Source organism: Azospirillum brasilense (assembly GCF_005222205.1).
Classification (GTDB): Bacteria; Pseudomonadota; Alphaproteobacteria; order Azospirillales; family Azospirillaceae; genus Azospirillum; species Azospirillum brasilense_G.
Window position 1 is genome coordinate 510079 of sequence record NZ_CP032349.1, and the last position, 113039, is coordinate 623117.

Annotated in this window: 100 protein-coding genes (1 of these 100 running past the window's edge); 55 read left to right on the forward strand and 45 right to left on the reverse strand. The window is 70.0% G+C overall.

Translation table 11 applies throughout. The features are described 5' to 3' along the window. The first annotated feature begins 342 nt into the window (after positions 1-342). Entirely contained in the window at positions 343-1242 is a 900-nt protein-coding gene (locus tag D3869_RS31475; RefSeq protein WP_247896082.1) for a LysR family transcriptional regulator, read from the forward strand. A gap of 23 nt (positions 1243-1265) precedes the next feature. On the opposite strand, the gene D3869_RS31480 is transcribed toward D3869_RS31475, so the two are convergent. Further along, positions 1266-1868, reverse strand: coding sequence for a cysteine hydrolase family protein (locus D3869_RS31480; protein ID WP_137143519.1), 603 nt, complete (start codon positions 1866-1868; stop codon positions 1266-1268). An 84-nt stretch (positions 1869-1952) separates the two neighbouring features. Between D3869_RS31480 and D3869_RS31485 the strand changes: the two genes are divergently transcribed. Further along, the gene (locus D3869_RS31485) at positions 1953-2873 is read left to right on the forward strand and encodes a LysR family transcriptional regulator (RefSeq protein ID WP_137143520.1); all 921 of its coding nucleotides are present in this window, start codon (positions 1953-1955) and stop codon (positions 2871-2873) included. Positions 2874-2881: 8 nt separating this feature from the next. Here D3869_RS31485 and D3869_RS31490 read toward each other — a convergent pair whose 3' ends face one another. Beyond that, the gene (locus D3869_RS31490) at positions 2882-3118 is read right to left on the reverse strand and encodes a helix-turn-helix domain-containing protein (protein WP_137143521.1); all 237 of its coding nucleotides are present in this window, start codon (positions 3116-3118) and stop codon (positions 2882-2884) included. Positions 3119-3687: 569 nt separating this feature from the next. Between D3869_RS31490 and D3869_RS31495 the strand changes: the two genes are divergently transcribed. The 9 genes from D3869_RS31495 (at position 3688) to D3869_RS31535 (ending at position 14270) form a co-directional block, all read left to right on the forward strand. Next, positions 3688-4770, forward strand: coding sequence for an isopenicillin N synthase family dioxygenase (locus tag D3869_RS31495; protein ID WP_137143522.1), 1083 nt, complete (start codon positions 3688-3690; stop codon positions 4768-4770). A 42-nt stretch (positions 4771-4812) separates the two neighbouring features. Then, positions 4813-6108, forward strand: coding sequence for an O-acetylhomoserine aminocarboxypropyltransferase/cysteine synthase family protein (locus D3869_RS31500; RefSeq protein WP_137143523.1), 1296 nt, complete (start codon positions 4813-4815; stop codon positions 6106-6108). A gap of 239 nt (positions 6109-6347) precedes the next feature. After that, complete coding sequence (locus tag D3869_RS31505) at positions 6348-7994, forward strand: FAD-binding protein (RefSeq protein ID WP_137143524.1); 1647 nt, start codon at positions 6348-6350, stop codon at positions 7992-7994. Then, positions 7991-8329, forward strand: a complete 339-nt coding sequence (locus tag D3869_RS31510; RefSeq protein WP_137143525.1) for a 4Fe-4S dicluster domain-containing protein — start codon at positions 7991-7993, stop codon at positions 8327-8329. Before D3869_RS31505 ends, D3869_RS31510 begins: the two co-directional genes overlap by 4 nt. 34 nt (positions 8330-8363) lie before the next feature. Next, the gene (locus tag D3869_RS31515; protein ID WP_137143526.1) at positions 8364-9425 is read left to right on the forward strand and encodes an ABC transporter substrate-binding protein; all 1062 of its coding nucleotides are present in this window, start codon (positions 8364-8366) and stop codon (positions 9423-9425) included. Then, positions 9422-10231, forward strand: a complete 810-nt coding sequence (locus tag D3869_RS31520; RefSeq protein ID WP_137143527.1) for an ABC transporter ATP-binding protein — start codon at positions 9422-9424, stop codon at positions 10229-10231. The genes D3869_RS31515 and D3869_RS31520 overlap by 4 nt, the downstream gene beginning before the upstream one ends. Beyond that, positions 10228-11121 (forward strand): ABC transporter permease, encoded by an 894-nt coding sequence (locus D3869_RS31525; protein ID WP_247896084.1) that lies wholly within the window; start codon positions 10228-10230, stop codon positions 11119-11121. Before D3869_RS31520 ends, D3869_RS31525 begins: the two co-directional genes overlap by 4 nt. Positions 11122-11130: 9 nt before the next feature. Next, positions 11131-12798, forward strand: a complete 1668-nt coding sequence (locus D3869_RS31530) for an amidohydrolase (protein ID WP_247896085.1) — start codon at positions 11131-11133, stop codon at positions 12796-12798. Further along, positions 12795-14270: an FAD/NAD(P)-binding protein gene (locus D3869_RS31535; RefSeq protein ID WP_137143528.1), complete on the forward strand. Its 1476-nt coding sequence runs from the start codon at positions 12795-12797 to the stop codon at positions 14268-14270. The genes D3869_RS31530 and D3869_RS31535 overlap by 4 nt, the downstream gene beginning before the upstream one ends. A gap of 5 nt (positions 14271-14275) precedes the next feature. Here D3869_RS31535 and cysE read toward each other — a convergent pair whose 3' ends face one another. From cysE to D3869_RS31550, 3 genes are read right to left on the reverse strand one after another with little or no spacing between them, the layout of a single operon-like run. After that, positions 14276-15148 (reverse strand): serine O-acetyltransferase, encoded by an 873-nt coding sequence (cysE, locus tag D3869_RS31540; protein WP_247896086.1) that lies wholly within the window; start codon positions 15146-15148, stop codon positions 14276-14278. 17 nt (positions 15149-15165) lie between these two features. Beyond that, a complete protein-coding gene (locus D3869_RS31545; protein WP_175426700.1) occupies positions 15166-17037 on the reverse strand; it encodes a family 2A encapsulin nanocompartment cargo protein cysteine desulfurase in 1872 nt (623 codons plus the stop codon). After that, positions 17024-17953: a family 2A encapsulin nanocompartment shell protein gene (locus D3869_RS31550; protein ID WP_137143530.1), complete on the reverse strand. Its 930-nt coding sequence runs from the start codon at positions 17951-17953 to the stop codon at positions 17024-17026. The genes D3869_RS31545 and D3869_RS31550 overlap by 14 nt, the downstream gene beginning before the upstream one ends. Before the next feature lie 628 nt (positions 17954-18581). Here D3869_RS31550 and D3869_RS31555 point away from each other — a divergent pair. The 5 genes from D3869_RS31555 to D3869_RS31575 all read left to right on the forward strand — a co-directional run bounded on the left by D3869_RS31555 (position 18582) and on the right by D3869_RS31575 (position 24120). Beyond that, positions 18582-19181, forward strand: a complete 600-nt coding sequence (locus D3869_RS31555; RefSeq protein ID WP_137143531.1) for a helix-turn-helix domain-containing protein — start codon at positions 18582-18584, stop codon at positions 19179-19181. A gap of 285 nt (positions 19182-19466) precedes the next feature. Then, positions 19467-19919 (forward strand): c-type cytochrome, encoded by a 453-nt coding sequence (locus tag D3869_RS31560; protein WP_137143532.1) that lies wholly within the window; start codon positions 19467-19469, stop codon positions 19917-19919. Positions 19920-19935: 16 nt separating this feature from the next. Beyond that, a complete protein-coding gene (locus D3869_RS31565; RefSeq protein ID WP_137143533.1) occupies positions 19936-21288 on the forward strand; it encodes a cbb3-type cytochrome c oxidase subunit I in 1353 nt (450 codons plus the stop codon). 75 nt (positions 21289-21363) lie between these two features. Next, complete coding sequence (locus tag D3869_RS31570) at positions 21364-22176, forward strand: CbbQ/NirQ/NorQ/GpvN family protein (protein ID WP_137143534.1); 813 nt, start codon at positions 21364-21366, stop codon at positions 22174-22176. A 21-nt stretch (positions 22177-22197) separates the two neighbouring features. After that, positions 22198-24120: a nitric oxide reductase activation protein NorD gene (locus D3869_RS31575; RefSeq protein WP_137143535.1), complete on the forward strand. Its 1923-nt coding sequence runs from the start codon at positions 22198-22200 to the stop codon at positions 24118-24120. A 72-nt stretch (positions 24121-24192) separates the two neighbouring features. Here the strand turns inward: D3869_RS31575 and D3869_RS31580 are convergent, their stop codons facing one another. Beyond that, positions 24193-25095, reverse strand: a complete 903-nt coding sequence (locus tag D3869_RS31580; protein WP_137143536.1) for a ferritin-like domain-containing protein — start codon at positions 25093-25095, stop codon at positions 24193-24195. Positions 25096-25309: 214 nt separating this feature from the next. Here D3869_RS31580 and D3869_RS31585 point away from each other — a divergent pair, with 214 nt between their 5' ends. From D3869_RS31585 to D3869_RS31630, 10 genes are all read left to right on the forward strand, one after another. After that, a complete protein-coding gene (locus D3869_RS31585; protein WP_137143537.1) occupies positions 25310-27574 on the forward strand; it encodes a NosR/NirI family protein in 2265 nt (754 codons plus the stop codon). 52 nt (positions 27575-27626) lie between these two features. Next, positions 27627-29570: a TAT-dependent nitrous-oxide reductase gene (gene nosZ, locus D3869_RS31590; RefSeq protein ID WP_137143538.1), complete on the forward strand. Its 1944-nt coding sequence runs from the start codon at positions 27627-27629 to the stop codon at positions 29568-29570. 125 nt (positions 29571-29695) lie between these two features. Further along, positions 29696-31063, forward strand: a complete 1368-nt coding sequence (locus D3869_RS31595; protein WP_137143539.1) for a nitrous oxide reductase family maturation protein NosD — start codon at positions 29696-29698, stop codon at positions 31061-31063. Further along, entirely contained in the window at positions 31060-31929 is an 870-nt protein-coding gene (locus tag D3869_RS31600; RefSeq protein WP_137143540.1) for an ABC transporter ATP-binding protein, read from the forward strand. Before D3869_RS31595 ends, D3869_RS31600 begins: the two co-directional genes overlap by 4 nt. Then, positions 31926-32756: an ABC transporter permease gene (locus tag D3869_RS31605; RefSeq protein ID WP_040137444.1), complete on the forward strand. Its 831-nt coding sequence runs from the start codon at positions 31926-31928 to the stop codon at positions 32754-32756. Before D3869_RS31600 ends, D3869_RS31605 begins: the two co-directional genes overlap by 4 nt. Further along, positions 32756-33355, forward strand: a complete 600-nt coding sequence (locus D3869_RS31610; RefSeq protein WP_137143541.1) for a nitrous oxide reductase accessory protein NosL — start codon at positions 32756-32758, stop codon at positions 33353-33355. The genes D3869_RS31605 and D3869_RS31610 overlap by 1 nt, the downstream gene beginning before the upstream one ends. Then, positions 33352-34338 carry an FAD:protein FMN transferase gene (locus D3869_RS31615; protein WP_137143542.1) on the forward strand — a complete coding sequence of 329 codons (987 nt, stop codon included), beginning with the start codon at positions 33352-33354 and terminating at the stop codon, positions 34336-34338. The genes D3869_RS31610 and D3869_RS31615 overlap by 4 nt, the downstream gene beginning before the upstream one ends. Before the next feature lie 27 nt (positions 34339-34365). Then, on the forward strand, positions 34366-34554 hold the full coding sequence (locus D3869_RS31620) for a twin-arginine translocase TatA/TatE family subunit (RefSeq protein ID WP_137143543.1): 189 nt from the start codon (positions 34366-34368) through the stop codon (positions 34552-34554). A gap of 22 nt (positions 34555-34576) precedes the next feature. After that, on the forward strand, positions 34577-35293 hold the full coding sequence (locus D3869_RS31625) for a cyclic nucleotide-binding domain-containing protein (RefSeq protein WP_137143544.1): 717 nt from the start codon (positions 34577-34579) through the stop codon (positions 35291-35293). A gap of 28 nt (positions 35294-35321) precedes the next feature. Then, on the forward strand, positions 35322-36368 hold the full coding sequence (locus tag D3869_RS31630) for an NnrS family protein (RefSeq protein ID WP_137143545.1): 1047 nt from the start codon (positions 35322-35324) through the stop codon (positions 36366-36368). Positions 36369-36538: 170 nt separating this feature from the next. Here D3869_RS31630 and D3869_RS31635 read toward each other — a convergent pair whose 3' ends face one another. The 5 genes from D3869_RS31635 to D3869_RS31655 form a co-directional block, all read right to left on the reverse strand. Then, positions 36539-36907: a c-type cytochrome gene (locus tag D3869_RS31635; RefSeq protein WP_137143546.1), complete on the reverse strand. Its 369-nt coding sequence runs from the start codon at positions 36905-36907 to the stop codon at positions 36539-36541. A 101-nt stretch (positions 36908-37008) separates the two neighbouring features. Next, positions 37009-37917: a ubiquinone anaerobic biosynthesis protein UbiV gene (gene ubiV, locus D3869_RS31640; protein ID WP_137143547.1), complete on the reverse strand. Its 909-nt coding sequence runs from the start codon at positions 37915-37917 to the stop codon at positions 37009-37011. A 12-nt stretch (positions 37918-37929) separates the two neighbouring features. Then, positions 37930-38928 carry a ubiquinone anaerobic biosynthesis protein UbiU gene (gene ubiU / locus D3869_RS31645; RefSeq protein WP_137143548.1) on the reverse strand — a complete coding sequence of 333 codons (999 nt, stop codon included), beginning with the start codon at positions 38926-38928 and terminating at the stop codon, positions 37930-37932. A 4-nt stretch (positions 38929-38932) separates the two neighbouring features. Further along, on the reverse strand, positions 38933-39580 hold the full coding sequence (ubiT, locus tag D3869_RS31650) for a ubiquinone anaerobic biosynthesis accessory factor UbiT (protein ID WP_137143549.1): 648 nt from the start codon (positions 39578-39580) through the stop codon (positions 38933-38935). A 131-nt stretch (positions 39581-39711) separates the two neighbouring features. Then, positions 39712-40224, reverse strand: a complete 513-nt coding sequence (locus D3869_RS31655) for a DUF2249 domain-containing protein (RefSeq protein ID WP_137143550.1) — start codon at positions 40222-40224, stop codon at positions 39712-39714. 207 nt (positions 40225-40431) lie between these two features. Here D3869_RS31655 and D3869_RS31660 point away from each other — a divergent pair, with 207 nt between their 5' ends. Both D3869_RS31660 and D3869_RS31665 read left to right on the forward strand, forming a co-directional pair. Next, complete coding sequence (locus tag D3869_RS31660) at positions 40432-41157, forward strand: Crp/Fnr family transcriptional regulator (RefSeq protein WP_137143551.1); 726 nt, start codon at positions 40432-40434, stop codon at positions 41155-41157. A gap of 71 nt (positions 41158-41228) precedes the next feature. Next, the gene (locus tag D3869_RS31665) at positions 41229-41465 is read left to right on the forward strand and encodes a DUF1858 domain-containing protein (protein WP_137143552.1); all 237 of its coding nucleotides are present in this window, start codon (positions 41229-41231) and stop codon (positions 41463-41465) included. 14 nt (positions 41466-41479) lie between these two features. Here the strand turns inward: D3869_RS31665 and D3869_RS31670 are convergent, their stop codons facing one another. The 16 genes from D3869_RS31670 to D3869_RS31745 form a co-directional block, all read right to left on the reverse strand. Then, complete coding sequence (locus D3869_RS31670; protein WP_137143553.1) at positions 41480-43156, reverse strand: ABC transporter ATP-binding protein; 1677 nt, start codon at positions 43154-43156, stop codon at positions 41480-41482. A gap of 41 nt (positions 43157-43197) precedes the next feature. Beyond that, positions 43198-45186, reverse strand: coding sequence for a Fe(3+)-hydroxamate ABC transporter permease FhuB (fhuB, locus tag D3869_RS31675; protein WP_137143554.1), 1989 nt, complete (start codon positions 45184-45186; stop codon positions 43198-43200). Then, positions 45179-46075 (reverse strand): iron-siderophore ABC transporter substrate-binding protein, encoded by an 897-nt coding sequence (locus D3869_RS31680; protein ID WP_137143555.1) that lies wholly within the window; start codon positions 46073-46075, stop codon positions 45179-45181. Before D3869_RS31680 ends, fhuB (D3869_RS31675) begins: the two co-directional genes overlap by 8 nt. After that, the gene (locus D3869_RS31685; protein ID WP_137143556.1) at positions 46072-46866 is read right to left on the reverse strand and encodes an ABC transporter ATP-binding protein; all 795 of its coding nucleotides are present in this window, start codon (positions 46864-46866) and stop codon (positions 46072-46074) included. Before D3869_RS31685 ends, D3869_RS31680 begins: the two co-directional genes overlap by 4 nt. Before the next feature lie 176 nt (positions 46867-47042). Next, entirely contained in the window at positions 47043-49196 is a 2154-nt protein-coding gene (locus tag D3869_RS31690; RefSeq protein ID WP_137143557.1) for a TonB-dependent siderophore receptor, read from the reverse strand. A 184-nt stretch (positions 49197-49380) separates the two neighbouring features. Then, entirely contained in the window at positions 49381-50265 is an 885-nt protein-coding gene (locus D3869_RS31695; RefSeq protein WP_137143558.1) for an AraC family transcriptional regulator, read from the reverse strand. Positions 50266-50455: 190 nt separating this feature from the next. After that, positions 50456-51265, reverse strand: coding sequence for an NAD-dependent epimerase/dehydratase family protein (locus D3869_RS31700; RefSeq protein WP_137143559.1), 810 nt, complete (start codon positions 51263-51265; stop codon positions 50456-50458). Between the two features lie 4 nt (positions 51266-51269). Then, entirely contained in the window at positions 51270-51719 is a 450-nt protein-coding gene (locus tag D3869_RS31705; protein WP_137143560.1) for a MarR family winged helix-turn-helix transcriptional regulator, read from the reverse strand. An 88-nt stretch (positions 51720-51807) separates the two neighbouring features. Next, entirely contained in the window at positions 51808-52263 is a 456-nt protein-coding gene (locus D3869_RS31710; RefSeq protein ID WP_137143561.1) for a hemerythrin domain-containing protein, read from the reverse strand. A gap of 189 nt (positions 52264-52452) precedes the next feature. Beyond that, positions 52453-55641 (reverse strand): efflux RND transporter permease subunit, encoded by a 3189-nt coding sequence (locus tag D3869_RS31715; RefSeq protein WP_137143562.1) that lies wholly within the window; start codon positions 55639-55641, stop codon positions 52453-52455. A gap of 157 nt (positions 55642-55798) precedes the next feature. Then, positions 55799-56980 (reverse strand): efflux RND transporter periplasmic adaptor subunit, encoded by a 1182-nt coding sequence (locus tag D3869_RS31720; protein WP_137143563.1) that lies wholly within the window; start codon positions 56978-56980, stop codon positions 55799-55801. A gap of 20 nt (positions 56981-57000) precedes the next feature. Then, a complete protein-coding gene (locus tag D3869_RS31725; RefSeq protein ID WP_137143564.1) occupies positions 57001-57852 on the reverse strand; it encodes an alpha/beta hydrolase in 852 nt (283 codons plus the stop codon). A 136-nt stretch (positions 57853-57988) separates the two neighbouring features. Next, the gene (locus D3869_RS31730; protein WP_137143565.1) at positions 57989-58987 is read right to left on the reverse strand and encodes a LysR family transcriptional regulator; all 999 of its coding nucleotides are present in this window, start codon (positions 58985-58987) and stop codon (positions 57989-57991) included. Between the two features lie 300 nt (positions 58988-59287). Continuing rightward, entirely contained in the window at positions 59288-60574 is a 1287-nt protein-coding gene (locus tag D3869_RS31735) for an MFS transporter (RefSeq protein ID WP_137143566.1), read from the reverse strand. 28 nt (positions 60575-60602) lie between these two features. Then, positions 60603-61796: an acetyl-CoA C-acyltransferase gene (locus tag D3869_RS31740; protein ID WP_137143567.1), complete on the reverse strand. Its 1194-nt coding sequence runs from the start codon at positions 61794-61796 to the stop codon at positions 60603-60605. 25 nt (positions 61797-61821) lie between these two features. Beyond that, entirely contained in the window at positions 61822-62577 is a 756-nt protein-coding gene (locus D3869_RS31745) for an SDR family oxidoreductase (protein WP_109067882.1), read from the reverse strand. Between the two features lie 126 nt (positions 62578-62703). Here D3869_RS31745 and D3869_RS31750 point away from each other — a divergent pair, with 126 nt between their 5' ends. Continuing rightward, positions 62704-63312: a TetR/AcrR family transcriptional regulator gene (locus D3869_RS31750; RefSeq protein ID WP_137143568.1), complete on the forward strand. Its 609-nt coding sequence runs from the start codon at positions 62704-62706 to the stop codon at positions 63310-63312. A gap of 12 nt (positions 63313-63324) precedes the next feature. Here D3869_RS31750 and D3869_RS31755 read toward each other — a convergent pair whose 3' ends face one another. From D3869_RS31755 to D3869_RS31780, 6 genes are all read right to left on the reverse strand, one after another. After that, entirely contained in the window at positions 63325-64113 is a 789-nt protein-coding gene (locus D3869_RS31755; protein ID WP_137143569.1) for an ATP-binding cassette domain-containing protein, read from the reverse strand. Next, on the reverse strand, positions 64110-65225 hold the full coding sequence (locus D3869_RS31760) for a siderophore-interacting protein (RefSeq protein ID WP_137143570.1): 1116 nt from the start codon (positions 65223-65225) through the stop codon (positions 64110-64112). The genes D3869_RS31755 and D3869_RS31760 overlap by 4 nt, the downstream gene beginning before the upstream one ends. Continuing rightward, positions 65225-67219, reverse strand: coding sequence for a Fe(3+)-hydroxamate ABC transporter permease FhuB (gene fhuB / locus D3869_RS31765; RefSeq protein WP_247896087.1), 1995 nt, complete (start codon positions 67217-67219; stop codon positions 65225-65227). The genes D3869_RS31760 and fhuB (D3869_RS31765) overlap by 1 nt, the downstream gene beginning before the upstream one ends. Further along, a complete protein-coding gene (locus tag D3869_RS31770; protein ID WP_137143571.1) occupies positions 67212-68150 on the reverse strand; it encodes an ABC transporter substrate-binding protein in 939 nt (312 codons plus the stop codon). Before D3869_RS31770 ends, fhuB (D3869_RS31765) begins: the two co-directional genes overlap by 8 nt. Before the next feature lie 10 nt (positions 68151-68160). Beyond that, a complete protein-coding gene (locus D3869_RS31775; protein WP_137143572.1) occupies positions 68161-70407 on the reverse strand; it encodes a TonB-dependent siderophore receptor in 2247 nt (748 codons plus the stop codon). 90 nt (positions 70408-70497) lie between these two features. Next, positions 70498-72165 carry a cyclic peptide export ABC transporter gene (locus D3869_RS31780; protein ID WP_137143573.1) on the reverse strand — a complete coding sequence of 556 codons (1668 nt, stop codon included), beginning with the start codon at positions 72163-72165 and terminating at the stop codon, positions 70498-70500. A gap of 206 nt (positions 72166-72371) precedes the next feature. Here D3869_RS31780 and D3869_RS31785 point away from each other — a divergent pair, with 206 nt between their 5' ends. Next, the gene (locus D3869_RS31785; protein ID WP_137143574.1) at positions 72372-73397 is read left to right on the forward strand and encodes a FecR family protein; all 1026 of its coding nucleotides are present in this window, start codon (positions 72372-72374) and stop codon (positions 73395-73397) included. A gap of 25 nt (positions 73398-73422) precedes the next feature. On the opposite strand, the gene D3869_RS31790 is transcribed toward D3869_RS31785, so the two are convergent. Next, positions 73423-75840, reverse strand: a complete 2418-nt coding sequence (locus D3869_RS31790) for a TonB-dependent siderophore receptor (RefSeq protein ID WP_137143575.1) — start codon at positions 75838-75840, stop codon at positions 73423-73425. Between the two features lie 154 nt (positions 75841-75994). Here D3869_RS31790 and D3869_RS31795 point away from each other — a divergent pair, with 154 nt between their 5' ends. The 4 genes from D3869_RS31795 (at position 75995) to D3869_RS31810 (ending at position 80051) form a co-directional block, all read left to right on the forward strand. After that, positions 75995-76528 (forward strand): RNA polymerase factor sigma-70, encoded by a 534-nt coding sequence (locus D3869_RS31795; protein ID WP_137143576.1) that lies wholly within the window; start codon positions 75995-75997, stop codon positions 76526-76528. 173 nt (positions 76529-76701) lie between these two features. Continuing rightward, complete coding sequence (locus D3869_RS31800) at positions 76702-77637, forward strand: hypothetical protein (RefSeq protein ID WP_247896088.1); 936 nt, start codon at positions 76702-76704, stop codon at positions 77635-77637. A gap of 120 nt (positions 77638-77757) precedes the next feature. Next, positions 77758-78984, forward strand: a complete 1227-nt coding sequence (locus D3869_RS31805) for a LysR family transcriptional regulator (protein ID WP_137143578.1) — start codon at positions 77758-77760, stop codon at positions 78982-78984. A 146-nt stretch (positions 78985-79130) separates the two neighbouring features. Then, complete coding sequence (locus D3869_RS31810; RefSeq protein WP_137143579.1) at positions 79131-80051, forward strand: NAD(P)-dependent oxidoreductase; 921 nt, start codon at positions 79131-79133, stop codon at positions 80049-80051. A 13-nt stretch (positions 80052-80064) separates the two neighbouring features. Here D3869_RS31810 and D3869_RS31815 read toward each other — a convergent pair whose 3' ends face one another. Next, complete coding sequence (locus tag D3869_RS31815; protein WP_137143580.1) at positions 80065-80982, reverse strand: helix-turn-helix domain-containing protein; 918 nt, start codon at positions 80980-80982, stop codon at positions 80065-80067. A gap of 183 nt (positions 80983-81165) precedes the next feature. Between D3869_RS31815 and D3869_RS31820 the strand changes: the two genes are divergently transcribed. From D3869_RS31820 to D3869_RS31830, 3 genes are all read left to right on the forward strand, one after another. Beyond that, a complete protein-coding gene (locus D3869_RS31820; protein ID WP_137143581.1) occupies positions 81166-82329 on the forward strand; it encodes a cytochrome P450 in 1164 nt (387 codons plus the stop codon). Between the two features lie 97 nt (positions 82330-82426). Beyond that, entirely contained in the window at positions 82427-82750 is a 324-nt protein-coding gene (locus D3869_RS31825; protein ID WP_137143582.1) for a 2Fe-2S iron-sulfur cluster-binding protein, read from the forward strand. 29 nt (positions 82751-82779) lie between these two features. Further along, positions 82780-83985 (forward strand): NAD(P)/FAD-dependent oxidoreductase, encoded by a 1206-nt coding sequence (locus tag D3869_RS31830; RefSeq protein WP_247896089.1) that lies wholly within the window; start codon positions 82780-82782, stop codon positions 83983-83985. Between the two features lie 121 nt (positions 83986-84106). Here the strand turns inward: D3869_RS31830 and D3869_RS31835 are convergent, their stop codons facing one another. The 6 genes from D3869_RS31835 to D3869_RS31860 are packed head-to-tail and all read right to left on the reverse strand — an operon-like array spanning position 84107 to position 88701. Then, on the reverse strand, positions 84107-84949 hold the full coding sequence (locus D3869_RS31835; RefSeq protein ID WP_137143584.1) for a class III extradiol dioxygenase family protein: 843 nt from the start codon (positions 84947-84949) through the stop codon (positions 84107-84109). Positions 84950-84953: 4 nt separating this feature from the next. Beyond that, a complete protein-coding gene (locus D3869_RS31840) occupies positions 84954-85301 on the reverse strand; it encodes a protocatechuate 4,5-dioxygenase subunit alpha (protein WP_137143585.1) in 348 nt (115 codons plus the stop codon). A gap of 41 nt (positions 85302-85342) precedes the next feature. Then, positions 85343-86218 carry an amidohydrolase family protein gene (locus D3869_RS31845; RefSeq protein WP_137143586.1) on the reverse strand — a complete coding sequence of 292 codons (876 nt, stop codon included), beginning with the start codon at positions 86216-86218 and terminating at the stop codon, positions 85343-85345. A gap of 26 nt (positions 86219-86244) precedes the next feature. Next, positions 86245-87303 (reverse strand): 4-oxalomesaconate tautomerase, encoded by a 1059-nt coding sequence (locus D3869_RS31850; RefSeq protein WP_137143587.1) that lies wholly within the window; start codon positions 87301-87303, stop codon positions 86245-86247. Further along, the gene (locus D3869_RS31855; protein ID WP_137143588.1) at positions 87296-87967 is read right to left on the reverse strand and encodes a 4-carboxy-4-hydroxy-2-oxoadipate aldolase/oxaloacetate decarboxylase; all 672 of its coding nucleotides are present in this window, start codon (positions 87965-87967) and stop codon (positions 87296-87298) included. The genes D3869_RS31850 and D3869_RS31855 overlap by 8 nt, the downstream gene beginning before the upstream one ends. Further along, positions 87967-88701, reverse strand: a complete 735-nt coding sequence (locus D3869_RS31860; RefSeq protein WP_137143589.1) for a PIG-L deacetylase family protein — start codon at positions 88699-88701, stop codon at positions 87967-87969. Before D3869_RS31860 ends, D3869_RS31855 begins: the two co-directional genes overlap by 1 nt. 474 nt (positions 88702-89175) lie before the next feature. On the opposite strand from D3869_RS31860, the gene D3869_RS31865 reads away from it, so the two are divergent. The 7 genes from D3869_RS31865 to D3869_RS31900 all read left to right on the forward strand — a co-directional run bounded on the left by D3869_RS31865 (position 89176) and on the right by D3869_RS31900 (position 96438). Then, positions 89176-90123 (forward strand): Gfo/Idh/MocA family oxidoreductase, encoded by a 948-nt coding sequence (locus tag D3869_RS31865; RefSeq protein ID WP_137143590.1) that lies wholly within the window; start codon positions 89176-89178, stop codon positions 90121-90123. Between the two features lie 95 nt (positions 90124-90218). Then, positions 90219-91583, forward strand: coding sequence for an MFS transporter (locus D3869_RS31870; RefSeq protein WP_137143591.1), 1365 nt, complete (start codon positions 90219-90221; stop codon positions 91581-91583). Between the two features lie 266 nt (positions 91584-91849). After that, positions 91850-93046 carry an ABC transporter substrate-binding protein gene (locus tag D3869_RS31880; protein ID WP_137143592.1) on the forward strand — a complete coding sequence of 399 codons (1197 nt, stop codon included), beginning with the start codon at positions 91850-91852 and terminating at the stop codon, positions 93044-93046. A 57-nt stretch (positions 93047-93103) separates the two neighbouring features. Next, positions 93104-93973 (forward strand): branched-chain amino acid ABC transporter permease, encoded by an 870-nt coding sequence (locus D3869_RS31885; protein WP_014198978.1) that lies wholly within the window; start codon positions 93104-93106, stop codon positions 93971-93973. Then, entirely contained in the window at positions 93973-94986 is a 1014-nt protein-coding gene (locus tag D3869_RS31890) for a branched-chain amino acid ABC transporter permease (protein WP_137143593.1), read from the forward strand. Before D3869_RS31885 ends, D3869_RS31890 begins: the two co-directional genes overlap by 1 nt. Next, a complete protein-coding gene (locus D3869_RS31895) occupies positions 94983-95741 on the forward strand; it encodes an ABC transporter ATP-binding protein (protein ID WP_137143594.1) in 759 nt (252 codons plus the stop codon). Before D3869_RS31890 ends, D3869_RS31895 begins: the two co-directional genes overlap by 4 nt. After that, complete coding sequence (locus D3869_RS31900) at positions 95728-96438, forward strand: ABC transporter ATP-binding protein (protein ID WP_137143595.1); 711 nt, start codon at positions 95728-95730, stop codon at positions 96436-96438. Before D3869_RS31895 ends, D3869_RS31900 begins: the two co-directional genes overlap by 14 nt. Before the next feature lie 11 nt (positions 96439-96449). On the opposite strand, the gene D3869_RS31905 is transcribed toward D3869_RS31900, so the two are convergent. Beyond that, positions 96450-97517, reverse strand: coding sequence for a metal-dependent hydrolase (locus D3869_RS31905; RefSeq protein WP_137143596.1), 1068 nt, complete (start codon positions 97515-97517; stop codon positions 96450-96452). Between the two features lie 30 nt (positions 97518-97547). Next, positions 97548-97934 (reverse strand): response regulator, encoded by a 387-nt coding sequence (locus D3869_RS31910; RefSeq protein WP_137143597.1) that lies wholly within the window; start codon positions 97932-97934, stop codon positions 97548-97550. Between the two features lie 259 nt (positions 97935-98193). Between D3869_RS31910 and D3869_RS31915 the strand changes: the two genes are divergently transcribed. The 7 genes from D3869_RS31915 to D3869_RS31945 all read left to right on the forward strand — a co-directional run bounded on the left by D3869_RS31915 (position 98194) and on the right by D3869_RS31945 (position 106642). Continuing rightward, positions 98194-99906 carry a sensor histidine kinase gene (locus tag D3869_RS31915; protein WP_247896090.1) on the forward strand — a complete coding sequence of 571 codons (1713 nt, stop codon included), beginning with the start codon at positions 98194-98196 and terminating at the stop codon, positions 99904-99906. Between the two features lie 228 nt (positions 99907-100134). Then, positions 100135-100344 (forward strand): cold-shock protein, encoded by a 210-nt coding sequence (locus tag D3869_RS31920; RefSeq protein ID WP_137143599.1) that lies wholly within the window; start codon positions 100135-100137, stop codon positions 100342-100344. A 315-nt stretch (positions 100345-100659) separates the two neighbouring features. Continuing rightward, complete coding sequence (gene rpsU / locus D3869_RS31925) at positions 100660-100863, forward strand: 30S ribosomal protein S21 (protein WP_035673681.1); 204 nt, start codon at positions 100660-100662, stop codon at positions 100861-100863. Positions 100864-100968: 105 nt separating this feature from the next. Further along, the gene (gene infC / locus D3869_RS31930) at positions 100969-101502 is read left to right on the forward strand and encodes a translation initiation factor IF-3 (protein ID WP_035673684.1); all 534 of its coding nucleotides are present in this window, start codon (positions 100969-100971) and stop codon (positions 101500-101502) included. Between the two features lie 218 nt (positions 101503-101720). Further along, the gene (locus tag D3869_RS31935) at positions 101721-102863 is read left to right on the forward strand and encodes an efflux RND transporter periplasmic adaptor subunit (RefSeq protein ID WP_137143600.1); all 1143 of its coding nucleotides are present in this window, start codon (positions 101721-101723) and stop codon (positions 102861-102863) included. Between the two features lie 6 nt (positions 102864-102869). Beyond that, positions 102870-106013, forward strand: coding sequence for an efflux RND transporter permease subunit (locus tag D3869_RS31940; protein WP_137143601.1), 3144 nt, complete (start codon positions 102870-102872; stop codon positions 106011-106013). 59 nt (positions 106014-106072) lie between these two features. After that, complete coding sequence (locus tag D3869_RS31945; RefSeq protein ID WP_247896091.1) at positions 106073-106642, forward strand: hemerythrin domain-containing protein; 570 nt, start codon at positions 106073-106075, stop codon at positions 106640-106642. A 13-nt stretch (positions 106643-106655) separates the two neighbouring features. Here D3869_RS31945 and D3869_RS31950 read toward each other — a convergent pair whose 3' ends face one another. Beyond that, positions 106656-108083, reverse strand: a complete 1428-nt coding sequence (locus D3869_RS31950) for a sigma-54 interaction domain-containing protein (protein WP_137143603.1) — start codon at positions 108081-108083, stop codon at positions 106656-106658. Between the two features lie 276 nt (positions 108084-108359). Between D3869_RS31950 and D3869_RS31955 the strand changes: the two genes are divergently transcribed. Genes D3869_RS31955 through D3869_RS31970 form a run of 4 tightly spaced genes read left to right on the forward strand, consistent with a single transcriptional unit; the run spans position 108360 to position 112362 of the window. Then, positions 108360-109271, forward strand: coding sequence for a 3-hydroxyacyl-CoA dehydrogenase family protein (locus tag D3869_RS31955; RefSeq protein WP_137143604.1), 912 nt, complete (start codon positions 108360-108362; stop codon positions 109269-109271). Between the two features lie 58 nt (positions 109272-109329). Then, the gene (locus D3869_RS31960; RefSeq protein ID WP_137143605.1) at positions 109330-110280 is read left to right on the forward strand and encodes a 3-keto-5-aminohexanoate cleavage protein; all 951 of its coding nucleotides are present in this window, start codon (positions 109330-109332) and stop codon (positions 110278-110280) included. A gap of 46 nt (positions 110281-110326) precedes the next feature. Further along, positions 110327-111106, forward strand: a complete 780-nt coding sequence (locus tag D3869_RS31965) for a 3-hydroxybutyrate dehydrogenase (protein ID WP_094303810.1) — start codon at positions 110327-110329, stop codon at positions 111104-111106. A 41-nt stretch (positions 111107-111147) separates the two neighbouring features. Next, positions 111148-112362 (forward strand): ABC transporter substrate-binding protein, encoded by a 1215-nt coding sequence (locus D3869_RS31970; protein WP_137143606.1) that lies wholly within the window; start codon positions 111148-111150, stop codon positions 112360-112362. Between the two features lie 419 nt (positions 112363-112781). Here the strand turns inward: D3869_RS31970 and D3869_RS31975 are convergent, their stop codons facing one another. Next, positions 112782-113039, reverse strand: partial view of a ribonucleotide-diphosphate reductase subunit beta gene (locus D3869_RS31975; RefSeq protein ID WP_137143607.1) — the 3' end only. The gene runs 834 nt beyond the window's last position; 258 of the gene's 1092 nt are visible here — the last part of the coding sequence; the start codon falls outside the window, past its right edge; its stop codon occupies positions 112782-112784.

Below are 113039 nucleotides of genomic sequence, written 5' to 3' on the forward strand. Positions count from 1 at the left end.
CGATCCTGCATGTTGTTTGTTTGTATTTACGCAGTGATCCAATAGAGAATTCAGTCGAAGGCCCGATCCCTGTCCAATAAATAATTTCGAGCCCCAATATCGGCGAAATTGATGGGTGAAGCGATCCACACGAATGTATTTCCAAATAATGGTAAAAATGGATCGGCTCTTATAATTTTGGTAAATACTTTATATGTTCGATCGCTTGATTGTTTATGGTGGGCGTAAAATATTATTAACATGGGCAAAAGATTGAATCTTGTGCAATGACACTTGCGGTTCTGTATGATGCGTGTCCCGGCGACCGTGCCGGGAGAGGGCAAGCCGGATGGCGGAGCGCTCATGGACCTGCATCATCTGAAGACCTTCGCGACCGTGGCGCGCGAGGGCAGCCTGACCCGAAGCGCGCAGATCCTGCTGCTCAGCCAGCCGGCGGTCAGCGGCCATATCAAGCTGCTGGAGGAGGAGCTTGGCACCGTGCTGTTCGAACGCACGGCCAAGGGCATGCAGTTGACCCGCGCGGGGCTGATCCTGCTGGAGGAGGCGGAGCGCACGCTCGACGCCGCCAAGACGCTGGTCAACCGCGCCCGTGGTCTGCAGGGCGACGCCGCCGGGCCGCTCGCCCTGGGTATCGCCAGCGATCCGGCGTCGTTGCGGCTGGGAACGCTGCTGTCCACGCTGCTGTCCACGCACCCCCGGCTGCGCTTGCGGGTGTCGCATCACCTGTCCGCCGACGTGGTGGACCGGGTGCAGGACGGGCGCCTGGACGCCGGCTTCGTGCTGGAGGAACGGCCCGACCGGGCGCTGCGCCATCTGCCGGTGACGCCGGTGCGGCTGCGTGTCGTCGGGCCGGCGGCGTGGCGGGACCGGCTGGACGGGGCGGGCTGGAGCGATCTGGCCGCCCTGCCCTGGGTCGGCACGCCGCCGCGCTGCAGCTTCCACCTGATCGCCGCGCGGGCCTTCGCCCGGAACGGCGTCACCCCCGGCACGATCATCGAGGTCGACCAGGAAAGCGCCCTGAAGGGGCTGGTCACGGAGGGGCTGGGCCTCGCCCTGCTGCGCGAGGAGCAGGCGCTGGCCGCGGCGGCGGCGGGGGAGGTCGCGCTGTGGTCCGGCGAGGCCCTGCGCAGCCACCTGCATCTGATCCTGCCGCAGGACAAGGAGGGAGAGCCGGCGCTCCAGGCCCTGCGGGCGGCGGTGCGGGCCGTATGGCAGGAGGCCGTGTGGCAGGACCCGCCATGACCCGCGCCCGCCGCCCGATGCCCTTACCCCCAGGCGCGGCTGTCCTTGACCACCACGGCGAAGCGGTCGGCCAGGGCGGCGAGGTTGGCGCGGTGCAGCGCCTCGGCCGGGATCACGCCGCCGGCCCCGTCGGGAAGATCGCGGGTGGCGCTGGCCGCGTCCACGACCGTGGTCCGCCAGCCGAGGTCGAGGGCGGCGCGCACCGTGCTGCTGACGCACATGTGGGTCTGGAAGCCGGCGACGATCAGCTCCTTGCGCCCGGTGGCGCGGATCAGGGAGTCCAGCTCGGTCCCGGCGAAGGCGTTGGGCAGGTGCTTCACCACCACCGTCTCGCCGTCCAGCGGGATCAGCGGGGCGACGATGCCGGACAGCGGGCCTACCGGGTTGAACAGGGCGCCGCCGGGCTTGCCGTGGTGGACGATGTGGAAGACCGGGGCACCGGCCTTGCGTGCCCGTTCCAGCAGACGCGCGGCCTCGGCCACCGCGGCCTCCACCCCGACCAGGGGAAGGGCGCCCTCGGTGTATTCGCGCTGGGCGTCGATCAGCACCAGCGCCGCGGAATCGAGCGGGCTCGGGGTGGCGGGGGCTCCGGCGAGGGCGAGCAGGGTCTTCGGGGTGGCGCTCATGGCGGCTGCGGCTCCGGAAAGGGGAAGGGTCGGGGCGCAGTGTGCCCTGTGTGCTTTTGGCCGGACATTCGATAGGTTTGCGCAATGACTGTTCATAAACAGACAGGCACCCCGAAACAGACGGGCACCCTGAACTGGGACGATCTGCGGATCTTCCTGGAGCTGGCCCGCACCGGCAGCCTGTCGGCGGCGGCGCGCGCGCTGCGCATCAGCCACGCGACGGTCGGGCGCCGGGTCGCCGCGCTGGAGGAGGGGCTGGGCCGCAGTCTGGTGGATCGGCGGGCCGACGGCTACAGCCTGACCGCCGACGGCGAGGCGGTCTTCGCGCTGGCCGACGGGATGGACGAACGGGCGCTGGCCATCCTGCGCCAGGTGTCGAGCCAGGGAGGGCGGGAAGCCGGGCTGACCGGCACCGTCCGGCTGACCACCACCCAGGCTTTGGCCGATCGCTTCCTGATGCCGCGGCTGGGGCCGTTCCGCGCCCGCCATCCGGGAATCGATCTGGAGGTGACGGTTGACAACCGCTCGCTCAGCCTCGCGCGGCGGGAGGCCGACATCGCCATCCGGCTCGCCCGGCCGCAGCGCGGCGACCTGATCGCGCGGCGGCTCGCCACCATGGGCTACGGCCTGTTCGCCGCCGCCGGGGCTCCCGACACGGTGATCGGCTATGACGAGGCGCTGGCCGACCTGCCGGAGGCGGTCTGGCTGGCCCGCCACATGGCCGGGCGCCGCGTCGCCTTCCGCTCCAACAGCCTGCAGACCCAGCTCGCGGCGGCGAAGGCGGGATTCGGGGTGGCGCTGCTGCCCTTCTGGCTGGCGGCGGGAGAGCCGGATCTGTTGCCGGTGCACAGCGACGCCCCGCCGCTGGAGCGCGAGGGTTGGCTGGTGCTTCACCCGGACCTGCGCGACGTGCCGCGGGTGCGGGCGGTGATCGAGCATCTGGTCGCGCTGTTCACGGCGGAGTTTGCCGCGGAGTTCGCCGCCGACCCCGCACCGGCCGGTTGAGGGGACGGTTACTTCCGCGGCGCGCCGGTCTTGGGCGGCGCGTCCGATCGCGACGCGAAGAAGTCGGACAATTCGACGGGGAAGCTGTCGAGGATCTTCTTCAGCGACGCGACGGACGGGCTGGTCTTTTCCTTTTCGATCAACGAGATCAGGGCGTTGCTGATGCCGGCCCGGCGCGCCAGGGCGCGCTGCGACAGGCCGTGCGCCTCGCGCAGATCCTGCAACTTTCTTCCGATGTCGAGCATGCTGGATACACCCGGCTGGCGATGGAAACGGAAGGCTGTGCCGCAAGGATAGGCGATCCCATCCTCCTCTTCCACAAAAAGTGTGATTTTCAGCCAAACAACACTGCTGATTGGTTTAATTGCGCGGTAGTCAGGCGATGCAAACCGATAATAATGTACTTTTCGGGCTCATAAACCCATAAATAGTGTAGACAATAGCCGCCAGACCGGCAATGATGATTGGGAACCACGGCTTCCGCGGGGTGTCGGCACCCCGGACGAAGCCGCCCTACCGTTGCCCTGGCCCGCCATTGCCCTGGAAAGACGTCATGGCCATCCCCCCAACGGCCCGCCCGGCCTCCGCTTCCGCAGCGTCCGATTCTGGAACGGTCTGGATTCCGCTTCCCGAAGCCATGGGGGTCTGTGCCGGGACGGAGTGTCGGGGCGGCCGCGCTCCGCTGGGTGGGCTCTGGGCGCAAATGCGCCGGACTTGGCTGAAGACCCGCCGCCACACCGGCTGAGCGCTCCGCCGCCAATCCACGCTTTCCGATCGATCATTCCGCTGCACTCGAGCGGGCGTTCCCGAACGCTTGTCCGCAAAGGAGATTCTTGTGACCGCGACCTCCTCCCAGGCCGATCGGCCGCCGCTGCCGCTTCTCGATCTCGCGCGTCTGGACGGCGGCGCCGCCGATCGCACCCTCTTCCTTTCGGACCTGCGCGCGGCCATTCGCCGCTTCGGCGCCTTCTACGTGGCCGGACACGGGGTCGATGCCACCTTCCTCGACGCGGTCTTCGACCTGTCGCGCGCTTTCTTCACGCTGCCGGAGTGCGACAAGCTGTCCATCGAAATGGTCAATTCGCCCCATTTCCGCGGCTACACCCGCGCCGGCTGGGAGCGGACCCGCGGCCGCGCTGATTGGCGCGAGCAGCTCGACGTCGGGTCCGAGCGGGAGGCCCTGCCCTGGGGGCCCGGGTCGCCGCCCTGGGTCCGCCTGCAGGGTCCCAACCAATGGCCGGACGCCCTGCCGGACCTGCGCCCGGCGGTGCTGCGCCTGCAGGAGGAACTGACGGCGCTGTCGCGGCGCCTGTTGTCGGCCGTGGCGGTCGCCCTGCGCCTGCCCGAGGACGCCTTCGCGCCGATCCTCACCGACCGGCCGACGCAACTCGTCAAGCTGATCCGCTATCCGGGCCATGACGCCATCGCGCCCGGTGATGGCGCATCCGACGACGGGGAGGGGCAGGGCGTCGGGCCGCACAAGGACAGCGGCCTGCTGACGCTGGTCCTCCAGCACCGCCAGAGCGGTTTGCAGGCCGAGACGGACGGCGGCTGGGTCGATGTCCCGCCGCTTCCCGGCACCTTCGTCGTCAACGCCGGCGAACTGCTGGAACTGGCGACCAACGGCTATTTCCGCGCCGCGGTGCATCGGGTGGTGACGCCGCCGGCGGGGGTGGACCGGCTGTCGACCGCCTTTTTCCTGGGGGCCGGGCTGGACGTCCGCGTGCCGGTGCTGCCGCTGCCGGACGATCTGGCCGCCGAGGCGCGCGGGCCGGAGCAGGACCCGCTCAACCCCCTGTTCGCGTCGGTCGGCGAGAACACGCTGAAAAGCCGCCTGCGCTCCCACCCCGATGTGGCGCGGCGCCATTACGCCGACCTCGTCGGCATTCCCGCCTGACCGCCGTCCAACCTCCGAATTTCCGAAGAGGGAGCACTCCCGATGACCGACCGTTCGCCGCGTTTCGAAACCCTGGCCATCCATGGCGGCGCTTTCCGCGCCGATCCCGTCACCGGGTCCGTCGCGGTGCCGATCCACCAGACGACCTCCTACCAGTTCCAGGACACCGCCCACGCCCAGCGCCTGTTCGCGCTTGAGGAGCTGGGCAACATCTACAGCCGCGTCACCAACCCGACGGTCGATGCGCTGGAGCAGCGGCTCGCCGTTCTGGAGGGCGGGGCGGCGGCGGTGGCGGTCGCGTCCGGCCAGGCGGCATCCTTCTACTCGGTTCTGAATCTGGCGCAGGCCGGCGACAACATCGTCACCTCGACCGATCTCTATGGCGGCACCTGGAACCTGTTCGCCAACACGCTGAAGCAGGTGGGCATCGAGGCGCGCTTCGTCGATCCGGCCGACCCGGAGGCTTTCCGCCGCGCCACCGACGACCGCACCCGCGCCTATTACGCGGAGACGCTGCCAAACCCGAAGCTGAACGTCTTCCCGATCCGCGAGGTCGCCGACATCGGCCGGGAACTCGGCGTGCCGCTGATCGTCGACAACACGGCGGCCCCGTTGACGGTGCGGCCCTTCGAGCATGGCGCGGCGGTGACGCTCTATTCGGCGACCAAATACATCGGCGGCCACGGCACCACCATCGGCGGCGTCCTGATCGACGGCGGCACCTTCCCGTGGGAGGCCCACGCCGCCCGTTTCCCGCTGCTGACCCAGCCCGATCCCAGCTATCACGGCGCCATCTGGACGGAGGCGGCCAAGCCGCTCGGTCCCATCGCCTACGCGCTGCGCGCCCGCGTCACCCTGCTGCGCGACATCGGCGCGGCGCTCAGCCCGCAATCGGCCTTCCAGCTGATCCAGGGGCTGGAGACGCTGCCCCTGCGCATCCGCCAGCACAACGCCAACGCCATCCTCGTGGCGAATTACCTGAAGGCGCACGCGAAGGTGACGTCGGTCATCTTCCCCGGCCTTCAGGAGGGCGAGGCCCGGCGCCGGGCGGACGCCTATCTGAAGGGCGGTTACGGCGCGCTGGTCGGCTTCGAGCTGGCCGGCGGTGCGGAGGCGGGCCGGCGGTTCATCGACGCGCTGAAGCTGTTCTACCACGTCGCCAACATCGGCGACGCGCGGTCGCTCGCCATCCACCCGGCCACCACCACCCATTCCCAGCTATCGCCGGAGGATCAGCGCGCCAGCGGCGTGACGCCCGGCTACGTCCGCCTGTCCATCGGCATCGAGCATCCGGACGACATCATCGCCGATCTGGAGCAGGCGCTGGCGGAGGCGTGAGGAGCGCCGCCCGATAACCCACAGAACGCGCGGATCACGGCCGGCACGTCCCTTCATCGGGCGTGCCGGCCGAAATTTTTACAGGCATGCATATTTCTGTATGCGTACAAACACTACTGTGTGACTATGTTTATAGTCACATAAAGCGAAACAGAGACGTGAAATATCGGTTTCGGACCCGCCGCGGGTGCTCAGCCCGCCGCTTCGTCCGCAAGACCGATCAGCCCCGGAGGTTTCCGATGGCCAACGCGCCCGGCGCTCCCGCCAACCCATCCGCTTCATCTCTTGAATTCGACGCCCACCTTGAGGCCGACGTCCTCGTTCTGGGCGGCGGCCCCGCCGGCACTTGGGCGGCCATCGCCGCCGCAACCGCCGGTGCCCGCACCGTCCTGGCCGACAAGGGCTTCTGCGGCACGTCCGGCGCCACCGCAGCGTCGGGAACCACGCTGTGGTACGTCGACCCCGACCCGGCCAAGCGCGCGGCGGCCAAGGCGGCGCGCGAGGGGCTCGGCGGTCATCTGGCCGATCACGGCTGGATGGACCGCGTGCTCGACCGCACCCATGCGGCGGTCGGCCAGCTGGCCGACTGGGGCTATCCCTTCCCGCGCGACGCCGATGGGCGTGACCGCCGCGTGTCGGTGCAGGGGCCGGAATACATGCGGCTGATGCGCCGCCGGGTGAAACAGGCCGGCGTGACCATCCTCGACCATTGCCCGGCGTTGGAGCTGCTGGTCGATGACGGCGGCGCCGTGGCCGGCGCGGCCGGTGTGCGGCGGCAGAAGGGGGGCGGCTGGGCCGTCCGGGCGAAGGCGGTGGTCATCGCCACCGGCGGCTGCGCCTTCCTCAGCAAGGCGCTCGGCTGCAACGTGCTGACCGGCGACGGGTTGCTGATGGCGGCGGAGGCCGGGGCCGACCTGTCGGGAATGGAGTTCTCCAACGCCTACGCCATCGCCCCGGCCTTCGGGTCGGTGACCAAGACCTTGCTCTATCAGTGGGCCAGCTTCACGCGGGCAGACGGCGCGGTCATTCCGGGCGCCGCGTCCAAGGGGGGCCGTTCGGTCATCGCGCGGGTCCTGGCGACCGAGCCGGTCTACGCCCGCCTCGACCGGGCCGAACCGGAGCTGTCGGCGGCGATGCGCCAGGCCCAGCCGAACTTCTTCCTGCCCTTCGACCGCGTCGGCATCGACCCCTTCACCCAGCGCTTCCCGGTGACCCTGCGGCTGGAGGGCACGGTGCGCGGCACCGGCGGCCTGCGGCTGGTGAACGAGCGCTGCGCCACCGCGGTGCCCGGCCTGTTCGCCGCGGGGGACGCCGCGACGCGCGAGCCGATCTGCGGCGGCTTCACCGGCGGCGGCAGCCACAACGCCGCCTGGGCGATGTCGAGCGGCCATTGGGCCGGGCAGGGCGCCGCCGACCATGCCCGCGCCCTGGGGAACGGGGCTCGCGCGCTGCGGCGGGCCGGCGGCGCCGGACTGGGCGAGGGGCGCGGCGCGGCAATCGACGCCGGGGCGCTGACCCGCGCCGTCCAGGCCGAGGTCTTCCCCTACCACATCAACTATTTCCGCACGGAGGAAGGGCTAACCGGCGCGCTCACCCGGCTGGACCGGCTGTGGAGCGACGCCGCCGGAGCCGCGCCGTCCTCGGCCGACGACTCCCTGCGCGTGCGGGAGGCCGCGGCGATGCTGGCGACGGCCCGTTGGATGTACCGGTCGGCGCTGGCGCGCACGGAATCGCGCGGCATGCACCGCCGCCTCGACCACGCCGCCCTCGATCCGGCGCAGCGCCATCTGCTGACGGTCGGAGGGCTGGACGAGGTCCATGTCTCCGCCCGTCCGGCGCCGCTCCATCCAGATCCGGTTGGGGCGAAGCGGGAGCTGGCCGCATGATCGAGCTGATCAGTCCGACCCGCTGCACCGGCTGCAACATCTGCGTCGCCATTTGCCCGATGGACGTGTTCCAGGCGGCGAGCGGGCAAGCCAAGGGGGCCGCGCCCGCCATCGCCCGGCAGTCCGACTGCCAGACCTGCTTCCTGTGCGAAGCCCATTGCCCCGACGACGCCCTCTATGTCGCCCCCGACGCCGAGACGGTGACCGGGATCGCCGAGGAGGCGGTGGCCGCCGCCGGCCTCTTCGGCAGCTACCGCCGCGCCATCGGCTGGAGCGACGGCCATCGCGACAACCGTTCCGCCGACCAGACCTTCCGGCTGCTGGCGCCCCATTGAGCGCCCGGCCGCACCCGACAGGAGTCCTCAGACCATGACCGTGTTCGATCCATCCGCTGTACGCCTCAGCCGCCGCCGTCTGCTGGCGGGCGCGGCGGTGACCGCCGGCGCCGTGACCGCCGGTGCCTTGGCTGCCGCGCCGCTATGGGCCGGCCCCGCGCGCGCCGCGGCGGCCAAGGCGACGCTGGCCTATGGCAGCACCGGCTACACCTGGGCCGTGCCCTTCGTCGCCGAGGCCGCCGGCACCTGGGCCGAGGCGGGCTTCGACCTCAACACCATGGAGTTCGAGAGCGGGCGCGATTCGATGCAGGCGCTGCTCGCCGGCTCCGCCGATTTCTCCGCCTCGACCGACACGCCGGTGGTGTTCGCGGTGCTGCAGGGGCTGCGCCCGCTGATCCTGGTGAATTACAGCCGCTATTCGCGCGACATGAAGATCGTCGTGCGCAAGGACGCCGGCATCGACCCGGCCAAGCCGGCCAGCCTGAAGGGCCGCCGGATCGCCACCCGCGTCGGCACGTCCGGCCAGTACATGCTGGCGAAGTATCTGGAGTTCGCCGGGCTGGCGCAGAGCGACGTCGAGGTCGTCGACCTCACCCCGAACAACATGACCTCCGCCCTGGTGCGCGGCGACATCGACGGCTTCGCCTGGAGCAGCCAGTCGGCGGCGGTGGCGGAGCGCCAATCGGGCGGCAAGACCGCGGTGATGACCCAGGACGGGCTGGAGAAATTCTTCCAGAGCCATCAGCTCCTGCTGACCACGGAGAAGGTGGTGAAGGAGAAGCCGGAACTGGTCGCCGGCGCCATCAAAGCGCTGCAGGCAGCGGAACGGCGGATTCACGCCGACGGCGGCTGGGCCGACCTGATCGCGCGGCGCATCCACACCCCGCCCAAGGAGATCCTGGAGGCGACGTCCGAATTCACCTTCAAGATCGCCTTCGACGACCGCTTCCTCGACGATCTGGTGGCGGAGGCGGAGTGGGCCATCGCCGCCGGCCTCGCCAAGCGTCCGGCCGGCGACCTGCGCGCCCTGTTCCGCGGCCTGATCGTCGACTCGCCGCTGAAGGCGGTGGCGCCCGACCGGGTCACCCTGACATGAGCGGGCCGCTGATCGCTTTCGACCGCGTGTCGCAGATCTACGCGGCCCGCGACGGGTCGCCGGTCTGGGCGCTGCGCGACGTGTCGCTGACGGTGGAGGCCAGCGAGTTCGTCTGCCTGATCGGCCCGTCCGGCTGCGGCAAGTCCACGCTGATCCACCTGCTCGCCGGCTTCCTGACGCCGACCTCGGGGGACGTACGCTTCCGCGGCCGGCCGCTGGCCGGGCCGGGGCCGGAGCGCGGCGTGGTGTTCCAGGAATACGCCCTGTTCGCCTGGATGACCGCGCGGCAGAACGTCGAGTTCGGCCTGCGCATGCAGCGCGTCTCCGCCCCCATCCGGCGCCGCCGGGCGCTGGAGGCGCTGGATCGGGTCGGGCTGCGCCACGCCGCCGACCGCTACCCGCACGAGCTGTCGGGCGGCATGCGCCAGCGCGTTGCCGTCGCCCGCGCCCTGGTGGTGGAGCCGGAGGTGGTGCTGATGGACGAGCCCTTCGCCGCCGTCGACGCCATGACCCGCACCACCCTGCAGGAGGACCTGCTGCGGCTGTGGCGGGAGACCGGGGTGTCGGTCCTGTTCGTCACCCACAACATCGACGAGGCGGTCTTCCTCGCCCAGCGGGTGGTGGTGATGGGGGCCGGGCCGGGCGTCATCCGCGAGGATCTGACCGTCGATCTGCCCTATCCGCGCGACCGCGGGTCGGCGGACTTCGGTCGGGAATACGCCCGCATCGCCGCGGCGCTGGCCCGCGGCAGCCAAAAGGCCGGCGGACCCGATGGCGGGACCGATGGCGAACGGAGGGCCGCGTGACCGCGACGACGGAAGGCATGACCGGCAATCGCCGCGCCACCCCCCGGCGCCCGGCGGCGGAGACGCCGTCCGACGGCGCCGCCTTCGCTGAGGAATTCCGCCGCGCCCACCGCCGTGGCCGGCGGCGGGCGGCGTGGCTGCGCGCCCTGCTGAACGTGACGGGCATCCTGCTGTTCCTGGCGGTCTGGGAGGCGGTGCCGCGGCTCGGCACCTGGGTCAATCCGGTGCTGCTGCCGCCGCCGTCGGTGGTGTTCGACACCTTCGTCCCGATGCTGCTGTCCGGCGAGATTCCGGCCAACATCCTGGTCAGCCTGCGCCGGGCGGCGCTCGGCTTCGCCATCGCGACGGCGACCGGCGTGACCGCCGGGCTGCTGACCGCGCGCATCGGCTTGCTGCACCATGTCAGCGAGCCGATCCTGCACGGCTTCCGCTCCGTCCCCTCCATCGCGCTGGTGCCGCTGTCGGTGCTGTGGTTCGGCATCGGGGAAGGGTCGAAGGTGGCGCTGGTCGCCTGGGGCAGCTTCTTCCCGATCTGGATCACCACCTTCATCGGCGTGCGCGACGTGCCGGCGGCCTATCTGCGCTCCGCCGCCTGCCTGGGGGCGGGGCGGCTGGCGACGCTGCTGCTGGTGGTTCTGCCGGCGGCGCTGCCGATGATCCTGGCGGGCCTGCGGCAGGGCATCGCCGTCTCGCTGATCCTGCTGGTCGCCGCCGAGCTGTCGGGCGCGCGGGAGGGCATCGCCTACATGATGTCCACCGGCCACCAGATGTTCCGCGTCGACATCATGCTGATCGGGCTGGTGCTGCTCGGCACCTTCGGCTTCATCGCCGACCGCCTGTTCGTGGCGCTGATCCGTCGCCTGTTCCCCTGGTACACCACCGCCTCCTGAGGGCTGCCGATGAGCGAACCGACCCTGATCCTGCGCAACGCGCGGGCCATCACCTTCGATCCGGCCCGGCCACGCGCCAGCGCGGTGGCGCTGGCCGGCGACCGCATCCTCGCCGTCGGCGGGGAGGAGGTGACCGGACTCGCCACCGCATCGACCGAAGTGATCGACCTCGGCGGGGCGACTCTGATCCCCGGCTTCAACGACGCCCACGCCCACATGGAGCGCGAGGGGCTGAAACGCCTGCGCCCCTCGCTGGCCGGCGCGCGCAGCGTCGGCGACATCCTGGAGCGGGTGCGGGCGGTGGCGGCGGAAACGCCGCCCGGCCAGTGGATCGTCACCATGCCGATCGGCACGCCGCCCTTCTTCTTCGACGGCGCCGCCAGCCTTGCGGAGGGGCGGCCACCGGACCGGCACGAGCTGGACCGCGCCGCGCCGGACCATCCCGTCCACATCCCCGGCGTGTTCGGCAACTGGGGCAAGCCGCCGGGGCACAGCGTCCTGAACAGCCGGGCGCTGGCGCTGAACGGCATCACGGCAGCGACCGTGCCGACCTGTTCGGGCGTCGAGATCCTGAAGGACGCCGACGGCGAGCCGACCGGCGTCATCGTCGAGCGCAACAGCCGCCCGACCGTCGAGTTCGACCTGCTGCCGGCGGTTCCCCGCTTCGGCTTTGCCGAACGGCTGGAGGGGGTGCGGCTGTCCCAACGGCTCTACAACGCCCAGGGCACCACCAGCGTCTATGAAGGGCATGGCTCGGCGCCGCAGACCATCTCGGTCTACCGCCGCCTGTGGGAGCTGGGGGAACTGACCGTGCGGGTCGGGCTGGTGGTCAGCCCGAGCTGGGCCGACATCGCCGAGGCCCGGCGCGCCATGCGCGACTGGCTGGCCCACGCCCGCGGCGCCGGGCTGGGCGACCCCTGGCTGAGGCTGTCGGGCGTCCACATCGCCTATGGCGGCGATCCGGCGGTGGCCTGCTGCGCCCGCGCCAACCTGCCGGACACCGGCTGGTCGGGCTTCGTCGAACAGGCGCTGACCCCCGCCGACTTCCGCGAGGCCTGCCTCCTGGCCGCCGAGCACGACCTGCGCCTGCACACCATCGTCAGCGACAAGCTGCACGAGGTGGTGCCGGTGCTGGAGGCGGTGAACGAACGCCACGGGCTGGCCGGGCGGCGCTGGGTGATCGAGCACATCGGCCGCGCCCGGCTGGCCGATCTGGAGGCGCTGAAGCGCCTCGATGTGCTGGTGACGACCATCCCGACCTATTTCCTGTGGAAGGGCGGGGCCTCTTATCTGGACGAGCCGGACGGCGGCGATCTGGTGGTGCCGCACGCCCATCTGCTGCGGCTGGGCATCCCGACCGCCATCGCCACCGACAACATTCCCTACGACCCCTTCTTCACCCTGTGGACGGTCTGCAACCGGCGCGAACGGACCAGCGGCCGGGTGATCGGTCCCGACCAGCGGCTGGACGCCGAGACGGCCCTGCGCCTGTTCACCGTGGCGGGCGCCGCCCTGACCTTCGACGAGGGCTGGAAGGGGCCGCTGCGTCCCGGCTTCGCCGCCGACCTCGCCGTGCTGTCGGAGGACCCCACCGCCATCGACCCGGACCGGTTGCGCGACCTGCGCTGCCGCCTGACCGTGGCCGGCGGGCGGATCGTCCATCGCGAGGGGGTATGAGCGGGCCGGACCCCTTGCGGATCGTCATCGTCGGCGCCGGCGTGTCGGGCAGCGGCGTGGCGGCCGGGCTGGTGCGCGCCGGCGCCCTGGACGGCTTCTCCGCGCAGGTCGAACTGGTGGACCCGCGGCCGTCGCTCGGCGCCGGCTTGACCTATGCCCCCGGCGGCGATCCGCGCCATCGGGTGAACGTGCCCTCCGTCCGCATGGTGGCGGCGACCGGCCGGACGGGGGAGGAGGGCGCGGAGGAGGATTTCCATCGCTGGTGCCTGGAGCGCGGCGTGCTGGAGGCCGATCCGGGGGGCTGGTCGGAGGGGCTTCACTACCCCGCGCGGTCGGAATTCGGGCGCTACCTCGACGAACGGCTGCGGTCGCTCTTCGCGGCGCCCGGACCGGTGCGGGTGACCCACCGCCGCGACCGGGCGGTCGCCGCCCATCGCCGTGGGACCTCCGGCGGAACGGGGTTCGTCGTGGAGATGGCCGGCGGCCGGGTGTCGGAGGCCGATGCCCTCGTTCTGTGCACGGGAAACCCGCCCCCCGTGCTGCCGGGCGTGCTGGCGACGCTGGGCGGACACCCGCGGGTCGTCGCCGATCCCTGGGCGCCGGGCGCCCTCGACGGCGTTGCGCGGGACGACCGGGTGCTGATCGTCGGCACCGGCCTGACCATGGGGGACGTGGTGGCCACGCTGCTCGGCCGCGGCCATCGCGGACCGCTGACCGCCCTGTCGCGCCACGGGCTGGTGCCGCGCCCGCGTCCGGCCCAGGCCACGTCCTGGACCGATTTCACCGCCGACCCGGCCACCCGTGTCGGCGACCTGCTGCGCCGCGTGCGCGCCGCGGTCGCCGCCGCCCGGCAGGCGGGACGGCCGTGGACCGACGTGCTGGAAAGCGTGCGTCTTCAGAATGGAGCGTTGTGGTCCGCCCTGCCGATGGACGAGCGGCGGCGGTTCCAGCGCCATCTGCGGGTCTGGTGGGACGTCCACCGCTTCCAGGCAGCCCCGCAGATCGCTCGTCTGATGGAGGACGCGCGGGCGGACGGACGCCTCGCCGTGCTGGCCGGCCGGCTGGTCGCGGCAAGCGCCGAGGAGGACGGCGGCTTGGGCGGTGGCGGGCTGTGGGTCGTCCACCGGCCGCGTGGCGGGGATGGTCTGGTCGGGCGGGGCTACGATGCCCTGGTGAACTGCACCGGCGCCGGGCACGGTACCGCCTTCGGCCGCGACGCGCTGCTGGCCGGCTTGGCCGCCCAGGGGCTGATCCGGCCGGACCGGCTTGGCCTGGGCGTCGAGGTCGATGACCGCGGACGGGCGCTCGACTCCGATGGCCGACCGGTTCCCGGCCTGTTCGTCGTCGGGCCGCCGACCCGCGGCAGCCTGGGCGAGGTGGTCGGCGCGTCGGAAATCGTCCCTCACGCGCTGGCCGTCGTCGGGGCTCTGACGGGCCTGCGCCACGGCCGCGACCAGCCGCCGCCCGGATAGCCCCGTCAGATCGTGTATTCGGGTTCGGGCAGGCTCATGTCCATTTCCACCGCCGGAGCCTGGCCGGAGGTGGACCAGCCGACGACGCGGGCGGGAACGCCGGCCACCGTGGCGCCGGCCGGAACCGGTTTCAAAACGACGCTGCCGGCGCCGACCTTGGCGTGGCGGCCCACCTCGATGTTGCCCAGCACCTTGGCCCCGGCGGCCAGAAGCACCCCGTCGCGCACCTTGGGATGACGGTCGCCATGCTCCTTGCCGGTGCCGCCCAGCGTGACGCCCTGGAGGATCGACACGTCGTCGCCGACCACGGCAGTCTCGCCGATCACCACCCCCGTCCCGTGGTCGATCAGCACGCCGCGCCCGATGGAGACGGCGGGATGGATGTCCACCGCGAACACCTCCGACACCCGGCTCTGCAGGAAATGCGCGAGGTCGCGGCGCCCCTGCGTCCACAGCCAGTGGGCGACGCGGTGCCATTGCAGAGCGTGGAACCCCTTGAAGTAGAGGAAGGGCGTCAGAATTCCGTCCGCGGCCGGATCGCGGGTCACGATGGCCGTCAGGTCGGCGACCGCCGCCGCGACGATGCCGGGATCGCCGGCATGGGCCTGCTCGGTGATGTCGGCCAGCCGCTCGGCGGGGATGTACCAGTCGCCCAGCTTGCGCGCCAGATGCCCGCCGAGCGCGGAGGCGAAGCCGTCGTGCGACAGCACCGCGATGTGGATGAAGCTGCGCAGCAGCGGATCGCCGTCCGCCGCGGCCTCCGCCTCGGCGCGCAGACGCGCCCACAGGGCCGCCCGCTCCCGGTCGGAGTCCGTCTCGAATCCACCATGGTTGGCGGTCGCTTGTGCGAAGCGGGCGGGGGTGACGATGCGGCCCATGGGGCGTTTCCTTCCGGTCAGTGGCCGCGCCGGACCAGCGTGTGGCGGATGCGGTGCAGGGCGGCGGTCAGCGCGTCGAGGTCCTCGCAGGTGTTGTAGAAGGCCAGCGACGGACGCACCGTGCTCTCCACCCCGAAGCGCCGCAGGATCGGCTGCGCGCAATGATGGCCGGAGCGCACCGCGATGCCCTCCCGGTCCAGCGCCCGCCCCACCTCCTCCGTCCGGCAGCCGTCGAGAACGAAGGAGAGGACTCCGGCCTTCTCGCGCGCCGTGCCGATCAGCCGCAGGCCGGGAACGGTCGACAGGCCGGCTGTGGCGTACTCCAGCAGGGAATGCTCGTAGGCGGCGATGACCGGCATGCCGATGCGCTCGATATAGTCGATGGCGGCACCCAGCCCCACCGCGTCGGCGATGTTGCCGGTTCCGGCCTCGAACCGCATGGGGGCGGGCTGGTAGACGGTCTTCTCGAAGGTCACGTCGGCGATCATGTTGCCGCCGCCCTGCCAGGGCCGCATGCCCTCCAGCACCTCTTGCCGGCCGTAGAGCAGGCCGATGCCGGTCGGGCCGAACATCTTGTGGCCGGACAGCACGAAGAAGTCGCAGCCCAGTGCCTGCACGTTCACCGGCATGTGCGACACCGCCTGCGCGCCGTCCACCAGCGTGACGGCCCCGGCGGAGCGCGCCATCGCCACCATCTCCGCCGCCGGGGTCACCGTGCCGAGCGCGTTTGACACCAGCGTGAGCGACACCAGACGGGTGCGCGGGTTCAGCAGCCGGGCGAACTCGTCCAGCCGGATCTGGCCGTCCTCGTCCACCGGGACCACCCGCAGCCGCGCCCCGGTCTCGGCGCAGAGCTGCTGCCACGGCACGATGTTGGCGTGATGCTCCAGCCAGGTGACGACGATCTCGTCGCCCTCGCGGATGTGCTGGCGGCCCCACGCCTTGGCGACGAGGTTGATCGCCTCGGTCGCGCCGCGGACGAAGACGATCTCGCTCGTGTCGGCGGCCCCGACGAAGCGGCGGGCCTTCTCGCGGGCCTCCTCATAGGCGTCGGTGGCGCGGGCGGCCAGCGCGTGGGCGGCGCGGTGAATGTTGGAATTCTCCTCCGCGTAGAAGCGGGCGAGCCGGTCAATCACCGCCTGCGGCTTCTGCGTGGTGGCGGCGTTGTCCAGCCAGATCAGCGGCTTGCCGTGCACCGTCTGGTTCAGGATCGGGAAGTCGCGGCGCGCGGCGCGCGGGTCGAAGGCCGGGCTGGCGGGCAGCGGAAGATCCGGCACCTGCTCGGCGCGGAGCTGCACCGACAGGGCGCCGACCTCCACCAGAAGTCCGGGGGCGGAGGGTACGGTGGCAGAGGGCGCTGTGGCAGAGGGCGCTGTGGTGCCGCGGTCGGCCGCCGCGTCGCGCCCGCCGTCGAGGAAATAGGGCGCGCCGGAGGGCAGGGGCGGAGCGCCCGCGACCGGCCCCCCAACCGGCGTGGAGGGAACCGTGGCCGCGCCCGGCAGCGGCGGGACCAGCGACAGGGCGCCGCCCAGCGAATGCAGGATCGACCCCAGCCCGCCGTCGCCGGTCGCCGGCGGCACGGCGGGCGCCGTGGGCCGCAGCGAAGGGGCGGGGGAGAAGGACGGGTTGGCCGCCGGACCCGGCTGCGGCGCCGCGGGCAGCGGACCCGGCGCCTGCGCCGCCGACAGCCCGGACGGCGGGGCCACGGCGGGCGCCGGGCCGGAGGGAAGGGCCTGGAAGAACTGGTTCGCGAGGCGGGCGATCAGACCGACATCCGGCCCGATACCCGGCCCGATGCCCGGCCCAATGTCCGGTGAGCCGGACTCCGGCCCGCCGAACCCCGCCGCCGGTGGCGGCAGGGTCAGGGCGACGGCGTCAGGCGTAGTCATAGTAGTTGCCGACATGGACATCCTCCAGCACGCCGATGGCATCCTCGGTCAGGATCGCGGCCGAGCAGTAGAGCGAGATCAGGTACGAGGCGATGGCCTTGCGGTTGATCCCCATGAAGCGGACCGACAGGCTGGGGGCCACCTCGCCGGGGACACCGGGCTGGAACAGGCCGATCACGCCCTGCTTCGCCTCGCCGGTGCGCAGCAGGAGGATGTTGGTGCGGCCTTCGGGCGTGACGTGCAGCTTGTCGCTGGGAATCAGCGGCAGGCCGCGCCAGGTCAGGAAGGGCGAGCCGTGCAGGGTGACCGTGGGCGGCGGAACGCCGCGGCGGGTGCATTCGCGCCCGAAGGCGGCGATGGCGCGCGGGTGGGCCAGGAAGAAGGCCGGCTCCTTCCACACCTTGGCGATCAGCTCGTCCAGATCGTCGGGGGTGGGCTGGCCCTTGCGCGTCTTGATGCGCTGGCCGGGGGCGGCGTTGGTCAGCAGGCCGTATTCGGCGTTGTTGATCAGCTCGCTCTCCTGGCGCTCCTTCACCTTTTCGATCAGCAAACGGAGCTGCTCCTGGATCTGATCGATCGGATGGCTGTAGAGGTCGGAGACGCGGGTCTGCACGTCGAGAACGGTGGTGACCGCGTTCAGCGAATATTCCCGCGGGTTCTCGTCATAGGGGACGAAGGTCTCCGGCAGGTCGGCGTCGTTGCGCGGGCTGCACTCCACCTCGGTCCGCACCTGCCCCTGGGGGTCGACGACCCGGTTCAGGCGGTAGATGCCGGCCTCCACTGGGGTCCAGGGCAGGAAGGACACCAGCCAGCGCGGCGTTATGCCCGACCATTGCGCCCGTGTCTTCGTGGCGTTGGCGAGCTGGCGGGCCGCCTGCTCGTTCAATGTTCGGCGCAGTTCGGTGTCTTCGGACATGGATAGGCTCCTTGACGGAAAGGCGGCTTGAGAAAGGCGGCGGGACGAAAACGGCAGCCGGCGCCATGCACCGACTCCGGGGAATCGGCGGCTTGCGGATGCGGGGATGAAAGGTCGATGGGCGGGAACGGAAATCCCGGCTCGGCGAAACGGCCTATGGGGTGGCGCCGCCCCGCCGAAGGTGGATATGACCATGCATCGCTTTCGCCGCGGTCTCAAGCATTGGTGGCAGCGCATGCGTCGATTGGTCTGCTATAACAGACAAGCCTCCGCTGCATTGGACGAAGACCCGGCGAAAGGAATTCCGGCGAATCATGGGCGGTCTGGATGATTATTTCCTGTTTTGTAAATAGATATTGCGGGCGATTATCTCCTTCTCCGGCGATAGGCCGTTCGATCATCCACACGAGCTCTTCGGATAATTGGTTGAAACCCTCGCGCGATTCGCGGCGTTCCTCGCGATAGGCAGCTTGGCGATGGGATTGTTCGCCCTCCGGTAAGCACGCATGGGGCATGTATTACACAAAGAGCGTGCGGCTGCGCCTTGTTAAATCTATTTGAACAGTAGGCAATGAGCGTTATCCTCCCCTCGTTGCAGGGCATGTCCTGCGCAATGAGGGAACGAGCCGTGAGCGCGGCGAACGACGACCAAGACCCCAGCACGCCTGAATCGGCGATCCCCGCCGCCCTTGGCCGCAATCTGAGACGGCTGCGCACCCGTCAGGGGCTGTCTTTGGAACGGTTGGCCCGGCTGTCCGGCGTCAGCCGGGCGATGCTGGGACAGATCGAGCTGGGACGCAGCGCCCCCACCATCACCTTGCTGTGGAAGATCGCCCGCGCCCTCGACGTGACGCTGACGGCCCTGACCCGGCTGGACGGGCGGGGCGAGGTGCTTCTGATGCGGGAGGATCAGGCGCGCAGCTTCGTCTCGCGGGACGGGCTGGTGCGGTCGCGGTCCCTCGCGCCGCCGGGGGAGGGGAGGGGGGCCGACCTCCTGGAAATCCGCCTGCGGCCGGGGGGCTGCGAAAACGGCGGCGGCGTCTCCTCCGGTGCCAGCATCAACCTGGTGGTGGTGGAGGGAGCCGTGGAACTGCGCGTCGGCAAGGGATCGCACCGTCTCGCGGCCGGCGACGCCGTCCTGTTCGAGGCGGAACGCACCTACCAGTGCCGCAACGCCGACGATGTGGACGCCCGCCTGTTTCTGGTCCTTTCGCATGGGGAAGGTTGAGGACGGCTCCTGAGGCTGTGCACCCTGCAGCGGATCCGCGTTTCGAAACGCGGGCCGACAACAGCTCCGCCGTCAGCCCCTTCTCCGGCACCGCCGCCTTCTCCCACCAGGGTCCGATCCCCGAGCGCCGCGCCCGACCCTCGCGGCCGTGCGCTTGACCGCCGTCAAGGATAGTCGCACCAAAACAGTCAACTTTCTCCGGCATGGCGCACGGCCAACGCTGCTCAAGGCCCCTCCGTTCCACGCAGGTCTGACTCGGGGGCCTGACCCAGGAGAAACGAACGCATGACGGAACGCTTCACCAAAGCGGCCGCCCGAAACATCTTTTACGGCGGATCGCTCTTCTTCTTCGCCGCCTTCGTCTCGCTGACGGCGGCAAGCCACATCTACGTCGTCAACACCGGCACCGACAGCAAGGGACTGACCGACAGCGTCGCCCGCGGCAAGCATGTGTGGGAGAAGAACTCCTGCATCAACTGCCACACGCTGCTGGGCGAGGGCGCCTACTTCGCGCCGGAGCTGGGCAATGTCTGGGTCCGCTACGGCGGCGACAAGGACCCGGAGGGGGCGCGCGCCGCCCTGGCCGGCTGGATGGCCGCCCAGCCCAGCGGCATCGAGGGCCGCCGCCAGATGCCGCAGTTCCACCTGACGGAGCAGGAGGTCAACGACCTCGCCGCCTTCCTGGAGTGGACCAGCCGCATCAACACCCAGAACTGGCCGCCGAAGATTTCCGGCTGACGAAGGACGAAAGGCCATGAAATACCAATCGCAAAAGGTCGCGCTGCCCTACTTTTACGGCGCGCTGGTCCTGTTCGGCGTTCAGCTCCTGGTCGGCCTGCTGGCCGGCACGGTCTATGTGCTGCCCAACGTCCTGTCGGAACTGCTTCCCTTCAACATCCTGCGGATGATCCACACGAACGCGCTGATCGTCTGGCTGCTGATGGGCTTCTTCGGAGCCGCTTACTATCTGATCCCGGAAGAGGCGGAGCGCGAGCTGCACTGCACGAAGCTGGCCTACATCCAGTTCGGCCTGTTCATGTTCGGCGCGCTGGCCGCCGTCGTCGGCTACGTCTTCCGCATCCATGAGGGGCGGGAGTTCCTGGAACAGCCGACCTGGATCAAGGTCGCCATCGTCGTCGTGGCGCTGATGTTCCTCTACAACATCTCCATGACGGTGCTGAAGGGCCGGCGGACGGTCATCACCAACATCCTGGTGATGGGGCTGTGGGGCATCGCGATCTTCTTCCTGTTCTCCTTCTACAACCCGACCAACCTCGCGCTGGACAAGATGTACTGGTGGTACGTCGTCCATCTCTGGGTCGAGGGCGTGTGGGAGCTGGTGATGGCCTCGATCCTCGCCTTCCTGATGATCAAGATGACCGGCGTCGACCGCGAGATCGTCGAGAAGTGGCTCTACGCCATCGTCGGGCTGGCCCTCTTCTCCGGACTGCTGGGCACCGGCCACCATTACTATTGGATCGGCACGCCGGGCTACTGGCAGTGGATCGGCTCGCTGTTCTCGACGCTGGAGGTCGCCCCCTTCTTCTTCATGGTCGTCTTCGCAGTGAAGATGGTGCTGAAGGGCGGGCGCGATCATCCGAACAAGGCCGCCCTGCTGTGGTCGGTCGGCTGCGCGGTGACGGCCTTCTTCGGGGCGGGCGTCTGGGGCTTCCTGCACACGCTGTCCTGGGTCAACTACTACACCCACGGCACGCAGGTGACGGCGGCGCACGGGCATCTCGCCTTCTTCGGCGCCTATGTGATGATCAACCTCGCCATCTTCAGCTACGCCATGCCGCATCTGCGCGGCGTCGCGCCCTACCACCAGACCCTCAACAAGGCCAGCTTCTGGCTGATGACCGGCGGCATGGCGGTGATGACCTTCGCCCTGACCTTCGCCGGGGTCGTGCAGGTCCATCTGCAGCGCGTGATGGGCATGGACTACATGACCGTCCAGGCGGAGATCGCCCCCTTCTACTGGGTGCGTCTGGCCGCCGGTGCCGCGGTGTTCATTGGCGCCGTCCTCTATCTCTACGCCCTGCTGGGACCGGTGCCCGCCGCCCGGAAGAGCACCGGGATCGGTGCCGCCGTGCAGCCCGCCGAGTGACCGCGGCCTTTCCCCTCCTCCGCACGCCGGGGGAGGGGAGCTTCCCTTTCCGCCTCTGATCCCGAGGAGACAGCCATGACCCGCAGCGCCCTGAAGGCCGTCGCGGACGACCTCGACATCCCCTACTACAAGGCGGTCGGCGACGAATGCGCGCTGTTCGAGCACGCCTTCCGCCACCGCCTGCCGCTGCTGCTGAAGGGGCCGACGGGCTGCGGCAAGACGCGTTTCGTCTCGCACATGGCGGCCCGGCTGGGGCGTCCCCTCTACACCGTGTCCTGCCACGACGACCTGACCGCCGCCGACCTGACCGGGCGTTACCTGCTGAAGGGCGGCGACACGGTGTGGGCGGACGGCCCGCTGACCCGCGCCGTGCGCGAAGGGGCGGTCTGCTACCTCGACGAGGTGGTGGAGGCGCGCAAGGACGTGACCGTCGTGCTCCACCCGCTGACCGACGACCGCCGCCTTCTGCCGCTCGACCGCACCGGCGAACTGCTGGAGGCGCCGGACGACTTCATGCTGGTCGTCTCCTACAACCCCGGCTACCAGAACGTCCTGAAGACGCTGAAGCCCAGCACGCGCCAGCGCTTCCTCGCCATCGAATTCGACTTTCCGGCCCCGGAGGACGAGGCCGCCATCGTCGCCCGCGAGAGCGGCCTGCCGGAAGCGCGCGTCGCCCCGCTGGTCCGTCTGGCCGGCGCGCTGCGCGCCTTGAAGGGCCAGGATCTGGAGGAAGGCGTCTCCACCCGCCTGCTCGTCTATTGCGCCACGCTGATCCGCTCCGGCGTCAAGCCCGAGCGGGCCATCCGCACCGCGCTGATCGAACCGCTGACCGACGACGCCGACGTGCGGCAGGCGCTGCTGCGCGTGGCCGACATCGCCCTGGGGTAAGGGAAACAAGGGAAACGGATCATGCTGTCGCTGCTTGAGCCCGAGGAGTTCATCGGCCGTCACTGGCACCGCCTGGTTGGCGGCCGGTCGAGCCTGCCGCGCCATCCGGACGCCGCGGTGACGCTGGAGGCGATCCGCCCGAGGCTGGCGGTGTTCTTCCGGGGGCTGGGCGGCGACCGGGGCGTGCGGCTGGCCGCCGCGGCGCGGGCCTCCTCCGGCCACCGGCTGTCGCTGCTGGAGCGCATCGGCCTCGGCACCGAACGGCTGGAGCGGCCGGCGCTGGACGGCGACGTGCTGCAGCTTCCCGCTGTGCTCGACGTGTTCCCCGACGCGGCGCTGAACGAGCGGCTCTACGAATGGCTGACCGCCTACTTTGCGCACGCCGAGGCCGATGGCGAGGCTGCCGCCGATCCGCTGCGGGCCGACCCTTTGCGGTCCGATGTGCGGGCGCTGCGGCAGGCCCAGGCGACCACCGCGCGGCTTCTCATGCGCTGGCCGGGGTTGGCCCGCCTGCACGGTGAGCTGTGCGCGGCGCTGCTCGCCGTCCGGCCCAAGCGCTCCCTGCCGAAGGACGAGGCGATGGTGGAGGCGGCGGTGCTGGCTCTGCTGGGCGCCGGTGACGGCGGCGCGGTGCTGGACGGTTCGGTCCCGCTGGACCGCTTCACCGCTTCGGCCGGCTACAAGCCGTTCCTGCCGGTGCCTCTGTGGGGCGAGGTGTCGGGTCCCCCGCGGTCCGGTGCCGCGGCGGATTCCGATGCGGTGGAGGATGGAGCGGCAGCCCCTTCCGCCGAAAGCGACGGCCAGCGCCGCAAGGCGACGCGGCGCGACAGTGATCAGGTGCAGCGCGAGGACCCGCTGATCCTGAACCGTTTCGAGAAGATCTTCGGTCTGGCGGAGATGATGAACATCCCCCGCCCGGTCGACGACGACGACGAGAACGCCGCCCGCCAGGCCGCCGACGACATGGAGGAGATCGCGCTGGCCCAGCACCGGCGCAAGCCCTCCACCCGGCTGAAGCTCGACCTCGATCTGGCGCCCACCGCCGTGGACGCGGCGCCCCTGACGGCGGTGCTGACCTATCCGGAATGGGACCATCGCCGCCGCGCCCATCACCCCGCCCACTGCCGCGTCGTCGCCGAGCCGGCGCCGGAGGATGGCGAGGATTGGACGCCCGACGAGGCGGCGCAGCGCCGCATCCGGCAGGTCCGCCGCCAGTTCGAGGCGCTGCGCCCGAAGCGCATGGTCTTCACCGGCCAGCCGGACGGCGACGATCTCGACCTCACCGCCCTGGTGCGCCGCTGCGCCGACCAGCGCGCGGGCGGGGCGGGCAGCGACCGCGTCTATCAGGCGGCGCGCAACGCGGCGCGCGATCTGGCGGTGGCGGTGCTGGTCGACACCTCGCTGTCGACCGACGGCTGGGTGGACGGGCACCGCGTGCTGGATGTCGAGAAGGAGGCCCTGCTGGCCCTGTCGAGCGGGCTGAACGCCTGCGGCGACCCGCACGCCATCTTCGCCTTCACCTCGAAGACGCGCGACTGGGTGCGTGTGCAGACGGTCAAGGAGTTCGACGAGCCCCTGAACGCCCGGGTGCAGCGCCGCGTGCAGGCGCTGAAGCCCGGCCATTACACCCGCATGGGAGCGGCGCTGCGCCACACCGCCGCGCGTCTGGCGGAACGGCCCAACCGCCACCGCCTGCTGATCCTGCTGTCGGACGGCAAGCCCAACGACGTGGACCATTACGAGGGGCGCTATGGCATCGAGGACACCCGCGTGGCGATCCAGGAGGCCCGCCGCCAGGGCATCGCCCTGTTCGGCATCACCGTGGACGCGGAGGCGCGCGACTATTTCCCCTACCTGTTCGGCCGGGGCGGCTACGCGATCTTCCCCCAGGTGACGCATCTGACCAAGGCGCTGCCGGCGCTGTACCGGCAGGTGGTGGGATAGCGCCCAGGACGATCCTCTTAAAATCCCCTCTCCCCTCAGGGGAGAGGGCTATAATGGTTTTTGGATAAGTCTTTAGCTCGCTGCGTCGGTCCGCTCCGCCAGCAGCGCGAGGTGTCCCACCACGGCCTCCTGAAGGCGCAGGGATTCGGTCAGGACCAACTCGTCGGTCGCCTGGGCCGCCACGTCGCCGAAGGCCTCGGCGAGCCGTTCGGACGCGGCGACCGCCGCGCGCAGGCAGGCGGGCGCGGTGTCGGGAGCGGCGCTCTGCGATGGCGCCGCGCCGGAGCCGGACGGAATCAACGCCCGCTCATCTTCGGCGATGCGGGTCAGCAGCGCGGCGCCGTCACCGTCGCCCAGGGCGAGCAGGCGCGCTGCCAGAGCGCCGTGCTCGGCGGCGGTGGCGGCTAGCAGGGCGGCGGCCAGCCGTTCCAGCTCCGCAGGCGTGTCCGCGCGGGTCGGCTTGTGCTCCGCCCGGCCCCGTTCGCGGCGGAAGGCCTTGCGGCGCTCGCGGCGGAGCAGGGCGGCGTGGCGGAGTTCCTCGCGGGCCAGCGCCTCGGCGTGGGTGCGGACCGGCTCGTCCGTGGCGCTGGCGGCGATGTAGCTGTAGAAGGCGAAGGCGCGCTGCTCGTTGACCACCGCCAGCGACAGCGCCTGATAGGGCGTCAGCCGCGTCCGCTCGGTCAGCTCCTCCCAGGAGGCGGCAAGCTCCGGCGGCAGGCGCCAGAGGAAGGCCGGCGCGTCGGGGGCGGGGCGGCCGAGGCTGTGCGCCCAGCCGTCCACCGCCTGCACATGGTCCTGCTCCTCGGCGATCAGGGCGCGGAAGGTGGTGGCGGTGTCGGTCTCGCCGCGCTGGTCCATCAGGGCCGCCAACTGGGTGTAGCGGCGCACCGCCTCCTGCTCCAGCGCCAGCGCGATGCCGAGAAGCTCGTCCAGCGAGCGGACTCCGCCCTGTGGTTCATGGTGCAGCAACGGCATGGAAACCCCCGGTCGCGAGTGAACTTCGCCTAAAATGCAATCGATAGTCCCGCCCGATCAGCAATCGTACGGAGCCTGGAGACGAGGATAGTCCGGCTTCATTTTTCCGTGACTTGACGGCGGTCAAGAACAGCGGCCCGAACCTGCGGTCTCATGGGCGCGTCAACGGGGCCTGCGGTCCCTTGATCAAGATCAAGACTTCAAGGCAAGGGCGATGGTTGTGGACTTCTTGCGGGGAACACGCGCACTGGTGGTGGGGCTGCTGATCCTGCTGGCCGGTCTCGGCACGGCGGACGCCGCCGAAGCGCTGCTGGCGCGGTATCTCGGCACGGTCCAGCCGGGGGATTTCGCCGCCGGGGCGGACCGCTTCGGCGCCCCCCTGCCGAACGCGCCGCTGGTTCCCGTCTACAAGGGCGACGCGCTGGTCGGCCACGCCTTCCTGACCTCCGACTTCGTGAACACGACCGGCTATTCGGGCCGTCCGATCCATGTGATGGTCGGGCTGGCGCCGGACGGCACGGTGACCGGGGCGAAGCTGGTCGACCATCACGAGCCCATCGTCCTGATCGGCATCCCGCCCGCCAAGGTCAACGCCTTCATCGACGGCTACGTCGGCAAGAACGTGCTGACCCTGGCCTCGCAGAGCGCGTCCAGCCCGCCGGTGGACATCGTGTCCGGCGCCACCGTGACGGTGATGGTGATCGGCGATTCGATCATCCGTTCCGGCAAGAAGGTGCTGCAGGCGCTGGGCGCGCCGGGGGCGGCGGAGGCCGCGCCGACCGTGACCCGCAGCCTCGACCTGTCCAAGACCGGAGTCGAGGCAAAGGACCGGGAAGATTGGGCCACGTTGGTCGGCGACGGCTCGGTGCGCCGCCTGACGCTGACGGTGGGCGAGGTCAACGCCGCCTTCGAGCGCACCGGCAAGGCCGAGGCCGCCGCCCGTCCCGAGGCCGGCGACCCGAACGACGGCTTCATCGACCTCTACGCCGCGCTCGCTACTATTCCCGCCGTCGGCCGCTCCCTGCTGGGCGACGCGGAATACGAGGCGCTGGTGCAGCGGCTGAAGCCGGGCCAGCACGCCATCGTCGTGGCCGGTCAGGGGCGCTATTCCTTCAAGGGCTCGGGCTATGTGCGCGGCGGCATCTTCGACCGTTTCGAGCTGGTCCAGCACGAGGGCGCCATCCGCTTCCGCGACCGTCTGCACAAGCGCCTGGGCTCCCTGGCCGCGGCGGGCGCGCCGGACTTCCCCGAGATCGGCCTGTTCGTCATCCCCGAAGAGGCCGGTTTCAACCCCGCCGACCCCTGGCGCCTGCAACTGCTGGTCCAGCGCGCGACCGCGGCGCTCGACAAGGCCTTCGTCACCTTCGACCTCGGCTACCAGCCGCCGGAGAAGTTCCTGAAGGTCGAGCCGGTGGCCGCTCCTGCCGCTGCCGCGACAGTGGCGCCTGTGTCCGCCGCCCTGGCGGAACCGGACGCGGCCGAGGAGATCCCGCTGTGGCGGCGCATCTGGGAGAACCGGCTGTTCGACATCGCCGTGCTGGCGAGCGCGATCCTGCTGCTGACCGGAATCTTCTTCTTCCAGGATCAGCTCGTGAAGCGCCCGGCCCTCTACGAGCGGGTGCGCATCGGGTTCCTCGTCTTCACGCTGGTCTGGCTCGGCTGGTACGCGACGGCCCAGCTGTCGGTGGTCAACGTGCTGACCTTCGCCAACGCGCTGCGCACCGACTTCCGCTGGGACTATTTCCTGATGGACCCGCTGGTGTTCATCCTGTGGTTCTCGGTCGCCGCGTCGCTGCTGTTCTGGGGCCGGGGCGCCTTCTGCGGCTGGCTGTGCCCGTTCGGCGCGCTGCAGGAGCTAGCCTCCAAGGCCGCCAAGAAGCTCGGCGTCCGTCAGATCGCCGTGCCCTTCGGGCTGCACCAGCGGCTGTGGCCGATCAAGTACATGATCTTCCTGCTGCTGTTCGGCCTGTCGCTGACCTCGTTGGCGACGGCGGAGAAGGCGGCGGAGGTCGAGCCCTTCAAGACCGCGATCATCCTGCATTTCGTCCGCGACTGGTGGTTCGTCCTGTTCGCCGTGGCCCTGATCGCCGCCGGCCTGTTCATCGAGCGCTTCTTCTGCCGCTACCTGTGCCCGCTGGGTGCTGCGCTCGCCATCCCCGGCCGGATGCGGATGTTCGACTGGCTGCGCCGCTACAAGGAATGCGGCAACCCGTGCCGGCGCTGCGCCAACGAGTGCCCGGTCCAGGCGATCCACCCCGACGGCTCGATCAACCCCAACGAATGCATCCAGTGCCTCCACTGCCAGGTGCTCTACCACCACGACCGCAAATGCCCGGTCATGATCCAGAAGCGCCTGAAGCGGGAGCGCCGCGACGCCACCCAATCCACTAGTGCGGTTGCCGAGGCCAAGCCCCGCGCCGCCGTGCTGACCACCGATCCCGCCACCGGGCGCCTGTCCGCCCGGCCGGAAGGACTTTGACCCACCAGGTCGAAACAAGAGCCCCGTAAGGGGACATCGAAGGAGCTGACTCATGTCGGAAACAAAGGCGTCGAACATCAAGGTTGAGCGGACGGGCATGAACCGCCGCGATCTTCTGGGGGGCACCGCCAAGGCGGCGGCGCTGGCCGGGATCGCCGGCGCGGTGGCCGGCGGCACGGCGGGCGGCGCGCTGTTCGGCGCCGGTCCGGCCGAGGCCGCCGGGTCGGGCAACCAGAAGTACGAGGTCAAGCCGGGCGATCTCGACGAATACTACGTCTTCCACTCCGGCGGCCAGTCGGGTGAGCTGCGCATCCTCGGCCTGCCCAGCATGCGCGAGCTGCACCGCATCCCGGTGTTCAACCGTTGCAGCGCCTCCGGCTGGGGGCTGACCAACGAAAGCCGCAAGATCCTGACCGAGGGTCTGACCGAGGAGAACCGGAAGTATCTGGCCAACCACGGCGGCACCTGGCTGAACGGCGACCTGCACCACCCGCACATGTCCTTCACCGACGGCACCTACGACGGGCGCTACATCTTCGTGAACGACAAGGCGAACACCCGCGTCGCCCGCATCCGCTGCGACATCATGAAGGTCGATAAGATCATCGACATTCCGAACGTCTCGGCGATCCACGGCCTGCGTCTGCAGAAGTACCCGCGCACCGGCTACGTCTTCGCGAACGCCGAGCAGCTCGTTCCGATGCCGAACGACGGCAAGAACGTCGATCCGAAGAACTACCGGACGCACTTCTCCGCCATCGACGGCGACAGCATGACGGTGTCGTGGCAGGTCCGGGTGGACGGCAACCTCGACAACACCGAGGCGGACTACCAGGGCAAATACGCCTTCTCGACCTGCTACAACTCCGAAAGCGGCGTGACCACCGCGGAGATGACGGCGAACGAGCAGGACTGGATCGTCATCTTCAACATCAAGCGCATCGAAGAGGCGGTGAAGGCCGGCAAGGTCGAGGTGATGCACGGCGTCCCGGTCGTGGACGGCCGCCACGGTTCGCCCTTCACCCGCTACGTCCCGATCCCCAACAGCCCGCACGGCATCAACGCCGCACCCGACGGCATCCACGTCACCATCAACGGCAAGCTGTCGCCGACGGTGTCGGTGATGGACGTCCGCCTGCTCGACGACCTGTTCGACGACAAGATCAAGCCGCGGGACGTCATCGTGGCCGAGCCGCAACTGGGCCTCGGGCCTCTGCACACCGCCTATGACGGGCGCGGCAACGGCTACACCACGCTGTTCCTCGACAGCCAGATCGTGAAGTGGAACATCGACAAGGCCAAGCGCGCCTACAAGGGCGAGAAGGTCGATCCGATCATCCAGAAGCTGGACGTGCACTATCAGCCGGGTCACACCCACTCCTCCATGGGCCAGACCAAGGACGCCGACGGCAAGTGGCTGATGGTGCTGAACAAGTTCTCCAAGGACCGCTTCCTCAACGTCGGTCCGAGCAAGCCGGAGAACGACCAGCTCATCGACATCTCGGGCGACGAGATGAAGCTGGTTCACGACGGCCCGACCTACGCCGAGCCGCACGACACGCTGATCGTCCACCGCTCCAAGCTGAACCCGAAGAGCGTCTTCACCCGCGACGACCCGATGTGGGAGGAGGCCCGCCAGCAGGCCAAGAAGGACGGCGTCAACCTGGACGACGACGCCAAGGTGATCCGCGAGGGCAACAAGGTCCGCGTCTACATGTGGCAGCGCGCTCCGGCCTACGGGCTTGAGGAGTTCACGGTCCGCCAAGGCGACGAGGTGACGCTCTACATCTCCAACATGGACGATGTGGACGATCTGACCCACGGCTTCACCCTGTCGAACCACGGCATCGCCATGGAGATCGGGCCGCAGCAGACCAGCTCGGTCACCTTCATCGCCGAGCGTCCGGGCGTGCACTGGTACTATTGCCAGTGGTTCTGCCACGCCCTGCACATGGAGATGGGCGGCCGCATGATCGTCGAGCCGCGCGCCACCTGAGGCACCGTTTGCCCCCACCCCAACCCCTCCCCCGCTGACGCAGGGGAGGGGCTCAATTCCCTCCCCTGCGAAGCGGGGGAGGGTCAGGGAGGGGGCAATGGTTCTTCGATTGCAGGATTTCGTAGATGCCCCACCACTCCCCGTTCCCCCTCATCGCCGCGGTGTTCGCCTTCGCCGCCGGGACGGCCTGCGCCGCCACGGTGACGGTGGCGCCGGGCGGGCTGGATGGCGCGCTCGCCGCGGCGGCGCTCGGCGACACGCTCGTCCTCGCCCCTGGCACGCACCCCGGCCCCGTCGTGGTCCGCAAGCCGGTCACGCTGGTCGGCGAGCCGGGAGCCGTCATCGACGGGGGAGGGGCGGGGAACGCCGTGACGGTCTTCGCCCCCGACGTGACCGTGCGGAATGTCGAGGTCCGCAATTCCGGCATCAGCCTGTCCGAGCAGAACACCGGGATCTTCCTGGGCAAGGAGGCGCACCGCGGCGTGATCGAGGGCAACCGGCTGCGCGACAACCTGATCGGCATCTATGTCTGGGGCGCCCACGATGTGATGGTCCAGCGCAACGATGTCATCGGGCGCACCGACCTGCGCCTGTCCGAACGCGGCAACGGCATCCAGCTGTGGAACGCGCCGGGCACGCAGGTGGTGGACAACCGCGTCCAGGACGGGCGCGACGGCATCTTCACCACGACGTCGAAGAAGAACCTGTTCGCCCGCAACCGGTTCGAGCGGGTGCGCTTCGCCGTCCATTACATGTACACGAACGATTCCGAGGTGTCGGACAACCTGTCGGTCGGCAACCATGTCGGCTACGCGATCATGTATTCCAACAACCTCGTGATCCGGAACAACCGCTCGCAGGGCGACCGGGAGCATGGGCTGCTGCTGAACTACGCCAACAGCGCGCTCATCGAGGGCAACGTGATCGACGGCCACCTGTCGCCCGAGCAGGCGGCGCCGGTGGAGGTGGTGGCCGACAAGGACATGCCGGTGGCGACCGACGGCCCGGTGGAGGGCCAGCGCACCGGCACCTGGAAATGCGTCTTCATCTACAACGCCAACAAGAACCGCTTCACCGGCAACCGGTTCGAGGGCTGCGAGATCGGCGTGCACTTCACCGCCGGGTCGGAGCGCAACACGCTGACCGGCAACGCCTTCATCGGCAACCGCACCCAGGTCAAGTATGTCGGGACGCGCCACCTCGACTGGTCGGAGAAGGGGCGCGGCAACCACTGGTCCGACAACGCCGCCTTCGATCTGAACGGCGACGGCATCGCCGACGAGGCCTACCGCCCCAACGACGTCGTCGACCGCGTGATGTGGGCCTATCCGGCGGCGAAGCTGCTGATGAACAGCCCCGGCGTGCAGGTGATCCGCTGGGCGCAGAAGCAGTTCCCGGCGCTGCACCCCGGCGGCGTGATCGACAGCGCCCCTCTGATGAGCCCGCCGCCGCCCCCGGCGCTGCGCCAAACGGCGGAAAGGAACGCCCAATGACCGACACACCGACCATCCGTGTGGAGGGAGTCTCCAAGCGCTACGGCGACGCCTTCGCCGTGCGCGAGGTGGATCTGGACCTCGCCGCCGGAGAATGCGTGGCCATGGTCGGCCACAACGGCGCCGGCAAGAGCTCGCTTATCAAGCTGATGCTCGGGCTGACCACGCCGACCGCCGGCAGCATCCGCGTGCTGGGCGGCGACCCGGCGAGTGCCGCCGCCTCGCACATCCGCCGGCAGGTCGGCTTCCTGCCGGAAAGCGTCGCCTTCCATCCCAGCATGACGGGGCGGGAGACGCTGGACTTCTACGCCCGGCTGAAGCGGGTGCCGCGCGACGGCAACGACGCGCTGTTCGAGCGGGTGGGGCTGGAGCCCGCCGCGGTGAAGCGCCGCGTCGGCACCTATTCGAAGGGCATGCGGCAGCGGCTGGCGCTGGCCCAGGCGCTTCTCGGCGGGCCGAAGGTGCTGTTCCTCGACGAGCCGACGACCGGCCTCGACCCGGCGCTGCGCCAGAGCTTCTACGAGATCGTGCGGAGCTTGCGCGACGCCGGCACCACCGTCCTGCTGTGCAGCCACGCCCTGACCGAGCTGGAGGGGCAGGCCGACCGCGTCGTGGTGATGAACCGCGGGCGCAAGGTCGCCGACGGCTCGCTCGCCACGCTGCGCGGGCTGGCGCAATTGCCGGTGCGCATCCGCCTGACCCTGCCGTCCGGGGAGGTCGTGGAGACGGCCTGCGCCAACGACGACAAGGTGGCGACGCTCCGCCAGATCGCCTGCGAAGGGCCGGAGCTTGCCGACATCGAGGTCGTCCAGCCGAGCCTGGACGAGATGTACGCCCACTTCCTGCGCCGGGAGGCTGCGGAATGAACACGCTTCTGACCATCGCCGCCAAGGAGGTGCGCGACGGCCTGCGCAACCGCTGGGTCGTCGCCACCACGCTGCTGATGGCGGCGTTGGCGCTGACGCTGAGCTTCCTGGGGGCGGCCCCGACCGGCACGGTCGGCGTCGGCCGGGTGGAGGTGACCATCGTCAGCCTGTCCAGCCTGACCATCTTCCTGCTGCCGCTGATCGCGCTGCTGCTGTCCTTCGACGCGGTGGTGGGCGAGATCGACCGCGGCACCATGACGCTGCTGCTGTCCTATCCGGTGGCGCGCTGGCAGGTGCTGATCGGCAAGTTCCTCGGCCACGCCGCGATCATCGCCTTCGCCACCGTGCTGGGCTATGGCGCCGCCGGGGTCGCGCTGGCGATGAGCGGAACCGAGATCGGGCCGGAGAGCTGGCGTGCCTTCGCCGCCATGATCGGGTCGAGCGTCCTGCTGGGTGCGGCCTTCACGGCCATGGGCTATCTCGCCTCCACGCTGGTCCGCGACCGTGGCACCGCGGCGGGCATCGCCGTGGCGATCTGGCTGGTGCTGGTCCTGCTCTACGACATGGCGCTGCTGGGGCTGCTGGTGGCCGACGGCGGCAAGACGGTGAACGCCGGCCTGCTGAACGGGCTGCTGCTCGCCAACCCAGCGGACGCCTTCCGCCTCTTCAACCTGACCGGCTTCAAGAGCGTCAGCCAGTTCGCCGGCACCGCCGGGCTGGCCGCGCAGGTGCAGGTGTCGGCCTCCGTCCTGCTGGCCGTGCTGGCCGGCTGGGTCGCCGCACCGCTGGCGCTGGCCGCCGTCCTCTTTTCCAGAAGGCAGATCTGATGAACACCTCCCTGAGAGCCACGCTGCTGGCCGCCTGCCTGCTGCTGCCGCTGTCCGCCTGCCAGCAGCAGAAGGCGGAGACCGCCCCGCCGCCGCCCGTCGCCATCACCGCCGACGCGATCGGCCATTACTGCGGCATGAACCTCGCCGACCATCCCGGCCCGAAGGGGCAGATCCTGGTCGGCGGGCGCGACCGTCCGGTCTGGCTGTCCTCGGTCCGCGACACCTTCGCCTTCACCATGCTGCCGGAGGAGGAGAAGGACGTCCGCGCCATCTACGTGACTGACGTCGGCCAAGCCGCCGACCCGCGCAAGCCCGACCTGACCGTCTGGATCGAGGCGCGCAAGGCCTGGTACGTGGTGGGCAGCCGCCAGCGCGGCGGCATGGGCGAGGCCGAGCCTTTCCCCTTCGCCGACGAGGCCGCCGCCCGCCGCTTCGCCGCCGACAACGGCGGCACGATCAAGCGCTTCGCCGAGGTGACCGAGGACGAGATCCTCCACCCCACGCTTCCCTCGGAGCAGACCGCCGCGGACGAGCCGGCGGAGCAGGGCGGCAATCATGGTGGCGGCCACGGTTCCGGGCACGGAGGCACGCCATGACCACCCGCCGCCGCTTTCTCGGCATCGCCGCGGTGGCCGCCGGGCTGGCGCTGCTGCCGGGCGGCCTCCGGGCGGCGGGCGTGCCGGTGCGGACGTGGCGCGGCGTCGCGCTGGGGGCGGATTCCGTTCTCCAATTGGCGCACCCGGACCCCACCGAGGCCGACCGGCTGATCGCCCTGTGCCTGGAGGAGGTCGCGCGGCTGGAGCGGGTCTTCAGCCTCTACCGGGCGGATTCGGCGCTGGCCCGCCTCAACCGTGACGGCGTGCTGGAGGCGCCGCCGGCCGATCTGGTCCGGCTGCTGTCCGAGGCCGCGGCCTTCAGCCGCCGCACCGACGGCGCCTTCGACCCGACCGTGCAGCCGCTGTGGCAGCTCTACGCCGGCCATTTCGCCCGCCCCGGCGCCGACCCCGCCGGCCCGCCGGAGGCCGCCGTCCGCGCGGCCAGGGAGTTGGTCGATCACCGCAAGCTCCGCATCGAACCGGGCCGCGTCGCCTTTGCCGGGCGCGGCATGGCGGTGACGCTGAACGGCATCGCCCAGGGCTACGTCACCGACCGCGTGTCCGAACGGCTGCGGGCGGAGGGCATGACCGACGTGCTGGTCGATCTGGGCGAAATCCGCGCGCTCGGCCACCATCCCTCGGGCCGCCCCTGGTCGGTCGGCCTCGCCGATCCGCTGGTTGAGGGCCGCAACGCCGGCACGCTGGAGATCACGGACCGGGCGGTGGCGACGTCGGGCGGCTATGGCACGCCCTTCGACCCCGCCGGGCACTTTACCCACCTGTTCGACCCGGCGACGGGCGGCTGCGCGCGGGAGTGGCTGGCGGTCACCGTGCTCGCCCCCGACGCCACCACCGCCGACGCCCTGTCCACCGCCCTGTCGGTCGCGCCGGAAGCGCGGGCCGCCGTCCTCCTCGACCGTTTTCCGGGCACCGCCGCCCGGCTCACCCGCCGCGACGGCAGCGTCCTCGCGCTGCGCGCCTGACCGTCCTTCACCCAGGAGACCATCGTCATGGGAAGTTTCAGCCTGATGCATTGGGCCATCGTCCTGCTGCTCGTCCTGCTGCTGTTCGGGGCGGGCAAGCTGCCCAAGGTCATGGGCGACCTCGCCAAGGGTGTGAGGTCCTTCAAGGCCGGCCTGAAGGACGATGACGCACCGGTCATGGTGGAAGCGTCGCGCAAGCCCGCCTCCGAATCCTGACCGCGACAGCAGAGCCGGGACGATGAGACAGGGCGCCCTGACGCTGATGCGCGACCTCCCGCTGTTCGAGGGAGTCGCCGACGAGACCTTGGAGGCGCTGACCTACGGGGCGCTTCTCCAGTGGTTCCCGCGCGAGACGCGGCTGTTCGCGGAAGGCGAGATCCCCGACTTCCTGCACATCCTCGTCGAGGGCACGGCGATGCTGGCCGGCTGCGACGAGGCGGGGCAGGAGACGGTGATCGACATCGTGCGCCCCGGCGATTGCTTCGTGCCGGCGGCGGTGCTGGCCGACGCGCCGTACCTGATGTCGGCGCGGACGCTGGAATCGTCGCGGATCCTGATGCTGGCCGCTCCCGTCCTGCGCGCGCAGGTCGCGCGGGATCATGCCCTGGCGCTGCGGGTGATGAGCACTCTGGTCGGGCAGTGCCGCGGTTTGGTGCGTGAGGTCAAGAATCTGAAGCTGCGCACAACGACCCAGCGGCTCGCCGCCTTCATCCTGTCGCAGGTCGATCCGTCGCCTCAGGACGAGGCGGAGGACGGCGCGACGGTCGAATTGCCGGTCAGCAAGCGCGTGCTGGCCAGCCGCCTCGGCATGACGCCGGAGCAGCTGTCCCGCACCTTCACCAAGCTCACCCCCCACCAGCTCCACGTTACCGGCAACACCGTCCGGGTGCGGTCGGTCGAGCAGCTTCGGCGGCACTGCAACGTCGGCCATCCCAACGGTCATCACACCTCATGATCCAGCCCGGGCGGAGCGGGGCCTGACGGTGCCGTTCCGTCCCTTCTTCCTGCTGACGGCGTTCGACGCGCTGCTGGCGGTGGGGCTGTGGGTGCCGACGCTGCTGGGGTGGGACGTGTCCGGCGTGATGGCCGACCCGACGGGGTGGCACGGGCGGGCGCTGCTGTTCGGCACGCTTCCAGCGATGATGGCGGGGTTCCTGCGCACCGCCCTGCCGCGCTGGACCGGACGGCCGCTGGTCGGCGCACGGCTCTGGCCGATCCTCGTGCCGCTCTGGCTGGCGGGACGGGCGCTGTCGCCCTGGGTGGCCATCGGGCACGCGCCGTTCCTCGCCGCGCTGGCCCTTCTCGTGACCGCACAGATCAGCGCCGCGCGGGACCGGCGCAACGCCGTCGTCGCGGCCCTGGTCGGAGCGCTGGCCGGGGCGGCGCTGTGCGACGCCGTTCCGTCCGCCTTGGCGCTGTCGCTCGGGCTGGTCATGGTGCTGGGCGGGCGCATCGCGCCGAGCCTGACCGCAACCCATCTGGGTTTGCCCACAAAATCAAAGCTGTTCACCGAGCGTCCCTGGTTCGAGCGCGCCGCCGCCTTGTCCGCCGCTTGCGCGCTGGCCGGCTGGCTGGACGAACCGGAGTCGGGAACGACGGCCGCCGCAAGCCTTCTCGCCGCTCTGATGCAGACGGCTCGGCTGCTGCAATGGCGGGGCTGGCGGACGCGCGACCGGTCCTCGGTCCTCGCCGTGCACGCCGCCTACGCCTGCGTCCCGCTGGGTTTCGCCGCCGTGGCGGCGTCGCCCGGCATGGCGGTCCATCTCTGGACGGTGGGGGCGCTCGGGCTGATGGGCTTCGCGGTGATGTCGAGCATGATCCGCAAGCACGCCGGCAACGCCTTCGGGCGTTCGGCGGTGGTGACGGGCTGCTACGCGCTCACCGCGCTTACCGTTGCCTTGCGGGCGGTTGCCGCGGTGGCGGGAGAGGATGGCCCGCTGTGGTTGCTGGCTGCGGCCGGCGCCTGGAGCGCGGCGGTTGTCCTGTTCCTGGCCGCCTTCGGCCGCCTTCTCGTCCGCGGCCTCCGTTGAGTAGAAAAAAGCCCACCGGCCGGGAGCCGATGGGCTTGAAGGGGCAGAAAAACGGGAGGGTACTCGTCCAGCGGGACGCAATCGATCAACGATTGTGCGGTTATCCTGGCGGCGGCTTGCCTTCCCATCCTTGACAGCGGTCAAGCCGCCAAGGAAACGCGACGATGTCGTCAGCTGTTCTTTTTCAGATAGGCGATCAGGTCCTTGCGGGCCTGCTCGTTCTTCACGCCGGCGAAGGCCATCTTGTTGCCGGGGACGGCGCCCTTCGGGTCCGCAAGATAGGCGTCGAGCGTCGCCTCGTCCCAGGCGCCGGCGCTCTTCATGGCGTCGGAGTATTTGAAGGTTTCGACGGAGCCGGCCTTGCGGCCGACAACGCCGTGCAGATTGGGTCCGACGCGGTTCGGGCCGCCGGCCTCGATGGTGTGGCAGGCCTTGCACTGGTTGAACACCTTCTCGCCGGCAGCGGCGTCCTGAGCGGCGGCAAGGCCGGGGGAGGACGCGGCCAGCGCGAAGGCGAGCAGGGCAAACATGCGCTTCATAGGGGTTTCCTCGTTCAACGGACTCAAAAGTTTCAGCGGACTCAAACGTCAGCCGGGCCGCGCGGGAGCGGTGGTCCGGCGGACATCGGATGGCGGGCGTGTCAGGCGGCCGGGGCGTCGGCGTAGGCCGCACCCGCCATGTTGTGGAAGAAGCCGTTCTCCAGCGGGACGGCGGTCATGCCGCGCAGTTCCGCCATCGCGTCCTGCCCGCTGCGCTCGCCGTCCAGAACGGCGCGGAAGGCCGTGGCGACGGCGACCATGTCGAGGTCCTGCGGCGACAGGCGGAAACGCCGGATGCCCATCGCCCGCAGGCGGTCGATTTCCGCCGCCAGCGCCAGATAGCCGTGCGACATCGTCTGCGTGCCGTTGACCGACAGGAAGGGCTGGCCGTCGACGGTGCTGACCGGCATGCCGTCCGGATCGTTGGCGCAGACGAACTGGCAGCCGTCCTTGTGGAGCGCGTGCGCCCGCGCGTGGTAGCAGCGGGCGGAGATGGCGAGCGGCGCGCGCCCGAACACCTGCACCTCCATGGACAAGCCGAGCGCCGCCCCCGTCTTCGCCATCACGGCGACCGAGGCGGCGGGAAGCTCCGCCGGCAGCGACACGGCGACGGCGCCGCGCCCGGCCAGCCACGCCAGGGTCGCCTCGTTGTAGCTGTTGATGAAGGGGCCGACGGCGTGGCGGCGCCCCTCCAGCAGGGCCAGCGCGCCCATGTCGTTGGCCTCCACCGGCAGGACGTCGCAGGCCAGCAGGTCGCGCATCGCCGCGCGCTCGCGGTCGCTGCCCACCAGGATCGGGCTGGCAAGCCAGACCTCCTTCCCGGCGGCGGCCAGCCGGGCGATCACCTCGTCCATGACCGGGGCGAGGAAGGGGGCGCGCTTGGAGCAGACGATCTCGCCGACGACGACGGCGTCGACCGGCGCCTCGTCGGCGATGCGGGCGTAGAAATCGCGCCAGCGCTCCGCCGGCCAGTTGAACAGGACGGGGCCAAGGGTCAGGGTGGGTTTCATGAACGCAACTCCTCAGCGCCACGCGCGGGTGTAGGCACCGGTGGTCTGGGCCCCGCCCTCGACCATGGCCTCCAGGTCGAGCGCCGGCACGGGCAGCCCGCGTTCGAAGGCGTCCAGCGCCCGGCGGTAGGCGCCGACCACGGCGGCGATGTAGGCCTTGCCGCGCTGGCGGCCTTCGATCTTCAGGGCGCAGACCTTGGCGGCCTTCAGCTCCGGCAGCAGGGCCAGCGCGTTGAGGCTGGTCGGCTCCTCGAACAGGTAGGCCGGATCGCTGGAGGTGCCGCCGCCGGGCACGAAGCGGCCCTTGCACAGCGTCGGGTAGCCCGCCGGCTCCCCGGCGCCGAAGACGTTGATGGTGAAGCCGCCGAGGCGCGACGCCAGCGCCTCGCCGCGCGGCTCGTAACGCACATGGCTGGCCGGGGAGCAGACGCCCTGCTTGTTGGGCGACAGCCCGGTCGCGTAGGAGGACAGCGAGCAGCGCCCCTCCGCCATCGGGCAGAGGCCGCCGAAGACGAAGACCTCCGTCTCCACGTCGACCTCGGCGTTCAGCCGGGCGATCTCCGGCACCGTCAGCACGCGGGGCAGCACGACCCGCCGCACGCCGAAGGCGTCGCGGTAGAGCCGGATCGCCTCGGCGTTGGCGGCGGAGGCCTGGACGGACAGGTGAAGCCGCAGGTCGGGGTGGTGCTTCGCCGCGTAGTCGAGCAGGCCGAGGTCGGCGAGGATGACCGCGTCCGCCTTCAGCCGCGCGGCGTCGTCCACCGCGCGCTGCCAGGGGGCGAGGTTGCCGGCCTGGGGGTAGGTGTTGATGGCGACGAAGACCTGGACGGACCGCGCGTGGGCGTAGGCGATGGCCTCCGCCAGCTCCGGCCGCGAGAAGTTCAGGCCGGGGAAGTTGCGCGCGTTGGTCTCGTCGCGGAAGCCCAGATAGACGGCGTCGGCGCCCGCGTCCACGGCGGCGCGCAGCGCGGCGGGGTTGCCCGCCGGGCAGATCAGTTCGAAGGACCCCATCCCGTCACGCTCCCTGCCGCGGGCCGGTGAGCCGCCGCTCCAGCATGGTCATGCCCCAGCGCAGCGGCGGCGGGGCGAACCGGCGCGCCGTGGCAAGCAGGTCGAGCGCCCGTCCGGCGTTGCGCCGCGCCACGGGCAGGGCGTGCCGCAGCGGGCCGGCCGCGGCGGCGACGTCGCCGAACAGGTCCATCTCCTCGCCGTCCAGCGTGTTGCGGAGCGCCAGGATCAGCGCGGTGTCGCCTTCGATGGAGAGTTCGCGGCGGAAGAACAGCGCGTCGCCGTCGATGCGCCCTTCCAGCAGGTCGAGAAGCCGCGCGCAGGGGCCGCGCACCGTGGCCTCCGCCTCGGCGGTGCGGTCGCAGACCCGCAGGGCGAGGCCGGGGCCGACGCGGAGCAGCAGGGCGGCGGGCGCGTCCACCGGGTCGATGAGCAGGCGGGCGTCGGGCAGCTCGCCGAGGGCGGCGAAGGCGCGCGGGTGGCGCGCCTCCAGAATCCGCAGCAGCCGGTCGAACAGCAGGCCGCCGGCCCGGTCGCCGAGCCGCCGCGCGAACCCCAGCCCGGCCCGCGTCAGTTGGACTTCGACGTCGCGGGCACGGGGGTCCGGGGCCATCTCATGGGCCTGATCCTGAACCATGAATCCGGGATCGCGCATACGCCTGTCTCCTTCCCTTCGGAATGGTCGTGTGGCGGGCGGAGCCCGCCGGGCTTCGGCAATACAGCCCGGTGGTCATACCATCCTTGATGACGGTCAAGCCCAAGGTCCCGAAACGCCGCCTGGGGCGATCAGCCGCACATGCCGCCGCAGCAGGAGCCGGAGCGCCGGGCGACCAGACGCTCGTAGGGCAGGTGGAGCTGCCCGGCCGGCGGGATGACTCCCTGCATCAGGTCGAGCACCTGCTCCGCGCTGGTGCCCGGCGGGCAGTCGGTGATCTCGCAGACCAGCCCGCCGTCCGCCACGCCGAGCGGCGTCCCGGCGGCGACCGCGCTGGCCTGCCCGCCGCGCCCGATGCGCACCCGCAAGGAGGTCGCCGGGGCGGTGCCGGACTCGGGCCGGCCGATGCGCACCCGCCAGCGCTCCGGCCCGCGCTCCAAATAGGTCCAGCTCACCGCATCGCCGAACAGCGCCTGGATTTGCAGGTGGAGCGGGCGCGGGTCATGGTCGTTGACCAGGACGAAGCCGCGGCCCGGCGCCAGATCCTGCGTGGCCTGGAGGATCAGCGGGTGGCGCTGGTGGGGCGGAATGGACTGGACGTCGATGACCGGCTCGGTCGTGGCGGCCTGTTCGGCGATCTGCATGGGGAGGGTCCGAAGGGTTGTGATGTGCCGGCAAGCCTAAAGTTCTGGTCGTGACGGCTCTTTGTTCCAGCACAAACAGCCAAACTGGGAGCTTGGTCGCAGGCGGGTTGCGGCGCGGCGCGCGGGCGGTCATGGTGTCAGGCAGTGTTTCCGTGACGGCTTCCCGCAGGGGTGGTCGGGCGCGGCCTTTGCCGTAAGGATGGTCCGATGACGCCGCTTTCCCCCGATCCCGCCGTTCTGCGTGGCCTGCGGCTGTTCTCCGGTCTGGACACGGCGGCCTTGGCCGAGATCGTCCGGTCCGCCCACACCCGGCGGATCGGGAAGGGGACCACCATCTTCACCCAGGGGGATCGGGCCACCCTCTGCCACGCGCTGATCGACGGGCGGGTCAAGATCGTCCAGACCGGGGCCGACGGGCAGCAGCTGGTGGTCCGCTACATCGGCGCCGGGGAGATGTTCGGCACGGCGGCGGTCTTCTCGGGCGGCATCTACCCGGCCGACGCGCTCGCCATGGTCGATTGCGTCGGCGTCCACTGGACCGCCGCGACGATGGGCGAGTTGATGGAGCGCTACCCCCGCATCGCGCTGAACGCCCTGGACATCGTCGGCCGCCGCCTGCAGGAGGTGCAGACCCGTCTGCGCGAACTGTCCACCGAGCGGGTGGAGCGGCGGGTCGCCCACGCGCTTCTGCGTCTGGTGCGTCAGGCGGGCCGCCGGGTCGGGAACGGCGTCGAGATCGACTTTCCGCTGTCCCGCCAGGACATCGCGGAGATGACCGGCACCACGCTGCACACGGTGAGCCGCATCCTCAGCGGCTGGGAGGGGCAGGGGATCGTCGAGGGCGGGCGCCAGCAGGTGACGATCCGCCAGCCGCACGCCCTGGTCGCCATCGCCGAAGACCTGCCCAGGCCGGAGAGGCCGGAGGAGAAATAACCGGGGCGGAGCCTTCGCTCCGTTTGCGCGGGCGCAAAGAGACGCGCGTTACGGTGTGCCAGAGTGACGGGATGATCGCCCCGCCATCACACGCCGCCACCGCGGCCTTTCCCTCGTCCTCCGACCTTGTCGAGGATGTGCTGGAGCGCTGGCCGCCGACCATCGCCGTGTTCCTCGCGCACCGGATGGCCTGTCCCGGCTGCCCGATGGCGCGATTCCAGACCATCGCCGAGGTGGCGGACGACTATGGCCTGGACACGGACGCCCTGCTCGCCGACTTCGCCCGGGCCATCGCCGCTGAAAGATAAGGCGCGCCGTGCCCTCAGCCGCGCGCCGCCAGCTCCTCGTGGGTGATGCGCTGGAGCCCGCCCTCGGTGCCGACGACATAGACCTCGTCGGCGTTGCGGATGGTCGCCAGACGGTGGGCGATGACCAGGGTGGTCCGCCCCTCCGCCAGCTCCATCAGCGACTTCTGGATCTCCCGCTCGGTCTGGGTGTCGAGCGCAGAGGTCGCCTCGTCGAGGATCAGGATCGGCGGGTTCTTCAGGAACATGCGGGCGATGGTCAGGCGCTGCTTCTGCCCGCCGGACAGCTTCACGCCGCGCTCCCCGATGATCGTGTCGAGCCCCTCCGGCAGCAAGGCGATCAGCCCGTCGAGATGCGCCCGCCGCGCCGCCTCCATGATCTCCGCGTCGCCGGCGCCGAGACGGCCGTAGGCGATGTTCTCGCGGATCGTGCCGCCGAACAGGAACACATCCTGCTGGACGATGCCGATCTGCCGGCGCAGCGAGGCCAACGTCATGGCGCGGATGTCCAGGCCGTCGATGGTGATGCGCCCCGCCATGACCTCGTAGAAGCGCGGCAGCAGCGAGCAGATCGTCGTCTTGCCGGCACCCGAGGGGCCGACGAAGGCGACGGTGGAGCCGGCCTTGATCGACAGGTCGATGCCCTTCAGCACCGGGCGCGCCGGGTCGTAGCCGAAGGACACGCCCTCGTAGCGGATGTCGCCCTTCAGCGCCGGGGCCGCCACCGCACCGGGCGCGTCGGCGATGTCCGGCTGGGTGTCGAGCAGCTGGGTGTAGCGGCGGAAGCCGGCGATGCCGCGGGGGTAGGTCTCGATGACCGCGTTGATCTTCTCGATCGGGCGGAAGAAGGTGTTGACCAGCAGCAGGAAGGCGAAGAAGCCGCCCTGGGTCAGCTCGCCCACCAGCACGAAATGGGCGCCGGTCAGCATGACGACGATCAGGATCAGCCGCATGCTCATGTAGCTGAGCGTCGTCGAGGCCGCCATGATCTTGTAGGCGGCGAGCTTGGTGGTGCGGTAGCGGTCGTTGTCCTCGGCGAACAGCTTGCGCTCATGGTCCTCGTTGGTGAAGGCCTGGACCACGCGCATGCCGCCGACATTCTCCTCGATGCGGACGTTGAAGTCGCCGACGCGGGAATAGAGCGCCTGCCAGTTCTTCGTCATCCGCCCGCCGTAGCGGCTGGTCACGAAGGCGATCACCGGGACGATGGCCGCGGTGATCAGCGCCAGCGGCAGATGCACGACGGCCATCAGCGTGAAGGCGCCGACGAAGGTCATCACCGCGATCAGCAGGTCCTCCGGGCCGTGGTGCGCCACCTCGCCGATCTCGTCCAGGTCGCGGGTGACCCGCCCGACGAGATGGCCCGTCTTGTTGTTGTCGTAGAAGCTGAAGGAGAGCTTCTGCAGATGGTCGAAGCTCTTGCGGCGCATCTCTGTCTCGATGTTCACGCCGAGCATGTGGCCCCAGTAGGTCACGATGGCCATCAGACCGCCGTTCGCCATGTAGATCGCCAGCAGCGCCACCGTGGCGGCGACGATCAGCGGCCAGTCCTGGGTCGGCAGGAGCTGGTCGACGAAGGCGCGCACGGCCATCGGGAACCCCAGCTCCAGCAGGCCCGACAGGACGGCGCATACGATGTCGAGCACCAGCAGGCCGGTGAAGGGACGGTAGTAGGAGAGGAAACGGCGGAGCATGGCTCTTCTCATTGCGGAACGACGGAAAGGGTCAGGCAACGTCAATGGCTGCGGGCGTCGGAGCGGCCGAGCAGCCAGACCAGATAGGGGCCGGCGAGCAGTGCGGCAAAAAGACCAAGGGGCAATTGATAGGGGAAAGCGACGGTGCGGGCCAGCCAATCCGACACCACCATCAGCCCGGCGCCGGTCAGGACGGCCCCGATCCCCTGGTGGAGCGCGCGGCCCAGCCCGGCCAGCCGGGTGAGGTGCGGCGCGATCAGGCCGATGAAGCTCAGCGGCCCGACGAACAGCGCCGCCGCCGCGGTCAGCAGCCCGGCCAGCAGCACCAGCAGGATGCGGCAGCGCCGCACCGGCAACCCGACGGACCGCGCCGTCACGTCGCCCAGCGGCAGGACCTCCAGCCATTTGGCGGTCAGTGGCAAGATTGCCAGAAGAAGCGCCGCCGCCCCGATGCAGAACCAGGCGTCGCCCGGCCCGGCCTCGTTGGTCGAGCCGCTCAGCCAGCGCAGCAGCGTGAAGGCCTGCGGCGAGCCGGTGGCGATGACCGCGGTCAGGACGGCGCTGCACAGGGCGCTCATGGCGATCCCGGCGAGCAGGAGCCGCTCCGGTCCGAAGCCGGCGCGCAGCGACAGGGCGAGCATGGCGGCCAGCGTCAGCACCGCTCCCGCCGCCGACGCGGCGAGTTGCAGGCCGAAGCCGGGGGCCGCGACGAGGAACAGCGCGGCGGTCAGCCCGACGCCGGCGCCGGTGCCGACGCCGAGGATCTCCGGGCTGGCCAGCGGGTTGGCGGTCACCCGCTGCAGCAGCATCCCGGCGGCGGCCAGCATCGCCCCCGCCGCCGCCGCGACCGCCACGCGCGGACCGCGCCAGCCCAGCAACGTGTCGAGCAGCGGGCCGGTGGACAGCGTCCAGCCGCCCGGCCCGTAGCCGACCGTGAGCGCGAGGCCCACGGCAACGGCGCCGAGAGCGGCGAACAGGACGATCAGCCGGTACGGGTGCGGGCTGCGCCGCGACGGCGCGGGACGGCTGTTCAGCGACGGCCATTCGAACATGCGCAGGCGCGGCAGCAGCCAGAGCAGCAGCGGGCCGCCGAGCAGCGCCGTCGCCGCCCCGGTCGGCACCCGCTCCCCGTCCACCCCGGCGAGGAGCTGCACCAGCCCGTCGGTCAGCCAGAGCAGGAGCGCGCCGATCAGCGGGGCGGCGACCAGCCTCTGGCCCTGGGTCCGCGCGCCGCTGAGATGCGCCAGCGCCGGGGCGGCCAGACCGACGAAGCCGATCACCCCGACCTCCGCCGTCACGCTGGCCGCCAGCCAGACCGCGACCCCGATGACGCCGAAGCGCGTGGCGTTGAGGGCGACGCCGAGGCTGCGGGCGCTGGCGTCGTCCAGCCCGAGGATGGCCAGCGGGCGCATCAGCAGAAAGGCGGCTCCGACGCCGATCGCCAGACGGACGGCGATGGTCAGCGTCGGGCCCCAGCTCTGCTGGGCCAGCGCCCCGCCGCCCCAGAGGAAGATGGAGAAGAGGTATTCGCCGTTGGCGAGGATCAGCGCGGCGCTGCCCATCGTCGCGGTCAGGGCGACCATCATGCCGGCCAGCATGACGGCCACCGGTTCCAGCCCGCGCCGCCACGTCATGGCGAGGATCAGCCCGACCGCCGCCAGCCCGCCGGCCAGCGCCACCCCCTCCCGCGCGCCGTCCATCAGTGCCGGGGCGTAGAGCATCCCCAGCGTCAGGGCGAGCTGGGCGCCCGCCGACACGCCGAGCGTCGAGGGCTCGGCGAGCGGGTTGCGCAGCACGCGCTGGAGCAGCAGCCCCGACAGCCCGAGCGCCGCCCCGGCGACCAGCGCCACCGCGATGCGCGGCAGCACGCTGTGGTAAAGGATGACGCCGTCCAGCGCCGCCATGTCCGGCGGCAGGGGCACGGCGGGTGCGGCGGCGTGCCCGGCGATCTGCCGGATCGACAGAAAGGCGGCGGCCAGCGCCAGCCCGCTCCACAGCAGGATGCGGTTGACTCCCGCGCGCTCAGCCATGGCGGACGGTCTCCGGCCGCAGCAGGGCGGCGGTGACGAGGCGGGCGAAACGCAGGGCGGCCGGAAGCCCGCCGAAATGGTTCACCGGCCCGATCACGCTCACGCGCTGGTTCCGCACCATCGGCAGGGCCTGCCACAGGGCGCTGTCGTCCAGCCCCCGCACCACGTCGGACGGCAGCGGCGGAACGACGACGGTGATGGCGTCCGGCATCCGGGCCAGCGCCTCGATCCCCAGTGGCGCCGCGGCGCTGTAGCTCGATTGCGAGGCCCAGGCGTTGCGCAGTCCCAACCGCTGGAGCACCGCGCCGAACATGCTGTCGTCGCCGAAGGCGCGGACATGGCGGGCGTCGCCGAAGTTGATCGCCAGCACCGGGCGGCGGACGGCGCCGCGCAGGGACTCGCCCAGCCGGGCGATCTCCGCCTCCGCCCCGGCGACGAAGGCGCGGGCCTCCGCCTCGCGGCCCAGCGCCCGGCCGAGGGTCCGCGCCGCTTCGGCGGCGAGCGGGTAGGGCGGAACGCCCGGCCGGTAGATCGGCAGCGACAGGGTTTCCGCCACCCGCTCCAGGCTGGCCCGCTGGCCCTCGTAATAGTTGGAGGTGAGGATAAGGTCCGGCTCGGCCAGCGTCAGCGCCTCGTAATTCGGCGTGCCGCGCAGGCCGAGGTCGATCACCGACTCCGGAACCTCCGGCTCGACGACGACCTTGCGGAACTGGATCAGTTCGGTCGCGGCGACCGGCACGATGCCCAGCGCCAGCGCCGTTTCCAGTCCCGCCCAATCGATGGCGGCGACCCGCCGTCCGGCCGCGGCCTGCCCGAGGCTGGGCAGCAGCACCGCTCCGGCGGCGAGGCCCAGCGCGTGGCGGCGGGTGATGGTGGCCCGCCCCGTCACAGCACGCAACCGATCGGCTTGCCGGTCACCGGGTGTGGGACGGTCGTCATGGCGAGGCGGTAGATGGCGCCCAGCGTCTCGCCGGTCATGATGGCGTCGGGCGTGCCCTGGGCGATCAGCGCGCCGTTGCGCATCGCCAGGATTTCGTCGCAGACGCTGGCCGCCATGTTGATGTCGTGCAGCACGATGACCGCGCCGATGCCGCGCGCCCGGCTCAGCCGGCGCACCAGCCCCAGCAATTCCACTTGGCTGGCGATGTCCAGCGCCGAGGTCGGCTCGTCGAGCAGCAGGCAGCGCGTGTCCTGGGCGAGCATCATCGCCAGCCAGACGCGCTGCCGCTCGCCGCCCGACAGGCTGTCGACCAGCCGGTCGGCGAAGGCGTCGAGGTGGGTTTCGGCGATGGCCTCCGCCACCTTGGCGGCGTCCTCCGCCCCGAAGCGGCCGAGCGCGCCGTGCCAGGGGAAGCGGCCGAGCGCCACCAGCTCCCGCACCGTCATGCCCTCGGCGGGCGGGGTGAATTGCGGCATGTAGGCGACGGTGCGCGCGAAGTCGCGGTCGCCGATCCGCGCGAGGTCCGTCCCCAGGCAGCGGATGCTTCCGCCGCTTGGCGGCTGCTGGCGGGCCAGCAGGCGGATCAGCGTGCTCTTTCCCGACCCGTTGGGACCGACCAGCCCATAGATCAGCCCCGGATCCAGCCGGAGCGACAGCCCCGACAGGATCGCCCGTCCGGCAACGGAGAAACTCAGGCCGTCAAGGTCGTAGAGGGGTTGGGTCTGGTCCGGGCTGGTCATCGGTCTTTCTGGATGTTCCTATGAATTTCCCTCTCCCGCCCCGGGAGAGGGAAGGGACCCGCGCAACGCGCGGGAAGGGTGAGGGTACCGCCAAGGATAGTTGATTGATCCTCGGTTTTACCCTCACCCGCCCGCTGCGCGGGCACCCTCTCCCGGGACGGGAGAGGGGATTCACGTCACCACGTCATGTTGACGGTCAGCAGAGCCGTCCGCCCCTCGGCGTAGCCGCAGGAGAACTGGGTCTGGCAGCTCGCCACATACTCCTTGTCGAACAGGTTGGTGACCGCGAGATTCACGCCCCAGGCGGCGGGCTTGTAGCCGATCCGCGCGTCGAAGACGGTGGCGGCGGGAACCTTCAGCGTGTTCTCGTTGTCGGCCCAGGACGAGCCGACGTAGCGCACGCCGCCGCCCACCGACACGCCGTCCAGCGTGCTCTCCCGGAAGGTGTAGTCGAGGAAGGCCGAGCCCTGGACCTGCGGCACGATGTAGGGGGTCTTGCCGATCAGCGCCGGGTTGGCGTCCTTCTTGATGTCGAGGTCGAGCGCGGTGAAGGAGGCGACCGCCTTCAGGTTCGGCGTGATGTTGGCCTTGGCCTCAAGCTCTATGCCACGCGAATTGACCTCGCCCAGCTGCGTCTCGGCGTTGAAGGGGCCGGTCACCACGTTGGTGCGCGTCAGGTCGAACAGGGCCGCGGTGAAGATGGCGTCCATCCAGGCCGGGCGGTACTTGACGCCGACCTCGTACTGCTGGCCCGTCTCCGGCTTGAACACGCCGGCCGCCGCCGACGATCCCAGAATCGGGTTGAAGAAGGTCGACGCGCTGACATAGGGCGTCACGCCGTTGGCGAACTCGTAGGCCAGACCGGCGCGCCCGCTGAACTTGCCGTCCTTGCCGTCGTAGGCGGGCGTGCCGTCGGCGTCGGTCGAGGCGATGTCATAGCGCCCGTTCAGCGTCACCAGGAAGCCCTGGCCGAAGCGCATCTGGTCCTGGAGGTAGACGCCGAGCTGACCCATCGTCAGCTCCTGGTCGATGTAGGAGAAGCGCTGGCCCTGCGCGGCGCCGTAGACCGGATTGGTGGCGCTGATCGGCGTGGCCGAGCCGGACGCCTGCACCTGATCCATCTTGAAATACTTGTAGTCGACGCCGACCAGCGCCGTGTGGGCGACCGGCCCGGTCTGCCACTTGGATTCGAGCTGGTTGTCGATCAGGAAGGTGTTGACCTTGGTCGTGTGCTCGAAATTGATGCGCGACAGAAGGTTGTCCGGGTCGGTCGGCACCGCTGAGAAGCCGTTGTAGCCGAAGGGGTAGACCGAGACCTCATGGACCCGGCTGTAGCCGTAGCGGGCGTTCTGGCGGAAGGTCAGGTCGTTGTCGAAGCGGTGCTCGAACTCGTAGCCGATGGAGGCCTGACGGCGCCGGTAGGTATCGATGTCCGGCTCGGTGAAGTTGGATTTGCGGTCGATGCGCCCGAAGGGGGCCGGCTTCACCGTGCCGACATAGGGCAGAAAAGCGCCGCCGTTGTGCGTCTCGTCGATGTCGGTGTAGTTGCTCAGCACCGTCAGCGTGCTGCGCTCGTTCGGCGACCACTTGAAACTCGGCGAGATGGTGCCGCGGAAGCCGTCCGCGAAGTCGGTGTAGCTGTCGCCGCCGGCGATGCGCCCGGTTAGACGGTAGCTCAGCGTCGGGTCGATGGCGCCGCCGACGTCAACGCCGAGATGGGCGGTGCCGTGCTGGTTGATCCCCGCCTCGACCGAGCGCACCGGCGTGTCGCCGGGCCGCTTGGTGACGTAATTCACCAGACCGCCGGGGTTGCTGCCGCCGTAGAGGACGGAGGAGGCGCCGCGCAGCACCTCGATCCGCTCCAGCGTGTAGCTGTCCACGAACTGGCCGCCGAAGCCGTAGCTGTAGAGCTGGAGCCCGTCCTGGTAGACGCCGGTCTGGGTCGCCTGGAAGCCGCGGATGAAGATCCAGTTGGTGTCGCTGTCCGGGCCGAAGGGCTGGCTGAAGACGCCGGGGGTGTAGCGCAGCGCCTCGTCCACCTTCTGCGCGCCGCGGTCGTCCATCTCCTCGCGCCCGATCACCGAGACGGATTGCGGCACCGCCTCCAGCGGGATGTCGGTCTTCGACCCCGTGGCCGAGCGGCCGGGAACGTAGCCGCGGACCGGGCTGGTCGCGGTGTCGGTGCTCCGGCTGCCCTCGACGGTCACCGGCGCCAGGACCGCCGGGGCGGTGGCGTCCTGCGCCTGAGCGAGCGCCGGCGCCAGCAGGGCGACGAGCGCCGTGCCGTTCAAGAGGAAGCGGGTCAGTCGCTTGTTCGAAATATCACTCATCGCAATCGGCCTCGGACTGTATGCGGCATCCGCGAAACGCCTTCGGACCGGCGGGTCCCGAAGAGCCTGCGTTGTTGCGAATGATTAGCATGTGCATGAAGCGGCGCGATTGAACGGTCTTTGGACGGGTTGGACGATCTTCCGGCATTCGTCGGTCCCAAGGGCGAGGCGGGCGATGCCCGGCTCAACCGCACTGGTTGCGCAGCCACGCGGCGGGGGTGGTGCCGACGATCTGGCGGAAGACCCGCGTCAGGTGCGCCTGATCGGAGAAGCCCGCCATCACCGCGGCGGCCGCCAGCGTCATGTCCGATCCGGTCAGCAGGCTCTTGGCCCGTTCCACGCGGACCCGCATCTGCCATTTGTGGGGTGGAAGGCCGGTCGAGGCCTTGAAGGCGGTGCAGAAATGGGTGGTGGACAGGCCGGTCAGCTCGGCCAGCTCCTGAAGGCGGATGGGACGGCCGGAATGCTCCTCGATGTAATCAGTGACGCGCCTCAACAGGCGCGGCGGCAGTTGCCCGCGTTTGCGGTCGGCGACGGGCTCGGCCTGCGTGAGGCCGACGAACAGCGCGGCCATCAGGCTCTCGCCGTAGAGGTCGTGCAGGTTCGCCGACGTCCGGCATTCCGCGGCGATCAGGCGGGCCAGCGCGAACAGGCGTTCGTCCGCGAAATTCAACCGCGGCCGGTCCATGCCGCGGACGTCCAGCCCCTCCGCGACGCGGCTCCCCAGCACGGACATGTCGAAATGTAGGTCGAGATGGGTGAGCCGGCGGACGTTCACCGTGCGCGACCACACCCGCAGGCCGGCGGGCACGAAGCTCAGCGGCTCGCGCCGGCCGAGCCGGCCGGCCTCGCCGCGGCCGGGCGAGGCCGTCACGTGCAGGCCGCCATCGCCCACCTGATCGAGGACGACGACCAGCCGCGGGGCCTCGGACACATACTCGCCCTGGCCGTTCTGGTCGCAGGCGACGTTCCAGATGTCGGCGATCATCCCATTCCAGGCGCGCCACTGAAGGTCACCCAGGATGGTGATCCCTTCCGTGCTGCTTTGCATTCTGGGATGGAACGGCATGGATCGGCCTCCCAGCCACCGGATTGAACGGACCCCCGGAATCCTCCCCCGAGCCGCCAGACCTATAGGGCAAAAGGCAATTGCGAACAAGTCGCATTCTTACTTGTGCCCCCTGGCCAGCCCACGGCGAGGGTGCGCAAGCGCGCGACGGGTCACGGCAGGAGGGTTTCGGTTGACCCTGATTTTCCGGTTACATCAACCCTTCCTGCAGGGCTTGGTGGACGGTCCTCACGGTCGGGCGAAAGCCGAGACGGCGCGCGAGGGACGCGTCGACGTGCAGATGCCAGGGATGCGGGAGGGGCTCGGAACGCGACGCCAGTCTCGTCTCCAGCACGCCGGCAAGTTCGTGGATGGACATCGCCGCGTCGTCCGCAACATTGACGACGCGCCGATCGAACACCCCGTCCAAAGCAAGATTCATCGCCGTGGCGATGTCGCGGTGATGGATTGTGCTCATCCGTTGCGCGGGATGCCAGTCGCCGACGTATTTCGGCAGCGCTTCGAGATGCCCGTCGCCATCGCCGTACACGAATGGGAAGCGGACGATGGACCAGGTCAGGCCGCTGTCCCGCAGGGCGTTTTCCGCCGCCACCTTGCTCGCGGGATAGGCCTGTTTCGGATCGACCGGGTCGTCCTCCCGTCCGGGATGCGGGTTGTCGATGGTGTAGACATGGCTGGTGCTCGACAGGATGAAGCGCGCCTCCGGGGCTTCCGCTTTCGCCGCGGCGATCAGGTTGCGGGTTCCTTCAAGGTTGCTCCGCCAGATAAGGTCCGTATCCTGGGTGCGGAAGACGGCCGCCAGATGCACGATCGCCGAGACGCCCCGGACGGCGTCCGGCAGAGTCGACGGGTCGAGAATGTCGCCGGTCACGGCGGTCGCTCCGGCGGGGCAGGGTTTTCCGGCCCGCAGCAGCAGTCGGCAGGACCGTCCCGCTTCGATCATTCGCGGGACGAGCCGCTGACCGACAAGCCCCGTCGCTCCGGTGACCAGGATCGTCATCGGTTCATTCCTTTCGCAAAAGATTTTGCAGGCGTTCGGTCGCCGTTTGCAGGACACGGATCGTCGTGGCCAACTCGGCCACGTCGATGCCGCCGAACGCGGCGTCGTGGATGAACGAAAGATCGGGGAGTTCACGCCACAGGGCTTCGCCCGCGGCGGTCAGCGTGAGAAGACGCTGGCGCTGGTCGTCCCCGCTCGACGTCTGGTGAACCAGCCCCTTGCGGACGAGCGTGGCGACGATTCCGCTCAAGGTCGCCCGTTCGAGTTCGAGCGCCCGCCCGAGATCGCGCTGAACGGTTGGGCCGACATGCGCCAGATGCCAGAGCACATACCATTGCGTCGACCCCAGATCGTACGGCCGCAGGGTCGCGTCCATGAGAGCGCGGCCCGCGAGGTAGCACCGCTTCGTCCACGCTCCGACGGTTGGATGCCCGGCGTCGCTCCGTTGATCCATAACGCACAAGCTCCCCATTATTCGTTCGCTACCTAGCGATATTTGCAAGGTAGCGAACGAATTGTCAAGAGGGGCGCGTGCGTTGCCTTCAGCGGTTGGCCGTCCTGTCGGCGAGGGCGGCGCGGTCGATGACGTCGTACAGCTCCAGGTCCTCGCGGGCGATGCGGTGCTTGAGGGCAGTCACGACCTCGCGCGTCTCACGGACGAAGGTCTCCGGGTCCTTGGACACCGCCAGCGGGCCGGGCCAACTCGCCCGGTAGCGGTCGAAGCGCGCCCGCAGGCTGCCCATTTCGGCCTGGAAGCGCGCCGCCGTGGCACGGAGCGCCGGGGTCGGGTGGGCCAGAAGACGCGGGTAGAGCGCGCTGTCTTCCAGTGACAGGTGGACGGTGAACACACCGAACAGGTCGCGGACCGCCGTGGCGAGGGCGGCGGCGTTCTCCACCGGGGACGGCGCCGCCAGCAGGGAATCGATCCGCTCGACGAGCTGCCCGACGGTGGCGTGGTGATGGCGGTACAGGGTGGTGCTGATGGCTGCGCTGGACATGACGGAGTCTCCAACCGGGGCCGCCGACGGATGGGCGGTGCTTGAAGACGAGAGTGCCGGTCGGGCCGGCGCCGATCGTTGCGCCAGAGCAAGCTGGGGAGGGGCAGGCGAAAAAACGACGTGGCGGGGAGCGGGGCGCTCGGCCCCGGCTCCCCGCCACGCTGAAGGCGATGGTGCCCTCGGAAGCGGTCAGTCGTCCCCGTGCCCGTGGGCGAGCGCCGGACCGGTCGGCATCGCCGCCGCCGGCTTCCCGGCCCCGACCATCGTGCGCAGCAGGACGTAGAAGACCGGGGTCAGCAGCAGACCGAACAGGGTGACGCCGATCATCCCGGAGAACACCGCCACGCCCATCGCGTGGCGCATCTCGGACCCGGCGCCGGTCGAGGTGACCAGCGGCACCACGCCCATGATGAAGGCGATGGAGGTCATCAGGATGGGCCGCAGCCGCAACCGGCTGGCCTCGATGGCGGCCTGGACCACGCTGCGCCCCTGATGCTCCAGCTCGCGGGCGAACTCGACGATCAGGATGGCGTTCTTCGCCGACAGGCCGACCAGAACCATGAAACCGATCTGCGTGAAGATGTTGTTGTCGCCCCCCGTCAGCCACACCCCGGCCAGCGCCGACATCAGGCTCATCGGCACGATCAGCAGGATGGCCAGCGGCAGGGTCAGGCTTTCGTACTGGGCGGCCAGCACCAGGAAGACGAGCAGGATGCTGATGGGGAAGATCCACAGCGCCGCGTTGCCGGCCAGGATCTCCTGATAGGTCAGGTCGGTCCATTCGAACCGCACGCCGCGCGGCAGGGTCTCCTGGGCGATGCGCTCCGCCGCCGCCTGCGCCTGGCCCGACGAATAGCCGGGGGCCGGCCCGCCGTTGATGTCGGCGGCGGTGTAGCCGTTGTAGCGCACGACCATCTCCGGCCCGTAGCTCTGCTTGACGGTGACCAGCGAGGAGAGCGGCACCATGTCGCCCTGGGCGTTGCGCGTCTTCAGCAGGCCGATGTCGGCGGATTCGGCGCGGAAGGGCGCGTCGGCCTGGACGCGGACCTGGTAGACGCGGCCGAAGCTGTTGAAGTCGTTCACATAGAGCGAGCCCAGATAGATCTGCATGGTGTCGAACACCTCGCCGATCGGCACGCCCTGCTGCTTGGCCTTCACGCGGTCGAGATCGACGTCGAGCTGCGGCACGTTGATCTGGTAGCTGGAGAAGGCCGGCCCCAGCTCCGGCGTTTCCATGGCCTTCTTCAGGAAGGAGCCGACCGCCGCGTTCAGCGCCTCGTAACCCAGCGCGCCGCGGTCCTCGATCTGCATCTTGAAGCCGCCGAGCGTGCCGAGGCCCATCACCGGGGGCGGCGGAAAGATGGCGACGAAGGCTTCCTTCAGGCCGGCGTAGCGCTTCTGCAGATCACCGGCGATGGCGGCGGCGGAGAGCGACGGGTCCTTGCGCTCGGCGAAGGGCTTCAGCGTGACAAAGACGATGCCGGCGCTGGAGCTGTTGGTGAAGCCGTTGACCGACAGGCCGGGGAAGGCGACGGCGCTCTGCACGCCGGGGCGGGCCAGCGCGATGTCGGTCATCTCGCGGATCACCGCCTCCGTGCGGTCGAGCGAGGCGCCGTTGGGAAGCTGGGCGAAGCTGATGAGGTATTCCTTGTCCTGCGCCGGGACGAAGCCCATCGGCACGGTGCGGCCGAGCAGCACGGTGACGCCGAGCAGCCCGACATAGACCAGCATCATCAGCCCCTTGTGCCGCACCACCCCGCCGACGCCGCGGCCATAGCCGGTCGAGGCGCGGTGGAAGACGCGGTTGAACAGCCGGAAGAAGCCGCCGAAGACCTTGTTCATGGCGCGGGTCAGCCAGTCCTGCGGCTGGTCGTGGCCGCGCAGCAGGACCGCCGCCAGGGCCGGCGACAGGGTCAGCGAGTTGAAGGCGGAGATGACGGTGGAGATCGCGATGGTCATCGCGAACTGCTTGTAGAACTCGCCGGTCAGGCCGCTCATGGCCGCCAGCGGCACGAAGACGGCGACCAGCGTCAGCGCGATGGCGATGATCGGGCCGCTGACCTCCTGCATGGCGCGGTAGGTCGCTTCCTTGGCCGACAGGCCGTTCTCGATGTTGCGTTCGACGTTCTCCACGACGACGATGGCGTCGTCCACGACGATGCCGATGGCCAGCACCATGCCGAACAGCGACAGCGCGTTGATCGAGTAGCCCAGCGCCAGCATCAGCGAGAAGGTGCCGACGATGGACACCGGCACCGCCAGCAGCGGGATGATCGAGGCGCGCCAGGTCTGCAGGAAGACGATGACCACCAGCACGACCAGGGCGACGGCCTCCAGCAGCGTGTGGATCACCGCGTCGATGCTGGAGCGGACGAACTGCGTCGGGTCGTAGACGATGCTGTAATCGACGCCGTCGGGCATGTCGGCCTTGAGGTCGGCCATGGTCGCCCGGATGGCGTCGGAGATGGCCAGCGCGTTGGCGCCCGGCGACTGGTTGATGCCCAGCGCCACCGCCGGCTTGTTGTCGAGCAGCGAGCGCAGGCCGTACTGCGCCGCCGCCAGCTCCACGCGGGCGACGTCGCGCAGCAGGGTGACGCCGCCCTGCTCGCCGGTCTTCAGGATGATCGCGCCGAACTCCTCCGGCGTCGTCAGGCGGCCTTGCGCGTTGATCGAGAGCTGCAGGGGCGTGTCGGGCAGCGATGGTGAGGCGCCGATGACGCCCGCCGCGACCTGGACGTTCTGCTCGCGGATCGCCGCCACCACGTCGGACGCGGTCAGGCCGCGCTGCGCGACCTTGTTGGGGTCGAGCCAGACGCGCATGGAATAGTCGCCGGCGCCCCACACCTGCACCTCGCCGACGCCGGAGATCCGGCTCAGCCGGTCCTTGACGTTCAGGATGGCGTAGTTGCGCAGGTAGGTCATGTCGTAGCGGTCGTTGGGCGACAGCAGATGCACGACCATGGTCAGGGTGGGCGAGCTTTTGACCGTCGTCACGCCCAGCCGCTGCACGTCCGACGGCAGGCGCGGCAACGCCTGCGCCACCCGGTTCTGCACGAGCTGCTGCGCCTTGTCCGGGTCGGTGCCCAGCCGGAAGGTCACGGTCAGCGCCATGTTGCCGTCGCTGTTGGCCTGCGACTGCATGTACAGCATGTTCTCGACGCCGTTGATCTGCTCCTCCAGCGGGGAAGCGACCGTTTCGGCGATGACCTTGGGGTTGGCGCCCGGGAACTGGGCGCGCACGACGACCGACGGCGGGACGACCTCCGGGTATTCGGAGATGGGCAACTGGAACAGCGAGATCGCTCCCGCCAGGAACAGCGCCACCGACAGCACGCCCGCGAAGATCGGGCGGTCGATGAAGAATTTCGAGATGTTCATGATGGCCTTCCCAGCGGACGGCATGGAGTTTGGACGCAAGGCCCCCTCCCTCCCGCTCCTGGCGGAGCGGGGCCCTCCCTCCCCCGCTGGGCGGGAGAGGGGCTGCGACGGACTCCCTCTCCCGCGCAGCGGGGGAGGGTTGGGGAGGGGCCGGCTGTTACTGGTTCGCGGCGGTCTCGATGGCGTCCGCCGGCTTGCCCATCGCCACGGTCTTCGGGCTGATGCGGGCGCCGGGGCGGGCATGCTGGAGGCCGTTGACGACGATGCGCTCCCCGGCGGCGAGGCCGCTCTTGACCACCCGCAGCCCGTTCTGCGCAGCGCCGGGGATGATCTCGCGGTACTGCACCGTGTCGTCGCCGCCGACCACCAGGACGAATTTCTTGTCCTGGTCGGTGTTGATGGCGCGGTCCTCGACCATCAGCGCGTCGTGAGGGGTGCTGCCGCCGACCTTGACGCGGGCGTAGAGGCCGGGGACCAGCATCCCGTCCGGATTGTCGAACTTGGCGCGCACGCGGATGGTGCCGGACACGGAATCGAGGCGGTTGTCCACATGCTCCACCGTGCCGCCGCGCGAATAGCCGCTCTCGTTGGCGAGGCCGAGCTGGACCGGCACGTCGGCGGCGTCCTTCACGTTGGCGATGTGGCGCAGGTAGGTCTGTTCGTCGACGTCGAAGGAGGCGTAGATCGGCGAGACCGAGACCAGCGTCGTCAGCGGGGCGGCGGAGGCGCCGGACGCCACGACGTTGCCCACCGTCGCCTCGGCGCGCGAGACGCGGCCGGAGATCGGGGCGGTCACCTGGGTGTGCTCCAGGTCGATGCGGGCGAGGTCGAGGGCGGCCTGCGCCGCCTTTAGGTTGGCGACCGCCTCGCGGGCGGCGTTCTCCTTCTCGTCCAGGGTCTGGCGCGAGACCGTGTTGTTCTGTACCAGCCGCTGGGCGCGGTCGAGATCGGCGGCGGTGAAGCGCACCGCGGCCTGCGCGGCGGCGACCTGGGCCTCGGCGCGGGCGACCTCGGCGACGTGGGGGCGCGGGTCGATGGTGAAGAGGGGATCGCCCTTCTTCACCAGGGCGCCGTTGCGGAAATGCACGGCGGTGATGGCGCCCGACACCTGCGGGCGCACCTCCACCCGGTCGACCGCCTCCAGGCGGCCCGAGTAGGACTGCCAGTCGGTGATCTTGCGGGCGACGACCGGCGCCACGTCCACCTCGGGCGGCGGCGGGGCGGCGGCAGACGCCGCGGGGGCGTCGGCGTGGCCCTGGGTGGCGACGACGCCGGCGACACCGGCGGTCGCGGCGCCGACGGCGAGAAGGAGGGCGAGCTTCGAAGGAGACAACGACATGGGACCACTCTCCTGGGGAGTCAGACGGGGACGCCGCGGCCGTCCGCGGAGGACAGGCGGCGGCGGAAAAAGTCGGCGACCGCCAGCAGCGCCGGGCGATGGCCGGGCAGGGCGGCGTGCGAAATGGCGGGGAAGCGGGTGACCTCGGTGGGCACACCGGCTCCGATCAGGTTGGCGGCGTACTGCTCCGCCTCGATGCGCAGGACGTCCTTTTGCGCGGTGACGATCAGCGTCGGCGGCAGGCCGGCCAGCCTGCGGGAATCCAGCGGTGCGGCATAGGGGTGCACGCGCTGCGCCGCGTCGGGCAGATAGGCGCGGTAGCAGCGGGCGTAGGCGGTGGCTGGAACGTCGCACTGCATCGCCTGGGCGTCGCCGGCGCGGGTCAGGCTGGGGTCCAGCATCGGGCCGAGCAGGGCCTGGGCGCGGATGTCCACCTCGCCCTGGTCGCGGGCCAGGAAGGTCAGCGAGGCGGCGACATGGCCCCCCGCGTCGTGCCCGGCGACGCCCAGCCCGCCCTTGGCGATGTTTAGGTCGCGGGCTTCGGCGAGGGTCCACAGGGCGGCCTGATGGGCGTCGTGGGCGGCGGTGGGGAAGCAATGGGCCGGGGCCAGGGAGTAGCCGACCGAGACGACCAGCGCCGGCACGCTCTCCGCGATGGCGGCGGCGGCGGTTTCCGCCTCCTCCAGCGAACCGGAGGTGAAGCCGCCGCCGTGCAGGTAGATCAGGGCCGGGACGGTCAGCCCGATCAGCGGCCGGTAGAGCCGCAGCCGGATGTCCTGGGCATGGCCGGCGATGGTCCGGTCATCGACCGAGAGCCGGCATGGCTCCGTTCCGGTACTGCGTGTGTTCGACTGATCCGACGAGCGGCCCATGATCCGACGGTGCCCCGGCACCCCTCCCGCATTGCAACAGGAGGGAGTGTGGGCGTTTGGCCGGTCGGAATAAATATGCGGTCAACGGCAACACAATTCGGATCGGATGAACAATCCGATCCACATGAGGCCCGGCTCACACCACGCAGAGACGGGTACCCTCCGGTTCCGCAGTGGCGGGAGCCGGCTTGGGCTTTTCCCGCTCCGGGCACTCGTAGCCGTCGATCTCCTCGCCCTGCATCAGCGGGCAGCCCTCGAACAGTTCGGCGACCCAGTCGACGAAGGCGCGGACCTTGGGCGACAGGTGGCGGTTGTGCGGGTAGAGCGCGGAGATCGGCATCAGGGCCGGGCGCCACTCCTTGAGGATCTCCACCAGGGCGCCGCTGCGCAGGTGGGGCAACGCCATGAAACGCGCCGTCTGCCCGATGCCCAACCCCTCCAGCGCGCAGGTGACGTAGGCGTCGGCGTCGTTGACCGAGACCGGGCCGTTCAGCCTCACCTCGTGGATGACGCCGTCGCGCTCGAAGCTCATCTCGTGCATCTTGCCGGTGCGGGTGAAGTAGTTGACCGCGGTGTGACCCTCCAGTTCCTCGAGGGTCCGGGGCGTGCCGTGGCGGGCGAGATAGGCCGGGCTGGCGACGGTCACCGGGCGGAAGGCGCCGACCCGGCGGGCGATCAGGCTGGAATCCACCAGATCGCCGACGCGCAGCACGCAATCCACCCCCTCCTGGATCAGGTCGATGGGGCGGTCGCTCATCCCGATCATGATCTCGATGTCGGGGTAGCGGGCGTGGAACTCGTGGATGGTCGGGATGATGATGAGCCGCCCGACCGAGCCCGGCATGTCCACCCGCAGCCGCCCGCGCGGTGTCTTGCGGGCGCTGGTGAAGGAGGTCTCGATCTCCTCCAGGTCGGAGAGGATGCGGGTGGCGCCCTCCAGATAAGCGGCGCCGTCGAGCGTCAGGCTCAGCTTGCGGGTCGTCCGCTGGAGCAGGCGGACCCCGAGGGCCGCTTCCAGATTCTGGATGGTCGTCGTCACCGAGGCGCGCGGCAGGCCCAGCGTGTCGGCGGCCTTGGTGAAGCTGTTGACCTCGACGACGCGGACGAAGACGCGCATCGCGTGCAGTTTGTCCATGGTCGGTCCATCGACGCAGTGGGGACGGTCCGGCCCGTGTTTGGATAGACCCAAACGGAGCGGGCCGGGCTGCGCCTATCTAAGCACAGCCCGGCCGGAAGTCGATGGGGCTTTGGTGGGGCGGGACGGCAGTCGCTTTGGTTGTCCCCTCTCCCCCCTGGGGAGAGGGTTAGGGTGAGGGGGGTGCGCTTTTGCCGGACGTACCGCTACGCGCATCCCCCTCACCGGCCCTTCGGGCCACCCTCTCCCCGGAGGGGAGAGGGCTAAAACAGTCGATGCGCTTGCTGCGGGCAGGCTCCCTCAGGTGGCCGGCACCGGCTTGGCGGCCGGGGCGCGGCCCAGCGTCGGGACCAGCAGCGCGGCCCCCAGGCAGAGCAGCCCGGCGATGAAGAAGGCCGGCAGATAGCTGTCCAGCGTGCTGCGGGCATAGCCGGCCCCGAAGGCGGCGCAGGCGGCGCCGATCTGGTGCCCGGCGAAGACCCAGCCGAAGACGAGGTTGGCGCGCTCCCGCCCGAAGCGCTCCGCCGTCAGCCGGACGGTCGGCGGCACGGTGGCGATCCAGTCCAGCCCGTAGAACACCGCGAACAGAGACAGGCCGTAGAGCGTGAAGTCGGAATAGGGCAGGAACAGCAGCGACAGCCCGCGCAGCCCGTAATACCAGAACAGGAGCCAGCGGTTGTCGTAGCGGTCGGACAGCCAGCCCGAGGCGACCGTGCCGACGAAGTCGAAGATCCCCATCAGCGCCAGCAGGCCGGCGGCCCGCACCTCCGGCACGCCGAAATCGACGCAGAGCGGGATCAGGTGGGTCTGGATCAGCCCGTTGGTGCTCGCCCCGCAGATGAAGAAGGTGGCGAACAGCACCCAGAAGACCCGCGTCTTCGACGCGTCGCGCAGGGCGCCCAAGGCGGCGGCCACCACCGATCCGGCGGGCGGCGGCGGGGCGGTCGCCGCGCCCTCCTCGCCATAGGCGGCCAGCCCGAGGTCGGACGGACGGTCGCGCATCAGGGCGAGCACGGCCAGCGCCGCCACCCACAGCAGCCCGCACAGCAGCGCCAGCGCGACGCGCCAGCCCATCTGCTCGGTCAGCATCGACAGCAGCGGCATGAAGACGAGCTGCCCGGTGGCCGAGCTGGCGGTCAGCAGGCCGACAACCAGCCCGCGCCGCCGGCTGAACCAGCGCGTCGCCACGGTGGCGCCCAGCACCATCGCGGTCAGGCCGGTGCCGAAGCCGACGACGAAGCCCCACAGCAGGATCAACTGCCAGACCTCGCGCATGGCGAGCGACAGCAGCAGCCCGCCGCTGACCAGCGTCAGCGAGGACAGCACCATCCGCTTGACGCCGTAGCGGTTGATGAGCGCGGCGGCGAACGGCCCCATCAGGCCGAACAGCAGCAGGCGGATGGCGAGCGCCACCGAGATGTCGGCGGTGGACCAGCCGAACTCGCGTTGCAGAGGCAGCAGGAGGACGCCGGGGGCGCCGACGGCACCCGCCGACACCAGCATGGTCAGGAAGGTGACGCCGACGACGGCCCAGCCGTAATGGACGTTGCGCCGCGCCAGCGCGGCGGCAATGGGGGAGGACAGCATGGGTGTGCTTCCGGTTGGGCGGACAGGGTCAGACGGACCGTTCGACCGCGATGGCGGTGGCTTCGCCGCCGCCGATGCACAGGGACGCGACGCCGCGGCGCAGCCCCCGCGCGGCCAGCGCGTGCAGCAGCGTCACGATCAGCCGCGCGCCGGTGGCGCCGATCGGGTGGCCGAGCGCGCAGGCCCCGCCGTTGACGTTCAGCGCGTCGCGGGGGATGCCCAGATCGCGCTGCGCCGCCATGGCGACGACCGCGAAGGCCTCGTTGATCTCGAACAGATCGACGTCGCCCACACCCCAGCCGACGCGGTCGAGGAGCTTGCGGATCGCCGGGATGGGGGCCGTGGTGAACCAGGCCGGGTCCTGGCTGTGGGTGGCGTGGCCCAGGATGGTCGCCATCACGGGCAGCCCCTCGCGCTCGGCCAGCGAGCGGCGGGTGAGCAGCAGCGCCGCCGCCCCGTCGGCGTTGGCCGAGGAGCTGGCCGCGGTGATCGTGCCGTCGCGGCGGAAGGCCGGCTTCAGGGCAGGAATCTTCTCCGGCGCGACCTTCAGCGGGTTCTCGTCGTCGGCGACGGTCCGCTCGCCACCTTTGACGGCGAGAGTGACGGGCGCGATCTCCGCGGCGAAGGCGCCGCTCGCGATGGCGGCGCGGGCGCGGGTCAGCGTCTCGACGGCGTAGGCGTCCTGCTCGGCGCGGGTGAAACCGTAGAGGTCGGCGGTCGCCTCGCCGAAATCGCCCATCGGGCGCCCGCCCTCATAGGCGTCCTCCAGCCCGTCGAGCATCAGGTGGTCGAGGATGCGGTCGTGCCCGATGCGGTAGCCGCCGCGCGCCTTGGCCAGCAGGTAGGGCGCGTTGGACATCGACTCCATGCCGCCGGCGACCACGAGGTCGGCGGAGCCGGCGCGGATCAGGTCGTGGGCGAACATCGTCGCCTTCATGCCGGAGCCGCAGACCTTGTTGACGGTGGTGGCGCCGGTGGCGTCGGGCAGACCGGCGCCGCGCGCCGCCTGCCGGGCCGGCGCCTGCCCCTGGCCGGCGGGCAGAACGCAGCCGAGCAGAACCTCGTCCACGCGCTCCGGCGCTACCCCGGCGCGGCTCAGCGCCGCGCGGACGGCGTGGGCGCCCAGCGCGTGGGCGGGCAGAGCCGACAGCTCCCCCTGGAAACGGCCGAGCGGCGTGCGCGCGGCGGACACGATGACGACAGGGTCCGTTGCGTCCATGATCGCGAACTCCTTTATGGGATGGGGATCACTGCACCGTCAGGCCGCCGTCGACGTTGATCGACTGGCCGGTGATGAAGGACGCGGCGTCGGAGCACAGCCAGACCACGGTGTCGGCGACCTCGCGCGGCTGGCCGACGCGACCGACCGGGTGCAGCGGGCCGAGCGCCGCGTTGACCGCCTCCTCCCCGCCGAAGGACCCGGCGCTCATCGGCGTCTGGATGATCGCCGGGCAGACGGCGTTGACGCGCACGCCGGACTTGGCGACCTCGATGGCGACGCTGCGGGTCATGCCCTCGACCGCCGCCTTGCTGGCGGAATAGACGCTGTTGCCGGCCAGCCCGATCTGGCCCAGCACCGAGCCGGTGGACACGATGGCGCCCTTGCCCTGCCGCAGCATGATCGGCAGCTCGTGCTTCAGGCACAGCCAGACGCCCTTGATGTTGACGGCGACCATGCGGTCGAAGTCGGCCTCCGTCGTGTCGGCCACCGACCGGCCGAAATGGATGCCGGCGTTGTTGAAGGCGTAGTCGAGCCGGCCGTGGTCCCGCTCGATCCGGGCGAACAGGGCGGCGACCTCCTCGGCGTCGGCGACGTCGGCCTGGACGAAGACGGCGCGCCCGCCGGCCTGCCGGACGAGGTCCACCGTCTCCAGCCCCTCCGCCTCGCGCCGCCCGGTGACGATGGCCGTGGCGCCTGCCTTGGCGAAGGCCACCGCCGTCGCCCGCCCGATGCCCGAGGTGCCGCCGGTGACCAGGGCCACGCCGCCGCTCATATCCGTCATTGTCCTCTCCATGCTCGCTGGGCTATGATGATGGTCATCATGAATGGACTTATTCATGACGTCCATCATGAATATCGGCCGAAGCCCCCACGATGGAGGCGTGGCAGCCATGCACAGGGTGACGACGTGAAGGTTTCCAAGGAAAAGGCGGCGGAGAACCGCGCCGCCATCGTCAAGGCGGCGGGACGCCTGTTCCGCGAGCGCGGATTCGACAAGGTCGGGGTGGCGGAGATCACCAAGGCCGCCGGGCTGACCCACGGCGGCTTCTACGGCCATTTCGCCTCGAAGGACGCGCTGGCCGCCGAGGCGTGCGAGGCCGCCTTCACGGAAAGCCTCGACCGGCTGCCCGCCGACGAGGAGTCGCCCGAGGGAGCGCTCGACGCCTTCCTGACGCGCTACCTGAGCGACCGGCACCGCGACCGTCCGGACGCTGGCTGCCCGATGGCCGCCTTCGCCGGGGAGGTGGCGCGGCAGGACCCCGCGGTGCAGGAGCGCTTCGGCGCCGGTGTCGAGCGTTTCTTCGAGGCGGTGGAGAAGCGCCTGCCGGAGAGGGACGGGGAGGGTGACGCCGGCCGCCGCGACCGCACCATCGCCATCGTGTCGGCCCTGGTCGGCGGCATGGCGCTGGCCCGCGCCACCGCACCGACCGAACCCGAGCGGTCGGCGGAGATCCTGGCGGCGCTGCGCCGTCAGCTCGGCGTCCTGGGGGACGGCGTGGGAAATGGCGGGGCGTGAGCCCGCCGGTGCTCAGCGCACCAGCGCGACCGGCTCGCCGCTGTCCGGATGGGGGATCACCGCCATCGGCACTCCGTAGACGGCGCCCAGCCGGTCGGGCGTCATGATCTCGGCCGGGGTCCCGCGGTCGATCAGCCGCCCGCCCTGCAGGGCGACGATGTCGTCGCAGAAGCGCGCCGCCATGTTCACGTCGTGCAGCACCGCGACGACCCCGATGCCGCGCTCGCGCGACAGGCGGCGGACCAGGGCCAGCACCTCCACCTGATGGGCGACGTCGAGCGCCGAGATCGGCTCGTCGAGCAGCAGGCAGCCGGCGTCCTGCGCGATCAGCATGGCCAGCCACACCCGCTGCCGCTCGCCGCCCGACAGGCTGTCGACCAGCCGGTCGGCGAAGGGCGCGGTGTCGGTCAGCGCCAGCGCCTCCTCCACCTTGCGGGCGTCCTTCGCGCGGAAGGCGCCGAGCGCGCCGTGCCAGGGATAGCGGCCGAGCGCCACCAGCTCGCGCACCAGCAGCCCGGACGCCGCGGGCATGTGCTGCGGCAGGTAGCCGATGCGGCGGGCGAGCGCCCGCTGCCGCCAGCGGTCCAGGGGCCGGCCGTCGAACAGCACCCGCCCGCTGCTGGCCGGCTGCTGGCGGGCGAGGATCTTCAGCAGGGTTGATTTGCCCGAGCCGTTGTGGCCGATCAGCGCGGTCACCCGGTGGGGGAAGAGGTCGCAGGACGGCAGGTCGAGAAGGAGGCGCTCCGGCAGGGCGAAGCGCACCCCGTCGAGGCGGAACATCGGCTCCATGGCGGGCGTCATGCCGACGTACCCGGTGGGGTGCGCCGCCAGTAGGCGACGGCGAGCATGCGGTCGCGGTCGATGCCGCATCCCCGCAGATGCTCGCGCAGCCGGGCGAGGTCGTCGAACTCGCAGGCGACCCAGGCGAACAGGGTGGCGCTGTCCGCGGGGAGGGGCAGGGCGCGCACCGCCTCGACCAGCGGGCTGGCCGTCCCGGCGTTGCGGCGGTGCAGCCAGCGGATGGCGACCCCTGCGGGGGCCTGGAGCGGCAGTTCGTCCGCCGCGTCCTCCACCTCGATCAGGGCGGTGCCGCGGGCGTCGTCCGGCAGCTCCTCCAGGATGCGGGCGATGGCGGGGAGGGCCGTCTCGTCGCCGGCCAGCAGGTACCAGGAGGCCGGGGAAACGCCGAGCCCGTAGGGGCCGGACATGCCGCAGAGGTCGCCGGGCCGCGCCCGCCGGGCGAAGTCGGCGCCGGGGGCCTCGCCGGAATGGCCGTCATTATGGCCGTCATCATGGTGGTCGTCCTCGTGCAGGACGACGTCGATGTCCAGCTCGCCGGCGTCGGCGTCGACGCGCCGCAGGGTGTAGTAGCGGACCGCCGGCCGGCGCTCGGGGTCGGGCAGGACCGGCCGCCCGTCGGGGCCGGGGCGCGGCCAGGACGGCACCTCCAGCCCCGGCGGCGGCAGATAGAGGCGGACATGCAGGTTGTCCGACGTCGCGAAGCGGCCGAGGTCCCGGCCGCGGAAGGTGATGCGGCGCAGGCGCGGGGTCAGGTCGCGGACGGCGGCGACGCGGATTTCGCGGAAATCGGCGAACAGCGCCCCGGTCTCGACGTCGCCGGTCCAGACGATCGCCGCGTCCTCCCCGAGCAGGCCGAGCAACTGCTCGGTGACGGAGCCGCGGAACCGCTCCAGAAGCCCTCGGTCGTCCGACTCCGCCCGCAGGCGCAGCGCGTCCGTGCCAACGGTCAGCGTCAGGCGGCCGAACGGCCCGTCCGTCGTCAGGCGGTTGCCGTCGCGGGTGAATGTCAGGCCGTAGGGCTCGGAGGCGGCGACCAGCCAGTCCGCGGCGGCGGCGGGGGTGCCGGGGAGGAGGTCTTGGGGAATCGCGGTGTCGCAGTGGAAGCGGGTCATCAGCGCCGTCCCAGAAGCCAGAGGAGAAAGGGGCCGCCGATCACGGACGCGAGCAGCCCGGCCGGCACTTGATAGGGGAAGATCACGCCGCGTCCAAGCCAGTCGGCCGCCAGCATGACCAGCCCGCCGAGCAGGGCGGAGCCGAGGAGATGGGCCGCCGCCCGCTGCAGGCCGAGCATGCGGGCGAGGTGCGGCCCCATCAGCCCGACGAAGCTCAGCGGCCCGACGATCAGCGTCGCCGCCGCGGTCAGCAGCGCCGACAGGCTGAACAGGACGGCGCGGCTGAGCGGCGGGCTGACCCCCAGCGCCGCCGCCACCCCGCCGCCGAGCGGCAGCAGGTCGAGCCATCGGGCGACGAAGGGGACGGCGGCGACGGCGATCCCGGCCAGCAGCAGCGCCGCCAGCGCGTCGGCCGGGCCGACCATGTAGGTCGAACCGGACAGCCAGGTGACGAGCGTCTGCAGGCGCGGGTCGTGCCCGGCCATCAGGACGGCGACGACGACCCCGGAGATGGAGCTGGTGGCGATCCCGGCCAGCAGCAGCCGGTCGGGCGAAAAGCCGTCCCTGTGGCCGAGCGCCAGCATCGCCGCCAGCACCGCCGCCGCTCCCGCCCCACCGGCCAGGATCTGGGCGCCGCGGCTGGGGGTTTCGGCGGAGAACATCAGAACGATCACACCGAGGATCGCGCCGGAGGACACGCCGAGGATTTCCGGCGCCGCCAGCGGGTTGCCGGTCATCCGCTGCAGCGTGGCGCCGGCCACCGCCAGCATCGCCCCGCCGGACAGCGCGGCGAGCGCCCGTGGCAGGCGCCAGGGCTCCACCGCGGCAAGGGCGCCGCCGGCACTCCACTCCCAGCCGTCCGGACCGCGGCCGGCGGCGACCGCCGCCCACAGGGCCAGCGGCAGCAGCAGGGCGCCGCCGGCGAGCAGCAACGCCGGGCGGTGCGCCCGCGGCGGCGGCGCAGCAGCGGCGATGACCGGCGGTGCCGCCGTGCGCAGGCGGGGCAGCAGCCACAGCAGCATCGGCACGCCCAGCACCGCGGTGACGGCGCCGGTCGGCAGTTCGCGGTAGGTGACCGGGGCCAGCAGCACCAGGGCGTCGGTCGCCCACAGCAGGGCGCCGCCGCACAGCGTCGCCCAGAGCAGGCGCGGACCCAGCCGGCGGGCGCCGGCCATGCCGACGATGGTCGGGGCGGCCAGCCCGACGAAGCTGACCACGCCGACGGCGGCGACGCTCAGCGCCGCCAGCATCACCGCGATCACCAGACCGGCCAGCCGGGCGCCCGCCACCGACAGGCCCAGGCTGCGCGCCCCGCCCTCGCCGAGGCCGAGCAGGACCAGCGGGCGCAGCACCAGCGCGGCGGCGAGCGCCAGCACCGTCAGCCGCGGCGCCAGGAAGGCGGCCACGCTCCAGTCCTGCTGGTCGAGGAAGCCGGCGCCCCACAGGAACAGGCCGATCAGCAGGTCGTGATTGAACAGCACCATCACGCCGCTGACCGACCCGGCGTAGAGGCTGAGGACGAGGCCGGCGAGAACGACGGTGACCGGCGACAGCCCCTTGCGCCAGGACAGCGCCAGCAGCGCCGCCGCCGACAGCCCGGCGCCGGCCAGCGCCACCCATTCCCGCCCCAGCGCCAGCGCGTCGGGCAGCCACAGCGTGGCGACGGCGAGCGACAGGTGGGCGCCGGCGGAGATGCCCAGCGTGGCGGGCTCGGCCAGCGGGTTGCGCAGGACCTGCTGCAGGATGGCCCCGGCGAGTCCCAGCGCCGCCCCGACCAGCAGGGCGACCGCGAAGCGCGGGAACAGGACGTAATGGGCGGCGAGCTGGTCGAGCCGCCCCGGGTCGGGAGCGACGAGCGCCCGCCCCCACAGCCCGGCCGGCAATTGCCGCTCAAGGACGAGGGCGGACACCAGCCCGGCCAGCAGGAACAGGCCGATGACCGGCCAGGCGGGGCCGAGGCGGCGGGACGGGGGTGCCATCGCGGTGTCAGCCATGATGCGGGGCAAGCCCTTCGCCGAGCAGGCGGGCGAAGCGCTCCGCCGCCGGGACGCCGCCGTAGAACAGGATGGGCGGCAGGATGGTGACCCGGCCTTCGCGCAGGAAGGGCAGCCCCGCGAACAGAGGCAGGGCGGCCAGCGCCTCCAGCGCCCGCCCGCCCTCGCTGCCGATGTTGACCAGCCCGGCGTCGGGACGCCCGGCCAGCCGGTCCATGGTCACCGTGGCGTGGCCGTAGGGGCCGCTGGGGCCGGTCCAGGCGTTCGCGATCCCCAGCCGGTCGAGGACGTCGTGATAGAGGCTGTTGCGCCCGTGGATGAGGACGCGCCGCCCGTCGAGGACGCTGAGGATGTGGAGCGGGCGCGGCTCCCATCCGGACAGCCGGTCGCGCGCCGCCGCCAGCGCGCGGTCGAGCCGGGCGACCGCCTGTTCCGCCGCCTCCGGCACGCCGAGGCCGGCGGCCAGCCCGCGCAGCGACGCGATGGCGAAGGCGAGTTGTCCACCGGGTTGCCCATCCCCGTCGGACCGGGTGTCGAAGGGCGGGTGGAGGGTGACGGGGGCGATCCGCTCCAGCCGGCCCTGCACCGCCGACAATGTGCCGTCGCTGACGAACCGCGCCGGCGCCAGCCGGTCGAGCAGCTCCAGGTTCGGCTCCGCCCGCGCGCCGATGTCCGGGACGCCGTCCGGCACCGCCGGTTCGACCACGGCCCGGCGGTAGCGGTCAAGCTCGGGCAGGCCGCGCGGAACGATGCCCAGCGCCAGCAGCGCCTGCGCGCTCGTCCAGTCGAGCGCGCAGAGTCCGCCGTCCGTCCTTCGCTCCGCCGACCATGCGCCGCCGGCCATCAGGCCGGCAGGGAGCAGGGCGGCAGGCAGCAGGGCGGCGGTGCGGAGGACGCGGCGCCGGCCGACGGTGCCGTTGATGCCGGGCATCGGGGAGGCCTTACCAGCTGTACTTCAGCGTCGCCAGGATCTGGCGGCGGTTGCCGTACAGCACGGTGTTGTCGTAGAAGCCCGGCGAATAGTACTTTTTGTCGGTCAGGTTGCTGACGTTGAGCGCGGCGCTGGCCCCCGCCAGCTCCGGACGCAGGGCGCCCAGGTCGTAGCGGATGGCGGCGTCGATCAGCGCGTGCTCGGGGATGCTCGCGGTGTTGGCGATGTTCTTGGACGAGCCGACATAGCGCACCCCCGCCCCGAGACCGAGACCGTCCAGCGGCCCCGCCTTGAAGGTGTAGTCGCCCCAGGCCGAGGCCATGTGGCGCGGAATCCCCTTCGGCCGCAGCCCGACCGAGCTGGTGGAGGAACCGACGGCGGGGTTGTCCTTGGTGATCTCGGCGTCGATGAAGGCGTAGGAGGCGATCAGGCTGAACGCCTCCGTCAGCGCCATCTTGCCCTCCAGCTCGACGCCGCGGCTGCGGATCTCGCCCTCCTGCACGGCGTAGCCGCTGTAGAGCGGGTCGTTGGTCGACACGTTCTGCTGGGTGATGTGGTAGAGCGAGGCGGAGATGAAGCTGTTCCAGCCCGTCGGCTGGTACTTCACGCCCACCTCGTACTGCGTGCCGGTGGTCGGCTTGAAGGTGCCGCCGCCGCGTTCCGGCGCCAGCGTGCCGGTGCTCGGCTGGAACGAGGTCGCGTAGCTGACGTAGGGCGCGATGCCGTTGTCGAAGACGTAGCCGAGGCCGGCGCGCCCGGTGAAGTCGTGGTCGCGCGTGGTCTGGAAGCTGTTGGAGAGGTAGTCGACCTCCTTGCCGACCACCCAGTCCTGACGGCCGCTGAGCGTCAGGATCCAGTTGTCGTAGCGCAGCTGGTCCTGGAGGTAGGCGCCGATCTGCGACAGCTTGCTCTTCCCGTTCACCCAGGGGTCGGCGTAGATGAACTCCGTCCCCGGATAGGTCGGGTTGAAGATGTCGACGACCAGCGAATTCAGCGTGTTCCGCCGCGTCTCCTTGCCGGAGTAGTAGCCGTAATCGACGCCGGCCAGGATGGTGTGCGAGATCGGGCCGGTGGTCAGCCTGCCCTGGATGTTGCTGTCGATCAGGTAGGTGTCGGTGTTCTTCGGGCGGTCCTGCAGCCCCACCGGGTAATAGCGGCCGTCCACCAGCTCGACCGGCCATTCGGTGCTGAAGGCGGACTGGAAGCTCACCCGCGAATGCATGTAGCGGGCGTTCTGGTGGATCGTCCAGCTCGGGCTCAGCTCATGCTCGACCTCGTAGCCGATCGACGTGTTCTTCACCCGCCAGTCGGACACGCCCGGAACGCCGAAATAGAGGTCGGTGCCGATGAGGTCGAGCGCGCTGCGCGGGATGCTCTGCTCCGACCCGCTCATCTTCAGCGACTGGTAGCTGGCGAGCAGGGTCAGCTTGGTCCTGTCGGTCGGCTTGAAGGTCACCGCCGGCGCGATGTAGAGGCGGTCGTCCGGCGCGTGGTCCACCTGGGTGTCGGACAGGCGGCCGAGCCCGGTCAGGCGGTAGAGCACCTTGCCCTCACCATCGACCGGCCCGCCGAAATCGAAGGCGGCCTGACGGCGCTTGTAGCTGCCGGTCTGAAGCTGGATTTCGTGCAGTGGGGTCGCGGTCGGCCGCTTGGTGGTCAGGTTCACCACGCCGCCGGGCGAGGTCTGGCCGAACAGGACCGACGAGGGTCCCTTCACGACGTCGACGCGCTCCAGCCCGTAGGGCTCGAAATTGGTGTCGTAGTTGTTGAAACCGGCCCGCAGGCCGTCGCGGTAGATGCCGAACAGGCTGAAGTCGCGGAAGCCGCGCATCGAGAAGTCCGGGGCGCCGGGGCCGCCCGGATAATCGACCACGACGATGCCGGGCGAGTAGGCGACAGCACCGGCGAAATCCTGCACGGCGCGCTGGTCCAGCTCCTCGCGGGTCACGACGGAGATCGTCTGCGGAATCTCGACGAGCGGCGTGTCCACCTTGGTGCCGACGGCGCTGCGCGTTGCGACATAGCCATCGGTGCCGCCGACAACGCCCTGGACGGTGAGCGGGGCGAGAACCGTGGCGTTGCCGGCCGATCCGCCACCGGCCTGTCCGGCGTCCGGCTGCTGCGCCAGGGCGGTTGGCTGGTGTGCCAAAGCCGCCATTCCGGCCATCGTCGTCGCCAGCAGGAAAGCCTTCAGACGTCCGCGCTTGCCCGTCGCCGGACGACCGGCCGGTCCGGCCAGCCCAACCCCAATCTCCATCTCCAATCCCCCGAATGACGCTCGATCCGGCGGGTTCCGCGTCCTGCGAAACCCGTCTCCTGGCTCTAAGACGAAGGGGGTAGGCGGAACTTAAGGGGATTTTTCCGCCGGTGTGAATTTTTCCTGGGCGACCGTTCCGGCGGTCAACCGGAGCAGATGGTCGGCCACGTCGAAATAGCGGTCGTCGTGGGAGATGACGATGATCGTCTTGCCCATCGCCTTCAGGCTCGGCAACAGCTCGGTGTAGAAGATCCGGCGGAAGGCCGGGTCCTGGTCGGCAGCCCATTCGTCGAACACCAGCACCGGCCGTCCGTCCGTCCAGGCCTGGAGCAGGGCCAGCCGCTTGCGCTGTCCGGTGGACAGGTCGGTCGTGCTGAACACCCCGTCGACCAGACTGACCTTGTGGGCGATCTCCAGCCGCTCCAGATAGGCCTGGGCCTCCTCCGGCACGTTACCGCCCGCCTGGATCAGGTCGTCGAACAGGAAATAGTCGGCGAAGATGGTGGTGAAGAGCTGTCGGTAGTCGTCGCGCGTCTCCGGCGTCACCGGCCGGCCGTTCAGCAGGATGTCCCCGTCCTGCGGGGGGTAGAGGCCGAGCAGCATCTTGATCAGCGTGGTCTTGCCGCAGCCGTTCTCGCCGACGATGAACAGGATCTCGCCGCGCCCGACCCGCAGCGACACGGGGCCGAGCATAAAGGGCTCCACGCCCGGCCCGGCCGGCGGGTAGGCGTAGCGGACGTCGCGCAGCTCCAGCGAGCCGATGGTTTCGGACGGGCGACCGTCGTCCTTCATCAGCAGATGCGGCTCCGGCGAGGCGAAGGCCGCCGACAGCTCGGCGATGCGGCGGAAGGCGACCTGGGCGCGGCTGACGATGGGCAGTGTGCCGATCAGATGCTCCAGCGGCCCCTTCATGTAGAGCAGGACCAGGATGAAGCCGCTCAGCGTCGCCCGGTCGGTGCTGGGCCACATCGCCTCGACGCCGAGCGCCACGCCGATGACGATGAAGAACAGCGTTGAGCCGAACCCCTTGGCGACGACGAAGAGGGTGATCGAGCGGATCTGGACCTCGTAAATGCGGTCGATGGTCCCGCGCAGCGCCTCGCTCTGCAGGCGCAGGCGGCGCGGCCGGTTGATGCGCAATTCCTTCGCCCCTTCCGCCAGCGAGCGGTAGTGCTTCTGCAACTCGTCCTCGTGGGCGCGGGCTTCCTGGAAGCCCTCGATGCCGCGGCCGCGCGCGGCGTACTGCACGGCGCTGCCGATCAGGATGGCCGCCGCCGTCGCCAGGAACATCGGCCAGGACAGCAGCGCCAGATAAACGAGGCTGCCCAGCGTGACGCTGAGCGACACCGCCAGCGGCGCGAAGACGAAGGCGAAGTCGCTGATGGTGTCCACGTCGTGGGTCAGCACCGGGATCAGGCGGTGGCTGCGGTAGCGCTCCAACTGGTCGATTGGTGCTGTCAGGATGCGGTCGCCCAGATCCTTGCGCAGCCGCGCGATGACCCGCTGCCCGATCCGGTTGGTGCCGATGTCGGAGAGAACCGAACCGGCCAGCGCCAGGGCGCACAGCCCGGCGAAGGCCAGCAGGAGCCCCGCGCCGGGGCTGTCCCCGGCGTGCAGGATGCGGTTGATGGCGGCCAGCAGCCCGGTCACGCTGAGCCCGCCCAGCACCCCCAGCAGGGTGGCGGCGGCCAGCAGCGGCCAGAAGGGGCGCAGGAGGTGGAGCAGCGCGGCAAGGCTGGAACGGGGGGGCGTCGGCATCGGCTTTCCTGGGGGACGGGACGGATGGCGGCCGGTGCGCAGCCCCGCCGGGGGCGGGGGCGCACGGCCCTCCTGACTAGGACGAACCAGCGGCGCGAAACTGAAACGGCGCTTGCCGGGCCGGTGCGGCGATCCGCCCCGTCTTGCGATCCGGTCCCGGTCTGCCCTATAGCTGGCAGACGATTTCCGGAGCCGAGCGCGCCTGTATGCCTCCGTCCCATCCTTCCGACGACGACCGCGTGACCGAAGAGGCGGCGGACTGGTGCCTGCGCCTGCAAGCGGAGGAGGCGAGCGACGCCGACCGGGCCGCTTTCGAGCGCTGGTGCCGGGAGGACCCGCGCCATGTGGCGGAATTCGACGCGATGCGGGAACTCTGGGGTCTGTCCGCCGGATTGCGGCCGCGGGTGACCGCAAGCCTTGCCGTCGTGCCCACTCCGGAAGCGGCGCGGCCTGCGCCTGTGCGCGGACGGGGTTCGGACGCCGTTGCCGTCCGAACCCCGGGACGGCGGCGGCGCTGGGCCTTGGCGGCCGGCATCGCGGCGGTCCTGGCCGTCGGCTGGCCGGTGGGCTGGTCGTTCGGCCTGCTGCCCGGCACGGTGGACGTCTTCCTCGGCGGCGACCGGCACCGCGTGGTCGATCTGCCGGACGGCTCGACGGTGGACCTGAACGTCCGCACCACCCTGTTCTACGCCCAGTTCCGCGACCGCCGCAGCGTGCTGATGGACCGTGGCGAGGCCTACTTCGCGGTCGCGGGCGATGCCGCGCGGCCCTTCACCGTCTTCACCGCCGCCCATCGGGTCCGGGTGACGGGAACCAAGTTCAATGTCTGGGCCAACGACGGCGAGCTGGCCGTGACGCTGGCCGAAGGGGCGGTGACCGTGAGCGCCGCTGCCGCGGCGGGGGAGGAACCCCTGCGGCTGACGCCGGGCCAGCAGGGCCGCTTCGCCCGCGACAGCCGGTTCGGCAGCGTCGCGCGCGTCGATCCGGCGCGGGTCCTGTCCTGGCGCGAGGGCAAGCTGGTGTTCGACGACATCACCCTGGCCGAGGCGGTCCCGCTGCTGAACCCCTACCTGTCGCAGCCGCTGCGCTTGGCCGACCGCCGGGTCGGGGCGATGCGCATCGGCGGCGTGTACGACATCGCCGACCTCGATCGCGTGGTGGCGTCGCTGCCGCGGGTGCTGCCGGTGACGATCGCCGCGAAGGACGGCGCGCTGCTCCTCTCCGCCCGCTGAGACCGCAGGGTCACCAGCGGGCCGGTCACCAGCGGTAGGACAGGGTCGCCAGCACCGCCCGCCGGTTGCCGAAGAAGACCGAATCCTCATAGAAGCCCGGCGCGAAATAGCGGCGGTCGAACAGGTTGGTCGCGGTCAGCGTCAGCCCGACCCCGTCGAGCGACGGGCCGAGCCGGTCCAGCTCATAGCCCAGGCTGACATCGACCAGCGTGTAGGCGGGGACGCGCACGCTGTTCGCGGCGTTGTACGTCGCGCCGACATACCGCATCCCGATGCCGGCGGTCAGGCCGTCGGCCGGCCCGTTTCCGAAACGCTGGCGCAGCCAGAGCGACGCGGCGTGGCGCGGGACCGAGGCCACCCGCTTTCCGGTCTTGTCGGTGCCGCCGGGGGCGGGGGTGTCGCGGGTGACCCGCGCGTCGGTGTGGGTGTAGGCCGCCGTCAGATCGGTCGTCTCGCCAATCGGCGTTCGTGCCTCCAGCTCGACGCCGCGCGACCGCGTTTCCCCGGTCTGGGCCAAATAGCCCGGATGGTCCGGATCGGCGGCGGTGAGGTTGCGCTGCACCGCGCGGAACAGCGAGGCGGTGAACAGCGCGTCGACGCCCTCGGGCCGGTAGCGCAGCCCGGTTTCGATTTGCGTGCCGCGGCTCGGCGAGAAGGGGCGGCCTTGCGCGTCGCTGCCGCTGGTCGGCTGGAAGGAGGTCGAATAGCCGGCGTAGGGCGTCAGGCCGTTGTCGAAGCGGTAAGCGAACCCGACGCGCTTGGTGAAGGCGCGGTCGAACTGCGTCGTCTCCACCGGCACGCTGTCGGACAGGCGGCCACGGGTGCCGCTTGTGCTCCAGTCCAGCCGCCCGCCGAGCGTCACGCGCCAGCCGCCGACGGCGATCTCGTCCTGGAGATAGAGGCCGCTCTGGCGGATGCGGTCGGTCAGGTCGTTGAGAAGGGCCGCGTCCCAGGCGTAGGGGCCGCCATAGACCGGGGCGAAGACGTCGATCGGGTTGGCCACCGTGCCGTTCCGCCGCGTTTCATGCACCCGGTAGCGGGCGTGATCGATGCCGGCCAGCAGGCTGTGGCGCAGCGGCCCGGTGGTGACGCCGCCTTGCAGGTTGGCGTCGGCGAGCAGGGTGGAACTGGTTTTGGGCCGGTCCTGCAGCCCGAACCGGTAATAACGGTCCGCCTCCAGCGCGCCGGTGTCCGCCGAACTCCACCGGTAGCCGACGCGGCTGCGGCTGTGGCGCAGGCTCTGGTGCAGCGTCCAGTCCCCGGTCAGGGCGTGGCGGACCTCGTAGCCGGCCGAGAGGGTGCGCGAGCGGTAGGAGCTCACCCCCGGATAGCCCAGGAACAGGCTGGAACCGAGCCGGCCGTAAGGGTTGTCCAGCACCGTGCCCGACACCGGGAAGCTCTGCTCCGCTCCCATCTTGCGGAAGTCGAGAAGGCTGGCGAGCAGGGTGATCTCGGTGCCCTCGCCGGCCGACCAGGACAACGCGGGGGCGACATAGAGGCGGTCGTCCGGCGTGTGGTCGACCTGCGTGCCGCTGCGCCGCGACAGCGCCGTCAGCCGGTAGCGCAGCGATCCCCCGGCGTCGATGCGGTCGCTGAGGTCGGCGGTGACCTGCCGCCGGTCATGGCTGCCGCCCTGGAGCTGGAGCCGGTGGAGCGGGTCGCCGGTCGGGCGCTTGCTGGTCAGGGTGATGGCGCCGCCGGGTGGCATCGCGCCGTAGATGGCGGAGGCCGGTCCCTTCAGCACCTCCACCCGCTCCACGCCGAAGGGCTCGTACTCCAGCCCATAGGGGTTGTAGCCGCTGCGCAGCCCGTCGATCAGGACGGCATCGGAACTCTGGCGGAAGCCGCGGATGTAGACGTCGATGGCGCCCTGGCCCCCGGGATAGTCGATGGGGCGCACTCCGGCGCTGTAGGCCAGCGCGCCGTTGATGTCCTGGACGTCGCGCTGGTCGAGATCGGCCCGCGTGACGACCGAGAGCCCCTGCGGCAGGTCTTCGACGGGGGTTTCGGTGCGGCCGACGCTGCGGTCGGGACTAGCGAGGCTCGCCGTCCGCCCGCTTTGCGGCGGCCGGCCCTCCACCCTCAGGGCGGGCAGGACGTCGGCGGTCTCCGGCGGCCGACCGATCGTCACCATCCGGTCCTGCAGATCGAAGGACAGGCCGGTCCCGGCCAGCAGCCGGGCGAGGGCCGCCGCCGGGGCCATCCGTCCCGACAGGGCGCGCGACCGGCGGTCCGACACGCTGTCCGGGCTGTAGAGGACTTGCAGACCGGTTTGCTGGCCGAAGCGGGTCAGCGCCTCGCCGAGGGGAAGGGCCGGAATCGCCAGCGGCCTGTCGTGGTCCGCGGGTTGCGCGGAACCGGACAGGGCGGCGGGTGGCGCCGCAAGCACCGACCAGCCGAGCGCCAGCCCGCCGAGCAGAGGGCCTGCAAGGCGCGGAGTCATTCAGAACTCGCGCAACGAATACTAGAAATCACCTCGGGAATTTCTGCCGTTTCCTCATTTGCAAATGACTGTCAGTTGCATTAGCTTGCGACGGCTTGTCAAGCCTTGGGGATTGCCGCCCCGCCGCGGCGTCGCTTTGCACAAGGATCGTCCCATGCGACCGGTAGGAACCGCCGAGAACCAGACGCTGACCGATGTCTTCACGACGCATCGGCGGTCGCTGATCGGTGTGGCCGAACGGATCACCGGGTGCCGCCACCACGCCGAGGATGTGGTTCAGGACGCCTTCGTGAAGCTGCTGGGAACGGAGTCGACCAGTTCCATCCGGGCCAAGGCGGGCTACCTGATGATGGTCGTGCGCAATCTGGCGATCGATCATTACCGCCGGAAGGGCCTGGAATCGCGCCTGCTGGCGGCGGAGGAGGAAGGGCAGGCGGTGAGCACGCCGGAAGCGGCCTCGCCGGAAAGCGTGAACGTGAACCGCCAACTCCTGCAAACGCTCGAATCGGCGCTGGCCGACCTGCCGGAACGCACCCGCTACGCCTTCGAGATGCACCGGATCCACGGCCACAGCCAGAAGGACATCGCGGAGTCCCTCGGCGTGTCGCCGACGCTGGTCAATTTCATGATTCGCGATGCGCTGGTTCACTGCCGCAAGGCGATGAAGCGGGCCGACCCGTCGCCCTGAGGTGGGGGGCGGGGCCGACCGTGATGGTCGCTTGACCTGTGGCCCGGCAACGGCGTTACCTTACCCGGATCGGACCGGGCGGGGGCCAGATCGGGGATGCCGCGCGCTGGTCCGCCCGAGTTGGCTTCGCGGACCGGATGGACGGTTGCCGCTTTCCTGGAGACCGCCCGCCCGTGACGCAAGCCTTCCTCCGTTCGCCGACGGACGCCGAAACGCCGCTGGACCGCCAGTTGCGGCTCTGGCAGGACCACCGCCGCCTGGTTCCGCCCGACGAGCGGATGCGCGCCCTGACGGAGCGGTGGCTCGGCCCCCACCTCGCCGCTCTGGAAGCGCTGATGCTGGAACTGCGCCATGGCGTCGACCAGGATCGGGAGGAGGGCCGGCTGACCTTCCCGAAGCGCCGCTACCCTTATCCGAAGGGATTCTGCCGCGAAATCAGCGACGCCGTCTTCGAGCGGCTGCGCCGGCGGATCGCCGCCCCGGACACGCCGGTCACGCAGGCTCTGGCGGCCTTCGTCCGCGACGGCGGGCGCCTGTCGCCGATCTGGGGGGCGCTGCGCGGCAGCTACTTCCAGAACGCCATGCAGATGGGCGCCCTCTACGTCGACGCCGCCAACGACACCGTGACCGTCACCAAGCCCAAGGTCGAGATCCTGCCCCTGGAGACGAGCGGACTCGAACCGGTCGTCGAGGTGGCCCATTTCGCCCGGATCGCCCAGGTCTACTGGGGCGGCACCGTCTGGCCGAACACCCTGTTCCCACGGCTGGCGCCGGCCTTGCCCATCCTCTACATCGACCCGGACGGGCGTCCCCACCTGCACCCGGACAGCCTTGGGGTCTTTGCCGAGAACATGGCCGGCGGCTGCCGGTCGGCCCTGGCCTTCCTGGAACAGGAACGGGACAACGGGCGCGTGTTGCCGGCCGATGTCGCAGCGGCGCTCGCCCCGTGGCGGACGCATGGCCCCTGGTTCGAGGAACAGTGCCCGACACCGGACTGGGACCGGCTTCGCGCCTGTTTCGCCCAGGCGGCCGATCCGCAGGGGCCGTACCGCTCGGTCCAGGGGTTTGTCGGCATGATGGATGCGGTCAAGCGCGTGGCGGGGGCGTAACGATTCACACGGCGCGCCAAGCCCAGACCTGTTTACGGATCGGTGCCCCGAGGGTAAGCTGGCGCCATTGAGTTTTGCTATGGCCGCTCCGGCAGCGGTGCTGTGGAGCAGGACGATCCGATGAACGGCATTCCCAACATCCGGCATCTGCGGGCGTTCCGCGAGGTGGCGCGGCGCGGCAGCATCAGCCAGGCGGCGGAGCATGTGCATCTGTCCCAGCCCGCCATCACCCAGGCCATCGCCAAGCTGGAGGAGGAGGTCGGCACCCCCCTGTTCGAGCGGCGGCCGGACGGCATGGCGGTGTCGGCCATGGGCGTGCTGTTCCTCGACCGCGTGGAGCGCGCGCTGGACCGCCTGCGCACCGGCACGCGCGAGGCGGTCCGCATCGGCGGGCGCAAGGGCGGCCTGCGCGGTGTCGCCGACTTTGACCAGCTATTGACGGCGGCGCAGATCCGCGCGCTGGCCGCGGTCGCCGACGCCGGCAATTTCAGCCTCGCCGCGCGCACCGTCGGCATCTCCCAACCCACCCTGCACCGCGCCGCCCGCGATCTGGAACGGCTGGCGGGCATGGCGCTGTTCGCGCGGACGGCCGCCGGCATCGCGCTCACCCCCGCCGCCAAGGCGCTGGTCCAGCATGTGAAGCTGGCGATCACGGAGCTGGAGCAGGGGTTCGCGGAGGTCGGCGAGGGGCTGGGCGATGACACCGCCCGCATCGTCGTCGGCAGCATGCCGCTGTCGCGCCCCTTCATCCTGCCGACCGCCGTGAACGCGCTGGTGCGCGAACGTCCGGATGTCCAGTTCGACGTGCTCGACGGCCCCTACGACGACCTACTGCACGGGCTGCGCCACGGCGAGATCGACGTGCTGATCGGCGCGCTGCGCGATCCGTTGCCCATCGACGACGTCGTTCAGGAACCCTTGTTCGAGGACCCGCTGGTCGTGGTGGCGCGCGCCTTCCACCCGCTGTCGCGTCGGCCGACGCTGACGCTGGAGGAGCTGGCGGGGTGCCAATGGGTGGTCCCACGGCGCGGCACGCCGACGCGCGACCGGTTCGAGGCGCTGTTCGCCGACGCCCCGCCGCGCGGGCTGGTCGAGACCAGCTCCCAGATCCTGGTGCGCGGCCTGCTGCTGGGCAGCGACCGCCTGACCCTCATCTCGGCGCACCAGATCCGGCATGAGCACGAGTTGGGGCTGCTGGTCATCCTGCCCGTGGAGCTGGCCAACACCGAGCGGACCATCGGCCTCACCGTGCGCCGGGGGTGGCGCCCGACCGCGACGCAGGCGCATTTTCTCGACCTGCTGCGCGCGGCCGGAAAGCAGGCCGTCTCGCCGGTTCCCCGCCCCTGAGCGGCCATTCAAAACGCGCAGCGAGCGCTATTCAAAAAATGGATAGGGTGGTCTGTCATTGAATGGCGCCGCCAACCTGCCGGCGTGCTAGTCCTGCCCGTTGGAGGGGAGCTGGACTCCCAGCGCACGGACGGGTGGGGGCGGCGATGACTTTGCAGAATCGGCGGGTGGCCAAGGTGGCCTTCATCGGCTTCGGGGAGGCGGCGTCGGCCTTTTGCTCCGGCTGGCGGGGCGCCGGGCTGACCGACACGGTTGCCGCCTTCGACATCAAGACCGGGTCTGCCGACGGGGTGGTGCGCGCCCGCAAATGGGCCGATTACGTGGCGGCGGGTGTGACCGGCGCCGAGCGGGTGGAGGACGCCTTGGCCGGGGCCGCGCTGGTCTTCTCGCTGGTCACCGCCGATCAGGCGCAGGCCGCCGCCCGCAACGCCGCCGCCCATCTCGCGCCCGGCGCGCTGTTCTTCGACGGCAACTCCTGCGCGCCCGGCACCAAGCGGGAGTCGGCGCAGGCGGTCGAGGCGGCGGGCGGGCGCTACGTCGATCTGGCGGTGATGGCGCCGGTCCATCCGAAACTCCACAAGACGCCGCTGCTGGTCGCCGGCCCGCACGCCGCTGCGGCTTTGGACGCCCTGTCGGCCCTGGAGATGAGCGCCAGGGAGGCGCCGGGACCGGTCGGCACCGCCTCCTCCATCAAGATGATCCGCAGCGTCATGATGAAGGGTCTGGAGGCGCTGTTCCTCGAATGCGTGCTGGCCGGGCGCAAGGCCGGGGTGGACGAGGTGGTGCTGGAGTCCCTGGACGTCACCTATCCCGGTTTCGGCTTCAAGGAGCGCGCCGCCTACATGCAGGAGCGCGTCATGACCCACGGAGTCCGCCGTGCCGCCGAAATGCGCGAGGTCGCGCGCACCGTCGATGAACTGGGATTGGCCGGCGGCATGGCCCGCGCCGCCGTCGACTGGCAGCAGCGCATCGGCGACCTGAAACTGGACGCCCGCGCCATCGGGGAGGGCGATTACCGGGCGCTCGCCGACGCCATTCTGGCGCGGCTTGAACCGGTGGAGCGATGAGAAACAGCCAGCTCTACCCGGCGCGCGCCTCGCGCCGGAAGGCGGCCGGCGTCTTCCCGGTCAGCCTTTTGAAGACGCGGTTGAAGTAACCGGGGTCCTGAAAGCCCAGCTCATAGGCGATCATCGACACCGGTGCGGCGATGTAGACCAGACGGCGCTTCGCTTCGAGCAGCAGGCGGTCCTGCACCACCTCGAAGGCGGAGCGGCCGGCGAGATGCCGGCACAGGCGGTTCAGCCGCGATTCCGTGATCCCCAGCGCGTCCGCGTAGCGCGGGATCGTCCAATGCTCGGTGAAATGGTCCTCGACCAGCGCGCGGAAGCGGGAGAACAGCTCGGTGCGCACGCGCTCCGCCGGGTCGGCGCCGGCCGCCGCCGCGCGCTGGCGCTCGAGCAGCAGCAGGACGCCGCGCAGCAGCCACTCGCACATCGCCGACCGGCCGAGCTGCGGCCAGCGGAACTCCGTCATCAGCTGATCGAGCAGCGTGGAGACGCGCGACGCCGCCGCCGGGGCGTCGGTGAAATCGATCAGGCAGGGGCGCAGGAACAGCGCCTCGAACAGCGGCCGGCTCTGCGCGCTGGCCCCGTCGAACAGCATCACCTCGGCCACCGTCAGCACATAGCCGTGGCTGCCCGGCCGGAACTGGAAGGAATGCACCACCGCCGGGGGAACGACGATCACGCAGGGGGCGGCGACCTCCGCCATCCGGTCGTCGATCTGCACGCGCGCCCCGCCGTCGAGCACCGCCACCAGCTGGAACAGCCCGCGGTGGGTATGGGAGCCGATGCCCCAGTCGTAGAGGCGGCTGCGGCTCTCGATGTCCTCGATGTGGATGAATTCGGCGTCGGTGAGCCGGGCCTCCTCGCCGTAGAGCGCGAACAGCGGCACTGAGCCGGACCGTGTGTGCGCCGTCCCCTCCGCCGCCTGGTCCATGCCGTCCTCCCCCGCGCCTTCGTTTGTCGAAAAAGTACAATTTTCCTTCCGCTTCGTCCATTCCGCGGCAAGGGCGAACCCGTCTAGGATGCAATTGTTCGCGACCTGAACGGTTCGCGTCAATCCAAACCAAAAACCGCCAATTGGCCGCCCGCCGCCGCGGGTGTCGGAGGAGTGCGCCCGATGTTTCGCTTCGATCCCTACTCACCGGCCGTCGATGCCGACCCGTTTCCTTTCTACAAGACCTTGCGTGACGAGCATCCCTGCTTCTGGAGCGAGGAGGCCAACATGTGGGTGCTGTCGCGCTACGACGACATCGTCACCGCGCTGAACGACTGGGAAACCTATTCTTCGGCCAAGGGCAACCTGATGGACGAGATGCCCAACCGCGCCGGCAACACGCTGGGCACCACCGATCCGCCCCGCCACGACCGCCTGCGCAGCATCGTCCAGTTCGCCTTCACCAAGAAGGCGGTGGAGGGGCTGACCGAGCCGGTGCGCGCCTCGGCCAACCGGGCGCTCGACGCCGTACAGGGGGAGAAGACCTTCGACTTCGTCAGCGACGTTTCCAGCAAGGTCACGGTGGACGTGCTGTTCGGCCTGTTCAACCTGCCGCGCGAGAACGAGCGGATGGTGCGCGACAAGGCCGTGCTGATGGTGCAGTCCGATCCCCGCACCCGGCAGAAGGGGCCGGAGCATCTGGCCGCCTTCCAGTGGATGAGCGAATACGCCAAGGAGTTGGTGGAGCTGCGCAAGCGCGAACCCGGCGACGACCTGATCACCGCCCTGATCCAGGCCGAGGTCGCCGGCGAGAAGCTGGCCGACCGCGAGGTGCAGATGACCATCACCACGCTGATCATGGCCGGCATCGAATCCCTGTCGGGCTTCCTCGCGATGTTCGCCCTGAACCTCGCCGACCACGCCGACGCGCGCCGCCGGCTCGCCGCCAACCCGGCGCTGATCCCCGACGCCATCGAGGAATCGCTGCGCTTCAACACCTCGGCCCAGCGCTTCCGCCGCTGTGTGCAGAAGGACGTCGAACTGCACGGCCAGACGATGCGCGCCGGCGATTTCGTCTGCCTCGCCTACGGATCGGGGAACCGCGACGAGCGGCGCTTCGCCAACGCGCATCTCTACGACATCGACCGCAAGCCGAAGGGGCATCTGGGATTCGGCGGCGGCGTCCACGCCTGCCTCGGCACCGCCTTCGCCCGTCTGGCCGCCCGCGTCGCCTGCGAGGAGTTCCTGAAGCGCGTGCCGGAGTTCGTCCGCGTGCAGGACCAGCTGCCCTGGATGCCCTCCACCACCTTCCGCAGCCCGACCCGCCTCGAACTGGCGGTCGGCTGATCGCGGGGACGACGGCGCGGCCGGGGGAGGCTCCGGCCGCGCCAGGACGCAGAACACGGTTTTCGCAGAACACGGTTTTCCAAAGGAAGTTTCGGTCATGGCGAAGGTCACCTTCATCGAGCACGACGGCCTGGAGCAGGTCGTGGACATCCCGACGGGCTGGACCCTGATGCAGGGCGCGGTGCAAAGCGGCGTCGCCGGCATCGAGGGCGAGTGCGGAGGCTCGTGCGCCTGCGCGACCTGCCACTGCTACGTGGACGAGGCGGTTGTCGACACACTGCCGCCGCCCAGCGAGACGGAGGAGGAGATGCTCGGCTGCACGGCGTCGGAGCGCCGCAGCAACAGCCGCCTGTCCTGCCAGATCCGGGTGAGCGACGCGCTGGACGGCATCGTGGTGCGCCTGCCGGAGGCCCAGAGCTGATGGGCGGCCCGGCGCAAGCAAACGCGGGAATGATCATCGTCGGGGCGGGGCAGGGCGGCTTGCAGGTCGCCGAATCCCTGCGCGCCGAGGGCTATGACGGTCCCATCACGCTGATCGGGGAGGAGGCTTCGGCCCCCTATCACCGCCCGCCGCTGTCCAAGGCGATTCTCGCCGGCACGATGGAGGAGGCGCAGCTCGCCATCCGCGGCGCCGAGTTTTTCGAGCGGCAGAGGATCGCCCTGCTCACCGGAACGCGCGTCGCTGCCATCGACCGCTCCGCCCGGCAAGTCAGTCTGGAGGACGGGCGGCGCCTGGACTATCGCGGGCTGGCGCTCGCCACGGGCGCGCGGGTGCGCCGTCTGCCGATCACCGGCGATGGACTGGACGGCGTCTTGGGCCTGCGGTCGCTGGACGACGCGCGGCGGATTCGCGCGGCGCTCGACCGGGCGGCGCGGGTGGTGGTGATCGGCGGCGGCTACATCGGGCTGGAGGTCGCGGCGGCGGCGCGCAAGCGCGGCCTGGAGGTGACCATCCTGGAGGCGGCTGAGCGTCTGCTCGCCCGCTCGGCGACGCCGTTCCTGGCGGGCTTCTACGCCGACCTCCACCGCGGGCAGGGCGTGACGGTCGAGCTGGGGGCCAAGGTGGTCGGGCTGGACGGGCAGGGGGGCCGCGTCACCGCCGTGCGCACCGCCGACGGGCGCTCGCATCCGGCGGATCTGGTGGTGGTCGGCGTCGGAATCGTCCCAGACACTGCGCTGGCCGAAGGCTGCGGGCTGGCGTGCGACGGCGGCGTCCTGGTGGACGATTGCGGCCGCACCGACGATCCGGCCATCGTCGCGGTCGGCGACTGCACGGCCCGGCGCACCGGCACGGGAACCCTGCTGCGGCTGGAGTCGGTGCAGAACGCCGTCGAGCAGGGGAAGTCGGCCGCCGCCGCGCTGCTGGGGCGGGAGCGTCCCTTCACGGCGGCGCCCTGGTTCTGGTCCGATCAGTATGACGTGAAGCTGCAGATCGTCGGCCTGTCCGCCGATCACGACCGGATGGTGCTGCGCGGCTCGTTGGAGGACCGCCGCTTCTCGGCCTTCCATTTCCGTGAGGGCGCCCTCGTCGCCATCGACTCCGTCAACCGCCCGGCGGACCATATGGTCGGCCGCAAGCTGCTGGACCGCAAGGCCGCCCTGACGCCCGATCAGGCTGCCGACGAGACCTTCCCGCTGGCCTCCCTGACGCGCTGACTGCCGGACCGCGAAACAAGTGAAGCCGGTGCAGCGCGCGCTGCACCGGCCTTGCGCTTATGACCCCCGTCCGCCGGGGAACGCGGCGGCGGACGGGGGGCAACGGCGGCGGGGGCCCCGATCAGGCCGCGCTCTCCAGGACCAGCAGGCCGGCCCCGGTGTTGGAGATCGGGATGTGGTAGTTGCTGTGGATCTTCGAGACCTTCCGGCCCAGCGCGCCGCGCATGATCAGCCAGAGGATCAGCTCCGCCCCCTGGGCGCCGGCCAGCCGGACCAGATCGTGGATGGAGTATTTCGCCAGCGCCTCCGGCTCGTCGACGATCTTCTCAAGGCACATCAGGTCGAAGTCCTTGTTGATGAAGCCCGCCCGCTCGCCGTCGAGCTGGTGCGACAGGCCGCCGGTGCCCAGCACGACCACCTTCAGGTCCTTGGGGTAGGACGCCACCGCGCGGCCGATGGCCTCGCCCAGCTTCAGGCAGCGCGCCGGGGTCGGCAGCGGGTGCTGCACCGTGTTGACCGCCACCGGGATGGTGCGGACCGGACGCTGGGTCTGGTCGGGCCACAGCAGGGCCATCGGCACGGTGAAGCCGTGGTCCACCGCCATCTCCTGGCAGGAGCAGATGTCGAACTCGTCGTTCACCAGCGATTCGATGATGTGCCAGGACAGCTCCGGATCGCCGGGGTAGGGCGGCAACGGCTTCAGGCCCCAGCCTTCGTCCTTGTTCTGGTACTCGGGGGCGGCGCCGATGGAGAAGGTCGGCATCTTGTCGAGGAAGAAGTTCAGCCCGTGGTCGTTGTAGACCACGATCGCCACGTCCGGCTTGACCTCGGCCAGCCAGTCGCGCGCCTTGGGATAGCCGTCGAAGAACGGCTTCCAATAGGGGTCCTCGAACAGCTCGTTGGCGATGGCGTTGCCGATCGCGGGAATGTGGGAGGTGGTGACGCCACCGACGATCTTGGCCATGGTTTCAGTTCCCCGCCGCCTTGAGCTTCGCCTTGAATTCCTCGACCGTCATGCCGGTCTGCTGCGCGCCGATGTCCTGGACGTTCAGGCCGAGCATGCCGATGAACTTGGCGAGGTAGTAGATGTTGCCGCCGGCTGCGAGCAGGGCCAGCGCGTTGCGCTCCTTGATCGCCGTCTTCTGCTCCTCGGTCAGGCCGAACTTGGCGCAGTAGGCGTCCTCGTCGGCCAGGAACTCCTGCCGGGCCGCCGCCTCGTTGAACGAGTAGCACATCTTGTTGAGCGGATAGCCCTTCATGGCCATCCGGCCGTCGAAGATGGTGGTGCCGGGGATCGGCTCGTGGGGTGCGGTCACGGGTGTTTCCTCCTTTTCGTTTCTGTCGCTCGTTTTTGGGCTTATTCGGACCAGTAAAGCCGCATCGGGTTGTCGACGAGAAGCGCCGTCCGCTTGGCCTCGTCGGTGGCGATGCGGGGGATGACGTCGACCAGATGCCCGTCGTCGGGCATGTGCGAGGTCATGTTCGGGTGCGGCCAGTCGGTGCCCCACAGCACGCGGTCGGTGAAGCGGTCGACCAGCAGGCGGGCGAAGGGAACCACGTCGTCGTAGGACGGCGGACCCTGGACGCTCAGCCGCTCGGGGCAGCTCACCTTGCTCCAGACCTTCGGGTTCTCGGCCATCAGGGCGACGAATTTCTGAAACTGCGGGTGGTCCACGCCCTTGGCGATGTCCGGGCGGCCCATATGGTCCACGACGATGGTGGTGGGCAGCTCGCGCAGGAAGGGCGTGAGGTCGTCCAGGTCCGGCGCCTCGAAATAGACCACGATGTGCCAGCCGAACCTGGCGATCTTGTCGGCGATGCCGAGGAAGACCTCCTTGGGCGTGGCGTCCACCAGACGCTTGACGAAGTTGAAGCGCACGCCACGCACCCCGGCCTCGTGCAGTTCGGCCAGTTCGCCCTCGGTGATCGCGGGGCCGACGGAGGCGACGCCGCGCGCCAGCCCGTTGGAGGCCTTCAGCGCGTCGACCAGCGCCCGGTTGTCCTTGCCGTGGCAGGTCGCCTGGACGATGACGTTGCGCGCGAAGCCCAGATCGTCGCGCAGGGCGAACAGTTTTTCCTTCGGCGCGTCGCAGGGGGTGTATTTGCGCTCCGGCGCGTAGGGGAAGCGGTCGGCCGGGCCGAAGACGTGGCAGTGGGCGTCCACCGCGCCGGGCGGCGGCGTGTAGGCCGGCTTGCTCGGGTTGGGGTGGAAGGGACGGTAGTCGGCGTCCATGGGAAGGCTCCCTTCGGGGAAAAAGGTCAGTCGGCGTAGACGGTGCCGTCGAACAGCTTGCGGGCGGTGCGCAGCAGGGCGGCGCGGGTCACCGTTCCGGCCTCGTCCAGGTCGAGGACCACGGTCATCTCGCCGGTCGGGTGCTCGACGCTCAGCGTCCGGGTGGCGCCGTCGGGGACCACGGCGAGCGACGCGGCCGGGGAGCCCTCCAGCGCGCAGGCGGTGGCGACGCTGACCGCGCCGAGCACGCCGATGGAGGCGTGGCAGCGGTGCGGGATGAAGGTCCGGGTGGACACCGCCCCGCCGTTGGCCGGCGCGCTGACCAGGGTCATCTTCGGCACCGACTTGTCCGTCACGTCGCCCAGGTTCATCCGCGGCCCGGCCTGCAGCCGGATCGATTCCAGCCGCGCCTTCAACGCCGTGTCGGCGTCGAGATCGTCCCGCGTCTCGTCGCCGCGCACCCCGAGGTCGGCGGCGCGCAGCACCACCACCGGCATGCCGTTGTCGATGCAGGTGACCGGAACGCCGTCGATGACGTCCACGACGTTGCCCGTCGGCAGCAGCGCCCCGCAGGAGGAGCCGGCGGTGTCGCGGAACTCGATGGGAATCGCCGCCGCCGTGCCGGGCACGCCGTCGATGCGCGCCTCGCCCCGGTAGGTCACCGCCCCGCCCGGCGTCGGCACGGCCGCCACCGCCACCTGCCCGGTGTTCTCCATGTGGATGGTCACCGGCGTCACCCCGTCGCGGGCGGGGACGAGGCTGCGCTCGATGGCGAAGGGGCCGACGCCGGCCAGGATGTTGCCGCAGTTCTGCGCGTCGGTGACGATGGCCTTGTCCACGAACACCTGAAGGAACAGGTAGTCCACGTCCACGCCCGGCCGCTCCGACCGGCGCACCACCGCCACCTTGGAGGTCAGCGGATCGGCGCCGCCCATCCCGTCGATCTGGCGCGGGTCGGGCGAGCCCATCATCCGCAGCAGGAAGGCGTCGCGCGCCGCCGTGCCGGACGGCAGGTCGTCGGCCAGGAAATACCCGCCCTTGGAGGTCCCACCGCGCATCCAGAGGCAGCGCACGCCGTCAGACATAGCGCAGCCCCTTCGCGGCGAGCGGGCCGCGCATGCCGTAGATGTCGAGGCCGAGTTCGCCGGCGGCCAGCCGCGCCCGCTTCTCCTCCTCCTTCGCCAGCCGGTCCTGCGCCTTCGCCAGCACGTCGGTGGCCTCCTCGCGGCGGACCACGCAGACGCCGTCGTCGTCCGCGACGATCACGTCGCCGGGATTCACCAGCGCGCCCGCGCAGACCACCGGCCGGTTGACCGAGCCCAGCGTCTCCTTCACCGTGCCCTGCGCGCAGACCGCGCGGGACCAGACCGGGAATCCCATGTCGGTCAGCGTCCGGACGTCGCGCACCCCGGCGTCGATGACCAGACCGGCGCAGCCGCGCGCCTTGGCCGAGGTCGCCAGCAGGTCGCCGAAATAGCCGGCGTCCGACGGCGAGGTGGTGGCGAGCACCAGAAGGTCGCCGGGCGTCACCTGCTCGATGGCGACGTGGAGCATCCAATTGTCGGCCGGCGGGGCCAGCACAGTCACCGCCGAGGCGGCGAGCTGGGCGCCGGGATAGATCGGGCGCAGGGCGGAGGCCAGCAGGCCCTTGCGGCCCTGCGCCTCGTGCACGGTGGCGACGCCGCATTCGGCCAGACCGGCAATCACCGCCGGGTCGGCCCGCTCGATGGTTTGGACGACGACGTTCATCACAGCTCATCCACGGTGCGGGGGTAGACCGACTGGAAGCCTTCGGCGTAGCGGGCGTTGCGCCCGCCGGCCTGCCCGCCGGAGTTGCGGCGGAAGTGGTTGCCGCGGTTCTGCGCCAGGTTGGTGTAATAATCCCAGAGATGCTCCTGCCCGGCCATGCATTCGATGGCGGCGCGCTTGTTGTCCCACACCTCGGTGATGTCGAGGAAGACGTCCGGCTTCCAGCCCATCTGCTCGGTCTGGTGCGGCTCGAACAGGTAGAGCTGCGGCGCGCCGAGCACCTTCTGGCCCGGATTGTGGCCCCAGGCCTGGGCGATCATCCGGCATTCCATCAGGATCTTGGTCGCGTAGGAATGGTCGGTGTTGTAGGGATCGTAGTGAGAGTGGCTCATCAGGAAGGCCGGCTGCACCTTGCGGATCACGTCGACCAGACGGAACTTGGCCTCGCGGTCGATCTCCAGCGGGTAGTCGCCGAGGTCGAAGAACTGGATGTCGTGGGCGTTCAGCGCCTTGGCGGCGGCCTCGGCCTCCTTGCGGCGCTCCGTCTTCACGTGGTCCAGCGTGCAGCCCTCCTGTTTCCACAGCTTGGCGGACTCGCCGCGCTCGCCGTAGGACAGGCAGACGATGGTGACCTCGTAACCCTTCTTCTGATGCAGCGCGATGGCGCCGCCGGCGCGCCACACGAAGTCCGCCGAGTGGGCGCTGAGCACCAGCGCTCTTTTGTTCTGTGCCATGAATGTCCGCTCCCCAGTGTGGGCAGTCCAAATCCGATGGCCCATCATCCGCCGGCCCGCCGGCAAATCCTATTTCGAACTCCCGTCAGGATCATTTGGTTTTGCTATAGGTGCCTTTTTCGGCTGGGCCTCGCCATGGGGTGCCGGACGCGGGAAAGCCTCCCGGGGTTGGTACGAAGATGCCACGTAATGCGTAATCTCATGTCGAATCATGGCTATACGACATACGGGGCTGTGCTCAAAGGTGCTCTGTTGCGCAATGGAAGAGCGGTCTCGGATCTGCTTCGATGATGCTCTTTCCACGTCATTCGACCCCGTTGCTATTCAAAAAACAAATGGGTTCTTCGACGAACGAATTTCCCCGGCGGCCGGCGGGATGATACCCATTCGATCATGAGGGATTAAGGGCGAGGAGCCGGACCCGCCGCTGCGGAGGGCTCCCAGCCCAGGCAAGGGATTTCGGGAGAGGACGCGATGAGGATTTGTGTGGCGGGCGCCGCGGGCGCCTTCGGCGTGAAGCATCTGGAGGCGGTCGCCGCCATCGACGGCATCGAGGTGGTCTCGGTGGTCGGCGGCGAGCCGGACGACATCGAGGGCTTCGCCAAGGCGCGCGGCATCCCGCATTGGACCAAGGATCTGGCCGAGAGCCTGGAGCGGACCGACGTGGAGGCGGTGATCCTCGCCACCCCGACGCCGGTGCACGCCACCCAGGCGATCCAGTGCCTGGAGGCCGGCAAGCATGTGCTGGTGGAAATCCCGATGGCCGACAATCTGGCCGACGCGGAACGGCTGGTCGCGGCGCAGCGAGCCAGCGGCCTCGTCGCCATGGCCGGTCACACGCGGCGCTTCAACCCCAGCCACCAGTGGATCCGCAACCGGGTCCAGGCGGGCGAGCTGACGATCCAGCAGATGGACGTGCAGACCTATTTCTTCCGCCGCTCCAACATGAACGCGCTGGGCAAGCCGCGGACCTGGACCGACCATCTGCTGTGGCACCACGCCTGCCACACGGTGGACCTGTTCCAGTACCAGACCGGCGAGGTCGCCAGCCAGGTACACGCCCTGCAGGGGCCGACGCACCCTCAGCTCGGCATCGCCATGGACATGAGCATCGGCATGAAGGTGCCGTCCGGGGCGATCTGCACCCTGTCGCTGTCCTTCAACAACGACGGGCCGCTGGGCACCTTCTTCCGCTACATCTGCGATAATGGGACCTACATCGCCCGCTACGACGATCTGTACGACGGCAAGGACAACAAGATCGATCTCAGCGGCCTCACCGTGTCGACCAACGGCATCGAGCTGATCGACCGCGAGTTCTTCGCCGCCATCCGCGACGGGCGCGAGCCCAACGCCAGCGTGGCCCAGTGCCTGCCGGCCATGCGGACGCTCGACCGGCTGGAGACGTCGCTGAGCGCCTGAGCAGGGACAGCGTGAGGCCGCAATTCCCAAAACCAAGAAGACGGGACGCAAAACAAAAAAACGCCCCGTGACGAGTCCCCCCGAGGAGGAAACCCATGCCAACCGCGCGCAGCGTCGACGTCCAAGCCTTTCTCAACGAGCACCCCTTTTCGCGATACCAATGGCTGGTGTTCGCGCTGTGCTTCTTCATCGTCCTTCTGGACGGTTTCGACACGGCGGCCATCGGCTACATCGCCCCGTCGCTGACGACGGAATGGGGCATCGCGCGGCCGGCTCTGGCGCCGGTGCTGAGCGCGGCGCTGTTCGGGCTGGCTTTTGGCGCCCTGTCCGCCGGGCCCCTGGCCGACCGCTTCGGCCGCAAGGCGATCCTGATCGGGTCGGTCCTGGTCATCGGCGCCGCCTGCCTGACCTCCGCCTTCTCGGCGAACCTTGACCAACTCGTCATGCTGCGCTTCGTCACCGGGCTCGGGCTGGGGGCGGCGATGCCCAACGCCGTCACGCTGATGAGCGAATACTGCCCCGAGGGGCGGCGGGCCATGGTCACCAACGCCATGTTCTGCGGCTTCCCGCTCGGCGCGGCCTTCGGCGGCTTCCTCGCCGCCTGGATGATCCCGCTGTGGGGCTGGCGCAGCGTGCTGGTGCTGGGCGGGATCGCGCCGCTGGTCCTGGCGGCGGTGCTGCTGGTCCTGCTGCCGGAATCGGTCCGCTATATGGTCGCCCACAACCACCCGGTGGAGCGCATCCGCGCCGTGCTGCGCCGCATCTCCGAGACGGCGGCCGGGGCGGCCGGCTTCGTGATGACCGAGAAGACCCCGGCGACCAAGACGCGGAACGGCATCGCGGTCGTGCTGTCCCGCGGCTATCTGGTCGGTTCGGTGATGCTGTGGGTCGCCTATTTCATGGGGCTGGTGATCTTCTACGCGCTCATCAACTGGATGCCGATCCTGTTCAAGGACGCCGGGCTGGCGCCGCGCGACGCCGCGCTGATCGCCGCGCTGTTCCCGCTGGGCGGCGTCGGGGCCGTGCTGTCGGGCTGGCTGATGGACCGCTTCAACGCCAACCGGATCATCGCCTTCGGCTTCGTGCTGACCTACGGCGCCGTCTACGCCATCGGGCAGGTGGCCGGGAACCTCGGGCTGCTGGTGGTCACGGTCTTCGCGGCGGGCACCATCATGAACACCGCCCAGACCTCGCTACCGGCGCTGGCCGCCAGCTTCTACCCGACCCACGGGCGGGCCACCGGCGTGGCGTGGATGCTGGGGCTGGGCCGCTTCGGCGGGATCGGCGGCTCGTTCCTGGTCGCCGAGCTGGCCCGCCAACAACTCGACTTCACCAGCATCTTCGCCATCGTTGCCGTTCCGGGTCTGGTCGCCGCCTTGGCCCTGCTGGTCAAGCAGTTCGTCCATCCCGAGGACCGGTCGAGCGGCACGGGCCGGACCGTCGAAGCCCTGGGGCATTGAGTTTTACTATAGACCACCCCTAGGCTTTGCGGCTTGGCACCCTCGGTCTCTGGTTCATGTCCCCATGCTGCATTGCGGCGGCGCTCCGGACGTTATTCAAAAAACGAATGGCGCCTTCGCCCAACGAATGAGCGCAGCGCTGCGATCACTGATATCCCTGCTGTGGTGACGGTATCGGCGGCCTGCGCATCCGGCCCCGGCGAACGCCAAGACGCCCCCCAATCAACGACGAAAAAGCACGGGGGCTTTCAAAACGAGGAGGAAACATGTCCGGATTATTTCGCAAGGCCCTGCTGGGCACGGCCTTCCTGTGCGCCTTCGGGGTCGGAGGCAACGCCGGTTCGGCCTGGGCCGACACGATCAAGGTCGGGGTGATCGCGCCGTTCTCCGGCCCCTTCGCCACGGTCGGCCAGACTTTCAAGCAGGCCATCGAGGTCTATCAGGCCCAGCATGGCAAGACGGTCGCCGGCAACACGGTGGAGTTCGTCTACAAGGACCTCGATCAGGCCAACCCGGCGCAGAGCAAGGCGCTGGCCCAGGAGCTGGTGGTCAAGGAGAAGGTCGGCTACCTCGCCGGCTTCTTCTTCACGCCAGACGCGCTGGCGGTCGCCCCGCTGATCGACGAGGCGAACATCCCCTGCGTGATCTTCAACGCCGCGACCTCCGCCATCACCGAGAAGTCGCCGCGCTACGTCCGCACCTCCTTCACCCTGTGGCAGAACACCGTGCCGCTGGCCGAGCACGTCGCCAAGCAGGGCATCCGCAAGGTGGCCACGGCCGTCAGCGACTATGGCCCCGGCATCGACGGCGAGACCGCCTTCAAGCAGACCTTCGAGAAGTCCGGCGGCAAGGTGGTCGACAGCATCCGCATGCCGCTGAAGTCCACCGACTTCGCCCCCTTCATGCAGCGCATCAAGGATTCCGGGGCGGAGGCCATCTACGCCTTCCTGCCCGCCGGCCCGACGACGCTGGGCTTCGCCCGGGCCTTCAGCGACACCGGCCTGAAGGCCGCGGGGATCAGGTTCTTCGGCCCCGGCGACATCACGCAGGAACCGGACCTGCTGGTGCTCGGCGACGCGGCGGTCGGCATCACCACGACCTTCAACTACAGCCAGGCCCACGAGTCCGACCTGAACCGCCAGTTCCTCGCCAAGCACAAGGAGCTGTTCGGCGCGTCCGACATCGTCACCTTCACCTCGGTCGGCGCCTATGACGGCGCGCACGTCATCTACCGTATGGTCGAGGCGACGGGCGGCAAGAGCGACGGGGCGAAGGCGGTGGAGGCGGTCAAGGGCATGGCCTGGGAAAGCCCGCGCGGGCCGGTGCGGATCGACCCGGAGTCCCGCCACATCACCCAGACCATCTACCTGCGCGTGACCGAGCGCAAGGACGGCCGGCTGCAGAACACCGAGGTCGCCGGCTTCCCCGACCAGCCCGACTACGGCTTCAAGGCCGGCAAATAGGACCATCGACGGCCCCTCCTCCCAAGGGGAGGGGGCCCGTCCGCGCTGGAGTTCCTGATGGAAACGCTTTTCGGCATCGTGGTGGATGGGGTCGCCTATGGGATGATCCTGTTCATCATCTCCGTCGGCCTGTCGGTCACGCTCGGCCTGATGCGCGTGGTCAACCTCGCGCACGGCGCCTTTGCCATGGTCGCCGGCTACGTCGCCTCCTACGCCGCGCAGGGGCTGGGCTTGCCTTACGCCGTGGGGCTGGTGGCGGCGATCCTGTTCACCGTGCTCGCCACGCTGCCGCTGGAGAAGCTGCTGTACCGGCGCATTTACGGCTCCGCCAACGAGCTGGCCCAGGTGCTGCTGACCATCGGCCTGACCTTCGTCATCGTCGCCGGGATCAACTACCTGTTCGGCCCGACGCTGAAGCGCATCCCGCTGCCGGACGCGCTGCTCGGCACCGTGGCGATCGGGCCGAAGTCGATCCCGGTGCACCGCGCCTTCGTCATCGCCATGGGGGCGGCGACCGTGCTGGGCCTGTGGTGGCTGCTGGAGCGCACCGATTTCGGCATCAAGCTGCGCGCCGCCGTGGACGACCCGAACATGGCCGCGGCGCTGGGCATCCGGACGGAGCGCCTCTACACCGCGACCTTCGCGCTGGGCACCGGGCTGGCGGCGCTGGGCGGCGTGCTGGGGGCGGAGTTGCTGCCGCTGGAGCCCTATTACGCCATCCGCTACATCGTCCTGTTCCTGGCGGTGGTCGCCGTTGGCGGGGCGGGCAACATCCTCGGCTCCGCCGCCGCCGCCCTGGCGCTGGGCATCGTGGACACGGCGGGCAAGTACCTGATCCCCAGCTTCGGCGAGTTCTTCTTCTACGCCGCGCTGATCCTGATCCTGTTCCGCTGGCCGCACGGCTTCTTCCAGGGGAGGGCGGCCTGATGAACGGACGTCACACGGGCGCGGTGGCCATCGATCCGTCTCCGCAGGTCTCCGCGCGCGAGCCCTGGTTCCGCCGGGCGCTCGGCGGGGCCGCGGTTCCGCTGCTCGCCGCCGCCGGGCTGGCCGCCTTCTGGCTGTTTCCCAACGATCTCGGCCTGATGACGCGGATCGCCGCGACGGCGCTCTACGTCCTGTCGCTCGACCTCGTGCTCGGCTTCGGCGGCATCGCCACGCTGGGGCACGCGGCGATGTTCGGCACCGGGGCCTACGCCGCCGGCATCGCCGCGGTGCATCTGGTGAGCGACCCGCTCGTCCTGCTCGCCGTCGGCGGTCTGGCCGGCGGTCTGGTCGCCCTGGTCACCGGCGCGCTGATCCTGCACGCGCGCGGCCTGACGCTGCTGATGCTGACCATCGCGGTGGTGCAGATCGTCCAGGAGGTGGTCAACAAGGCGCGCGACCTCACCGGCGGCAGCGACGGCCTGTCGGGCATCGAGCCCAGCCCGCTGTTCGGCCTGTTCCGCTTCGACATGTTCGGGCGCACCTCCTACCTGTTCGCGCTGGCGGTGCTTCTGATCGGCTTCCTGGTGGCGCGGCGCATCGTCCGCTCGCCCTTCGGGCTGGCCTGCCGGGGGGTGAAGGAGGACCCGCTGCGCGTCGCCGCCCTGGGTGGTTCGCCGCGCCGCTATCTGGTCACGCTCTACGCCGTCGCCGGGGTGTTCGCCGGTGTGGCCGGGGCGCTGACCGCGGTGACCAGCGGCATCGTCGGGCTGGACAGCGTCAGCTTCTCCTGGTCGGCGGAGGCGCTGGTCATGCTGGTGCTCGGCGGCGCCGGGCGGCTCGTCGGCGCCATCATCGGCACGGTGGCCTTCATGACGATCCATCACGTGATGGCCGCGATCGATCCCTTCCACTGGATGCTGTTCATCGGCCTGTTCCTGATGGGGACCGTGCTGTTCCTGCCGGGAGGCATCGCCTCGCTCGCCGACCGTTTCATAAAGGGGAACCGGGCATGACCGCGCTTCTCGACGTTCAAGGGCTGAGCAAGAATTTCGACGGCTTGCAGGTGTCGGCCGACATCACGCTGGCGCTCCATCCCGGCGAGCGCTGCGCGCTGATCGGGCCGAACGGGGCGGGCAAGACGACCTTCGTCAATCTGGTGACCGGCGTGCTGGCGCCCAGCGCCGGCACCATCCGGCTGGCCGGGCAGGACGTCACCCGGCTGCCGGCCCAGGCGCGGGTGCGCCTCGGCCTGATCCGCTCCTTTCAGGTGGCGCGGCTGTTCCGTTCGATGACGGTGCGCGAGCATCTGGAGCTGGCCGTTCTGGAGCGCGAGCGGAGGACCTTCCGCCTCTTCGCCTCGGTCCGGCGCGCGCCGGGGCTGGCCGACGAGGTGGCCGGCCTGCTCGATGGCATGGGGCTGATCCCGATGGCGGACACCGCCATCGGGGCGCTGGCCTACGGGCAGCAGCGTCTTCTGGAGATCGCGCTGGCGCTCGCGTTGAAACCGAAACTCCTGATCCTCGACGAGCCGGCGGCCGGCGTGCCGCATTCGGAAAGCCACCGCATCCTCGACGCGCTGGACCGTCTGCCGGCCGATCTGGCCGTGCTGATGATCGAGCACGACATGGATCTGGTCTTCCGCTTCGCCAAGCGGATCGTTGTTCTGGCGCAGGGCCGCCTGCTGTGCAGCGGCACGGCACGGGAGATCGCCACCGATCCGCGCGTCCGCGAAGTCTATCTGGGGAGCCGGGCCAATGCGCCGCACTGAAGGGACGCTGGAAGTCACCGGCCTGACCGCCGGCTATGGCGAGACCCGCATCGTCGAAGGGCTGTCCTTCACTGTGCCGGCGGGCGGGCGGCTGGCCCTGCTGGGCCGCAACGGCATGGGCAAGACCACGACGCTGGCCACTCTGGTCGGGCAGACGACGCGGCACGCCGGCAGCATCCGGCTGGACGGCGTCGAGCTGGGCGGCCTCACCTCCTCGGCACGGGCGGCGGCCGGGCTGGGCTATGTGCCGCAGACGCGCGACATTTTCCGTTCGCTGACGGTGGAGGAGAATCTGGTCACCGGGCTGAAGGGCCGGCCGCGCTCGGCCCTGGAGGAGGCCTACGCGCTGTTTCCCCGCCTGAAGGAGCGGCGGGGCAACGGCGGGGGCGCGCTCTCCGGCGGCGAGCAGCAGATGCTGTCGGTCGCCCGCGCCCTGCTCGGCCGGCCGACGGTGCTGCTGCTCGACGAGCCGCTGGAGGGCCTGGCTCCGGTGATCTGCGACCAGCTGATGCAGGCGCTGGCGCAGTTGACCGTCACCCTGATCCTAGTGGAGCAGCAGGTGGACCGCGCCCTGGACTTCGCGCAGAGCGCGGTGATCCTCGAACGCGGTCAGGTGGTGCATGAGGGGGCGGCCGCCGCTCTGCGGGACGACCACGCCCTCATGGAGCGGCACCTCGGCGTCGCGCTGGCGGCGTGAGGGTTACGGCATCAATCGGCGCTGACCGTCCGGTCCGCCGGCCCCGTGCCGACGATGCGGACCCACAGGTCCTGCCAAGCCGTCCGCGAGGCGTCACGGGGAGTCTGGAAGGTCTCCACCGGACCCGCCAGCCTCCCCGCCGGGTCGACGACGGCCCGGATGCCCCAGAAGCCGAGCGATGAGACACCCGGCATGCCGTAGCGATGGTCGAGCGCCTGGACCAGAGTGTTCCCGGATTCCAGCGGCTGTTCGCGCCAGATGAGATTGTCCATCGAGAACCAGCGGAAGACCTCGGCCTCCGGAGTCGCCGCGACCGCCGCGATGGCCGGCGAGCGCTGCCGCTCGAACCGCTCCCACTGGATCTTCCCGTCGCTCAGCACGGAGTGGAAGCCGACCAGCACCGCGTCCGGCGTTTCCGCCACCACCCGGCGCAGCACCGGCTGGAACAGGGTCGGGTAGGCCGTCACTTCCGTGGTCACGCCGACCTGGGCCTTGGCAAGCGCCTCGACGCGGTCGTTGATGGCCCAACCGCCGAGCGTGTAGGCCGTCACCAGGATCAGCGCCGCGCCCGCGATGTCCTGCGCCAGGGCCGCCCGCTTGCGGAGCGCGACGCCGGCCACCAGCGAGACCAGCAGGATCAGGCTGTAGATCGGGTCGATGATCGGCATCGCGTTGATCGCGAAGCGCGTGGTGGTGAGCGGGTAGAGCCACTGCGTGCCGTAGGACGTGAAGACGTCGATCACCGGGTGGGTCATCAGCGCCAGGATGGCCAGCCAGATCCAGGCGCGCCGCGCCTCGCCGTCGCCGGACGGGCTGTCCGGGCCATGGCGCCGGCGCTGCCAGCGCCAGACCAGCCAGCCGAGCAGAAGCCCGGCAACCGGGCCGAACAGGATCGAATGGGTCAGGCCGCGGTGATGGACCCAGTTGGCGAAGGGGCCGCCGATCCAGCCGGCGGCGACGTCGAGGTCGGGGATCAGCGCGATGCCCGCGCCGACGGCCAGCGCGCGGCGGCCCAGCCGGCGGCGGAAGCCGGCCTGCGCGACCGTGGCCCCGAGAAGCATTTGGGTGACGGTGTCCATGGTCCCTGGTGATGTGGTGATGCGCTGGCGTCAGGCGCCGGGGGCGACCGCCAGCATCCTCTTCAACGCGCCGGAGATCTCCTCGACGCGCACCGGCTTGGGCATGATCGCGATGGGCTCCGGGAAACTCACCTTCAGCTTCTCGGAAACCTCGCCGGTGGCGTAGCCGCTGACCACCACGACGGGCAGGCCGGGCTCCTCGCTCCGCAGATTGCGGATCAGCTCGTCGCCGGCCATCACCGGCATTTTGAGGTCGGTGACCAGGGCGTCGAAGGAATCGTCCCGCCAGATGTCCAGGGCCTCCTGGCCATTGAAGGCCGTGGTGACCCGGAACCCCTCGTCCATCAGGCCATGCTCCAGCGCCATGATCGCGATGGCTTCATCGTCGACCAGCAGGATGTGGCGGGGTTCGGTCATGGCGGATCACCGTACAGAGTAAACACAGTCCTGGGTGCGGGACGATGCGGTCCAGCTCCAGGTACGATTGTAACCGGCGACGCGATGAAAAACAAAGCTGAACGGGCTATGGTTGTTTCTTCGGCCATTTTGGGGGCCTCTACCCCTTGTTCGTTCGGCGGGGATGTGTGCATTCTTCCTGCTGCGAACCGGCAGGGCGGCGCCGGGCGAAGCCTTCACCAATGGAAGACCTGCGACCTTGAAAATCGGCCTGAGGACGATGCTGATTGCGTGCCTGGGGGGTGTCGGGCTGGCCTTCACGGCCGGCACGGCCGCGATTCTGCAGGTCGAAGCCGGCGAGCGGCTGCAGCGCGTGATCGGCGAGCAACTGCACCTCTACGCCGGGCAGGTAGCCGACAAGCTCGACCGCGGCATGTTCGAGCGCTACCGCGACCTTCTCGTCGTGACGAGCCTTGAGACGATCCGCGCGACCGAAACGTCGCGCGATTCACGGCGCGCCGTCCTCCAGAAGCTTCAGGACAGCTATCCGGACTATGCCTGGATCGGCTTCATCCGGCCGACCGGCCTTCTGGAGGCGGCGACGGGCCGTGTCTATGAAGGCATGGACGTGAGCGCGCGCGGATGGTGGAAGCAGGGGTTCGACCGGCCCTACGTCGGCGATGTGCACGACGCGGTGGTTCTGGGCAAGCTTCTCTACGCCAACCGGATGGAGGTTCCGCGTTTCGTCGATCTGGCGGCACCGGTGCGCGACGAGCAAGGGACGCTGACCGGCGTGGTCGCCGCCCATCTGAGCTGGGACTGGGCGTCGGAGGTCGAACGCTCGGTGCTCGGCCAGATTTCCGAGGATGCCGCGGTCGAGGCGATGATCCTCGCCGCCGACGGCACGGTGATTCTCGGACCCAAACCCCTGGTGGGCAAGCCGCTGGCCTTCGCGTCGACGCCAGAGCGGCGCGCCTGGGTCGAATCCTGGCCGGACGGGCGCCGCTTCCTGACGAGCGTGGCGCGGACGAAGGGCTACCGGGATTATCCCGGGTTGGGGTGGAGCGTCGTGCTCCGCCAGCCGGTCGATCAGGCGATGGCGCCGGTCGCCGAGCTGCGGAACCGGGTGATCGCGTGGGGAATCGGCGCCAGCCTGCTGGCGGTCCTGGTCGGTCACGTCCTGGCGACGTGGCTGTCGGCGCCCCTGCGCGCCATGTCCAGGGCCGTCGAGGCCGCGGGCGCGGACGGCGCGATGCCAGAGCTGCCTCTGACCGGCCGCTACACGGAGGCGGCCACGCTGTCCGGGGCGCTGCACACCTATGTGAGCGACCTGCAGGAGGCGGATCGGCGGCTCCGCGGCACCGTTGCCGAAAAGACCATCCTGCTTCGCGAGGTCCACCACCGCGTGAAGAACAACCTGCAGGTGATCTACGGGTTGATGATGGTGGAGATGCGCCGCCTGCCCAAGGGGGACCTGTCGCGGGGCCGCATCGAGGCGCTGGCCGGGCGCGTGACCTCGATGGGGCGCCTGCACGAGCAGCTCTACACCTCCGGCGACCTGATGAACGTCGATTTCGGAGCGCACCTGCGCCAGCTCTGCGACGCCCTTCAGGAGCTTCTCCCGAACGAGGCGATCACCATCCAGGCCGATGCGGACGACGTGGCCTGCTCCATCGAACTCGCGACGCCGCTCGGCCTGATCGCCAACGAACTCGTCGTCAACGCCCTGAAGCACGCCTTCCCGGAGGGGAGGAGCGGAACGGTGACGGTCCGGCTGCGGCAGGCGGGCGATCGTCTGACGATGACCGTGGCCGACGACGGCGTCGGCTGCCCGGACATGCCGCCCAAGGGGGGAATCGGCACGACGCTCGTCGACGCGCTTGTCCGGCAGGTCGGCGGCACCATATCTTTCGAAGCCCGACCGGGCTGCGCCGCCACGGTCAGCGTTCCGTTCACCGCCGATGCGAGCCGCCCCGTCGCCGTTCACGCGTGAAGGGGATCACAGCATCCTGTACGGGCCCAATTCTCTTCCGGAAATCCAGGTGCCGCCGGTCAGTATTCGCTTGTAAAAGCCGACGGGTCGCCCCATCTGGAACAGATCAAAGTTGTTTCGGGGCATGTCGTTCTCCGCCCCGGCCATCCGCTCTGGGTCTCTTTTCCCGAAGTGAATTTGATCCTTGCCCAATGTCGGGCGGGGCAACACCAGCAAGGGAACAGGCCCATGGCTATCGGCACCGTGAAATGGTTCAACTCCACCAAGGGTTACGGCTTCATCCAGCCGGATGATGGTTCGGCGGACGTCTTCGTCCATATTTCCGCCGTTGACCGCTCCGGCATCGGTCCCCTCAACGAAGGGCAGAAGCTGTCCTTCGAGGCCGTCCGCGACCCGCGGCGGGACAAGGTCTCGGCCGAGGACCTGCGCGCGCTCTGAGCGCCGCGGACCTCCGGCTTTCAACACAGGACAACAGCCGCCGGCGGGCATCGCCCGCGTCGGCGCAAGGATTCGCATGACCATCAAGCTTCCTTCGACCGGGGCGGCCCAGGCCGCCCAGCCTCAGCATCAGCGGCCCGCTCCCGTGGCCGAGCCGGCGTGGGCGCCGGGCTGGCCCCGCCTCACTCCGCGCGAGATTCGCCAGATCGTTCTCGATACCATGGGTTGAGACCATGGGTTGAGTTCGGGTCGGGCTTGAACCCCACCCGTACGGAAAACCCTTTCCCCAGAATCAACCGGGAGGACAGCCGCCCTATGCTCGTTCAGGTCCGCGACAACGACGTGGGGGGCGCCCTGCGCGTTCTGAAAAGAAAAATGCAGCGCGAAGGGCTTTTTCGTGAGATGAAGCTGCATCGGCGTTACGAAAAGCCCTCGGAGCGCCGGGCACGGCAGGCGGCGGAATCGGTCCGGCGGCGGCGGAAGCTGCTGCGCAAGCGCTTGCTGCGTGAAGGCTATTGACCAGGGCTATTGACCGTGGCCACCGATGCCTTAATTTGAGGGACGGCGTCAGGGCCGTCAGCACCCATTCCGGTTCCTCGCCGGACAGACCGTTGGAGACAGGACATAGCTAAACTCTACGATGCGGACCCGGTCCGCGAAGGCCCGCGCATCAATCGGGAAATCACGGCACGCACGGTGCGCCTCGTCGGTGCCAACGGTGAGATGATCGGCGTGGTCTCGCTGCGCGACGCGTTCGACGCTGCGGTCGAGGCCGAACTCGACCTCGTCGAGGTGGCCCCCCAGGCGGAGCCGCCGGTCTGCAAGATCCTCGACTACGGCCGGTTCCGGTTCGAGGAGCAGAAGAAGGCCAACGAGGCCCGCAAGAAGCAGAAGATCATCGAGATCAAGGAGCTGAAGCTCCGGCCGAACATCGATGACCACGATTACGACGTGAAGATGCGGGCCGCTCGGCGCTTCCTCGAAGAGGGCGACAAGGTCAAGATGACCATGCGGTTCCGCGGGCGCGAGATGGCGCACCAGGATCTGGGCATGAACGTGCTGATCCGCGTGCGCGACCAGTTCGAGGACATCGCCAAGGTCGAGCAGATGCCCCGGATGGAAGGGCGCATGATGGTCATGGTCATCGCGCCGCGCTGACCGACAACGGACCAGCTGGCGCGTTTGACGGCAAGGGGACCGCCCTCTGTGGGGCGGTCCCCTTGCGTTTTCGGCCATGCCTTCCCAGCCGCCCTTCTCAGCCGCGGATGGTCGCTTCAAGGCCATTTCCACGTCAACACTCGCACTTTTCATCGGCACCGCTGAACCCAATCGCCGCGGCCCTGTTTAGAAGGCACGGTTGAACGGGAGCCCCCTCGATGCTGCGCCTTCGCCACGGCCTCGCCGTTTCGTGTCTGCTCGCCCTTCTCCTTTCGGGCGGGGTCCTGGCCCAGCAGCCCGCCAACACGCCGCCCCCCACGGTCACCACCGAGGTGGTGCGCGAACGGGACGTCACCCCGACCAGCGAGTTCATCGGCCGCGTCCAGGCGATCCAGGACTTCGAAGCCCGCGCCCGCGTCGAGGGCTACATCGAGCAGGTGGCCTTCCAGGAAGGCCAGAACGTCACCAAGGACACCCTCCTCTACGTCATCGAGCAGGCCCCCTACCAGGCCGCAGTGGACAGCGCCAAGGCCGACCTCGCCCGCGCCCAGGCGACTCTGCGCGAGGCCCAGCGCGCCTTCCAGCGCGCGCAGGAGCTGCGGACCCGCGGCAACATCTCCCAGGCCGACGTCGATCAGGCCCAGGCGGGGCAGGAGACGGCGGAAGCCGACATCATGCAGACGCAGGCCAAGCTGCGGCAGGCGGAGCTGAACCTCGGCTACACGCGCATCGCCTCGCCCATCGATGGGCGCATCGGCGCCACCGCGATGACCGTGGGGGACCTCGTCAACCCGTCCAGCGGGCCGCTCGCCACGGTCGTCCAGCTCGACCCCATCCGCGTCGTCTTCTCGGTCAGCGATCGCGACGTCCTCGAGGTGCAGCGCGCGTCCCCCGACCTCGCCTCCAACGAGGCGGTGAACCGCTTCGTCCCGGCCCTGCGGCTGGCCGACGGCTCCGAATACGGGCAGAAGGGCAAGGTTGCCTTCGCGAGCAACCGCATCGACCCGCAGACCGGAACCATCCCCGTCTACGCCGACTTCGCGAATCCCAAGGGATTTCTGCTGCCCGGCCAGTATGTGACCGTGCTGATCCGCCCGGCGCAGACCGAGCGGCAGCCGGTGGTGCCGGTGTCGGCCATCCAGCAGGACCAGCAGGGCAGCTACGTCCTGGTGCTCGACCAGGAGAACCGGGCGCAGCGCCGCCCGATCGAGCCCGGACCGCAGCTCGATCAGGTGATCGCCGTGCCCAAGGGCGTGCAATCCGGCGAGACCGTCATCATCGGCGGCGCCCAGAAGGTCCGCCCCGGCATGGTCGTGCAGCCCGAGAGAGCCCCCCAGACCGCCGAACAGCCGCGAGGATAAGAGCCCATGTTCTCCGGCCTGTTCATCCGGCGCCCGAACCTTGCCATCGTCATCGCGCTGGTCGTGACCATCGCGGGCGCGCTGGCCATCCTGGCCATCCCGGTGGCGCAGTTCCCGCCGATCACGCCGCCCTCGGTGCAGGTCTCCGCCAGCTATCCCGGCGCCAACGCCCAGGTCGTCGCCGACAGCGTCGCCGCCCCGATCGAGGCGCAGGTGAACGGCGTGGAGGGCATGCTCTACATGTCCTCCACCAGCACCGACACCGGCGCCTACACGCTGTCGGTCACCTTCGCGCAGGGCACCGACCCGGATCTGGCCCAGATCAATGTGCAGAACCGCCTGTCGCTCGCCACGCCGACGCTGCCGGCGGAGGTGTCGCGCCAGGGCGTCACGGTGCGCAAGCAGTCGTCCAACATGCTGATGGCCGTCAACGTCTTCTCGCCCGGCGGCCAGTTCGACCCGATCTTCATCTCCAACTACGCCAGCATCAACCTGCGCGACGCCATCGCGCGGGTGCCCGGCGTCGGCGACGCCCAGGTGATGGGCGCGCTGACCTACGCCATGCGCGTCTGGATGGACCCCAACCGCATGACGGCGCTGGGCATCACCGCGGCGGACGTGGTCGCGGCGATCCAGAACCAGAATCTCCAGGCCTCGGCCGGGCAGATCGGCGCCCCGCCGGTTCCCGACGGCCAGCAGCAGCAGCTGACCATCCTCGCCCGCGGCCGGCTGGACGACCCCAAGCAGTTCGCCGGCATCATCGTGCGCACCAACCCGAACGGCGGCGTGGTGCGGCTGGGCGACATCGGGCGGGTGGAGCTGGGGGCGCAGAGCTACAGCTCCACCGCCAAGCTGGACGGCGACCCGGCGGCGACCCTGGTCGTCTACCAGTCGCCGGACGCCAACGCGCTGGACGTCGCCAAGGCGGTGCGGGCCGAGCTGGAGCGGCTGTCCGGCCGCTTCCCGGAGGGGCTGGACTACGCCGTCGTCTTCGACACCACCAGCTTCGTCAGCGCGACGATCGAGGAGATCGTGCTGACGCTGGGCATCACCTTCCTGCTGGTGGTGGTGGTCATCTACGTCTTCCTGCAGGACTGGCGGGCGACGATGATCCCGACCCTGGCGATCCCGGTGTCGATCATCGGCGTCTTCGCCGTGCTGCTGGCGCTGGGCTACAGCGCCAACACCATCACGCTGTTCGCGCTGGTGCTGGCGATCGGGCTGGTCGTCGACGACGCCATCGTGGTGGTCGAGAATGTCCGCCGCGTCATGGAGGAGCATCCCGACCAGCCCGCCCCCTCGGCCAGCCGCATCGCCATGGAGCAGGTGACCGGCGCCATCGTCGCCTCCACCCTGGTGCTGGCCGCGGTGTTCGTTCCGGTGGCCTTCCTTCCGGGCATCACCGGCCAGCTCTACCGCCAGTTCGCGGTCACCATCACCACGTCCTTCCTGATTTCCGGCATGGTGTCGCTGACGCTGACCCCGGCGCTGTGCGGCCTCCTGCTGCGCCCGCCGACCCCGCCCTGGCGCCCGCTGGCCGCCTTCAACCGGGGGCTGGACGGGGTGCGCGACCGTTACAGCGGCCTCGTCGGCTGGCTGTCGCGCAAACTGGTGATCGGGATCGCCGCCTTCGCCCTGCTGACCGCCGGGGCCTTCCTGCTGCTGCGCGGCCTGCCCACCGCCTTCCTGCCGTCCGAGGATCAGGGATACTTCTTCGTCAACGTCCAGTTGCCGAGTGCCGCGTCGCTGAGCCGGACGGAAGCGGTGATGAACGACGTCAACGAGCGGCTGCGCGCGACGCCGGGGGTCGCCCATGTGATCTCCATCGCCGGCTACAGCATCCTCAGCGGGGCGGCTTCCAACGTCGGTCTGCAGATCGTCGTGCTGAAGCCCTGGGGGGAGCGGGGGGCCGACGAGACGGTGGACGCGCTGCTGGGCCGGCTGAGGCCGCAGCTCGCCGCGGTGCCGCAGGCGACCATCGCCGCCTTCAACCCGCCCTCCATCCCCAGTCTCGGCAGCACCGGCGGCTTCCAGCTCCAGGTGCAGGCGCTGGGCGGCCAGTCCGCGCAGCAGCTGGGCGCGGTGCTGCGCGGATTGCTGGTCGCCGCCAACCAGGACGCGCGGCTGTCGGCCGTCTTCAGCACCTTCAGCCCGGACGTGCCGCATCTCTTCATCGACCTCGACCGCACCAAGGCGGCGTTGCTCGGCGTCTCGCCGGGCGACGTCTTCACCACGCTTCAGGCCCATCTCGGGTCGCAGTACGTCAACGACTTCAACCTCTACGGCCGGGTCTTCCAGGTCCAGGTGCAGGACGCCGCGGAGCACCGGGACGAGGTGGCGGCCATCGACCAGCTCTATGTGCGGAGTTCGTCGGGGGACATGGTGCCGCTGCGCAGCATCGTGAGCATCCGCAACACGCTGGCCCCCGACAGCTTGGTCCGCTACGACCAGTTCCTCTCCGCCTCGGTCAACGGGAACCCGGCCCCCGGCGGCAGTTCCGGCCGGGCGCTGGCGGCGATGCAGGAGGTGGCGGACCGCACCCTGCCGGCGGGCTACGCCACGGAATGGACCGGCCTGTCCTATCAGGAAAGCCGCATCGGCAACCAGACGATCATCATCTTCGGGCTGGCGGTGCTGTTCGGCTATCTGTTCCTGGTGGCGCAGTACGAGAACTGGCTGATCCCGCTGGCCGTGCTGCTGTCCGTCGCCATCGCGGTGCTGGGGGCCGGCATCGGCCTGAGCGTCGCCGGCATCGCCAACGACGTCTATGCGCAGATCGGCCTTGTCCTGCTGGTCGGCCTTGCCGCCAAGAACGCCATCCTGATCGTCGAGTTCGCGCGGGAGCAGCGCGCCGCCGGCCACTCCATCATCGATTCCGCAATGATGGGCGCCCGCCAGCGCTTCCGCGCGGTGCTGATGACGGCGCTGGCCTTCATCCTGGGGGCGGTGCCGCTGCTCGTTGCCACCGGCGCCGGCGCGGCGAGCCGGCGGTCAATCGGCACGACGGTCTTCAGCGGCATGACCGCGGCGACGCTGATCGGAATCATCTTCGTGCCGGTCCTGTTCGTCGCCTTCCAGCGCCTGACCGAACGGCTCGTCCCGCACCGCGATCCGACGGACGTCCCGGCAAAGACATCTCCGGCGGAATGACCCGGTCCCGCCCCTGTTGGTCATCGGACACATCCATGGACCCGGGAGGCACGGACATCATGACCAGGAGAGGAAGGGACCTCTGGTCCACAAGCGGCCTGATCGCCTTCGCCAGCGGTGCCGCCGTGGCGATCCTCGCCAGCCGTCTTCTGCCGCCGGTGGTCGCCCAGGCTACCGGAACGACGATGGCCCGCGACCCGTTCGACGCCCTGGCAAACGACCACCGCCACATCCTGGCGCTGCTCGACGCGATGGAGCGGACCCACACCGGCGAGACCTTCCAGCGGACGCAGCTCCTGCTCCGTCTCAAGCGCCGCCTCGCCGCGCACGCCATGGCCGAGGAGGACGTCGTCTACCCCCTGCTGCACGACCATGCGCATCAAGAGGCGGACGCCCGGCACCTTTACAGCGAACACGCCGACATGAAGATGCACCTGTTCGCCCTTGAGCAGATGCCCAAGGACGATCCCGCGTGGCGTCGGCGCGTCGTCGCGCTGAAGGAGCTGATCGCGGAACATGTCCGGCAGGAGGAGGAGGTCGATTTCCCCAAGCTGCGCGACGCGCTGGACCGGCGGGAGACTGCCCAGCTGTCGGGCCATGTGCGGCGGGAGAAGGCCCTGCTGCTGTAGCGTCGCGATCCGGCTACGCGTCGGAGTACGCGGTGATGCCGTGCTTGCGCAGCTTTGCGTAGAGGTTGGTGCGCGACAGGCCGAGGCTCCGCGCGGCTTCGAGCTTGTTGCCCTGCGCCTCCTCAAGCGCGGCGAGGATGAGCGAGCGTTCCAGCTCGTCCATGCTGTCGGCGAGCGGGCGCTTGCGCGCCAGCGGGGCGGGGGGCCGGACGGCGGTGCCGGGGAGGATGTCGGCGAAGTCCCCGGCCAGAATGCGCTCCCCGTCGGTGCGCACATAGACCTGCTCGATGACGTTGGCCAGTTCGCGGACGTTGCCCGGCCAGTCGTGCCCGCGCAGCGCGTCGAGCGCCCCAGGGGTGAGGTCGCGCATCGGCTGGTCGAGGCTGACCGCCATCCGTTCCGAGAACAGCGACGCGAGGATTTCCAGATCCTCCTTGTGGTCGCGCAGCGCCGGAAGCTGGATCGGGAAGACGTTGAGCCGGTAATAGAGGTCCGAGCGGAAGGTGCCGTTCCGCATCATCTCCGGCAGCGGCCGGCTGGTGGCGGCGATGATGCGGACATCGACCTTGATGACCTGATTGGAGCCGAGCGGCTCGACCTCGCGCTCCTGAAGCACGCGCAGCAGCTTGGCCTGAAGCGGCAGCGGCATGTCGCCGATCTCGTCGAGGAACAGCGTGCCGCCGTGCGCGAGCTGGAATTTTCCGGGCCGCGGCTGGCGCCCCGCGCCGGTGTAGGCGCCCGGCGCCACGCCGAAGAACTCCGCCTCCAGCAGATTCTCGGGGACCGCCGCGACATTGACGCCGACGAAGGGGCGGTCGGCCCGGTCCGAGGCGGCGTGGATCGCCTGCGCGACCAGCTCCTTTCCGGTCCCCGTCTCGCCCAGCACCAGCACCGCCGAGTTGATCTGGCCCGCCTTGCGCACCAGCCGCTTCACCTGGAGCATCGCCGGGCTGAAGCCGACGAGGTTCTCGACCGAGTATTTCGGCGCCCGGCTGGCGGCGAGTTCCTGTTCCATCCGCGCGAGCCGCGATTGCAGCTTGTTGAAGCGCTCGGCGATGGGGCGCAGGTAGGTCAGGCTGTTCTTCAGGGCGAAGGCGAGGGCGCCGATGATCTCGCCCTGCTCGTCGCGCAGGGGCAGGCGGCTGACCAGCAGCGTGTGCTCGCCATAGCGCATGATGTCGAGCGGGTAGGAACGGCCGGTCTCCACCACGTCGCGCATCTGGCTGTGCGGGATGACCCGTTCGACGGGTTGCCCCACCACCTCGGTCAGGGAGCGGATGCCCAGCAGCGCCTTGCGCTTGTCATCGAACCAGACGTGCTTATCATTGGACCAGACGATCCGCGCGTCCTTGTCGACGAGAATGGCGCCGTCGATCATCTCGTCGATCATCACCATCAGGGCGCGCGCCGCCGCGAAATGCTCGTCTGGTCCCGCCGTCATGGCCCGCCTCCCGCCGCGTCGATTCTGTTAATATTCTGAACACTGTTTGTCAAAATTCAGCACACGACGGAAGCCCCGATATCGAGGGCGCCGACGGAAGAGGGCGCGAATCTTCAGGCAATCCGCCCGCTTGGCTCACCCATCCCCGGCCATGGCAACGCCTTCCATCATTGGCACGCCCCTTGCTTTGATTGCACCAAGAAAATATGGGTGCGGCGAACAATCGGCCGAACGGCCGTCGCGGCGGCGCTCAGGCAGGGAGGGAAGCACGAGGGCATGACGCAGCAGCGTGTTGGAATCATCGGTGCCGGGCTGATGGGGCATGGGATCGCCCAGGCGTTCGCCGTCGCCGGGCACCCCGTCGCCATCCAGGAGCCCGATCCCGGCCGGCGGGCCGGCATCGTCGGGCGGGTCCGCGGCAACCTTGAAACTCTGGGAATGGACGGCAGCGCCGCGGAGCGGATCCGGCCCTGCGACTCCCTGGAGGACGCCGTCGGCGACGCGGACGTCGTCATCGAAGCGGTTCCGGAGGATCTGCCCCTCAAGCAGCGGATCTTCCTGGCGGTCGAGGCTGCCGCTCCGCCCCATGCGCTGCTGGCGAGCAACACGTCGGTGATCCCGATCACCCGAATCATGGAGCCGCTCCGCGACAAGTCCCGCGCCTTGGGCACCCATTGGTGGAACCCGCCGTACCAGATCCCGCTCGTCGAGGTCATCCAGACCGCCGACACGGCCGACGCGGCGGTCGCCGCGATGATCGGGCTGCTGGCCGCCATCGGCAAGACGCCGGTGCATGTCCGCAAGGACGTTCCCGGCTTCATCGGCAACCGGTTGCAGCACGCGCTCTGGCGCGAGGCCATCGCGCTGGTCCAGAACGGCGTGTGCGACGCCGAGACGGTGGACGCCGTGGTCAAGGCCAGCTTCGGCCGCCGCCTCGCCGTGCTGGGGCCGCTGGAGAACGCCGACCTCGTCGGCACCGACCTGACCCTGGCGGTGCATGAGCATGTCCTGCCCGACCTCGACCGGACGCCGGAACCGTTGCCCCTGCTGCGCGACCTCGTCGCGTCCGGGCGGCTGGGCATGAAATCCGGCGCCGGTTTCCGGAGCTGGACGGAGGCGCAGCGGACCGAGACCCACGCCCGTCTGGCGGCGCACCTCCAACGGCTGGACGGCGTCGAGCGCGGGTGACCGCGCGCCGTTCACCGCCCCCTTTCCTTTCGAATTGAACCCACACAGGGAACGTTCCATGGCCGCTCCACAGAAGGCAGCACAGAAGAAGGTCATCATCAGCTGCGCGTTGACGGGGTCGATCCACACCCCGACCATGTCGGACGCGCTGCCGGTGACCCCCGATGAGATCGTCGAGCAGGGCGTCGGCGCCGCCGAGGCCGGTGCCGCGATCCTCCACCTGCACGCCCGCGACCCCCGCACCGGGCAGCCGACGCCGGACCGGGCGGTGTTCATGCAGTTCCTGCCGCGCCTCAAGCAGTCCACCGACGCGGTGCTCAACATCACCACCGGCGGCTCGCTCAACATGACGGTGCAGGAGCGCCTCGCCGCCCCGCTGCAGGCCCAGCCGGAGATGTGCTCGCTCAACATGGGCTCGATGAACTTCGGCATCTTCCCGCTGGCCGACCGTTACCAGGGCTGGAAGCACGACTGGGAGGAGCCCTATCTGCGCAGCACCGACGACTTCATCTTCCGCAACACCTTCCGCGACATCGCCTACATCCTGGAGCATCTGGGCGAGGGCTGCGGAACGCGCTTCGAATTCGAGTGCTACGATGTCGGGCATCTCTACAACCTCGCCCACTTCGTCGATCGGGGCTTGGTGAAGCCGCCCTTCTTCGTCCAGACGATCTTCGGCATCCTCGGCGGCATCGGCGCGGAGCAGCGCAACCTCGTCTTCATGCGCGAGACCGCCGACCGGCTGTTCGGAAAGGATTACGAATGGTCGGTGCTGGCCGCCGGGCGTCACCAGATTCCCTTCACGACCATGGCCGCGGTCATGGGCGGCAACGTCCGGGTCGGGCTGGAGGACAGCCTGTATCTCAGCAAGGGCCGGCTGGCCCGGAACAGCGCGGAGCAGGTGGCGAAGATCCGCCGGATTCTCGAAGAGCTGTCGCTGGAGGTCGCCACCCCCGCCGAGGCGCGCGCCATGCTCGCCCTGAAGGGCGCCGATCAGGTGGCTTTCTGACCGGCAGGACGCCTCAGACTCCATGACGCCTGAAAGAAGGACAGAGATGCGAAACAGGAACGCTGTCGTCACCGGCTCCACCACCGGCATCGGGCTGGCGACCGCCCGCGAACTCGCCCGCCAGGGCTGCCATGTGATGCTCAACGGCTTCGGCGACCGCGCGGAGATCGACCGGCTGTGCGCGGACATCGCGGCGCAGAGCGGCACGAGGATCGTCTATTCGGGGGCCGATCTCAGCCGGCCGGAGGAGGCCCGCGCGATGATGGCGGAGGCCGCAGCGGCGCTCGGCCCCATCGACATCCTGGTGAACAACGCCGGGGTGCAGCATGTGGCGGCGGTGCACGAGTTCCCCGACGACAAATGGGACCTGCTGCTCGCAGTCAACCTCAGCGCCGCCTTCCACACCATCAAGGCGGCCCTTCCCGCGATGCGGGAGCGCCGCTGGGGGCGCATCGTCAACACGGCGTCGGTCCTCGGCATGGTCGGCGCCCCGCACAAGCCCGCCTATGTCGCGACCAAGCACGGCATCATCGGCCTGACGAAGTCGGTGGCGATCGAGGTGGCCGAACACGGCATCACCTGCAACGCGGTGTGCCCCGGCACGGTGCTGACCCCGATCATCGAGAAGCAGATCGCCCAGCAGGCGCAGGTCACCGGCCTGCCGGAGGAACGGGTTCTCCAGGCGGTGTTCCTCGACCGCATGCCGACCGGCCGGCTGATTCCGCCGGAGGAGGTCGCCGCCGCCATCGCCTTCCTGTGCTCCGACGCCGCCGCGTCGATCACCGGCACGGCGATCCCCGTGGACGGCGGCTATACGACCCACTGACACCCCAACCACCAAGAAAACAACACCCTAGGGAGTGAACCATGCGCAGCACCCGTCTTGCCGGCCTTCTCGCCGGAGTCGCCTTCGCCGCCCTGGCGTCCGGCACGGCCCAGGCCCAGATGTCGGACAACGTCATCAAGATCGGCATGCTGTCCGACCGGTCCGGCATCTACGCCGACATCAACGGCGAGGGCTCGGCGGTGGCGGCACGGCTGGCCGCCGAGGAGTTCGGCAACGCCATCAACGGCACCAAGATCGAGATCATCGTCGGCGACCACCAGAACAAGGCAGACATCGCCGCCAACCTCGCCCGCCAGTGGATCGACGTGGAGAAGGTCGACGTCGTCGCCGATGTGCCGAACTCGGCCGCCGCGCTGGCCGTTCAGGGCATCACCAAGGACAAGAAGCGCATCTTCCTGATGTCCGGCCCCGGCTCCACCGATCTGACGGGCAAGGATTGCAGCCCCTACGGCTTCCTGTGGACTTGGGACAACCACGCGGTGGCGTCCTCCACGGCCCGCGCGCTGGTCGAGCAGGGCAAGAAGAGCTGGTTCTTCATCACCGCCGACTACGCCTTCGGCCATTCGCTGGAAACCGAGGCGGTCAACACCGTCAAGCAGCTCGGCGGCACCATCAAGGGCAGCGTCCGCCATCCGCTGGCAAGCTCGGACTTCTCGTCCTTCCTGCTGCAGGCGCAGGCCTCGGGCGCGGAGGTCGTCGCCTTCGCCAACGCCGGCGGCGACACCATCAACGCGGTCAAGCAGGCGGCCGAGTTCGGCATCCCCCAAGGCGGCCAGACGCTGGCCGGCCTGCTGCTGAACGTCAACGACATCCACGCGCTGGGCCTCGACACCGCGCAGGGGCTGATGCTGGCGAACTCCTTCTACTGGGACATGAACGACGAGACGCGCGCCTGGTCGAAGAAGTTCGAGGAGCGGACCGGGCGCAAGCCGTCGATGAACCAGGCGGGCGTCTATTCGGCGGTCAAGCATTACCTGAAGGCCGTGCAGGAGGCCGGCACCGACGACGCCGACAAGGTCGCCGCCAAGATGCGCGCCACGCCGATCACCGACATGATGATGAAGGACGCGAAGATCGCCGACAACGGCCGGATCTTCAACGACATGTATCTGGCGCAGATCAAGACGCCGGGCGAGTCGAAGGCGGCCTGGGACTATTTCAAGATCCTCAAGACCATTCCCGGGGAGCAGGCCTACATCAACCCGAAGGACAGCGGCTGTCCCCTCGTGAAGTGACGGCCCGACGCGATAACGGCTGGGGAGCGGGCACGCTCCCCGCCGAACATGGGGTCACCACACGAACGTGACCGGAGCAGGCCGGCGCGCTCCGCCTCCTGCCCTCTGTCGAGACCGACGGCGACGCCCGACAGGGCCACGGATTTCTTCGCTTTGAAGGGGGGCTGGAAATCGGCCGGGGCTCTGCGGTCTCGGGCGCGGTCGTGGTCATGCGGGGTGGTTCCCGGTGCGAGAGCTGCCGATGGGCGCATCATCGGCAGAGACTCCCACGCTGGGAACGGCTGAAAAGGCGGAGATTTGCCGAAGGGATTGGGCAAATCCGCGAACTTTGCGAAGGCCGCACGCCTCCGTCCGGAGACCCGCGCGCCGCCAGGGCAGCCCCCGGAGCGCGCGGTACCGATGTTTCGTTCCGCCTGTTTTCAGGACGCCGCCGTGCCGGGCGCGCGCAGCCGGTCGAAGGCGGCCCAGACGCCATCCGCCCCGTCCCATTGGCCGCTGGTCGCGCCCTTGGAATATTCGGTGGCGCGCTGCTCGAAGAAATTGGCGTGCTCGACCCCGTTCAGGATCTCCACCAGCCAGGGCAGCGGGTGCGGCTTCACCGGCTCGTAGCCGCCGTCCACCGGCTTGAAATAGCCGTAGAGCGTCGGCAGCCGAAGCTGCGTCAGCCGCCAGTCGGC

Coding starts and splice junctions, on each gene's coding strand:
- D3869_RS31810 (WP_137143579.1), top strand. CDS start 79,131: ATGACTTTGCAGAATCGGCGGGTGGCCAAGGTGGCCTTCATCGGCTTC.
- D3869_RS31820 (WP_137143581.1), top strand. CDS start 81,166: ATGTTTCGCTTCGATCCCTACTCACCGGCCGTCGATGCCGACCCGTTT.
- D3869_RS31805 (WP_137143578.1), top strand. CDS start 77,758: ATGAACGGCATTCCCAACATCCGGCATCTGCGGGCGTTCCGCGAGGTG.
- D3869_RS31885 (WP_014198978.1), top strand. CDS start 93,104: ATGGAAACGCTTTTCGGCATCGTGGTGGATGGGGTCGCCTATGGGATG.
- D3869_RS31690 (WP_137143557.1), bottom strand. CDS start 49,196: ATGAGTGATATTTCGAACAAGCGACTGACCCGCTTCCTCTTGAACGGC.
- D3869_RS31605 (WP_040137444.1), top strand. CDS start 31,926: ATGAACACGCTTCTGACCATCGCCGCCAAGGAGGTGCGCGACGGCCTG.
- D3869_RS31720 (WP_137143563.1), bottom strand. CDS start 56,980: ATGTCGTTGTCTCCTTCGAAGCTCGCCCTCCTTCTCGCCGTCGGCGCC.
- D3869_RS31955 (WP_137143604.1), top strand. CDS start 108,360: ATGACGCAGCAGCGTGTTGGAATCATCGGTGCCGGGCTGATGGGGCAT.
- D3869_RS31655 (WP_137143550.1), bottom strand. CDS start 40,224: ATGCAGATCGCCGAACAGGCCGCCACGACCGAGCCGGTCATCGACGTC.
- D3869_RS31545 (WP_175426700.1), bottom strand. CDS start 17,037: ATGACTACGCCTGACGCCGTCGCCCTGACCCTGCCGCCACCGGCGGCG.
- D3869_RS31615 (WP_137143542.1), top strand. CDS start 33,352: ATGACCACCCGCCGCCGCTTTCTCGGCATCGCCGCGGTGGCCGCCGGG.
- fhuB (WP_247896087.1), bottom strand. CDS start 67,219: ATGGCTGACACCGCGATGGCACCCCCGTCCCGCCGCCTCGGCCCCGCC.
- D3869_RS31620 (WP_137143543.1), top strand. CDS start 34,366: ATGGGAAGTTTCAGCCTGATGCATTGGGCCATCGTCCTGCTGCTCGTC.
- D3869_RS31515 (WP_137143526.1), top strand. CDS start 8,364: ATGACCGTGTTCGATCCATCCGCTGTACGCCTCAGCCGCCGCCGTCTG.
- D3869_RS31775 (WP_137143572.1), bottom strand. CDS start 70,407: ATGGAGATTGGGGTTGGGCTGGCCGGACCGGCCGGTCGTCCGGCGACG.
- D3869_RS31845 (WP_137143586.1), bottom strand. CDS start 86,218: ATGGACGCCGACTACCGTCCCTTCCACCCCAACCCGAGCAAGCCGGCC.
- D3869_RS31475 (WP_247896082.1), top strand. CDS start 343: ATGGACCTGCATCATCTGAAGACCTTCGCGACCGTGGCGCGCGAGGGC.
- D3869_RS31950 (WP_137143603.1), bottom strand. CDS start 108,083: ATGACGGCGGGACCAGACGAGCATTTCGCGGCGGCGCGCGCCCTGATG.
- D3869_RS31830 (WP_247896089.1), top strand. CDS start 82,780: ATGATCATCGTCGGGGCGGGGCAGGGCGGCTTGCAGGTCGCCGAATCC.
- D3869_RS31490 (WP_137143521.1), bottom strand. CDS start 3,118: ATGCTCGACATCGGAAGAAAGTTGCAGGATCTGCGCGAGGCGCACGGC.
- D3869_RS31580 (WP_137143536.1), bottom strand. CDS start 25,095: ATGCCGTTGCTGCACCATGAACCACAGGGCGGAGTCCGCTCGCTGGAC.
- D3869_RS31595 (WP_137143539.1), top strand. CDS start 29,696: ATGCCCCACCACTCCCCGTTCCCCCTCATCGCCGCGGTGTTCGCCTTC.
- D3869_RS31790 (WP_137143575.1), bottom strand. CDS start 75,840: ATGACTCCGCGCCTTGCAGGCCCTCTGCTCGGCGGGCTGGCGCTCGGC.
- D3869_RS31965 (WP_094303810.1), top strand. CDS start 110,327: ATGCGAAACAGGAACGCTGTCGTCACCGGCTCCACCACCGGCATCGGG.
- D3869_RS31780 (WP_137143573.1), bottom strand. CDS start 72,165: ATGCCGACGCCCCCCCGTTCCAGCCTTGCCGCGCTGCTCCACCTCCTG.
- D3869_RS31745 (WP_109067882.1), bottom strand. CDS start 62,577: ATGACGGATATGAGCGGCGGCGTGGCCCTGGTCACCGGCGGCACCTCG.
- D3869_RS31865 (WP_137143590.1), top strand. CDS start 89,176: ATGAGGATTTGTGTGGCGGGCGCCGCGGGCGCCTTCGGCGTGAAGCAT.
- D3869_RS31670 (WP_137143553.1), bottom strand. CDS start 43,156: ATGCTCCGCCGTTTCCTCTCCTACTACCGTCCCTTCACCGGCCTGCTG.
- D3869_RS31510 (WP_137143525.1), top strand. CDS start 7,991: ATGATCGAGCTGATCAGTCCGACCCGCTGCACCGGCTGCAACATCTGC.
- ubiV (WP_137143547.1), bottom strand. CDS start 37,917: ATGAAACCCACCCTGACCCTTGGCCCCGTCCTGTTCAACTGGCCGGCG.
- D3869_RS31685 (WP_137143556.1), bottom strand. CDS start 46,866: ATGACCAGCCCGGACCAGACCCAACCCCTCTACGACCTTGACGGCCTG.
- D3869_RS31610 (WP_137143541.1), top strand. CDS start 32,756: ATGAACACCTCCCTGAGAGCCACGCTGCTGGCCGCCTGCCTGCTGCTG.
- D3869_RS31715 (WP_137143562.1), bottom strand. CDS start 55,641: ATGAACATCTCGAAATTCTTCATCGACCGCCCGATCTTCGCGGGCGTG.
- D3869_RS31870 (WP_137143591.1), top strand. CDS start 90,219: ATGCCAACCGCGCGCAGCGTCGACGTCCAAGCCTTTCTCAACGAGCAC.
- D3869_RS31575 (WP_137143535.1), top strand. CDS start 22,198: ATGCTGTCGCTGCTTGAGCCCGAGGAGTTCATCGGCCGTCACTGGCAC.
- D3869_RS31920 (WP_137143599.1), top strand. CDS start 100,135: ATGGCTATCGGCACCGTGAAATGGTTCAACTCCACCAAGGGTTACGGC.
- D3869_RS31535 (WP_137143528.1), top strand. CDS start 12,795: ATGAGCGGGCCGGACCCCTTGCGGATCGTCATCGTCGGCGCCGGCGTG.
- D3869_RS31660 (WP_137143551.1), top strand. CDS start 40,432: ATGACGCCGCTTTCCCCCGATCCCGCCGTTCTGCGTGGCCTGCGGCTG.
- D3869_RS31635 (WP_137143546.1), bottom strand. CDS start 36,907: ATGAAGCGCATGTTTGCCCTGCTCGCCTTCGCGCTGGCCGCGTCCTCC.
- D3869_RS31480 (WP_137143519.1), bottom strand. CDS start 1,868: ATGAGCGCCACCCCGAAGACCCTGCTCGCCCTCGCCGGAGCCCCCGCC.
- D3869_RS31625 (WP_137143544.1), top strand. CDS start 34,577: ATGAGACAGGGCGCCCTGACGCTGATGCGCGACCTCCCGCTGTTCGAG.
- D3869_RS31505 (WP_137143524.1), top strand. CDS start 6,348: ATGGCCAACGCGCCCGGCGCTCCCGCCAACCCATCCGCTTCATCTCTT.
- D3869_RS31850 (WP_137143587.1), bottom strand. CDS start 87,303: ATGTCTGACGGCGTGCGCTGCCTCTGGATGCGCGGTGGGACCTCCAAG.
- D3869_RS31695 (WP_137143558.1), bottom strand. CDS start 50,265: ATGCCGTTCCATCCCAGAATGCAAAGCAGCACGGAAGGGATCACCATC.
- D3869_RS31560 (WP_137143532.1), top strand. CDS start 19,467: ATGACGGAACGCTTCACCAAAGCGGCCGCCCGAAACATCTTTTACGGC.
- rpsU (WP_035673681.1), top strand. CDS start 100,660: ATGCTCGTTCAGGTCCGCGACAACGACGTGGGGGGCGCCCTGCGCGTT.
- D3869_RS31570 (WP_137143534.1), top strand. CDS start 21,364: ATGACCCGCAGCGCCCTGAAGGCCGTCGCGGACGACCTCGACATCCCC.
- D3869_RS31705 (WP_137143560.1), bottom strand. CDS start 51,719: ATGGATCAACGGAGCGACGCCGGGCATCCAACCGTCGGAGCGTGGACG.
- D3869_RS31910 (WP_137143597.1), bottom strand. CDS start 97,934: ATGACCGAACCCCGCCACATCCTGCTGGTCGACGATGAAGCCATCGCG.
- D3869_RS31600 (WP_137143540.1), top strand. CDS start 31,060: ATGACCGACACACCGACCATCCGTGTGGAGGGAGTCTCCAAGCGCTAC.
- D3869_RS31735 (WP_137143566.1), bottom strand. CDS start 60,574: ATGCTGTCCTCCCCCATTGCCGCCGCGCTGGCGCGGCGCAACGTCCAT.
- ubiT (WP_137143549.1), bottom strand. CDS start 39,580: ATGCGCGATCCCGGATTCATGGTTCAGGATCAGGCCCATGAGATGGCC.
- D3869_RS31890 (WP_137143593.1), top strand. CDS start 93,973: ATGAACGGACGTCACACGGGCGCGGTGGCCATCGATCCGTCTCCGCAG.
- D3869_RS31905 (WP_137143596.1), bottom strand. CDS start 97,517: ATGGACACCGTCACCCAAATGCTTCTCGGGGCCACGGTCGCGCAGGCC.
- D3869_RS31785 (WP_137143574.1), top strand. CDS start 72,372: ATGCCTCCGTCCCATCCTTCCGACGACGACCGCGTGACCGAAGAGGCG.
- cysE (WP_247896086.1), bottom strand. CDS start 15,148: ATGGGCCGCATCGTCACCCCCGCCCGCTTCGCACAAGCGACCGCCAAC.
- D3869_RS31900 (WP_137143595.1), top strand. CDS start 95,728: ATGCGCCGCACTGAAGGGACGCTGGAAGTCACCGGCCTGACCGCCGGC.
- D3869_RS31960 (WP_137143605.1), top strand. CDS start 109,330: ATGGCCGCTCCACAGAAGGCAGCACAGAAGAAGGTCATCATCAGCTGC.
- fhuB (WP_137143554.1), bottom strand. CDS start 45,186: ATGGCTGAGCGCGCGGGAGTCAACCGCATCCTGCTGTGGAGCGGGCTG.
- D3869_RS31970 (WP_137143606.1), top strand. CDS start 111,148: ATGCGCAGCACCCGTCTTGCCGGCCTTCTCGCCGGAGTCGCCTTCGCC.
- D3869_RS31935 (WP_137143600.1), top strand. CDS start 101,721: ATGCTGCGCCTTCGCCACGGCCTCGCCGTTTCGTGTCTGCTCGCCCTT.
- D3869_RS31770 (WP_137143571.1), bottom strand. CDS start 68,150: ATGCCCGGCATCAACGGCACCGTCGGCCGGCGCCGCGTCCTCCGCACC.
- D3869_RS31835 (WP_137143584.1), bottom strand. CDS start 84,949: ATGGCCAAGATCGTCGGTGGCGTCACCACCTCCCACATTCCCGCGATC.
- D3869_RS31500 (WP_137143523.1), top strand. CDS start 4,813: ATGACCGACCGTTCGCCGCGTTTCGAAACCCTGGCCATCCATGGCGGC.
- nosZ (WP_137143538.1), top strand. CDS start 27,627: ATGTCGGAAACAAAGGCGTCGAACATCAAGGTTGAGCGGACGGGCATG.
- D3869_RS31880 (WP_137143592.1), top strand. CDS start 91,850: ATGTCCGGATTATTTCGCAAGGCCCTGCTGGGCACGGCCTTCCTGTGC.
- D3869_RS31565 (WP_137143533.1), top strand. CDS start 19,936: ATGAAATACCAATCGCAAAAGGTCGCGCTGCCCTACTTTTACGGCGCG.
- D3869_RS31895 (WP_137143594.1), top strand. CDS start 94,983: ATGACCGCGCTTCTCGACGTTCAAGGGCTGAGCAAGAATTTCGACGGC.
- D3869_RS31855 (WP_137143588.1), bottom strand. CDS start 87,967: ATGAACGTCGTCGTCCAAACCATCGAGCGGGCCGACCCGGCGGTGATT.
- D3869_RS31730 (WP_137143565.1), bottom strand. CDS start 58,987: ATGGACAAACTGCACGCGATGCGCGTCTTCGTCCGCGTCGTCGAGGTC.
- D3869_RS31700 (WP_137143559.1), bottom strand. CDS start 51,265: ATGACGATCCTGGTCACCGGAGCGACGGGGCTTGTCGGTCAGCGGCTC.
- D3869_RS31530 (WP_247896085.1), top strand. CDS start 11,131: ATGAGCGAACCGACCCTGATCCTGCGCAACGCGCGGGCCATCACCTTC.
- D3869_RS31760 (WP_137143570.1), bottom strand. CDS start 65,225: ATGACCCGCTTCCACTGCGACACCGCGATTCCCCAAGACCTCCTCCCC.
- D3869_RS31725 (WP_137143564.1), bottom strand. CDS start 57,852: ATGGGCCGCTCGTCGGATCAGTCGAACACACGCAGTACCGGAACGGAG.
- D3869_RS31520 (WP_137143527.1), top strand. CDS start 9,422: ATGAGCGGGCCGCTGATCGCTTTCGACCGCGTGTCGCAGATCTACGCG.
- D3869_RS31755 (WP_137143569.1), bottom strand. CDS start 64,113: ATGACGCCCGCCATGGAGCCGATGTTCCGCCTCGACGGGGTGCGCTTC.
- D3869_RS31585 (WP_137143537.1), top strand. CDS start 25,310: ATGGTTGTGGACTTCTTGCGGGGAACACGCGCACTGGTGGTGGGGCTG.
- D3869_RS31665 (WP_137143552.1), top strand. CDS start 41,229: ATGATCGCCCCGCCATCACACGCCGCCACCGCGGCCTTTCCCTCGTCC.
- D3869_RS31815 (WP_137143580.1), bottom strand. CDS start 80,982: ATGGACCAGGCGGCGGAGGGGACGGCGCACACACGGTCCGGCTCAGTG.
- D3869_RS31710 (WP_137143561.1), bottom strand. CDS start 52,263: ATGTCCAGCGCAGCCATCAGCACCACCCTGTACCGCCATCACCACGCC.
- D3869_RS31915 (WP_247896090.1), top strand. CDS start 98,194: ATGCTGATTGCGTGCCTGGGGGGTGTCGGGCTGGCCTTCACGGCCGGC.
- D3869_RS31485 (WP_137143520.1), top strand. CDS start 1,953: ATGACTGTTCATAAACAGACAGGCACCCCGAAACAGACGGGCACCCTG.
- D3869_RS31940 (WP_137143601.1), top strand. CDS start 102,870: ATGTTCTCCGGCCTGTTCATCCGGCGCCCGAACCTTGCCATCGTCATC.
- D3869_RS31945 (WP_247896091.1), top strand. CDS start 106,073: ATGACCAGGAGAGGAAGGGACCTCTGGTCCACAAGCGGCCTGATCGCC.
- D3869_RS31795 (WP_137143576.1), top strand. CDS start 75,995: ATGCGACCGGTAGGAACCGCCGAGAACCAGACGCTGACCGATGTCTTC.
- D3869_RS31550 (WP_137143530.1), bottom strand. CDS start 17,953: ATGTCCGAAGACACCGAACTGCGCCGAACATTGAACGAGCAGGCGGCC.
- D3869_RS31860 (WP_137143589.1), bottom strand. CDS start 88,701: ATGGCACAGAACAAAAGAGCGCTGGTGCTCAGCGCCCACTCGGCGGAC.
- ubiU (WP_137143548.1), bottom strand. CDS start 38,928: ATGGGGTCCTTCGAACTGATCTGCCCGGCGGGCAACCCCGCCGCGCTG.
- D3869_RS31825 (WP_137143582.1), top strand. CDS start 82,427: ATGGCGAAGGTCACCTTCATCGAGCACGACGGCCTGGAGCAGGTCGTG.